107 protein-coding genes and 5 tRNA genes (2 of these 112 running past the window's edge) are annotated in these 115343 nt (G+C 46.9%); 77 read left to right on the forward strand and 35 right to left on the reverse strand.

The window, feature by feature from the left end; all coding sequences use genetic code 11:
• Nucleotides 1-864: the 3' portion of a tyrosine--tRNA ligase gene (tyrS, locus tag MHM94_RS09780; protein WP_045978528.1), read on the forward strand. The gene continues 339 nt to the left of window position 1, outside the view; the window shows 864 of its 1203 coding nt (coding positions 340-1203); the start codon falls outside the window, past its left edge; its stop codon occupies nt 862-864.
• 40 nt (nt 865-904) lie between these two features.
• Here tyrS and MHM94_RS09785 read toward each other — a convergent pair whose 3' ends face one another.
• The 4 genes from MHM94_RS09785 to folE2 form a co-directional block, all read right to left on the reverse strand.
• Nucleotides 905-1846, reverse strand: coding sequence for a cobalamin biosynthesis protein (locus MHM94_RS09785; protein WP_235419844.1), 942 nt, complete (start codon nt 1844-1846; stop codon nt 905-907).
• On the reverse strand, nt 1847-2554 hold the full coding sequence (gene mtnN, locus MHM94_RS09790; protein ID WP_235419845.1) for a 5'-methylthioadenosine/S-adenosylhomocysteine nucleosidase: 708 nt from the start codon (nt 2552-2554) through the stop codon (nt 1847-1849).
• A 71-nt stretch (nt 2555-2625) separates the two neighbouring features.
• The gene (locus MHM94_RS09795; protein WP_022944141.1) at nt 2626-3243 is read right to left on the reverse strand and encodes a DUF2726 domain-containing protein; all 618 of its coding nucleotides are present in this window, start codon (nt 3241-3243) and stop codon (nt 2626-2628) included.
• A 68-nt stretch (nt 3244-3311) separates the two neighbouring features.
• Complete coding sequence (folE2, locus tag MHM94_RS09800; RefSeq protein WP_151172349.1) at nt 3312-4235, reverse strand: GTP cyclohydrolase FolE2; 924 nt, start codon at nt 4233-4235, stop codon at nt 3312-3314.
• A 237-nt stretch (nt 4236-4472) separates the two neighbouring features.
• Between folE2 and MHM94_RS09805 the strand changes: the two genes are divergently transcribed.
• Both MHM94_RS09805 and arcB read left to right on the forward strand, forming a co-directional pair.
• Nucleotides 4473-6263: a hypothetical protein gene (locus MHM94_RS09805; RefSeq protein WP_138507774.1), complete on the forward strand. Its 1791-nt coding sequence runs from the start codon at nt 4473-4475 to the stop codon at nt 6261-6263.
• A gap of 42 nt (nt 6264-6305) precedes the next feature.
• Nucleotides 6306-8636, forward strand: coding sequence for an aerobic respiration two-component sensor histidine kinase ArcB (gene arcB / locus MHM94_RS09810; protein WP_235419846.1), 2331 nt, complete (start codon nt 6306-6308; stop codon nt 8634-8636).
• On the opposite strand, the gene arcA is transcribed toward arcB, so the two are convergent.
• From arcA to MHM94_RS09825, 3 genes are all read right to left on the reverse strand, one after another.
• Nucleotides 8637-9359 carry a two-component system response regulator ArcA gene (arcA, locus tag MHM94_RS09815; RefSeq protein ID WP_022944137.1) on the reverse strand — a complete coding sequence of 241 codons (723 nt, stop codon included), beginning with the start codon at nt 9357-9359 and terminating at the stop codon, nt 8637-8639.
• 107 nt (nt 9360-9466) lie between these two features.
• On the reverse strand, nt 9467-9979 hold the full coding sequence (locus tag MHM94_RS09820; protein ID WP_235419847.1) for a YfiR family protein: 513 nt from the start codon (nt 9977-9979) through the stop codon (nt 9467-9469).
• A gap of 1 nt (nt 9980) precedes the next feature.
• A complete protein-coding gene (locus MHM94_RS09825) occupies nt 9981-11600 on the reverse strand; it encodes an ATP-binding protein (RefSeq protein ID WP_022944135.1) in 1620 nt (539 codons plus the stop codon).
• A 69-nt stretch (nt 11601-11669) separates the two neighbouring features.
• Between MHM94_RS09825 and MHM94_RS09830 the strand changes: the two genes are divergently transcribed.
• Nucleotides 11670-12164 (forward strand): DUF3293 domain-containing protein, encoded by a 495-nt coding sequence (locus MHM94_RS09830; RefSeq protein ID WP_045978534.1) that lies wholly within the window; start codon nt 11670-11672, stop codon nt 12162-12164.
• On the opposite strand, the gene MHM94_RS09835 is transcribed toward MHM94_RS09830, so the two are convergent.
• Nucleotides 12127-13173 carry a methyltransferase gene (locus tag MHM94_RS09835; RefSeq protein ID WP_235419848.1) on the reverse strand — a complete coding sequence of 349 codons (1047 nt, stop codon included), beginning with the start codon at nt 13171-13173 and terminating at the stop codon, nt 12127-12129. The genes MHM94_RS09830 and MHM94_RS09835 overlap by 38 nt on opposite strands.
• A gap of 1 nt (nt 13174) precedes the next feature.
• Nucleotides 13175-13900: a tRNA (guanosine(46)-N7)-methyltransferase TrmB gene (gene trmB / locus MHM94_RS09840; protein ID WP_235419849.1), complete on the reverse strand. Its 726-nt coding sequence runs from the start codon at nt 13898-13900 to the stop codon at nt 13175-13177.
• Nucleotides 13901-14009: 109 nt separating this feature from the next.
• On the opposite strand from trmB, the gene mutY reads away from it, so the two are divergent.
• From mutY to MHM94_RS09870, 6 genes are all read left to right on the forward strand, one after another.
• Nucleotides 14010-15107, forward strand: coding sequence for an A/G-specific adenine glycosylase (gene mutY, locus MHM94_RS09845; RefSeq protein ID WP_040643027.1), 1098 nt, complete (start codon nt 14010-14012; stop codon nt 15105-15107).
• 56 nt (nt 15108-15163) lie between these two features.
• A complete protein-coding gene (locus tag MHM94_RS09850; protein WP_022944130.1) occupies nt 15164-15436 on the forward strand; it encodes an oxidative damage protection protein in 273 nt (90 codons plus the stop codon).
• 117 nt (nt 15437-15553) lie between these two features.
• A tRNA-Phe gene (locus MHM94_RS09855) sits at nt 15554-15629 on the forward strand.
• A gap of 57 nt (nt 15630-15686) precedes the next feature.
• A tRNA-Thr gene (locus MHM94_RS09860) sits at nt 15687-15762 on the forward strand.
• 7 nt (nt 15763-15769) lie between these two features.
• Nucleotides 15770-15845, forward strand: a tRNA-Phe gene (locus MHM94_RS09865).
• A gap of 48 nt (nt 15846-15893) precedes the next feature.
• Nucleotides 15894-15969 (forward strand) — tRNA-Phe (locus MHM94_RS09870).
• A 421-nt stretch (nt 15970-16390) separates the two neighbouring features.
• Here the strand turns inward: MHM94_RS09870 and MHM94_RS09875 are convergent.
• The 3 genes from MHM94_RS09875 to MHM94_RS09885 are packed head-to-tail and all read right to left on the reverse strand — an operon-like array spanning nt 16391 to nt 18235.
• Nucleotides 16391-17077, reverse strand: coding sequence for an LrgB family protein (locus MHM94_RS09875; protein ID WP_138507769.1), 687 nt, complete (start codon nt 17075-17077; stop codon nt 16391-16393).
• Entirely contained in the window at nt 17074-17466 is a 393-nt protein-coding gene (locus tag MHM94_RS09880) for a CidA/LrgA family protein (protein ID WP_022944117.1), read from the reverse strand. The genes MHM94_RS09875 and MHM94_RS09880 overlap by 4 nt, the downstream gene beginning before the upstream one ends.
• Nucleotides 17438-18235 carry a crotonase/enoyl-CoA hydratase family protein gene (locus MHM94_RS09885; protein WP_235419850.1) on the reverse strand — a complete coding sequence of 266 codons (798 nt, stop codon included), beginning with the start codon at nt 18233-18235 and terminating at the stop codon, nt 17438-17440. Before MHM94_RS09885 ends, MHM94_RS09880 begins: the two co-directional genes overlap by 29 nt.
• Nucleotides 18236-18492: 257 nt before the next feature.
• Here MHM94_RS09885 and MHM94_RS09890 point away from each other — a divergent pair, with 257 nt between their 5' ends.
• From MHM94_RS09890 to MHM94_RS09910, 5 genes are all read left to right on the forward strand, one after another.
• The gene (locus tag MHM94_RS09890; RefSeq protein WP_235419851.1) at nt 18493-19668 is read left to right on the forward strand and encodes an efflux RND transporter periplasmic adaptor subunit; all 1176 of its coding nucleotides are present in this window, start codon (nt 18493-18495) and stop codon (nt 19666-19668) included.
• Between the two features lie 11 nt (nt 19669-19679).
• On the forward strand, nt 19680-22796 hold the full coding sequence (locus MHM94_RS09895; protein WP_235419852.1) for a multidrug efflux RND transporter permease subunit: 3117 nt from the start codon (nt 19680-19682) through the stop codon (nt 22794-22796).
• Between the two features lie 121 nt (nt 22797-22917).
• Nucleotides 22918-23232, forward strand: coding sequence for an HI1450 family dsDNA-mimic protein (locus MHM94_RS09900; RefSeq protein WP_022944113.1), 315 nt, complete (start codon nt 22918-22920; stop codon nt 23230-23232).
• 9 nt (nt 23233-23241) lie between these two features.
• Entirely contained in the window at nt 23242-24054 is an 813-nt protein-coding gene (locus MHM94_RS09905; RefSeq protein WP_045978550.1) for a DUF481 domain-containing protein, read from the forward strand.
• A gap of 33 nt (nt 24055-24087) precedes the next feature.
• Nucleotides 24088-24528: a hypothetical protein gene (locus tag MHM94_RS09910; protein ID WP_045978551.1), complete on the forward strand. Its 441-nt coding sequence runs from the start codon at nt 24088-24090 to the stop codon at nt 24526-24528.
• 42 nt (nt 24529-24570) lie between these two features.
• On the opposite strand, the gene MHM94_RS09915 is transcribed toward MHM94_RS09910, so the two are convergent.
• Together MHM94_RS09915 and MHM94_RS09920 are read right to left on the reverse strand one after the other, a co-directional pair.
• A complete protein-coding gene (locus MHM94_RS09915) occupies nt 24571-25059 on the reverse strand; it encodes a peptidylprolyl isomerase (protein WP_022944110.1) in 489 nt (162 codons plus the stop codon).
• 12 nt (nt 25060-25071) lie between these two features.
• Entirely contained in the window at nt 25072-25980 is a 909-nt protein-coding gene (locus MHM94_RS09920; RefSeq protein WP_235419853.1) for a transcriptional regulator, read from the reverse strand.
• 145 nt (nt 25981-26125) lie between these two features.
• Here MHM94_RS09920 and MHM94_RS09925 point away from each other — a divergent pair, with 145 nt between their 5' ends.
• The gene (locus MHM94_RS09925; protein WP_022944108.1) at nt 26126-26377 is read left to right on the forward strand and encodes a succinate dehydrogenase assembly factor 2; all 252 of its coding nucleotides are present in this window, start codon (nt 26126-26128) and stop codon (nt 26375-26377) included.
• Nucleotides 26370-26795: a protein YgfX gene (locus MHM94_RS09930; protein WP_082079264.1), complete on the forward strand. Its 426-nt coding sequence runs from the start codon at nt 26370-26372 to the stop codon at nt 26793-26795. Before MHM94_RS09925 ends, MHM94_RS09930 begins: the two co-directional genes overlap by 8 nt.
• On the opposite strand, the gene nadB is transcribed toward MHM94_RS09930, so the two are convergent.
• On the reverse strand, nt 26770-28386 hold the full coding sequence (gene nadB, locus MHM94_RS09935; protein WP_235419854.1) for an L-aspartate oxidase: 1617 nt from the start codon (nt 28384-28386) through the stop codon (nt 26770-26772). The genes MHM94_RS09930 and nadB overlap by 26 nt on opposite strands.
• A 203-nt stretch (nt 28387-28589) precedes the next feature.
• Between nadB and rpoE the strand changes: the two genes are divergently transcribed.
• From rpoE to MHM94_RS09990, 11 genes are all read left to right on the forward strand, one after another.
• Entirely contained in the window at nt 28590-29177 is a 588-nt protein-coding gene (rpoE, locus tag MHM94_RS09940; RefSeq protein ID WP_235419855.1) for an RNA polymerase sigma factor RpoE, read from the forward strand.
• Complete coding sequence (locus MHM94_RS09945; protein WP_235419856.1) at nt 29174-29773, forward strand: RseA family anti-sigma factor; 600 nt, start codon at nt 29174-29176, stop codon at nt 29771-29773. The genes rpoE and MHM94_RS09945 overlap by 4 nt, the downstream gene beginning before the upstream one ends.
• 63 nt (nt 29774-29836) lie before the next feature.
• Nucleotides 29837-30724 (forward strand): MucB/RseB C-terminal domain-containing protein, encoded by an 888-nt coding sequence (locus tag MHM94_RS09950; RefSeq protein ID WP_231658110.1) that lies wholly within the window; start codon nt 29837-29839, stop codon nt 30722-30724.
• Nucleotides 30725-30727: 3 nt separating this feature from the next.
• Nucleotides 30728-31177, forward strand: a complete 450-nt coding sequence (locus tag MHM94_RS09955; protein WP_022944102.1) for a SoxR reducing system RseC family protein — start codon at nt 30728-30730, stop codon at nt 31175-31177.
• 68 nt (nt 31178-31245) lie between these two features.
• Entirely contained in the window at nt 31246-33033 is a 1788-nt protein-coding gene (lepA, locus tag MHM94_RS09960) for a translation elongation factor 4 (RefSeq protein ID WP_022944101.1), read from the forward strand.
• 21 nt (nt 33034-33054) lie between these two features.
• Entirely contained in the window at nt 33055-33990 is a 936-nt protein-coding gene (lepB, locus tag MHM94_RS09965) for a signal peptidase I (protein WP_022944100.1), read from the forward strand.
• Nucleotides 33991-33992: 2 nt separating this feature from the next.
• The gene (rnc, locus tag MHM94_RS09970; protein WP_022944099.1) at nt 33993-34670 is read left to right on the forward strand and encodes a ribonuclease III; all 678 of its coding nucleotides are present in this window, start codon (nt 33993-33995) and stop codon (nt 34668-34670) included.
• A gap of 1 nt (nt 34671) precedes the next feature.
• Nucleotides 34672-35571 carry a GTPase Era gene (gene era / locus MHM94_RS09975; protein ID WP_026110994.1) on the forward strand — a complete coding sequence of 300 codons (900 nt, stop codon included), beginning with the start codon at nt 34672-34674 and terminating at the stop codon, nt 35569-35571.
• Nucleotides 35572-35577: 6 nt separating this feature from the next.
• A complete protein-coding gene (recO, locus tag MHM94_RS09980; protein ID WP_235419857.1) occupies nt 35578-36273 on the forward strand; it encodes a DNA repair protein RecO in 696 nt (231 codons plus the stop codon).
• 7 nt (nt 36274-36280) lie between these two features.
• Nucleotides 36281-37012, forward strand: coding sequence for a pyridoxine 5'-phosphate synthase (gene pdxJ, locus MHM94_RS09985; protein WP_022944096.1), 732 nt, complete (start codon nt 36281-36283; stop codon nt 37010-37012).
• Nucleotides 37013-37083: 71 nt separating this feature from the next.
• Nucleotides 37084-37479: a hypothetical protein gene (locus MHM94_RS09990; protein ID WP_235419858.1), complete on the forward strand. Its 396-nt coding sequence runs from the start codon at nt 37084-37086 to the stop codon at nt 37477-37479.
• A 26-nt stretch (nt 37480-37505) separates the two neighbouring features.
• Here MHM94_RS09990 and barA read toward each other — a convergent pair whose 3' ends face one another.
• Nucleotides 37506-40265, reverse strand: a complete 2760-nt coding sequence (gene barA, locus MHM94_RS09995; RefSeq protein ID WP_235419859.1) for a two-component sensor histidine kinase BarA — start codon at nt 40263-40265, stop codon at nt 37506-37508.
• A 79-nt stretch (nt 40266-40344) separates the two neighbouring features.
• Here barA and rlmD point away from each other — a divergent pair, with 79 nt between their 5' ends.
• The 5 genes from rlmD (at nt 40345) to eno (ending at nt 47697) form a co-directional block, all read left to right on the forward strand.
• A complete protein-coding gene (gene rlmD, locus MHM94_RS10000) occupies nt 40345-41658 on the forward strand; it encodes a 23S rRNA (uracil(1939)-C(5))-methyltransferase RlmD (RefSeq protein ID WP_235419860.1) in 1314 nt (437 codons plus the stop codon).
• Nucleotides 41659-41666: 8 nt separating this feature from the next.
• Entirely contained in the window at nt 41667-43832 is a 2166-nt protein-coding gene (gene relA / locus MHM94_RS10005) for a GTP diphosphokinase (protein ID WP_022944092.1), read from the forward strand.
• Nucleotides 43832-44593, forward strand: a complete 762-nt coding sequence (gene mazG, locus MHM94_RS10010) for a nucleoside triphosphate pyrophosphohydrolase (protein ID WP_235419861.1) — start codon at nt 43832-43834, stop codon at nt 44591-44593. Before relA ends, mazG begins: the two co-directional genes overlap by 1 nt.
• 107 nt (nt 44594-44700) lie before the next feature.
• The gene (locus MHM94_RS10015; protein ID WP_022944090.1) at nt 44701-46335 is read left to right on the forward strand and encodes a CTP synthase; all 1635 of its coding nucleotides are present in this window, start codon (nt 44701-44703) and stop codon (nt 46333-46335) included.
• Nucleotides 46336-46404: 69 nt separating this feature from the next.
• Nucleotides 46405-47697, forward strand: coding sequence for a phosphopyruvate hydratase (gene eno / locus MHM94_RS10020; RefSeq protein ID WP_045978620.1), 1293 nt, complete (start codon nt 46405-46407; stop codon nt 47695-47697).
• A gap of 109 nt (nt 47698-47806) precedes the next feature.
• On the opposite strand, the gene MHM94_RS10025 is transcribed toward eno, so the two are convergent.
• Nucleotides 47807-48049, reverse strand: a complete 243-nt coding sequence (locus tag MHM94_RS10025; protein ID WP_022944088.1) for a hypothetical protein — start codon at nt 48047-48049, stop codon at nt 47807-47809.
• A gap of 216 nt (nt 48050-48265) precedes the next feature.
• Between MHM94_RS10025 and MHM94_RS10030 the strand changes: the two genes are divergently transcribed.
• Together MHM94_RS10030 and MHM94_RS10035 are read left to right on the forward strand one after the other, a co-directional pair.
• On the forward strand, nt 48266-48589 hold the full coding sequence (locus MHM94_RS10030; protein WP_022944087.1) for a hypothetical protein: 324 nt from the start codon (nt 48266-48268) through the stop codon (nt 48587-48589).
• A 5-nt stretch (nt 48590-48594) separates the two neighbouring features.
• Nucleotides 48595-49026: a fosfomycin resistance glutathione transferase gene (locus tag MHM94_RS10035; protein ID WP_235419862.1), complete on the forward strand. Its 432-nt coding sequence runs from the start codon at nt 48595-48597 to the stop codon at nt 49024-49026.
• A gap of 39 nt (nt 49027-49065) precedes the next feature.
• Here the strand turns inward: MHM94_RS10035 and mutH are convergent, their stop codons facing one another.
• The gene (mutH, locus tag MHM94_RS10040; RefSeq protein ID WP_045978562.1) at nt 49066-49734 is read right to left on the reverse strand and encodes a DNA mismatch repair endonuclease MutH; all 669 of its coding nucleotides are present in this window, start codon (nt 49732-49734) and stop codon (nt 49066-49068) included.
• Nucleotides 49735-50193: 459 nt separating this feature from the next.
• On the opposite strand from mutH, the gene rppH reads away from it, so the two are divergent.
• The 9 genes from rppH (at nt 50194) to MHM94_RS10085 (ending at nt 57728) form a co-directional block, all read left to right on the forward strand.
• Nucleotides 50194-50715 carry an RNA pyrophosphohydrolase gene (gene rppH, locus MHM94_RS10045; protein WP_022944084.1) on the forward strand — a complete coding sequence of 174 codons (522 nt, stop codon included), beginning with the start codon at nt 50194-50196 and terminating at the stop codon, nt 50713-50715.
• A 9-nt stretch (nt 50716-50724) separates the two neighbouring features.
• A complete protein-coding gene (gene ptsP, locus MHM94_RS10050) occupies nt 50725-52998 on the forward strand; it encodes a phosphoenolpyruvate--protein phosphotransferase (RefSeq protein ID WP_235419863.1) in 2274 nt (757 codons plus the stop codon).
• Nucleotides 52999-53073: 75 nt separating this feature from the next.
• Nucleotides 53074-53880, forward strand: coding sequence for a sulfite exporter TauE/SafE family protein (locus tag MHM94_RS10055; RefSeq protein ID WP_235419864.1), 807 nt, complete (start codon nt 53074-53076; stop codon nt 53878-53880).
• A gap of 12 nt (nt 53881-53892) precedes the next feature.
• Entirely contained in the window at nt 53893-54708 is an 816-nt protein-coding gene (gene lgt / locus MHM94_RS10060; protein ID WP_022944081.1) for a prolipoprotein diacylglyceryl transferase, read from the forward strand.
• Nucleotides 54709-54712: 4 nt separating this feature from the next.
• Nucleotides 54713-55546, forward strand: a complete 834-nt coding sequence (locus MHM94_RS10065; protein ID WP_022944080.1) for a thymidylate synthase — start codon at nt 54713-54715, stop codon at nt 55544-55546.
• 79 nt (nt 55547-55625) lie between these two features.
• A complete protein-coding gene (locus tag MHM94_RS10070) occupies nt 55626-56219 on the forward strand; it encodes a FlgO family outer membrane protein (protein WP_151172377.1) in 594 nt (197 codons plus the stop codon).
• Between the two features lie 12 nt (nt 56220-56231).
• On the forward strand, nt 56232-56957 hold the full coding sequence (locus tag MHM94_RS10075) for a FlgO family outer membrane protein (RefSeq protein WP_022944078.1): 726 nt from the start codon (nt 56232-56234) through the stop codon (nt 56955-56957).
• A gap of 60 nt (nt 56958-57017) precedes the next feature.
• Nucleotides 57018-57587: a FlgO family outer membrane protein gene (locus MHM94_RS10080; protein WP_235419865.1), complete on the forward strand. Its 570-nt coding sequence runs from the start codon at nt 57018-57020 to the stop codon at nt 57585-57587.
• A gap of 66 nt (nt 57588-57653) precedes the next feature.
• Nucleotides 57654-57728 (forward strand) — tRNA-Arg (locus MHM94_RS10085).
• A 108-nt stretch (nt 57729-57836) separates the two neighbouring features.
• On the opposite strand, the gene MHM94_RS10090 is transcribed toward MHM94_RS10085, so the two are convergent.
• From MHM94_RS10090 to MHM94_RS10105, 4 genes are all read right to left on the reverse strand, one after another.
• Nucleotides 57837-58364, reverse strand: coding sequence for a hypothetical protein (locus MHM94_RS10090; RefSeq protein WP_235419866.1), 528 nt, complete (start codon nt 58362-58364; stop codon nt 57837-57839).
• A gap of 10 nt (nt 58365-58374) precedes the next feature.
• Nucleotides 58375-59208, reverse strand: coding sequence for a hypothetical protein (locus MHM94_RS10095; RefSeq protein ID WP_235419867.1), 834 nt, complete (start codon nt 59206-59208; stop codon nt 58375-58377).
• A 255-nt stretch (nt 59209-59463) separates the two neighbouring features.
• Complete coding sequence (locus MHM94_RS10100; RefSeq protein WP_235419868.1) at nt 59464-60198, reverse strand: glutathione peroxidase; 735 nt, start codon at nt 60196-60198, stop codon at nt 59464-59466.
• Nucleotides 60199-60347: 149 nt separating this feature from the next.
• On the reverse strand, nt 60348-61517 hold the full coding sequence (locus MHM94_RS10105; RefSeq protein ID WP_022944072.1) for a flagellar assembly protein T N-terminal domain-containing protein: 1170 nt from the start codon (nt 61515-61517) through the stop codon (nt 60348-60350).
• A 127-nt stretch (nt 61518-61644) separates the two neighbouring features.
• Between MHM94_RS10105 and MHM94_RS10110 the strand changes: the two genes are divergently transcribed.
• The 3 genes from MHM94_RS10110 (at nt 61645) to MHM94_RS10120 (ending at nt 64990) form a co-directional block, all read left to right on the forward strand.
• On the forward strand, nt 61645-62100 hold the full coding sequence (locus MHM94_RS10110; protein WP_026110991.1) for an LPP20 family lipoprotein: 456 nt from the start codon (nt 61645-61647) through the stop codon (nt 62098-62100).
• A 308-nt stretch (nt 62101-62408) separates the two neighbouring features.
• Nucleotides 62409-63044 carry a transglutaminase-like cysteine peptidase gene (locus MHM94_RS10115; RefSeq protein ID WP_235419869.1) on the forward strand — a complete coding sequence of 212 codons (636 nt, stop codon included), beginning with the start codon at nt 62409-62411 and terminating at the stop codon, nt 63042-63044.
• Complete coding sequence (locus tag MHM94_RS10120; protein WP_235419870.1) at nt 63041-64990, forward strand: LapD/MoxY N-terminal periplasmic domain-containing protein; 1950 nt, start codon at nt 63041-63043, stop codon at nt 64988-64990. The genes MHM94_RS10115 and MHM94_RS10120 overlap by 4 nt, the downstream gene beginning before the upstream one ends.
• On the opposite strand, the gene MHM94_RS10125 is transcribed toward MHM94_RS10120, so the two are convergent.
• From MHM94_RS10125 to MHM94_RS10140, 4 genes are read right to left on the reverse strand one after another with little or no spacing between them, the layout of a single operon-like run.
• Entirely contained in the window at nt 64987-65583 is a 597-nt protein-coding gene (locus MHM94_RS10125; protein ID WP_052698132.1) for a response regulator transcription factor, read from the reverse strand. The genes MHM94_RS10120 and MHM94_RS10125 overlap by 4 nt on opposite strands.
• Before the next feature lie 2 nt (nt 65584-65585).
• The gene (locus tag MHM94_RS10130) at nt 65586-67010 is read right to left on the reverse strand and encodes an HlyD family type I secretion periplasmic adaptor subunit (RefSeq protein WP_235419871.1); all 1425 of its coding nucleotides are present in this window, start codon (nt 67008-67010) and stop codon (nt 65586-65588) included.
• Nucleotides 67007-69139 (reverse strand): type I secretion system permease/ATPase, encoded by a 2133-nt coding sequence (locus MHM94_RS10135; RefSeq protein WP_235419872.1) that lies wholly within the window; start codon nt 69137-69139, stop codon nt 67007-67009. Before MHM94_RS10135 ends, MHM94_RS10130 begins: the two co-directional genes overlap by 4 nt.
• Nucleotides 69140-69162: 23 nt before the next feature.
• Nucleotides 69163-71136 carry a TolC family outer membrane protein gene (locus MHM94_RS10140; RefSeq protein WP_235419873.1) on the reverse strand — a complete coding sequence of 658 codons (1974 nt, stop codon included), beginning with the start codon at nt 71134-71136 and terminating at the stop codon, nt 69163-69165.
• A gap of 228 nt (nt 71137-71364) precedes the next feature.
• Between MHM94_RS10140 and MHM94_RS10145 the strand changes: the two genes are divergently transcribed.
• Nucleotides 71365-77391 carry a retention module-containing protein gene (locus MHM94_RS10145; protein ID WP_235419874.1) on the forward strand — a complete coding sequence of 2009 codons (6027 nt, stop codon included), beginning with the start codon at nt 71365-71367 and terminating at the stop codon, nt 77389-77391.
• Between the two features lie 57 nt (nt 77392-77448).
• Here the strand turns inward: MHM94_RS10145 and flgN are convergent, their stop codons facing one another.
• The 3 genes from flgN to flgA form a co-directional block, all read right to left on the reverse strand.
• Nucleotides 77449-77877, reverse strand: a complete 429-nt coding sequence (gene flgN, locus MHM94_RS10150; RefSeq protein WP_022944063.1) for a flagellar export chaperone FlgN — start codon at nt 77875-77877, stop codon at nt 77449-77451.
• Complete coding sequence (flgM, locus tag MHM94_RS10155; protein ID WP_235419875.1) at nt 77870-78190, reverse strand: flagellar biosynthesis anti-sigma factor FlgM; 321 nt, start codon at nt 78188-78190, stop codon at nt 77870-77872. Before flgM ends, flgN begins: the two co-directional genes overlap by 8 nt.
• A gap of 72 nt (nt 78191-78262) precedes the next feature.
• Nucleotides 78263-78979, reverse strand: a complete 717-nt coding sequence (flgA, locus tag MHM94_RS10160) for a flagellar basal body P-ring formation chaperone FlgA (RefSeq protein ID WP_235419876.1) — start codon at nt 78977-78979, stop codon at nt 78263-78265.
• A 167-nt stretch (nt 78980-79146) separates the two neighbouring features.
• Between flgA and MHM94_RS10165 the strand changes: the two genes are divergently transcribed.
• The 21 genes from MHM94_RS10165 (at nt 79147) to MHM94_RS10265 (ending at nt 100446) form a co-directional block, all read left to right on the forward strand.
• Nucleotides 79147-80079: a chemotaxis protein gene (locus tag MHM94_RS10165; RefSeq protein WP_022944060.1), complete on the forward strand. Its 933-nt coding sequence runs from the start codon at nt 79147-79149 to the stop codon at nt 80077-80079.
• A 47-nt stretch (nt 80080-80126) separates the two neighbouring features.
• A complete protein-coding gene (locus MHM94_RS10170; RefSeq protein WP_026110988.1) occupies nt 80127-80960 on the forward strand; it encodes a protein-glutamate O-methyltransferase CheR in 834 nt (277 codons plus the stop codon).
• 73 nt (nt 80961-81033) lie between these two features.
• Nucleotides 81034-81444, forward strand: a complete 411-nt coding sequence (flgB, locus tag MHM94_RS10175) for a flagellar basal body rod protein FlgB (RefSeq protein ID WP_045978574.1) — start codon at nt 81034-81036, stop codon at nt 81442-81444.
• Nucleotides 81445-81446: 2 nt separating this feature from the next.
• Nucleotides 81447-81869, forward strand: a complete 423-nt coding sequence (gene flgC, locus MHM94_RS10180) for a flagellar basal body rod protein FlgC (protein WP_045978575.1) — start codon at nt 81447-81449, stop codon at nt 81867-81869.
• Nucleotides 81870-81883: 14 nt separating this feature from the next.
• Nucleotides 81884-82561 (forward strand): flagellar hook assembly protein FlgD, encoded by a 678-nt coding sequence (locus MHM94_RS10185; protein ID WP_022944056.1) that lies wholly within the window; start codon nt 81884-81886, stop codon nt 82559-82561.
• A 39-nt stretch (nt 82562-82600) separates the two neighbouring features.
• Nucleotides 82601-83926 carry a flagellar hook protein FlgE gene (flgE, locus tag MHM94_RS10190; RefSeq protein WP_022944055.1) on the forward strand — a complete coding sequence of 442 codons (1326 nt, stop codon included), beginning with the start codon at nt 82601-82603 and terminating at the stop codon, nt 83924-83926.
• A 129-nt stretch (nt 83927-84055) separates the two neighbouring features.
• The gene (locus MHM94_RS10195) at nt 84056-84799 is read left to right on the forward strand and encodes a flagellar basal body rod protein FlgF (RefSeq protein ID WP_022944054.1); all 744 of its coding nucleotides are present in this window, start codon (nt 84056-84058) and stop codon (nt 84797-84799) included.
• A 21-nt stretch (nt 84800-84820) separates the two neighbouring features.
• The gene (gene flgG, locus MHM94_RS10200; protein WP_022944053.1) at nt 84821-85609 is read left to right on the forward strand and encodes a flagellar basal-body rod protein FlgG; all 789 of its coding nucleotides are present in this window, start codon (nt 84821-84823) and stop codon (nt 85607-85609) included.
• A gap of 14 nt (nt 85610-85623) precedes the next feature.
• Nucleotides 85624-86304, forward strand: coding sequence for a flagellar basal body L-ring protein FlgH (flgH, locus tag MHM94_RS10205; RefSeq protein WP_026110987.1), 681 nt, complete (start codon nt 85624-85626; stop codon nt 86302-86304).
• Nucleotides 86305-86315: 11 nt separating this feature from the next.
• Complete coding sequence (locus MHM94_RS10210) at nt 86316-87407, forward strand: flagellar basal body P-ring protein FlgI (RefSeq protein ID WP_022944051.1); 1092 nt, start codon at nt 86316-86318, stop codon at nt 87405-87407.
• A gap of 150 nt (nt 87408-87557) precedes the next feature.
• The gene (gene flgJ, locus MHM94_RS10215; RefSeq protein WP_235419877.1) at nt 87558-88493 is read left to right on the forward strand and encodes a flagellar assembly peptidoglycan hydrolase FlgJ; all 936 of its coding nucleotides are present in this window, start codon (nt 87558-87560) and stop codon (nt 88491-88493) included.
• Nucleotides 88494-88496: 3 nt separating this feature from the next.
• Entirely contained in the window at nt 88497-90506 is a 2010-nt protein-coding gene (gene flgK, locus MHM94_RS10220; RefSeq protein WP_045978577.1) for a flagellar hook-associated protein FlgK, read from the forward strand.
• A gap of 5 nt (nt 90507-90511) precedes the next feature.
• The gene (gene flgL / locus MHM94_RS10225; RefSeq protein WP_022944737.1) at nt 90512-91759 is read left to right on the forward strand and encodes a flagellar hook-associated protein FlgL; all 1248 of its coding nucleotides are present in this window, start codon (nt 90512-90514) and stop codon (nt 91757-91759) included.
• Nucleotides 91760-92037: 278 nt separating this feature from the next.
• Nucleotides 92038-93042 carry a flagellin gene (locus tag MHM94_RS10230; protein ID WP_130145116.1) on the forward strand — a complete coding sequence of 335 codons (1005 nt, stop codon included), beginning with the start codon at nt 92038-92040 and terminating at the stop codon, nt 93040-93042.
• A gap of 389 nt (nt 93043-93431) precedes the next feature.
• Nucleotides 93432-94439: a flagellin gene (locus MHM94_RS10235; protein ID WP_022946272.1), complete on the forward strand. Its 1008-nt coding sequence runs from the start codon at nt 93432-93434 to the stop codon at nt 94437-94439.
• A 160-nt stretch (nt 94440-94599) separates the two neighbouring features.
• Nucleotides 94600-95604 carry a flagellin gene (locus MHM94_RS10240; RefSeq protein WP_130145114.1) on the forward strand — a complete coding sequence of 335 codons (1005 nt, stop codon included), beginning with the start codon at nt 94600-94602 and terminating at the stop codon, nt 95602-95604.
• Nucleotides 95605-95680: 76 nt separating this feature from the next.
• Complete coding sequence (locus MHM94_RS10245; protein WP_235419878.1) at nt 95681-96130, forward strand: flagellar protein FlaG; 450 nt, start codon at nt 95681-95683, stop codon at nt 96128-96130.
• 24 nt (nt 96131-96154) lie between these two features.
• The gene (fliD, locus tag MHM94_RS10250; protein WP_022944857.1) at nt 96155-97573 is read left to right on the forward strand and encodes a flagellar filament capping protein FliD; all 1419 of its coding nucleotides are present in this window, start codon (nt 96155-96157) and stop codon (nt 97571-97573) included.
• An 11-nt stretch (nt 97574-97584) separates the two neighbouring features.
• On the forward strand, nt 97585-98007 hold the full coding sequence (fliS, locus tag MHM94_RS10255; RefSeq protein WP_022944856.1) for a flagellar export chaperone FliS: 423 nt from the start codon (nt 97585-97587) through the stop codon (nt 98005-98007).
• Nucleotides 98000-98284 carry a hypothetical protein gene (locus MHM94_RS10260; RefSeq protein ID WP_130145110.1) on the forward strand — a complete coding sequence of 95 codons (285 nt, stop codon included), beginning with the start codon at nt 98000-98002 and terminating at the stop codon, nt 98282-98284. The genes fliS and MHM94_RS10260 overlap by 8 nt, the downstream gene beginning before the upstream one ends.
• Before the next feature lie 83 nt (nt 98285-98367).
• Nucleotides 98368-100446, forward strand: a complete 2079-nt coding sequence (locus MHM94_RS10265; protein ID WP_235419879.1) for a 6-hydroxymethylpterin diphosphokinase MptE-like protein — start codon at nt 98368-98370, stop codon at nt 100444-100446.
• Nucleotides 100447-100480: 34 nt separating this feature from the next.
• On the opposite strand, the gene pseI is transcribed toward MHM94_RS10265, so the two are convergent.
• Genes pseI through pseB form a run of 5 tightly spaced genes read right to left on the reverse strand, consistent with a single transcriptional unit; the run spans nt 100481 to nt 105884 of the window.
• The gene (gene pseI, locus MHM94_RS10270) at nt 100481-101542 is read right to left on the reverse strand and encodes a pseudaminic acid synthase (RefSeq protein WP_235419880.1); all 1062 of its coding nucleotides are present in this window, start codon (nt 101540-101542) and stop codon (nt 100481-100483) included.
• Nucleotides 101535-103052 (reverse strand): UDP-2,4-diacetamido-2,4,6-trideoxy-beta-L-altropyranose hydrolase, encoded by a 1518-nt coding sequence (gene pseG / locus MHM94_RS10275; RefSeq protein WP_235419881.1) that lies wholly within the window; start codon nt 103050-103052, stop codon nt 101535-101537. The genes pseI and pseG overlap by 8 nt, the downstream gene beginning before the upstream one ends.
• On the reverse strand, nt 103049-103726 hold the full coding sequence (gene pseF, locus MHM94_RS10280) for a pseudaminic acid cytidylyltransferase (RefSeq protein ID WP_235419882.1): 678 nt from the start codon (nt 103724-103726) through the stop codon (nt 103049-103051). The genes pseG and pseF overlap by 4 nt, the downstream gene beginning before the upstream one ends.
• Before the next feature lie 17 nt (nt 103727-103743).
• Nucleotides 103744-104886, reverse strand: a complete 1143-nt coding sequence (gene pseC / locus MHM94_RS10285; RefSeq protein ID WP_235419883.1) for a UDP-4-amino-4,6-dideoxy-N-acetyl-beta-L-altrosamine transaminase — start codon at nt 104884-104886, stop codon at nt 103744-103746.
• Nucleotides 104883-105884 carry a UDP-N-acetylglucosamine 4,6-dehydratase (inverting) gene (gene pseB / locus MHM94_RS10290; RefSeq protein WP_130145098.1) on the reverse strand — a complete coding sequence of 334 codons (1002 nt, stop codon included), beginning with the start codon at nt 105882-105884 and terminating at the stop codon, nt 104883-104885. The genes pseC and pseB overlap by 4 nt, the downstream gene beginning before the upstream one ends.
• Before the next feature lie 231 nt (nt 105885-106115).
• Between pseB and MHM94_RS10295 the strand changes: the two genes are divergently transcribed.
• Nucleotides 106116-106904, forward strand: a complete 789-nt coding sequence (locus tag MHM94_RS10295; RefSeq protein ID WP_235419884.1) for a flagellin — start codon at nt 106116-106118, stop codon at nt 106902-106904.
• 150 nt (nt 106905-107054) lie between these two features.
• Nucleotides 107055-108485 carry a sigma-54 dependent transcriptional regulator gene (locus MHM94_RS10300; protein WP_235419885.1) on the forward strand — a complete coding sequence of 477 codons (1431 nt, stop codon included), beginning with the start codon at nt 107055-107057 and terminating at the stop codon, nt 108483-108485.
• Nucleotides 108486-108545: 60 nt separating this feature from the next.
• Here MHM94_RS10300 and MHM94_RS10305 read toward each other — a convergent pair whose 3' ends face one another.
• Nucleotides 108546-109121, reverse strand: a complete 576-nt coding sequence (locus MHM94_RS10305) for a DNA-3-methyladenine glycosylase I (protein ID WP_235419886.1) — start codon at nt 109119-109121, stop codon at nt 108546-108548.
• Nucleotides 109122-109294: 173 nt separating this feature from the next.
• On the opposite strand from MHM94_RS10305, the gene MHM94_RS10310 reads away from it, so the two are divergent.
• From MHM94_RS10310 to fliH, 6 genes are all read left to right on the forward strand, one after another.
• On the forward strand, nt 109295-110410 hold the full coding sequence (locus MHM94_RS10310) for an ATP-binding protein (RefSeq protein ID WP_235419887.1): 1116 nt from the start codon (nt 109295-109297) through the stop codon (nt 110408-110410).
• Nucleotides 110403-111803 (forward strand): sigma-54 dependent transcriptional regulator, encoded by a 1401-nt coding sequence (locus MHM94_RS10315; protein WP_235419888.1) that lies wholly within the window; start codon nt 110403-110405, stop codon nt 111801-111803. Before MHM94_RS10310 ends, MHM94_RS10315 begins: the two co-directional genes overlap by 8 nt.
• Nucleotides 111804-111991: 188 nt before the next feature.
• Entirely contained in the window at nt 111992-112324 is a 333-nt protein-coding gene (fliE, locus tag MHM94_RS10320) for a flagellar hook-basal body complex protein FliE (RefSeq protein ID WP_026111098.1), read from the forward strand.
• 19 nt (nt 112325-112343) lie between these two features.
• Nucleotides 112344-114065: a flagellar basal-body MS-ring/collar protein FliF gene (gene fliF / locus MHM94_RS10325; RefSeq protein ID WP_022944842.1), complete on the forward strand. Its 1722-nt coding sequence runs from the start codon at nt 112344-112346 to the stop codon at nt 114063-114065.
• On the forward strand, nt 114058-115095 hold the full coding sequence (gene fliG, locus MHM94_RS10330; RefSeq protein ID WP_022944841.1) for a flagellar motor switch protein FliG: 1038 nt from the start codon (nt 114058-114060) through the stop codon (nt 115093-115095). The genes fliF and fliG overlap by 8 nt, the downstream gene beginning before the upstream one ends.
• Nucleotides 115096-115098: 3 nt before the next feature.
• Nucleotides 115099-115343, forward strand: the 5' portion of a protein-coding gene (fliH, locus tag MHM94_RS10335) for a flagellar assembly protein FliH (RefSeq protein WP_235419889.1). 613 nt of this gene lie beyond the right edge of the window; only the first 245 of its 858 coding nucleotides appear in the window; it begins with the start codon at nt 115099-115101; the stop codon falls past the right edge of the window.

Below are 115343 nucleotides of genomic sequence, written 5' to 3' on the forward strand. Positions count from 1 at the left end.
CCAGAAAAAACCACCATTGCATTTAACTCGCAATGGATGGAAAAGCTAGGCACCGCAGGAATGATAAAGTTAGCTGCTCGCCAAACCGTAGCACGCATGCTCGAGCGCGATGACTTTAAAAAACGTTATGCAAGTGGTCAATCCATCGCCATTCACGAGTTTTTGTATCCGTTAGTGCAGGGGTGGGATTCAGTCGCACTTGAGGCCGATGTTGAGCTTGGTGGCACCGATCAGCGTTTTAATCTGTTGATGGGCCGTGAACTGCAAAAAGACGAAGGGCAAAAGCCACAAACAGTGCTAATGATGCCGTTGCTTGAGGGCACTGATGGCGTGCAGAAAATGTCTAAGTCTCTGGGTAACTACATAGGAATTACTGACTCTGCTAACGATATGTTTGGCAAAATGATGTCTATCTCCGATGATCTTATGTGGCGTTACTATGAGTTGCTTAGTACCAAGTCACTTGAGCAAATTGCGGAGTTGAAGGAGCAAGTCAGCAACGGCGCGAATCCGCGTGATATCAAAATTGCCTTAGCGAAAGAGATCATTGCGCGTTTCCATGATGAGCAAGCGGCTGAGCAAGCTCACGCAGATTTTACCAAGCGTTTCTCTAAAAACGCGCTGCCTGATGATATTAACGAGCTAACCATTGAATGTGATGGCGATGAGATGATGATCACCGCCTTGCTTAAGGAAGCCCAGCTTGTGGCTAGCACTTCAGAAGCGATTCGCATGATTAAACAGGGTGCTGTGAAAATTAATGGCGAAACCAAGGTAACAGATAGCAAGCAAATGGTGGCTAAAGGCAGCACCGAAGTTTACCAGGTTGGTAAACGTCGCTTTGCAAAAGTGACTCTTGCCTAAGAATTGATACTACAGAAAAAGCCGCTTAAAGCGGCTTTTTTTACGCCCACGCTATGTGGCTAAGTGCTATAACCGCCAGCCAAAGCATGTTAACACCGTCAATATATTTCAATGTTGCTTTGATTGTTTTGTCATCAGGCAAATGATCCACACCAATACGCATGCGCTCAAAACGATGGCCTTGATAAAAGGCTGGCCCGCCAAGCTGTACTTGCAATAATGCACTGAAAACACTGAGAGTAAACCCGCTAACGCGGTGATAAAAGTGCCGGCCATATATCCGCAAGTAACGCCATAGTTTACGCTGTTGGGTCATCATCGCCAGCGGTAGCAAGTACATTACTAGGGCCGCTACACAGCAAAGAGTTAGTAACCATTTACTGGCGTAGAGATAAGGACTCGATGGCAAAGCATGCTTGCGCATGGCCGTGTGCAGAGTCCACGTTAAACTGTAGGCGAGGGCAGCTATGCCGCCAAATAAACAATACAGCAACAGTGGTGCAAAGTAGGTATGAAGCATGCGCAGCACCACACTCTCAATGCAAGCTTTGGCGACCCCCTGACTATTCAAACGCCCACAATCACGTACCACAATAGTTGCTAGTAGTGCCCGAGCGAGTGATTTACGTTGCTGCTTTAATGCCAAAGCAATACGCGTGCTTTTGCTGCGGATTGTGTGGGAGTCTAGGCTCAGGTAGAGCAAGAGCGCAGATAATGCCTCTGGGTAGTAAACTAAATGGGAGAACAGCGCGATTAATGTCAGCGGCAACAACACACACAGAGCCAGTGACAGTATGGCTATCAGTAGGTGGTAGCTAACACTATCTTGCGGATTGAAAGTGCGTTTAACTAAATTGTTGAAGCCCAGGCGCGCCAGGGTAAAAGGGTGATACCAAGGAGAGAGCGGCAGCCAACGCTCGCAAGCAATGGCTGCAAGTAATAACAGCAAACTAAGCTGAGCACTTAGCGCCTCAACCAGCATCTATAGGGTGACACCATCAAGTTTCGTTAGCATCGCCATCACCATAGCCGATGAATTCTTCGATGCGACTTCTAAGTATTCTTCGAATGAATGCGGCGACTCTTTGCCGGCGATATCAGACAGTGAGCGGATAACCACAAAGGCCGTATCAAGTAAGTAGCAGGCTTGAGCGATTGCGGCACCTTCCATTTCCACGGCAAGCATCGCTGGAAATTGTTTGCGTGTTACATCAATGCGTTCAGGATCACACATAAATGAATCGCCTGTACACACTAAGCCAACCAACGACTGACACTGTTGTAGCTGTGAAATTGATTGCTCGGCCACTTGTATCAATTGTGGGTGGGACTCATAAGCCGCTGGCATTTGTGGTACTTGGCCATACTCGTAACCAAATGCGGTAACATCGACGTCATGGTGGCGTAGCTCGCTGGCAATAGCTACATCACCCACTTCTAAACGCTGGTCAAAACCGCCCGCTGAACCTGTATTGATAACGCAATCAGGGTGAAAGTGGTCGATCAACAAGGTGGTTGCAACGGTGGCAGCGACTTTACCTATCCCTGATTGCACTATAGTCACAGTCTGAGTATTGAGTTGCCCATGGTAAAAAGTAAAACCACCGTGTTGGTGAGTTTCTACGTCGCTCATGCGTTCACGCAAAATCGCGATTTCTGGCTCCATGGCGCCAATAATACCTACTTTCATAGCATCTCTGATTAATTAGCAAAAACAGCCCTTAGTATATCAAAGGCTGTTTTAATATGGCATTGGCTTAATTAGATCTCTGCAAGTTGGGTCGATGTAGCGATAGCTGAGCCGCTAGTCTGCGCTTTGGCTTGCGAAGGCGAGAGCACTGCTGGGCGCGTTGGCGTGCGCGTCGGTTTGCGTTTTGTTGCTGTTTCTGGTTTGCCAATCTTAAATAAAATGGCGTTACGTACGTCTTCAACGCGGTAGCCACTTTTTACTTTCATACGAATATGAGGAATACCGGCGGTTTCTAGGGCACCGCTAACAAACCAATCGCGCTGTGCCTTGTGGCCGTCTTTATTGGCATTATTGACCAGATCCACGGCGGCGACTATGGTCATTTTCTGTTTATCTAACAATACATAGTCGAGTTGTTTATTCTTAGTTTTAGTCATGGCAATACGCCGTGATTTGCTAGAAAGTCCTGCCTTGCAATCAATGACATCTGCTAATTTGACTCGGCTGACGATCCGGTAGTTATCGCCAACCGCTCGCTCTAGAAGCGATAGAAAGGCGCTCTCAACCTGCGTATAGATCTCTTTTTTACGAACGAAAGGATAAGGGTTTTCGTTATTATCAGTGAACTTGGAAGCCACCACGGAAGCAACAACAACCAGCACCAATATAGATAAAAGCGCGAATTCCATTTTTTACTCCAAAACGAATTTTTGACACGCTTACATCAAAGCAATAAGCGTGCCTAAAATTGAATTGGTTAGGGTTGATAACCCTGGGGCAGGCCTTTGGTCGTGATAGCTACGGCGTCATGGGCGTGAAGCGATTCATAGTGGTTAATGCGAACCCAAAAATCGAGCACGTCTGCCCGCTCATCTAACGCTGCTTTCACCTTACGAGCGGCATCTTCACAAAACATCAAATTGGCGCCATTTAATCGTGCAAACTCTTGCTCGTCTTCTCGTTTCACGGCGGTTTGCACGGGGGTTTTTAGTGTTTGCTCAATTTCATCGATGATGGCGACGAAGTCAAATTCGCCAAGCTGTGCATCCAATAACACCTTGGTTTGTGCGACGGAACGTTGAGAGTGGGGGGTGGCGCTGATCCCCTCTGTTGTGCCCAGCCACTTTAGCACTTGTTCAAAGTTCAAGTTCTCGGCGTCAAAGTCGCGTTTAAAGTTTTCTTGAATCAATTGCCTTGCAAGGGCTGCTGAACAGGGGCAAGTAGACGAGTAGGTTACTTCAACACCGGCTTCAACACGCAGCTGCCCTTGATTTAACTGCATGTCTAAGGTGATGGGATAGAATTTCCAGCCGCTGTTATCGCTTAGCAACGCACTGCGGCGCAATGGAAGCTCAAAACTGAGGCTGAGTCGCGCTCTATCGCTAATATCGTCATGGGAGCTGATAAACGCATCAAGGGTTGTTTTGAGTTGCGCAGGAGTTACGCTGGGCTCATTAGAAAGTTGGTCCAGTGCCAAAAATAAGCGCGACATGTGAATGCCCTTGGCATGGGTGTCAATTAAGTTCACAAAGGCTTGTGCTTTGGCATTAATAACGGTTGCTGCCATGCCCTTTGTCGCAATTTTTAAAGGTATTTCAATGGCGCTCATACCCACCCAATCAAGCGTATGATGTACTGAAGACGCGCTGGTGTTGGCGATATCTGGCATTGGATGTGGCATAGCCTTCCTCATTATTAAAGCAACGAAAAGGCGACATTCTACCTGAAAATGCGCAAATGTGGAGCGGCTCAAAGTTGCAGGATAAAAAGCCAAAGAAGAGATATGTAAAGCAATGCTGGCAGCTAAGTGGCGACAACATGCTTCCTTTATTGTCCAGTAATTGTTAACATTGTGTGTTGCTGTTAAGACGCGCTATTTACACCCATAACTTGCAAAATAACAATAATGACCAGTCCGATGAAATCAATTCTAAAAAAAGCCGCCACTGTGGCGATGTTAAGTAGCTGTAGTGTTGCTGCGTTCGCCAAGCCTCAGCTGATGTTGTTTGCTGACGACCTGCAGGTGTGCTCCAGCGAAAGGCTGAGATATTGCAATTCTGAATCCCGCGAAAGCTTAAGTAAGGATACTTATAAACAACAGCCAATTTATCAAATTACAGAAGAAGGCCTAGGCCGTATTGCCGATATGGCCTGGACCGAGCAGCCCGATATTCGCGCCCAGGCAGTCGAGTTATTAAATGCGGCGAAAAAGCATTTTAATGATGAAGCATTCGGCCAACGTGAATTCGAACGTTATCTGCGCCGCAGTGATTTCACCCTTACTGGTAGCGATATATCAGCACGTGAATTTTGGTTTAACTTATTTGATTTCGAACAGCGTAACTTTTTTGATTTACTCGAGCAAAAACAAGCGAATGGTAAGCGTCGTCGCCAAGGCGAAGTTGATGTTCAGGGCACGCGTAATTGGGTAACCAAAGAGGCGTTTGCGCAGCTGCTTAGTGATGCGCAAAAGATTGCCGATGCCAAACGCAAACCGCGTGTTGCCTTTATCACCGGTGGCAGTCGAGACCCTTATCGCGATGTTGATTATTATCAGTCCTTATTTGAGCAGCTTGGCTTTGAAGCGCATTGGCTCGCTATCGATGGGGCTATGCAAACGGTAATGAGTGCTCAAGATACCAAGTTGTGCGATAGCTTGGCTGATTATCAGGTGTCGAAGTTAGCGAGCTTCCGCCGTGATGTGCTATACCCTGATCTTTATCAAAAGCAGCAAAAACTGTGTCGCGACCCAGAGAAGCTATATAACCTTCTGCGTAAATCTGACGCGGTGTTTATAGCCGATTCAAGCCCGCTATTGCTATATCATGCGTTTTATAAAAATGCTAACCAGCCCAGTGAGTTGCTAACAAAAATACAGGATATGGTGGCAAAAGGGCAATTAATGGTCGCCGCGCAGGGTGATGCAGTACATGCCTTGGTCGGTGGTAAAAACAATGCCACTGTACTCTCTGGTGATGGCGTGCAGGTGTTGACTGGGCGACCCACGGTTTACAGCAATGGTTTTGAAGCTTGTCGCTTGGGAGTGGACTGTATCTCAGTGGTAAACAGCCGTGAACTAAGCTATATGCAATCGGGCGTGCTTGGTTTGTTTAACTGGGGCACCTTGGATACTAAAGTAGCCAAGTATGGTAATCAGCCGCGTCTAATTAAAACCGGTATTGATAACAGCAGTAATTTAATTTTTGGTCTCGATAGTGACAGTTATGCCCGCATCAGCAGTGAAAGTGATGACGGCGAGTACATGCAGATGCAAGTATTTGGCGAGGGTGGGCTATGGCTTGGTGACTTACGCCAAAGCAATGACTCTATGGCTACAGCAATGCAGTTTGGCCCTTTTGACAGTTACTTCTTGACTCATGAAGACAAAATCATGCTGCGTAATGACATGATTAACGTTGAATTAGCGCCATGGAAGCAAGCCATCAATACCACAACCGCCGGACCATTAGTGAATTCGTCCACGCCATTTAGCCGCTCTAATTACCATAAGCTCGGACAAATGCAGTGCAACACCGGAGCTGCAACTGCCAGTGGTAGCACGGATATTGATTCACAGCGCTTTGAGTTAACCTTAAAAGCCAGTGGCGCCACGAACATGCGAAAAGGCGTACTCGCAAAAGGCGGCAAACGCATCGGCGTATGCTCGTTTGCAAGAATCTCAACGCAGATACTGCCAAAGGCACTCTAAGTTGATTACAATAAAGGGGTTTGTAGCAAAACCCCTGTTTTTATGTTTGACTCTTCCCTGAGCCCTTGGGTTCGTGTATTAACTAATCTCCTTGCCCGATTTGGGATCTGGTACGCAGCCGCTATTGTTTATGGTGTGTTTATCGTCGCGGCCTTGATCCTTGGCTCAATGTATTACTACGTTGCCACCGGTGAAGTGACCCTACTGGATGTACTCGCAGTGGTGTTCTTCACGGCCATTACCGCACCTGTGGTGATTATGGTGGTGCTGCAATCAGTGGCACAGCTGCAAGACTCGCAAAAGTTTTTGGAAACCGCCACGAAGCAAGAAAAGCTATTAAACCAGTCACTGAAAGACAATATTCGTCTGCTCAATACTGAGATAGATGAGCGTAAAATGGCGCTCAACGCTAAGCATCGGGCTATTGAAGAGTTGCGTCGTGAGATAGCAGAGCGCAAGAAAACGCAGCTAGAGCTAGCTCAACAAGGCATGCTATTGCGCTCAATTGTCGACTCGTCCCCTGACTTATTCTATTACCGCGACCAACAGGGAGTATTTGCCGGCTGCAACAAAATGTTTGAAAAGGTGATGAACCGCAGTTCAGGCGACTTAATTGGCAAAACTGCTGAAGATATTTACCCACCGCAGTTGCTACCTGAGGTGTTACGCACCGACCATCAAGTAGAAACGACGCATGAACCCATAACGCTAGACGTTCAGTACCCTGTGGATGGAGAACCCCATTGGTTTGAAATGCGCAAGCTACCCTTTATTAATGACGACGGCGAATATATTGGTCTACTTGCTTTCGGCCGTGATATCACGAGCCGTAAGGAAGCTGAACAAGCGCTCGAGACTGCTTACAAAGACAAAGGTAAATTCATTGCTACTTTGTCTCATGAGTTGCGCACTCCTTTAAATGGTATTGTTGGTCTCACTCGTATGCTGCTTGATACTGAATTAACGAAACAACAACGCAGTTGGTGCAATACGGTCTTCTCAAGCGCTGAAACCTTAGGCAACATCTTTAACGACATTATCGATTTAGACAAGATTGACAGAGAGCAACTTGATATTGTCACCGAACCGGTCGGTGTTACAGATTTTATAAATGATGTGGTGAATTTTGGCTCTCTCATTGCTGAGCAAAAGTCACTGTCTTTCGATGTATCCCGTGAAGGCGACTTGGACGTTTACGCCGAAATAGACCCAACGCGTTTGCGTCAAGTGCTCTGGAACCTCATCAACAACGCGGTGAAATTTACCAAACACGGTGGGGTGACCTTGGGCTGTCGTCGCCACGATACCGGCAAACAAGTGTGGCTTGAGTTAAGTGTTACAGATACAGGCATAGGTATTCCACAAGAGCAACTACGGCATATTTTCGATATGTATTACAAAGCCCCGGATGCCAGCGGCGCCAATGCCATAGGTTCGGGGATCGGCCTTGCGGTTACTAAAGCCCTAGTTAAAGCAATGGGTGGGGATATTCAGGTCAGCTCTATGGCGGGTGAAGGAAGTAGCTTTAAAGTACATATTCCTCTTAAGCTGACGCAAGCTCCGCAATTAGAAACATATGATTGTGCCAGCCTAAATATTCTTCTGGTCGAGGATGTTCCTTTGAATGCCGAAATTGCTACCAATTTACTTGAGCAGCGGGGGCACGAGGTCATTTGGGCTGAAACCGGTGAGGATGCACTGTCTTTTGTGCAAACAGAGGATGATCTCGATTTAGTGTTACTCGATATGCAATTGCCAGATATTAATGGTGATGTGGTGGCTCGTGAAATCCGCGCCGATGAGCACTTCGATAATCTACCTATAGTGGTGTTAACCGCAAACGTGCGCAGTGCTGAGGAAGAGCTACGGGGCATTAAAGTGCAAGGCTCACTCGCCAAGCCGATTAATACCAACAAACTCGATAAGATGCTAGCGACGCTCTTTGGTATTGGAAAAGACTGTGCACAGCAGGCAGCAGCCAAACAACTAGTCGATGCTGCATCGCCGCAAGCACTCGATGTGGATGAGATACACCTAGATAGAGAGATTATCTCTGAATTCTTGGATTCTATGGGGGCGAAAGCCTTTGCCCGCAGCGTTGACTTGTTTGCAAAGTTGGCACCTGGGTATCAGCAGCAAATGCAAGATAACCTTGTCAGTGATGTGGATGAGTACAAATCAGTCGCCCATAAATTGAAAGGAGCCGCAGGCTCAGTGGGGCTCAAAGCGGTGCAGTTGCAGGCCAAGGAAATGGAGAATAATTGTCAGCAGGTTGAACAAGGACAGCGCCAGCAATGGTTAACGCAGTTAGATGGGCAAATAAAAGAAGGGCTCAAGGCCCTTCAGTCATTCTTATCTCAGTTAGCTCAGTAATTACGAGTTGCTGTCGATTTTTCCGATAAAACGATAACCTTCACCATGGATGGTGCTGATCAGCTCAGGCGTGCTGGCGTCGCTTTCAAAGTGTTTACGGATACGACGAATAGTCACATCAACAGTACGGTCGTTAGCACGAAGCTCACGGCCAGTCATATGTTTAATCAGCTGCTCGCGGCTAAAGATACGACCTGGTGAGTCTAACATTAGACGTAATGCGCGATACTCACCCTTAGGTAAGCGCTTAGATTCACCCGCAGGAGACGTTAAACAACGGCTGTTTTCGTCTAATTCCCAACCGTTAAAGTTAAGCACACCATCAGACTCAAGTGCAGGGTCATCTTTGCTGGCTGCTGTGCGAGAAATAAGGTTGCGGGCACGAATAGTTAATTCGCGTGGGTTAAATGGCTTGGTGATGTAATCGTCCGCACCAATTTCAAGACCTAAAATACGATCGACATCGTTGTCACGGCCGGTCAAGAAAATCAAACCAACATTGCGTTTTTGACGCAATTCACGGGCGAGGATCAAGCCATTTTTACCTGGTAAGTTGATATCCATAACAACCAGGTTAATTTCATCATTGGTGGTGAGCTTATCATGCATATCATCACCATCAATGGCTTCAACTACAGTGTAGCCTTCCGCTTCAAATAAGCTAACGAGGTTCAGGCGGGTTACGTCTTCATCCTCTACGATCAGAATGACTGGCGTTTGCATTGTTAATTAACCTTTTCGGAATATTTTATTTACAGAAAAACCGGAAAAACGAGAATTCCGCGAATACTTGCGATTATAGGAGTATATCTAAATGTTAACAAGTAAAATCAATTTGGATAAAACTTAGATACTGTCATCAGCCTGGCTTGTACTTTAAAGCTTACTTGCTCGAGCTGCTCCCTGTTGATATACAGTCGAATCTTCTTACCTTCCTGAATTAAGGCAGCCACACCGCCTTGCTCAAGGAACTCGAAATTACTGCCAACGGTGAATGTTGTTAAAGGCCGAGTTTTGATCCAAGGCGACAGTATATCATTCTCTATTTTTCCATCAAAGTATGTGATGTCACATTGCCGAGAAAGTTCATCATTTTGTGAACTTTTACTGAGTTCGGTTATGGCAATTGGTTGTCCACGTATCAATAAGTTCTGTTGTTGCGCAAGAAATGCACCAGGCCCTTTGCTTAAGCTAGTAAAGCAATAGCGCACTGAATCAGACTGAACATGAGTAAAGTCGATAAACTTGGCTATTTGAAAAAGCAGCGCCGAGCGCACTTGATCGGGTGTTCCTGCTTGCGCAGATAGGCTGCACATCAAGGCGGCTAAACAGACTACACGCATACTACTGCACCCCACTTAATGGGATCTGAACTATGAAGTGACTGCCTTGTTTATGTTCTGGAGCAAGCAGCACCTTGCCGCCAAGTGCTTGAGTTACGAGGTTGTAGACTAGGTGTAAGCCTAGACCACTGCCGCCAGAGCCTCGCTTCGTGGTCACAAAAGGATCAAAGACCCTGGGCTTTAATGTTTCGCTGATGCCGCTACCATTGTCTCGGTAGTCAATCTGTAGCTGTCCGGAGTCGGTTTGTACATCAATATCTATACGTGGATCAGGGTGATCTTTGAAGGCATGGATAAGAGAGTTACTGATAAGCTGCTGCAATATCTGTTGGATAGGCCCAGACTTTGATTGGATATGTAAATCCTCGGGGCAGTGCACGTTTATCTGCGGGCTAATGTCATCAAGGTCGGCACGCATGCTAATCATGACTTCGCCAATGAGCGCGCTTAAATTAACGTCGGTGATGCTCTCACTATCTTGGGTCACAGCGACTTTTTTAAAGCTGGCGATAAGCTCGGCTGCGCGGTTAAGGTTGCGATAAATCAACGACAGATTTTCTTCACCATCTACCAAGAAGCGCCCTAGTTGTTGCGAGGTGAGTGTTTTTTCTTCAAATGAATGGCGAATATCACCGAGCTTGTCACGCATTAATGTTGATGCAGTTATCCCCAATCCCAAAGGGGTATTGACCTCGTGAGCGACACCCGCAACCATTTGCCCTAGTGACGCCATCTTTTCATTCTCAACAATTTGATTCTGATATTGGTGCATCCGCTCTAGCGTACTGAGTAGCTCTTGGTTAGCGTCGCGCAGGGCGTCGGTGCGCAGGTTCACTTTTTCCTCAAGGCTCTGGTTTAGGGCTTCTATTTCTTTTTTATCTGTCTCATTACGCTCGATTTGCTTTTCTGTGCGCCGCAGCATGGTGTTGACACTTAGCGCCAGCTGATTGAGTTCTGCTATATTACTGCTCGGGGCGCGAACGGTGTAGTTACGGTTTTTGGCAACGTCTTGCAGTAACTGGCTCAATGTATCAATAGGGTTACCGATATGACGCTGGAAAATACGTGCTATAACATAGGCAACAACCAACACCGCTACGCTCAACATAATATCGATAATTATTTTGCGGTGCAGGTAATTCTCAATACTCTCTAAACTGGCTCGAACATACACATAGCCTATGGTGTTGTCTTGGTTGGTGATGGCCTTAATGATTTCTAAATGGCCATCTTCGACTTCCCCCTTGCCGATACTCTCGAGACGTTTGGTTTTTACTGGCACTGGTGGCGTGCGGGGAGCGTTATAACTGGCAAAAAATTCAACTTCGTCATTGAATTCATCTATACGATAAATATGAATGTTTTTTATTGCCTCTACAGCCTGAAAGGCTTGTAGGCGCTGCTCTTCGGTTTTGCTGTCGTCAAAAAGAACCGTCACTTGAGCGTTAAAAGCGGTGAGCTCAGCAAAGGTTTCTACGCGCTCTTCCAGCTGTTCTCGCTGCTCTTGAATGTCAATGTAGGTAGAAATAGTAATAGACAAAATGAGCGACAATGACGCAACAGACATGACCGCGTAGATCAATGCCTTTCTTATACTAGTTGTTGAGCCTTGAATACTCATGAGTGTGCGCGGTTCACTAATAGCTGTGTTACAACATTAAACTAGTTTAGCAAATCATTGAATAGTCGAATGTTAAAATCAGAAAAATGCATAAATAAAAGCACTTTTGTCAGCATAGATAAGGACACCTTAGCGGCCTATGAAAATCCTTACTTCTGGTTTGCTCAAAAACCTAGTTATATCGCGTCTGGGTTTATTATAACCGCTTGGAATCCGCAGGGGCTGCGCCTTGGACAAAGACAAAATCGCTTACATACGCAGCGCTTGGCTAAACGGCTCGCAGGCTTTGACCCGCACTGGGGTTTTGGCGGTAACCAAGAGATGACCTATCGCGAGCGCAGCGCCTTAGTGCGAGCACCTCGCAGCTATGGCAAGAAGCTAATGAGGGAATTTAGCCAAAATGCTATCTACCTAATAAAAGGTGGGCGACTATATTTGTATTTCTATAATGCTCAAGAAACATCGGTCAACGGGGATTGGCAGCGCCGTGTAAGCCATCTAAGACAACTGCCACGGCGTAATTATGCTATTGGTTTTGATACACCGCAAAACGCTTCGTTTTAGCAATTGTTTGGTGAGTGTTAAATTGTTGCTGTAGTTGCTCTGGGTAGGCTAAAAAGCTATTAGCGACTAGAGTAAGCGCACCGCCTTTATTCAGGTGTGCTTTCGCGCTGGCAAAAAAGCGAGCGGTGATATCATAATCGGTCTTTAGCCCGGTATGAAAGGGCGGGTTACTGACGATGATGTCAAAGCGCTCGTTGATGTTGGTTAGGCCATCGCTGAGCACAATATTGCCGTGCAGGTCATTGGCGCGCAGGGTTTGCTCACTGGCATATGCGGCTAAGGCGTTTACATCCAAGGCAATGCCTTTAATGTGGGCAAAGCGCTTCAAGCAAAAGCTGATAATAACTCCGGCGCCGCAACCAAAATCAAGTAAGGATTGGGTGTTAGTTAAATCAGGTAAGTTATCCAGTAACAACGCCGTACCATCATCCAGTTGGCCATGGTTGAATACACCCGGTAGGCTAACTATATCACAGCTCACTTGTTCACCAGCTATGCTGCGAGTAAGACAAAAGCGCTTCTCGTAGCGGCTGATATCGAACTTGGGCAGCGGGGTGATATCGCTGTATTGGTATAATTGACAATGTTTGGCAGAGTCAACCTTATGGCCATGAGCGAGGCCTTTAAGCTGTTTATCAATGGATTTTACGCCGCCTTTTTTTTCCCCCACCACCAGTAACTGCGCATCATCATTAATACAAGCACGAATATTATCTAAGGTCATTAAAGCTTCGGCTTTGGCCTTAGGATAATAGTAAATTACCAAGTCGAAGCGGTGTTTAGGAAGCTCATGAGACACCAGAGTTTGGGCCTGATGTTGCTGGGCTTGGCGTTGTGCAAAGTCGCCATTCGCTTGGTTATAAGAGAATAAATGAATATCAGCTGTTGGGTTCAGCTCACGCAGTTCACTTGCAAACCCATCACAGTTAAAATTAACCACTAAAATGGTTTGCGCGACTAACAGCTCAGGGCTGCGCAGTAGGATCTGCGACGGGTTGCTCAGTACCATATTATTTCACGCGCTCAAACATTAAATCCCAAACACCATGGCCAAGGCGATGGCCACGTTGCTCAAACTTAGTGAGTGGGCGAAAATCTGGGCGTGGTACATAGTCATTCGTGCTTGATTGGTTGCTAAAATGGCTATTGCCTTGCATTACTTCGAGCATGTGCTCAGCATAGTTTTGCCAATCTGTCGCCATATGAAAGACCCCGCCAATTTTTAGTTTGCTGCGCAGGCTTTCGACAAATTCAGGTTGCACAATGCGACGTTTGTGGTGACGTTTTTTATGCCATGGATCGGGGAAGAACAATTGCACTTTAGCTAGGCTTTCATTGCTGATACAGTCCGCTAACACTTCCACCGCATCGTGTTCAAAAACGCGCAAATTGGTAACGCCTTCGGCATCAGCGTCCATCAGGCAAGCACCTACTCCAGGGCGGTGAACTTCGATGCCGATAAAGTTTTGCTCTGGTGCGTTTTTAGCCATTTCTACGAGCGATTTACCCATACCAAAACCGATCTCAAGAACAACATCATTGTCATTGCCAAACACTTGGCTGAAATCAAGTAAGCCATTTTGGTGCTCAAGCCCCATTGTCGGCCAGCATTTCTCTAGTGCCGCTGCTTGACCTTTGGTCAGTCGGCCTTCGCGTTTTACGAAGCTGCGTACCTTACGGATATACTTTCCTTCGCGCTGTGCTTGCTCCAATGCTTGTTGCGTAGATTCACTCATGGTCTTGGCTGTCTCTGTAAAAATGGGTGCGTATTATCCCCAGTTGTAAGAGGAAGTACAAGTAAAGGGTATTGATATTTACCTGCACAATTATAGACTGAGCGCAAATATGTACAGGGGCGTTATAAAAGTAGTGGAAATAAGTAAAAGCACGCGTGATTGGTTTGCCACTCAAGTACTCGATTGGTACGACAAACATGGTCGCAAGACGCTGCCTTGGCAGCTAGAAAAAACACCCTATAAAGTTTGGGTATCAGAGATTATGCTGCAGCAAACGCAAGTTGCTACGGTGATCCCTTACTTCAACCGCTTTATGGCGCGTTTTGAGACTATTGAGGCGCTGGCTGAAGCGCCGCAAGATGAAGTACTCCATTATTGGACAGGTTTGGGGTATTACGCTCGAGCACGTAATCTACATAAAACCGCACAGTTGATCTGTGAGCAGTACCAGGGTCAGTTTCCGCACACCTTGGAAGAAGTAATGGCTCTGCCTGGGATAGGGCGCTCTACTGCGGGTGCTATTTTAAGCCTATCGCGCGGCGAGCATCATGCGATTCTCGATGGCAACGTAAAGCGGGTATTAGCGCGGTTTTTTATGATTGAGGGCTGGTATGGTGTCAAAAAAGTGGAAAATCAACTTTGGCATCTAAGCGAGCAATTAACGCCAAAGCACGGCGTCACTCAGTTTAATCAGGCGATGATGGACTTGGGAGCAAGCCTGTGCTCACGTAGTAAATATGACTGTCAGCCCTGTCCACTCAATGATAAGTGCCAAGCGCGAATCAATGACAAAGTAAACGAGTTCCCACATTCAAAACCCAAAAAGCAAGTGCCGAAGAAGCATTGCGTAATGTTTATTCCCGTTTATGAAGGGCACACCTACATGGAAAAGCGTCCCGATCAAGGTATTTGGGGAGGGCTACATTGCTTTATCGAGTTTGCGAGCCAGGACGGGGTCAAAGAGTTTATGGCAATCAATGGTATTAGCGGTAAAGAACATAGGTTAGAGCCATTTACTCATGTATTTTCACACTTTCAGTTAACTATAGAGCCTGTTGTTGTGCATTTGCACAAACCCATACAACAGCTTGCAGAGCGCGCAGTACTAACTTATTCACTAGCGCAGCAACCTGAGGTGGGGCTAGCAGCACCGACAAAGAAATTATTGAAACAGCTAAAGCAGCACCTTGCAGGTGCGAGTGTTTAAGCATTAGGTTACACTACAGAGCAATATGAATTAGATAATCGTAAATGAGGATAAACATGGCACGTACGGTATTTTGTCAGAAGCTGCAAAAAGAAGCTCCGGGACTTGCTTTTCAACTTTACCCTGGTGAAGTAGGTGAGAAGATCTTCAACAATATTTCTCAACAAGCATGGGATGAGTGGCAAAAGAAGCAGACCATGTTAATTAACGAAAAGCATCTAAATATGATGGATCCGGAGCATCGTACCTATTTAGAAGAGCAAATGGTTGGCTTTTTGTTTGAAGGTAAAGATGTAGAAATTGAAGGTTACAGACCACCTGAAAAGTAGCAACTTAGCCGGGATTTTCGCCAATAAATCTCGGTTTGCATGAAAACTGTGCAAACGGTTTGTTTATTTTAAAAAATGGTTGACTTGATACCCTAAAAACCGTTTAATACGCCGCACGCCCAGATAGCTCAGTCGGTAGAGCAGAGGATTGAAAATCCTCGTGTCGGTGGTTCGATTCCGCCTCTGGGCACCATTATTAAAGGTGTTTTTGAAAATTCAGAAGCACGTGCTTTTGCACACAGTTTTGTGTGCCTGCTTAGCTCAGTTGGTAGAGCAACTGACTTGTAATCAGTAGGTCGCCAGTTCGACTCCGGCAGCAGGCACCATTCATTTGCCCAGATAGCTCAGTCGGTAGAGCAGAGGATTGAAAATCCTCGTGTCGGTGGTTCGATTCCGCCTCTGGGCACCATTATTAAAGGTGGCGCTCAATGGGCGCCATTTTTATGAAAAAACTTTTGCCCAGATAGCTCAGTCGGTAGAGCAGAGGATTGAAAATCCTCGTGTCGGTGGTTCGATTCCGCCTCTGGGCACCACGATTTAAGAAACCCTGATCAGTATTGGTCGGGGTTTTTTTATTGCCTGCAGCATAATGCAAGGCGTAATCTCACGCTTATTAGCTCGAGTGGTTCGATGGTAAAATACATCCATGTATTTCACCGCTTTGCGGGCAATTGCCATTGCCCAAAATTGCTCCAGACAATTTTGTCCGCATCTAAGCACCACGATTTAAGAAACCCTGATCAGTAATGGTCGGGGTTTTTTATTGCCTGTAGCATAATGCAAGGCGTAATCTCACGCTTAGTAGCTAGGTTGGTTTTGACCAACCAGCCTCCTTCCTTATTAGCTTGCTTTGCTAACACCGCATTCGCCACTACATCAGTACCTAAATAACGTAAGAAAGAATTCAGGAGCCAAGAAGGTGTTGCAACCGGCCAATATCAATGCCTCAGATAGTCAAAGCGCTAAGCTGGCAAGCCAAGGGTAATAGATAGGCACTATGATAGGCGAGAGCAATGCACTTAACGCCATGGCTGCCGAGGCGTAGGCGGCGCTGGTTTCATTGTCAGCAATAGCGGTGGCCGTGCCAATGGCATGGCAAGCACCGCCGAGGGCCACGCCCTGAGCCCCCTTATGATTGATGCCAGTCAGCTTAAGCGTGTTGAAGCCAACAATAGCACCGACAATACCAATGAGAATGACCATGGATGCGGCAATACTGCTAAGCCCGCCTAACTGCTCGGTGACAAGTAAGGTGATAGGGGTAGTGACTGCAAGGCTAGCAAGGGAGGCCTGCAATTGTTCGGGTACCCTAAGCAAAGAGGTGATCACAACGGCGGTGGTGGTGGCCGTGATTATTCCGGCAGCCACAGCGATAAACATCAATAAAAGCTGTCGCCTCAACTGGTGGATTTGCTTATAAAGTGGCACTGCTAAAGCAACGACGGCCAACTCCAAAAGATAATCGAAAATTTGCGTGTGAGCGCGATACTCGTTGATGTCGATGTGCCAGGCCGACAAGATAAATGCCGAGGCGGCAATAGTGAGCAAGACGGGGTTACATAGTGGCGAGCGTACCTTGGTGTGCAGGGCTCGAAACGCTAAAAATAAGGCCACTGTCATAGGGATAGCCAAATACATCATTGCTCTTTACCCAAACGTTGCATTATCGTCCCGATGATAAACAGTCCAATCAGCGGGACGATTACTAAGCACAACAACAGTGGCAACCAATAGCGGGCGACCAATTCGACATGCTCTATAATGGCAGCGGCTGCGGGCACAAAAAACAGCGGCATATAATTAAGTAAGGGATGAGCACTGCTAGTAAGCCAATGCAGTTTAACAATGCCTAATTGCAAAGCTAAGAATAGCGCTAGCATGGCACTGAGTGGTGCTGGGAAGCTCACCGAGAAGTAGTCGCTGAGGGCATGGGCTGAGAATAGAAAAGCGCTAATTATAGCAGCACTCAACATGAATCTAGCGCTGTGTTTAATGATCTTTTTACCAGCGCCGACGCGGTTGGTACTCATCGAAGGAATCATCCTTGCGCGAAGCATTTTTAATAGCAATACGGGTATTTTTACACATCAGCAGTTTAATTTGCGAGAAAGTTTCCTTAGCCAATAGTCTACGATGGGGCTGTCGGTAAGCGCTTTGCGTTAACCGTTTGATTGCACTGATGGCATCCGGTGAACGCGCGCTAAAGGTGTTGATGATGTGTGCAGCTCGTTGCTGCAAATTGTTATCAACATAAGATACCAAGCCTAAATTGAGGGCCTGTTGCGCGGTAACAGGCTCAGCAGACATGGCAAGCTGTAAGTAATTGTCGGCACTGAGGATTCCTGGAAGCACTAAGCTTGCACCCATATCGGGGCATAACCCCCAGCGTGACTCCATGATTGCTAAGCTAGCATCCTCACTGGCGATGCGAATATCAGCACCTAAGGCTATTTGCATCCCGCCACCCCAACATCGCCCTTGTAGTAGAGCAATTACCGGGATACTTAACGACTGCCACCCCAGCACCACACGTTGGGCGAGGTTTTGGTTGCCAGGCAACGGTTTAAACAGCAATTTGCAGATATCGGTGGGTTTGCTGATCACACTTTTAACGTCTAGCCCAGTGCAAAAATCCGGCCCTTGTGCTTGAAGTATCACCGCTCGCAAATCACGCTGCTTCTTGATTTGTTTAATCACCCCATCAAGTTGTTTGAACATCTCAAAGTTCAGTGCATTACGTTTACTTTCATTAGCCAAGGTTACATAGGCGACTTGCTTAGCAGTGGTTAGTGTTATCATTATTATCTCCTCTGACCAGTATCAATTTACCTCAACATCTGATTGATGTCATGTTCCCGTTACTAGCACTTGATATACTCTGCTTGCGCAATGCACTGTACTCATTTTTAAATATCGGTATAACTTAAATACAGTGAGTTACAAAATAGTCTATATTTCTCAGGGAACTAGATTTATTTTATGTCAGTCTATTGAGCGCCTATCTGGCCATTGAAAACAACATTGCTAGCGACATAACGATTCTAAGGAGACACGCGATGCATTTATCCCCTTCGGGCCCAAAGTATTTCTATCACTCAGTTTTAGCTGGGCTCTGTTTGTTAGCCTTGGTGGGCTGCTCTGAACCGCAGCAACAAAACCAGAGCATGCCAGCGCCGGCGGTGTCTGTTTATGAAGTGGCGATGCAAGAGGTTGGTAATTATCGCGAGTTTGTCGCTCGCACCGAGGCCTTTCAGGAGGCAGATATTCGTGCTCGAGTTGAGGGTGAACTCATTGAGCGGACTTTCCGTGAGGGCGCATATGTAGAAAAAGGCCAAACGTTATTTAAAATTGACGCATCGGAATACACTGCCAGTGTGAGTGAAATTGAAGCGTCCTTAAAAAGTAATCGTGCAGCGGCCTCTCGGGCTGAGCGAGATCTCAAGCGAGGGCGTGAAATTGCCAAAGATGGGTTTATTTCTGAGGCAGACTTAGACAAATTGCAAACGAACTTAGATCAAGCCCAAGCCGCTGTTAAGTCCAGTGAAGCGGCGTTAGAAAAGGCCAAGCTGAACCTCAGTTACACCACTATCGACGCGCCATTTAGTGGCCGCATAGGTAAAGTGAGCTTTGATGTGGGCAATATCGTTAACCCACAATCCGGTGCCTTGGCACAACTAACAGATATCGACCCCATTTATGTTAGTTTTCAAGTAGAGGAATCCGATTACATCAGTTATCAACAGTCGCATCAGCAAACTAATAATAGCCCCGAAGATGTCCCTTTAGATTTAAGCCTGCGCTTACCCAATGATACTGACTTTGAACAATCGGGTACGCTGGATTTTGCCGACACTAAAATTGACCGTAGCACGGGGACGGTTGAGTTACGTGCCAAGTTTGATAACCCCAATGGCATTGTAATGCCGGGCTTGTTTGTGACCTTAGTGGTTGAGAGTCAAGATAAGCAGTCGCAAGCCTTGGTGCCCCAAGCAGCAGTGCAGGAAAATCAACAAGGCAAATTTGTCTTGGTTGTCAAAGATGACAATACAGTGGCGCAGCGCTTGGTGGATTTGGGTCGACGCATCGATGCGATGTGGGTGGTTAAATCAGGTATTGAGCAAGGCGAGCGGGTTATTGTCGAAGGCCTACAAAAAGTGCGCTCAGGGGTGGAAGTAAATCCTGTTGTTAAACAAGTCGACGCCAAAACCGGCACCATCAGTGACCAACAATAAGCGAGTCGAGGATGATCAGTAAAACTTTTATATCCAGGCCCAAACTGGCGCTGGTGATCTCCATTGTTATTACATTGGCTGGGCTTATCTCTTTGACCCAGCTGCCCGTCAATATGTATCCGCAAATCACGCCGCCGCAGGTATCGGTGACCGCGATTTACCCCGGGGCCAGCGCACAGACCATTGAAGAGACAGTTATTCGTCCCATTGAAGAGCAAATTAATGGCGTCGAAGACATGATGTACATCGAGTCCACATCCAGTAACAATGGCTCGGCAACCATCACCGTTTATTTTAATGTCGGTACAGACACCGATATGGCCCAAGTGAATGTGCAAAACAGGGTGGCGTTGGCAGAACCTAGTTTGCCTCAGGAAGTACGCCGTCAGGGGGTAACGGTTAAGAAAAAATCTAGCAACATGTTGATGGGCATAAGTTTGTACTCAGAAGACCCCAACATGGATGCTATGTTCTTAAGCAACTATGCCACTAATTATCTTACTGAGCCACTCGGGCGTATCCCTGGGGTTGCCTCTGCCGAGGTGATGGGTGAGAAAACCTATTCCATGCGTATTTGGTTACGGCCAGATAAAATGGCCTCCCTAGGAGTAACGGTTGCGGAAGTGAAGGCTGCACTGGAGGAGCAAAACACCTTGGTCGCCGCCGGTAAGCTGGGCGCCGCTCCGGCGCTACCCAACCAACAATTCGAATATGCGATTCAAGCTCAGGGGCGCCTTGTCTCTGCCGATGAGTTCGGACAAACCATTGTGCGTGCTAATTTGGACGGTAACTTTGTGCGCCTTAAAGACATCGCGCGCATAGAGCGGGGCTCAAAAAGCTATTCAGGTAGTGCTACATTCAATCAAAAAGACACCGGTTTTATTGTTATTTATCAGCTCACCGACGCCAATGCCACGGCGGTTGCTGAGCAAGTTAAAAAACGTATGGCGGAACTGTCTAAGCAGTTTCCTGATGGCCTTGAATACAAAGTGCCTTATGACACCACTGAGTTTATTAATCGCTCCATTGATGAGGTGGTTGTAACTCTTTATCAAGCGGTGGCATTGGTCATCTTGGTGGTGTTTCTATTTTTGCAAAATTGGCGTGCCACCTTGGTACCAACTGTGGCGATCCCGGTATCGCTCATTGGTACTTTTGCGGCGATGATGGCGATGGGCTACTCCATTAACCTGATTACGTTATTTGGTTTAGTACTGGCGATCGGCATTGTCGTGGATGATGCCATCATCGTGATAGAAAACGTTGAGCGCATACTCAGAGAGGACAAGCTACCCATTAAGGAAGCAGTGACCAAAGCCATGGAGCAGGTGAGCGGGCCTATTGTGGCCACAACGTTGGTGCTGTTAGCGGTATTTGTACCCGTAGGCTTTATGCCAGGGATCACCGGAGAGTTATACAAGCAATTTTCTGTCACCATTAGCTTTGCTGTACTGATTTCATCAATCAATGCCCTGACATTGAGCCCGGCGCTCTGTTGTTTGCTGTTGTCAGCTGAAAAAATGAAGCCAATAAAATGGTTACGACCTTTTGAAAACGCCATAACCCGCTCCACTAAGAGTTACACCGGTGTGGTTGGGTTTATGCTCAAACGAGCAGGGCGTATAGGTATTGTTGTGGTGGCGCTATTTGTTGCTACCGGTTGGTTTGCTACTAATGTACCTACCGGATTTGTGCCCCCAGAAGACCAAGGCTTTGTCTTCGTTGATGTGCAGTTGCCAGATGCCGCCGCGATTAATCGTACCGATGCTGTGGTAAAGAAAATCAGTGATGTGATCATGCAAGACCCAGCCACCGAAGATTTTATTGGCGTCTCCGGGTTCTCTTTACTTGGCGGTGCTGGCTCAAACAACGCGTTGGGCATTATGGTGCTCAAAGACTGGGAGCAGCGAACGGCTCCAGATATGGGCTTAAAACAGATTATTACCCGTATCCAAGGGCAGTTATGGGCCATGCCAGATGCCCAGATTATGGTCTTTAATGCACCGCCTATCCCAGGGTTGGGGAATAGTTCGGGGTTTGAGTATCGATTATTAGACTCCGAAGGTAGAGACCCAGCCGAGCTAGCGCAAGTTATGAATGGTTTGATATACGATGCCAACCAACGCCCTGAACTGCAAAATGTATTTAGTACATTCCGCGCCAATGTGCCGCAATACTTTTTAGAGGTCGATCGCAATAAAGCGAAAGCACAAGGGATCACCTTGAGCAATATCTTCTTAACCCTGCAAGCGCAGTTAGGCTCGCTCTATGTGAACGACTTTAATCAGTTTAGCCGCACTTATCAGGTCACCATTCAAGCTGAGGCGCAGTTCCGTGCTGAACCTGCTGATTTACAGCATTACTATGTACGCAATAGTGAGGGGGATATGGTCCCTCTGACGACCATAGCCACACTGAAGCCTATTCTTGGCCCTACCAGTATGAACCACTTCAATTTATATAGAAGTACCAGTATTACCGGCAGTGCTGCACCTGGTTATTCCAGTGGGGATGCCATTGCGGTCATGAAGGAGCTCTCCGCACAGCTGCCTAATGGGTATATTTTTGATTGGGCAGGGCAAACACGACAAGAAATTTTAGCGGGCGACCTCGCGCCGGTACTCTTCTCACTGGCGGTTCTCTTTGTGTTCTTGTTCTTGGTCGCGCAATACGAGAGTTGGACGATTCCGTTTGCGGTCATAGCCGCTGTACCCTTGGCTATTTTTGGGGCCATGGCTACCTTGTTTACGGTGGGAATGACGAACAATATCTACGCCCAAGTCGGCTTTGTACTGCTAATAGGTATGTCGACTAAGACAGCTATCTTGATTGTTGAGTTTGCTATGGAGCAACGCAAGGCGGGGCAGAGTATCTTTGATGCCGCGCAGATAGCCGCATCGCAGCGTTTCAGAGCGGTCTTAATGACGGCCTTGTCTTTCGTCCTAGGTGTGTTACCGCTGGTGTTGGCCAGTGGCGCTGGGGCGGCAAGTCGAGTGTCTTTAGGTGTCACAGTGATGTCAGGCATGATTGCCGCAACTGTGTTTGGTACCTTATTTGTACCCCTATTTTACACCTACATTCAGCATATGCGCGAGGGTTTTAAGAGGCGACTCGGTATTAATAGCTAAAGTATAAAGCAGTGCACTAAGAGCCGGGAATTTCCCGGCTTTTTATTGGTCGCGAGACAATGCACATTCTTATCAAGTTTTGTTATTATCGCCAGAAATAAGCATCAACGGGATCAGCACCATGTCAGGGCCGCGCCTATTCACTGAACAAGAAATAACTCATCATGCCTATGAAGTATTCTTGGAGCTTGCACCTGAGCACTTGTCCGAGCAGGATATCAACGATTTTAACGAGCATCGTGAGGCTCTGGGGTTTATAGAAGAAAGTGCGCCAAGTGAGCAATGGCAAGGGATTGTGGCGATGGAAATCGAGCCGGAGTTCTACAGCGAGGTGAGCATCGGGCTCGAGCTGGAGAATGAAGACTTGGTATTCGCACGGGTATTGATCAGCCGTGATAAAGATGCGCCATTTTGTCACGTTATTTGGAAAGAGTAAGCACTAACTATGCGTTTTATCGCTCTATTAATTGCTTGTTGGAGTGTAAGTTGTTGGGCCGTTGACCCATTTGAAGACTTTCATGAATACGGACAGTTGACGGATGCAGAAATCCACGAAATTCACCAAGGTGAAATGTTTTACGGCGATGCCGAGTTTGGCTTTATCGTGACTCGAGGTAACACCGATTCAACGAGCTTTAAGCTACGTAGCAATATTTACCAAGATTTCACCCATTGGCGTAATCAGTTCAAATTTGACTCTTTATACCGTCGTGATGTTGATGCTGAAACCGGCGAAGAAACTATTTCGGCGCAACGATTTTTTGGCTCTGCACAAACGAACTACAAAGTAGGCGAAAAAAATGCCTCGTTATTCTTTTACGCCGATTACGAGGAAGATGAATTCAGTGGTTTGGAGTACAAGGCCACAGTGGCAACCGGCTATGGTAATCGTCTCTACAAAGGGGTGAAAAACACCGTGGACTTTGACATCGGCCCAGGTCTATATCGCTCTGAGGGCAAACCCGCTGAAGAAGGTGAAGAGCCGACTGAAAGTGAAACGGGTTACTTACTGCGCTTGGCTTTACAGTGGGAGCGCACGGTCTCTAAACGTACTCGTTTTAATCAGTTTATCAGTGCTGAGCAGTCACTCTCAGGGCTGAATTCGCGGCTAAAATCAGAAACTTCTTTGATTAGCCAAATTATGGGGCAGTTATCACTTAAATTTGCTTATTTATATCGTTATAACTCCAAACCGGAAGAAGATAAGCGCAATTTCGACTCAGAATTAAGCGCCACTTTCGTCTATAGTTTCAATTAATGTTAGCGCTGCGCTGACACAAAAAGGAATAGTATGTATCAACATAAGCAAACTGCTTGGGCCATTCTCATTATTTTGTTGTGGGTGGGCGGCTTTTTGGGATTAGCCTTTTATCTTATGGAAGGGGATGGCCCGATGATGCTGTTTGCGGCCATTTTAGTGATACTGGCATTTTTATTTCATGGCTTAACAGTGCGTGTAGATGAACAGGGCGTGGAATGGTTCTTTGGCCCTGGTATCGCTAAAAAGCGACTCGCATTTGATGAGATTAAATCGGTTGCTGTTGTCAGTAACTCGTTTCGTCATGGGGTGGGCATTCGCATTACTCATGATGGCTGGGTATACAATGCCAGTGGCTTTGCTGCTGTAGCCATCGAACTGCATGACGGCACATTTTATCGCGTTGGCAGTAATGACGCTGATAATCTGGCTAAGCACATTAGTGCTCACTTACCGGCTCAGGAACAAAGCTAAAAAAAGGCGCTTAAGCGCCTTTTTTTAAAGAGTCACAGACAACTATTCGTGGTCGTGATCACATCCCCCTTCGCCGTGAACATGGCCATGGGCTAATTCATCAGCGGTGGCATCGCGTACATCTACAATTTCCACGTCAAATTTTAGGTGGACACCTGCAAGTGGGTGGTTACCGTCAACGATCACATCTTCACCTTGAATATCGACGATAATAACTGTTTGCTCACCGTCATCAGTGGTGGCGCGGAACTGCATGCCTACTTCAATATCCATACCATCGAACATTGATTTAGGTACAGCCTGCATCAATTGCTCATGACGCTCACCATAGCCATCTTCCGGCGCGATTTCGACACTCAGGGTATCACCTGCTTGTTTACCAATTAGCGCATTCTCTAAGCCTGGGATCAAAAAGCCAGTGCCAACGATAAAGACTAATGGCTCACCATCAAAGGTATTGTCGATGGTGTTATCGGCTTTGTCGACTACGCTGTAGTGCATAGTTACGACTTTCTTCTCGGCTATATTCATAACGTTTCCCAATTATTCTTCAGTGAGTGAGTAAGGGAGTGGCTCAATACTGAACATCACCTCAGGTGCGTGTTTTGCACGAAGTTGACTGTCGAGTTCAAGATCGTTTGGCAACACGGCCAAGCCATAAAGTCTGCCTTGATCAACCGCTTGTGCTATCAAGGTGCCACCGCGACGCCAATTGTCACCGACCTGACGTTCTAAATCCACTGGCTGTACTTGACCCTCTGTGAGCGGTGGCGCTAGTTTGCTGTCTGCTTGCGCAGAGAGTACGAACATCGCGCGTTTGTTTTTACCTAGGTACTTCATGCGCGCGACAGTCTCTTGACCAGTGTAGCAGCCTTTACTAAAGCTGATGCCGCCAAGCGCATGTAAATTAACCATTTGCGGGACGTATTCATCAATTGCGGCAGCACATAAGCTGGGCTCTGCGGCCTTAATTTGCGCGCACAAAAAAGCCTCACTTGAGTGCGCGGGTACTAAGGTGTCGGCATCGGCTACAACAAGGTAACGGTCATCGGCAAGAGTGAGCACCAACCCTTCAGGTAGGTTGGTCGCGGGATTATCAAGGTTGACTCCTAAGTGCGCACCTAGAGCTTGTTTGTCACCTAACACGCCACATACCTGTTGCGTCATAGAGGTGATTTCAACTTGGCTAAATACCGCATATTTCTTTAGCTCTCGCAGCGCTGCTTCGGCCTCATCGGCGCTACAAATTAATAAATAGCCTTGCTGATAAGCTGCGATGCGAAAGCAGGCCCATAGCTTTCCTTTTGCGCTGCATTGCCCTGCCCACAGCCAAGTGTTTGGCTCAACAAGGTTGATATCTTGTGTGAGTTGTCCTTGCAGGTAAGATTTAGCATCAACACCACTAACGTAGATCGCAACATAATCTGTTGCGTAAACAGTAAATGCAGACATACACGACTCCTTAGGTACGCAAGCTAATGACAAGCGCAAGTGTATCGTAAGCGCCGCAGTGATGACACCCGATAGACGCAAAATAGCTGTGAGTAGCAACAGTTTTTGCTAAACTGCGGCGCAGTAAACCATAAAGAGGTAAACCATGGCGAAGTTAGACAGTAAAGCACGCTTACGTTGGGCGTGTCGCAGAGGCATGCTTGAGCTTGATGTGTTGTTTATGCCCTTTGTTGAAGAGGCGTACGACTCCCTTAATGATGATGACAAGGCGACGTTTCAGCGTTTGTTGGCGGCTGATGATCCCGATTTATTTGCTTGGTTTATGGGTCATGAGCAATGTGAAGACGCAGAACTTGCGCGTATGGTTAAAATCATTCTAGACCGCGTACGTGTATAGAGGTGTATTTTCTGCCAATACGGCGAATCACCGGCCATTGTTGGGGCTAGTCGGGCTTATCTACATAATACTCGTGTTTAGTCAGCCGCAATGGTTATGGGCTTTGCTATGTGCAATTGTGCTCATGATCGCGAGTTGGCATGGCTGGCGGGTATATAAGCGTTGCTGGCCGCGCTATGGCATTATTACTATTGATAATCAGCAAGTAGAATTACATGGCCAAGGCATTGAGCTCAGTGGCAAGCTATTAAAGGGAACTAAGGTATTCAATGGCCTAGTATGGCTGCATTTGCAAAGTACCTACACCGGCGCTAAGCGGCACGTGTTTATAGCGGATAAGGCGATGGCGCCCGAGCAGTTTCGTGACTTAGCTCGGGCTGTTAACGAAAACCTTAACGACCCAGTGTCGCAGGATTAAGCTCGGTGATATGGCTATGCGGTAAACGCTCTGGGTAGTCCAAGGTGTAGTGTAGGCCTCGGCTTTCTTTGCGCGCTAAGGCACTGTGGATAATAAGCTCGGCAACTTGGACGAGGTTACGTAGCTCCAATAAGTTATTGCATACCCGGAAATTCGCATAATACTCATGGATCTCTTGTTGCAATAACTCTACTCGACGTAGTGCACGCTCAAGGCGTTTGGTCGAGCGCACAATGCCGACGTAATCCCACATAAATAGCCTGAGCTCATGCCAGTTATGGGTAATGACGACCTCTTCATCGGAGTTAGTGACCCGGCTTTCGTCCCAATCGGGCAGGGTGCTAGGCTCTGCGGGTAACCCCAATTTTGCGACGATGTCCTTGGCTGCAGCTTGGGCAAAGACAATACACTCCAACAACGAGTTGCTAGCCATGCGATTCGCTCCATGCAGACCCGTGTAGGCGACCTCGCCAATGGCATAGAGATTGTCCAAGTCGGTTTTGCCGTTAAAGTCGGTCATCACGCCGCCACAGGTGTAGTGCGCTGCAGGAACTACCGGAATGGGTTCTTTGGTGATATCGATTCCCACACTTAGGCACTTGGCGTAAATGGTGGGGAAGTGCTCGATGATAAATTCTTTATCACGATGAGAGATGTCTAAATAGACGCAATCAGCCCCTAAACGCTTCATTTCAAAATCAATGGCTCTGGCTACGACATCGCGAGGGGCTAGCTCGGCGCGCTCGTCAAACTCCGGCATAAAGCGTGTACCATCTGGGCGCAATAAATAAGCCCCCTCACCGCGCATTGCTTCGGTAATTAAAAAGTTCTGTAATTTTGGATGATACAAGCTTGTGGGATGAAACTGGTTAAACTCCATGTTAGCCACTCGGCAGCCTGCTCGCCACGCCATGGCAATGCCATCGCCACTGGCAACATCAGGGTTCGAGGTATACAAATACACCTTACTGGCGCCGCCGGTGGCCAAAGCAATAAAGCGAGCACTGAGAATTTCTACTCGCTCTTTGGCGCGGTTATAAACATACACGCCATGACAATGTTTGCCGTCGCGCCCAAGTTTGGCGTCGGTAATAAGGTCGATGGCGTTGTAATTCTCTAACAAGGTAATATTAGGGTGTGCTTGCACCCGCTCAATCAGCGTTGTTTGCACTGCTTTACCGGTGGCATCGGCGGCGTGCAGAATACGGCGATGGCTGTGTCCACCTTCACGAGTTAAATGGTAACGCTCATGACCTTTGTCATCGGTTTCCATATCAAAAGGAACGCCTTGCTCTATTAGCCAGCGCATGCAAGCCTTCGCATTCGATGCTGTGTAGTGCACGGCCTCACGATCGCACAGCCCAGCACCCGCTTCTAAGGTGTCTTCAACGTGCGACTCAATGCTGTCGTTTTGCTTGTCGAAAACGGCAGCAATACCGCCTTGGGCATATAAAGTCGACCCTTCTCGCAGTGCACCTTTACTAATAACCGTAACTTGGCAATGGTTGGCAAGTGACAAGGCCAGTGATAAACCAGCGGCACCGCTACCTATGACGGTAACGTCGCTGTGATGTTGTTTGTTTGGGTTCATGTTATAATGTGGCTTGAGGTTTTTATACCTACGTGGCTCTATATGTATCATATTTACGGGTGTCACACGACTTTAGTTGCTTGCCAATGCAAAAATATTTGCTCAAGCGCGAACTTTTTCATTTTACTCAGGTCAGACACAGTGTATTTGGTAGCAAAGATGCAGCAAGAAAAGCACGACAACGCAGAGGAGTACCGGCTCGAATGAGCGAGCAGGATTTGGATTTAGCGCTGGTAAGAAAGGTTCAACAAGGAGATAAAAATGCTTATAACCTGTTGGTCACCAAATATCAGAATAAGGTTGCAGGATTGATTTCTCGTTACGTTGCCAATCAAGGTGATGTTGCAGATGTAGCTCAGGAGGCGTTTATTAAAGCCTACCGGGCCCTGCCTAACTTTCGGGGCGACAGTGCGTTTTATACTTGGTTATACCGTATCGCGGTGAACTGTGCGAAAAATTACTTAGTAGCACAGGGTCGTCGGCCGCCTGCGAATGATGTAGATGCAGATGAAGCAGAGTTTTACGAGGGCGCTGATTTATTGCGCTCAAATTCAACGCCCGAGAATTTGCTTCTGAGTGACGAAGTCAGAGACGTTATTTTTGCAACCATAGATAAGCTACCAGAAGATTTAAAAACGGCCATCACTCTGCGGGAGCTAGAGGGGATGAGCTACGAGGAAATCGCTGCGGTGATGGATTGCCCTGTGGGTACGGTACGTTCGCGTATATTTCGTGCCCGAGAAGCGATAGATAATAAGTTAACTCCGTTAATAGGTGAGTCTTACATATGACTAAAGCAAAGTGTAGTGAGCAGGATAAGGCGTTTGTCTCTGCTTTGGTTGACAACGAAGTGTCTTTGGACGATGTCCAAACTGACGATATTGATTCGCAAACCTTAGCCCGCTACAGCCTGATTGGCGACGCGATGCGCTCAGAGACCGCGCCTTCAATTCAATTAGATATTGCCGCTTCGGTTGCTAAGCAATTAGAAAACGAACCTGTCCATGCTGAATTCGGCCAACAACAAGCACAACAACAGCCAGCCGCATCACAGCAAAGCGCTCAGGTTATATCTGGTGGATGGTGGCGTGGTATCGCCCAAACAGCGATTGCCGCAAGTGTTGCTGTGGTTGCTGTAGTGGGTGTGCAACAATATGGCACTTCTGGTTCAGAGCAAAGCGACTTGCCACCATTGCAATCGCAGCCATTTTTAGGTTCCGCATCGCCGGTAAGTTATTCTTCGGAGCCGGCGCTTGATAACGCCGAGCGTGGTTTAAGAGAATTGCAGAAGCAGCGTATTGGTGCGCTTGTTATGGAGCACCAGCGACAAACCCGTGAAGCGGCGCGCATCGCTGCTAACGACGAGTCACAAAGTAAAAAGGACTAGTAACAAGTAATGAAGTACCTGTATGTTGCGCTTTTTAGTCTGTGGCTGACTCCTGCGTTGGCCATGTCCGAGATGACCGCTAAACAGTGGTTGGATAATATGGCTACGGCCGTTAAGCAGCGCAACTTTGTTGCTTCTTTCGTGGTCGTCAAAGACCGTGCTATGGAGCCTTATCGTTGGAGCCATGGTATTTATCAAGAGCAGGAGTTAGAGCTTCTTACGCTGTTAAATGGTGCCGGCTTGGAAATGGTGCGAGTTGATGATCAGGTCACCTATTACGAGCCGCAAAATCAGCCATATTCAATCGCTACTAATACCATCGCTGGGCCTATTCCCGAAGTCTTATTTAGCGATATTGATAAGCTGCAAAGCAACTACCGCTTTGTGCTTGGAAATAAAGGACGTATCGCTGGGCGACCGGCACAGCAAATTCGCATCGAAGCGAAAGACCAAGATAAGTACAATTACTGGTTGTGGTTGGATACTGAGACCTCGTTATTGCTCAAATCCGCTTATGTGAATCACAGTGGTGAGTTGCTAGAGCAGTTACAGTTAAGCCATATCAGTGTGACCGAGCAACCCGCTCCGGAGCTGGTGGAAATCAGTCAACGTGAATTTCCTACGCCGCTGCCGAAACTAGATGGGCAAAGTGGTGAAAGCAGCTGGAGTATCGGGTGGCTGCCGCAAGGGTTTGAACTGCTTAAAGCCGACCGCCATAAACTGAACATGAATAATGAGCTGGCCGATTACTACCTTTATTCTGACGGCTTAGTTGATGTCTCGGTGTTTGTGCAGCGGCCTCTAGCTAGTCAGCGTCCCAGCGGTGCACTGACCTCGGGAGCAACTACCGTGTATATTCATAATGCCGGAGCTTACGATGTTTCGGTGATAGGAAATATCCCGACGGCAACCGCGAAAAACATTGCCGAATCCGTCCAGCGTCCTCTGTAGATTATGATTGAGCAAACCCTAACGGTGGTATCAGTGAAAGGGGATACCGCCTTTTTAAAAAGCGAACAAAAGCCAGCTTGTGCAGGGTGCAACGGTAAATGTGGCGCGCAAATCTTTGCCAAGTTATTCAAAACCGATAAAAAGACCTTCCCGTATCAATTTTCTGAACCTGTCGTTGTGGGGCAAAAAGTGAAGTTAGCCTTGGATGACTCCCACATTGTCAGCAGTTCGTTTGTTGTTTATATCTGGCCATTGTTGGCGGCATTGGTAAGCGCCGTGCTTGTACAAAGTGTTTTAGGCTTAGGCGAACTGGCGCAAATTGGCACTGCTGTGGTGGCCGGTTTCGTTGGCTTTGTCATGGCAAAACAACGCCTTGCGCAGGTTGTTCATGATGTAAAAGTATTAAAAATTTACCCTTTGAGCCTACCTATTTCGCAAAGAGTTGGTGATTAGCGTCAATTAAAGGTAAAATCGGGCCTTTATTTACACGAGCTCAAGTTTAAGAAGTCAGAATCCAATTTATGAAGCATATCCGTAACTTTTCGATTATCGCCCATATCGACCATGGTAAATCGACCCTTTCCGATCGTTTGATCCAAGTATGTGGCGGGTTAACCGACCGCGAAATGCAGCAGCAAGTTCTGGATTCAATGGACCTCGAGCGTGAGCGTGGTATTACCATCAAAGCGCAAAGTGTAACCTTGAATTACACCGCCAAAGACGGTGAAACTTATCAGCTTAATTTTATCGACACCCCAGGGCACGTTGACTTCTCCTATGAAGTATCGCGTTCTCTTGCGGCCTGTGAAGGCGCGTTGCTTGTTGTTGATGCTGGCCAGGGTGTCGAAGCACAAACCTTAGCCAACTGTTACACTGCCATTGAAATGGACTTAGAAGTGGTGCCTATTCTTAATAAAATAGACCTACCACAAGCAGATCCACTGCGTGTTGCCGAAGAAATAGAGGACATTGTCGGGATTGATGCCACTGATGCCGTGCAGTGCAGTGCAAAAACAGGAATTGGTATTGACGATGTGCTTGAGCGTATCGTTCGCGATATCCCGCCACCGCAGGGCGACACCGACGGGCCTCTTAAAGCACTTATTGTCGACTCGTGGTTTGACCCTTATCAAGGCGTTGTGTCTTTGGTGCGCATTGTTCAAGGCGAGCTGAAAACGGGCGACAAGATTAAAATCATGTCGAACGAGCAAGTTCATATTGCTGACAAGGTGGGTATCTTTACCCCTAAACAAACTAATACTGGCACACTGAAAACGGGCGAAGTAGGCTTTGTAATCGCCGGTATTAAAGAAATCCATGGTGCGCCAGTCGGTGATACGATTACCTTGGCGAAAAACTCAGCACAAGAGCGTTTACCTGGCTTCCAGCGCGTTAAGCCACAGGTATATGCAGGCATGTTCCCGATCTCTTCGGATCAATACGAGGCATTTCGTGATGCTCTTGATAAGCTCAGTCTCAATGATGCATCGCTGTTCTTCGAACCGGAGAACTCAACCGCATTAGGTTTTGGTTTCCGTTGTGGCTTCTTGGGCATGTTGCACATGGAAATCATCCAAGAACGCTTAGAGCGTGAATATGATATTGACCTCATTACAACCGCGCCTACGGTAATCTATGAGGTTGAGACCAAAGACGGCACGATTCAGATTGATAACCCATCGCAGTTGCCTGCTGTAAACGATATTCTTGAAATTCGCGAGCCTATTGTTGAGGCCAATATTCTTGTGCCACAAGAATACTTAGGCAGCGTTATTACTTTGTGTGTTGATAAGCGCGGCGTGCAAACGCGTATGAATTATCATGGTAATCAAGTGGCTATTACATACGAGCTGCCGATGGCTGAAGTGGTGATGGATTTCTTCGATAAGTTGAAGTCTACCAGCCGTGGTTTTGCCTCTCTAGATTATAACTTTAAAGAATTCCGTACCTCAGACATGGTGCGGGTCGATATTCTTATTAACGGCGACCGTGTTGATGCCCTAGCGATGATTTGTCACCGCGATAATGCTCAAGGGCGAGGCCGTGAGCTTGCTGAAGCACTGCGCGAACTTATCCCAAGGCAGATGTTTGATATCGCAATTCAAGCGGCTATTGGCAATCATGTTATTGCCCGCTCAACAGTTAAGCAGTTGCGTAAAAACGTAATCGCTAAATGTTATGGTGGCGACGTAAGCCGTAAGAAAAAGCTCTTGCAGAAGCAAAAAGAAGGTAAAAAGCGTATGAAGCAGCTTGGCAATGTGGAAGTGCCACAAGATGCCTTCTTAGCAATTTTAAAAGTTGGCAAATAATAACAAAAGGAAATGCCTCTGATGGCCGGATATTTCTCCATATTTTTGGTGTTATTAACCCTTGGTTCTGGGTTAATTTGGTTGGTTGACCATCTTGTATATGCACCTAAACGTAAAGAGCGTATAGCCCTAGCTGAAGGGGCGGCGGGTAAAGAACTTGATGAAGAGTTGAAGCAAGAAATCGCACCTGAGCCTGTGCTTACCGAGCATGCTAAGTCGATTTTCCCAATGATCGCTATCATTACGGTGTTTCGCTCTTTCATTTTTGAACCCTTCCAAATTCCATCGGGGTCAATGATGCCGACCCTTTTGGTGGGGGACTTTATCCTCGTACAGAAATACTCTTACGGCGTTAAAGACCCGGTCTGGCGCAGTGAACTTATTGAGACCGGCAAGCCGGAGCGCGGAGATATTGCGGTATTTAAGTTTCCACCAGATCCTAAGTTAGACTTTATTAAACGTGTCATTGGGCTGCCTGGCGATGCCATTGTGTATCGCAATAAGCAGCTGTATATCAAACCAAACTGCGCCGAGGGTGAGCGTACTCAAGGTGCATTGCAATGTGGCGAATATAATAAAATTGCGCTAGAGATCATCAATAAAGATGAGTTCTCGCTCAGAGGACAATCGCTGGTGCGGCTGCAAGAGAGTTTGGGCGAAGTTGAGCATGACATTCTGATTAACCCAACTTTGCCAGAATTTAAGAGCAAATATTATCGCCAGCAGGGATCAAAAATTGATGAATGGATTGTTCCCGAAGGCCATTATTTTATGATGGGTGACAATCGCGATAACAGTCAAGATGGACGCGCTTGGGGGTTTGTACCTGAGGCTAACCTTGTCGGTAAGGCCGTGTTTATTTGGATGAGTTTTGAATTTGAACATGAACCAGATAGCGCGCTTCCAAGTTGGGTTCCAACCGGCGTACGATTCGAACGCCTAGGTAATATTCAGTAACAATGAAGAAAAACGTAGCAGAACTTTATAAAAAAATTGGTTATACCTTTAGTGAGCAAAACTTACTAGAGCAAGCCCTTACACACCGCAGCCATAAAGGCCAGCATAACGAGCGCCTAGAGTTCTTAGGTGACTCTATCCTTAGCTTTGTTATTGCCGATGCGTTGTACCACAAGTTTCCTAAAGCGCGAGAGGGCGATTTAAGCCGTATGCGATCGACCTTGGTTCGTGGGCAAACACTTGCCGAATTTGGCGTTGAATTTGAATTGGGTGATTACCTGCGCTTGGGACCCGGTGAGCTAAAAAGCGGCGGTTATCGCCGTGAGTCTACATTAGCTGATGCGGTAGAAGCGATCATCGGTGCGGTGTTCTTAGACTCCGATATCGATACCTGCCGTGACCTAGTACTAAGCTGGTATGCCACTCGCCTTGAGTCAATTTCCCCAGGAATGAATCAAAAAGATCCAAAAACTCTACTGCAAGAGTTTTTACAGGCGCGCAAACTCCCCTTGCCGGGCTACACTGTGATTGATACGAAAGGTCAAGCGCATAATCAAACATTCACGGTTGAATGTATTGTTGAAGGCATGGACAGCATTATTTCTGTAGGCAGTTCACGCCGTAAAGCAGAGCAAAAAGCGGCGGAAAAAGCCTTAAAGATGTTAAAGAATGACAGCTGATATGCAAACAAATACCCATTGCGGTATGGTCGCCATTGTTGGCCGCCCCAATGTAGGAAAATCGACCTTGCTTAATAAAATTGTTGAGCAAAAGGTCAGTATTACCTCGCGTAAGCCACAGACCACGCGCCATCGCATTATGGGTATCCACACCGAAGATAATTACCAAACTGTTTACGTTGACACACCTGGCTTACACGTAGAGGAAAAACGTGCTATCAACCGGCTAATGAACCGCGCAGCATCAAGCTCAATTGGTGATGTTGAATTGGTGATTTTTGTTGTTGAGGGGACGCATTGGACTGATGATGATGAAATGGTACTCAGTAAAGTCAGTGGTGGCAAAACCCCGGTGTTGGTCGTGATCAATAAGACCGATCAAGTTAAAGACAACAACTTGATTTTGCCGCACATTAAGTGGCTCAGTGAGAAAGGCGATTTTGCTGGCATTATTCCAGTATCGGCAAAGCACAACCGCAATCTTGATTTGATCAAAAAAGAGGTACGTGCTCGCTTGCCAGAAAGTGAGTTCTACTTTCCAGAAGATTATATTACCGATCGCTCAATGCGGTTTTTAGCGGCTGAAGTAGTGCGTGAAAAGCTGATGCGCTTTATGGGTGATGAGCTGCCTTACTCGGTTACTGTAGAAATTGAACAGTTTAAGTGGCAAGACAATGGTGTATGGCATATTAATGCACTGATCCTTGTTGAGCGTGAAACACAAAAACGTATGGTGATCGGTAACAAAGGTGAAAAGTTAAAAACTATCGGCCGAGAAGCACGTAAAGACCTTGAGCATATGCTCGATAATAAAGTGTTTTTAGAGCTTTGGGTGAAGGTCAAATCAGGTTGGGCAGATGACGAGAGAGCACTGCGCAGCTTAGGTTATGGCGAAGATTAAACGCCGATGGAAGCCGGTTTTGACCGTGCCTTTTTACTTCATCGTCGAGCCATTAGTGACTCGCAGTGGCTCGCTGATTTTTTAGTACAACACCGTGGTATGATGCGCATGATCGTGCGTCTCAGTGGTAAACACGCCGTAAAACATAAGGCTCAGTTACAGCCTTTCCAACCTTTGCTCATACGCTATCAAGGCGGCGGCGATCTTAAATATTTGCAGCATTTCGAACTATCAGGCTCACAGCCCGCTTTGATTGGTGACAAACTATATTGTGGTTTTTACATGAACGAGTTGGCCGTGCGTATCGTACCTTTGAACGAGCCGCTGGAGCAGGTGTACGACCTTTATCAAGCGCAGCTCAAGGCCCTAGCGGCTACTAACCACATGGCAGCGAGCTTACGCCATTACGAACTCACTTTATTGGAAAGCTTGGGTTATGGTGTTGATTTTGAATACGATAATATCGGTAAAGAAATCAGCGCTGATTGTCATTATGACTACTATCCAGAGCAAGGGTGGGTGATGCAACAACAGCCTAAATATGGCTATGGTTTTAGCGGTAAGCAAGTGCTTGCAATGGCTGCGCGTGAGTTTACAGATCCTGAAATTCAACAGGCGGCGAAGTATTTTTGTCGCTTTCTACTTAAACCCTTGCTAGGCAATAAGCCATTGAAAAGCAGAGAATTATTTAAATCAAGGTAAGGCAGCAATGAAAGAAATTCTATTAGGCATTAACGTTGATCATATCGCCACCTTGCGCCAGGCGCGTGGCACTCGTTACCCTGATCCTGCCCATGGCGCAGCAATCGCTGAGCATGCGGGCGCTGATGGTATTACTATCCACCTGCGCGAAGACCGTCGTCATATCCAAGACCGCGATGTGTATGTGATGAAAGACACCATTCAAACCCGCATGAACTTAGAAATGGCGGTAACTGAACAGATGCTGGCCATTGCCCTTGAGGTACAACCCGCGTTTGTATGCCTAGTACCAGAAAAGCGTGAGGAGCTCACCACCGAAGGGGGGCTTGATGTGGTCGGTCAATTCGATAAAGTTGCCGACGCGGTTAAACGACTCACAGCTGCAGGTATCAAAGTCAGTCTATTTATTGATGCCGATAAAGCGCAAATTGATGCCAGTGTGAAAGCGGCGGCACCCTATATTGAAATTCACACCGGAGCCTATGCCGATGCCGAGAATGACCAGCAACAAGCGAAGGAACTAGAAATTATTCGTGAAGGTGTGCGTTATGCTCATAATCAAGGGCTCATCGTCAATGCAGGACATGGCTTGCACTATCATAATGTGAAGCCAATTGCCGCGATGGAAGAAATCTATGAGCTTAATATTGGTCACGCTGTTATTGCTCGTGCGGCCATTGATGGCATGGAAAAAGCGGTTCGTGACATGAAGCGCTTGATGTTAGAAGCGCGGGCGTAATTAGACCCTAAGCACTGGTGCTGCCCAGTTCGGTGGTATGGGTGCTTTGCAGTTGCTGAAGTAAACATAACATGCGCAGCGTCTCAACCGATCTCGATAACAGGGCACCTGTTTGGCTGGCGCTGTCGGAATTGTTTTTAGATACTGCAGTGAGTGATCACTATGATGCTATCGCCCGGTGCTGTGCGCACTCAACTTATAGCCTCAATGAACTTGCCTTTATTTTACATTATGAAGTCGCCCCAGTGCTGTGGCGAAACTTATTCTCACCTGCTGGGCACTGGAGTGGTTTTGATGAGCAGTGGCTTATCAGCGCAGTCAAAGCGCATGTACTTAGCGCACGCACACCGCTAAGGCGGGCGTTACTGTATCTGTACTCGCTTTGTTATCGTCGCTATCTGCACCGTCATTGGCAGGCATTAGTACCAAGGATAAAGCACTGGCGACAAGTGCAAGGCAATGCTTAATGCACTGCCTTCACGTATCAGTACAGTCAAGATGAGCTGCTTTTCTCTAAACCGGCGTCAGCCATCAAATTGCTTAACTCGTCTTGTAGCTCTAACAGCTCGGGCTCAATATCATTAATGCTGGCTTTTTCTTTCATTGCGGTTTCTATCAACTCGGCGAGTTTTTTCAGTTTAGGCACACCGGTATAGCAACAAGCACCATGAAACTTGTGGATTATCGACAGCAAACGTTCATGATCATCTTTTGCCATCGCCTCTTCGATAAGGTTCAGTGTTTCAGGAATACTTAATAGCAACATATTCAGCATCTCTTGGGCCAAATCTTCCTTGCCACCGGCACGTTGCAATGCCAGCTCCCAATTTAAACTGTCGCTGATAAAGGGGGGCTCGCTTAGTGGCGGTTTAGCACTGACGCGCTCACGAGCAAGCTTGTCATTGGGGGCATAATGCAATAGAGCATCGCTGAGCATATCCTCATCTAACGGCTTAGTAAGGTAACTGGCAAAGCCGACATGTTTTAACTGCTCCTTTTCACCATCTAAGGCATGGGCAGTGACCGCAATAATCGGGGTATCTTCATTCAGAGATGACTCTAAGATTAGTTTACACGCGGTAATGCCATCCATAATCGGCATTTGAATGTCCATAAAAATTAAGTCGTAACGATGGCTTTTACATACTTCGACCGCTTGCGCGCCGTTATGTGCGGTATCTAAACTCTCCACTTGTTCTTCGAGTAAGGCACAGATCAGTTTTAGGTTGGCATCATTGTCATCGACCACCAAGGCTTTGAGTGGCAAACGGGTCGTATGATGGTCGTGAGTGTGAATAGTTGGGTGATCCAAGCGAAATGGCGCGGCCAACATTTCGCAGAATTTGCGATGGTTAATTGGCTTACTAAGACACCCATCGGCACCACTGCCAACGAGTGCCTCACGCATATTATGTGACACTGTGTTGAGTAACAAGTAGAGGTAGTCACTGCATTGACGAGCAATGGCAATGAGCTGCTTCATTCTGGCCATGGACTCTGCGCCGCCGGGGTCACCAAGCACGCAGATATCGTAGTTGAATGCGTTACTGGCAGCCTGCTCGAGCTCTTCTATGGTGCGGCACCCGGTTAAATGCACGCCCCAAGCCGCCAAAATACTGCTGGTTGCCATATAACTGTGTTCGTTCTGCTCGAAATACAGCACCCGCTTGTTGACCAAAGAAGCACAAGGCAGGTCAAGTTCAAAGTGATGTTCAGGTACTTTGAACACGGCGTTGAAGGTAAAACAGGTGCCCTTGCCGGGAGCCGAGTTCAGAGTGATGCGACCGCCCATAGCCTCGACTAAATGTTTGGTAATGATAAGGCCGAGGCCTGTGCCGCCAAATTTTCGGGTAATGGAAGAGTCGGCCTGGCCAAAGGGCGTAAACAAAGTGTCTTGCTTGTCCATGGCAATGCCCACACCCGTATCCTTTACGGATATTAACAATGAGACACGTTCGTCGTTCAACAACCGGCTACTAATATCAATATTGACTTCGCCGTGTTCGGTAAATTTAATAGCATTACTGACTAAGTTAGTCAGTATTTGCCGAAAGCGTGTGGGGTCGCCAACAAGGTGATCGGGCACGTTTGGGTTTACGTGAATAGACAACTCCAGGTTCTTCTCATGAGCGCCGGGGGCTAATAAGGTGAGCACTTCATTAACGGCATCACGGATTTGGAATTGAATGCTTTCCAGTTCCATGGCGCCAGCTTCAAGCTTAGAAAAATCGAGAATGTCACTGATGATTGTCAACAGGCTATTCGCTGAGAGCTCAATGGTATCGAGGTAATCTTTTTGGTTTTTATTCAGTGGCGTTTTATAAAGCTGGCGGGCAAACCCGATGACTCCGTTCAGTGGGGTACGCAGTTCATGACTCATTTTCGCTAAGAAGTCTGATTTAACTTGGTTGGCAGCCAATGCATCACGTTTGGCGATATTGAGCTGGATGTTTTGCATCTCATACTGCTCGAGGGTTTCTTGATAATCAGCAGTGGCTTGGTCAATATGACGCTGCATCTCATCCTTTTCTTCGGCCATATGCTGGTTAATATGCAGCAACCCTTGGCGCAGCTGTTCGAGCTCGCCCTGCATTGGCTTTTGAATATTATCGGCCTCTTTCCCATGAGCGACTTCTTGGGTTGCTTGAACTAAACGCGACAGTGGCTGAGTGATCATACGGCTCAAACGAATCGATATCACCACGGCAAAGCCAATGGCTAGCAGAATGACCGCAGCACTGATCAGCACCGCCTTTTGCTGCTCGACGACCGCAACTTGGCGATTAAATTGCACCATGACAATGCCATTAGTTTTAAAAGGCTGATGACTCGGCGCATTGGGGTCAAGTATGCCATGGTAGATAACCAGGAAATCGCCTTCTCGGGTTGTTTTGCTACTGGTTTTATTATCAAGCGTCGGTACTTGGGTTAAACGCGCAAACTCACGGTGTAAATTGCTGGCCAACACCAGTTCATCGTTGCTATCGAAAATAGCAACGGACTTAATAAGAGGTGAGTGTTTGTTATGAATATGCCTGGCGATGCGCTCAAGTGCGCCTTGGTCGTTGTTCGCCAATGGGTTTTCCAGCGCTATACTTAAGGGCTCGATGATCGTATTACCTTGCTCGATAAGAAATTCATCCAGCTCAAGGTAGCGATTTATAGTAAAATAACCGCCAAGTAACAGACCAATCACCACAGTAGGCACCAAGGTCAGGATCAATACCGAGTCCCGCAGGCCTAATCGGTTCATAATCAACCATATTTTTTGTCTGTGATAGGTTTAGGTTATAGCTTTCACAGGCCTTTCGCAATGTTAATTAGGGTAGTCAATGGCGAAGTTCTTTAAGCCCACAAAAAAATCAGTCAGTCAGCGCTTTCGTACCTTGTCGATATCCGGGCTCGACCACCATGGTCGCGGTGTCGCCAAAGATAAAGGTAAAGTGATCTTTGTTGCTGGGGCGCTCGACTCGGAGCAAGTCAAAGCAGAAATACTCAGCGATAAAAAGAATTACGCTGAAGCACGCTGTGTGAAAGTATTAAGCCCCAGTGCTGAACGAGTGGAGCCAAAGTGCCAACACTACCAGCACTGTGGTGGTTGTAACTTGCAGCACCTCGAGACAAGTGCACAGTTGGCTGAAAAACAAAAAGCGTTAGCGGCGTTATTTCATAAGTTCACTGGGCTCAGTTCATTGCCATGGCAGAGTCCCATTGATAGCTCACCTTGGCATTATCGTCGTAGTGCCCGGGTAAGCGTATATTGTGATAATAAGCAAGAGACCATCAAAGTAGGTTTTCGCCAGCAGGGATCAAAACAGATCACTAATATTGTTGCTTGCCCGGTGCTTGATGCAGGGTTTATGGGTGTCTTTGACTTCTTTCGTGATGTTATTGGTGCGCATCGTGCTTTGCGCTGTATTACCCATTTACAGTTGGTGAGTGCCAAAGAACATAATTTCATTGTTGTACGCCACACTAAGGCAATAGCGCAAGCACTGCGCGAAGATATAAACGCGCAGGCGCAACAACACAACTGGCAACTTGTTTGGCAAAGTGAAGCGCAGCAGAGCTTGCCTAGCACTTACTATGAGCTGGAAAATAGTCAGCTCCGCCTTGGCTTTGGACTGCAAAATTTCATTCAAGTAAATGCCGAGGTTAACGACAAAATGCTCACGCAAGCCATGTCATGGCTTAATTTAGCGGCGCATGAGCGGGTATTAGATTTGTTTTGCGGGGTGGGTAATTTCTCGTTGTTAGCGGCTATGCAAGCACAGCATGTTACGGGTGTCGAAGGAGTTGAATCGGCCGTCTCCCATGCGCGCGACAATGCTCAACATAATGGCATTGATAACTGTGATTTTCATTGCAGTGACCTCACGCAGCCATTAGCGCAAGCACAGTGGTTTTCAAGTGAGCTTGATGTGTTGATCCTCGATCCATCTCGCACTGGTGCTGAAGCGGTGCTTGCGCAATTACCGTGCAATCAGTTTAAACGTATCTTGTACGTGTCGTGCGATCCCGTTACTCTGGCCAGAGACAGTAAAATTATACTCGCCAGCGGACACCAGCTAACTAAGCTTGGGATAATGAATATGTTTCCGCATACCGGGCATATTGAAACAATGGCCTTATTCGAACGGGGGTAGTTGCGGCCATGGTGGCAACCAGACAATCACACCGTACAGCACAGATAGAGAGCTTTGATACGGCGCTAAATCAACTAGCTCTGAGCGATGACAAACATGCGTTAGTGAAAGCGGCCGCCGACTATTGTGGTGAGCGCCAGTGCGCCGAGCATGACCGTCTTGCCTTGGAGATGGTAGAAATTTTGGCGCAGTTAAACCTGGACGCCAATTCATTGGCGACGGCCTACCTAACGCCCTATTTCCTTGCTGGTTGTATAGATATTGAAGACACTCGCAACACCTTCAACAAAGACGTGGGTCTGTTACTCAAAGGGGTGGAGCAAATGGCGACCATCAGCACTTTGGCTCATGCTGGCAGCGGCCAAGTGCAGGTGGATAAAATTCGCCGCATGCTGTTGGCAATGGTGGAAGATGTTCGCGCGGTGGTGATTAAACTCGCGCAGCAGGTTTGCTATTTGCGTGAAGTGAAAAATGCCGAAGAAGAAGAGCGCGTAATTGCTGCCAAAGAAACCGCAAATATCTTTGCCCCCCTTGCAAACCGTCTTGGTATTGGTCAGTTAAAGTGGGAGCTAGAAGATTTAGCTTTTCGCTATTTGCATCCACAAACCTACAAACGCATTGCTAAATTGCTTGAAGAGAAGCGCTTAGACCGTGAAGCGTATATGCGCGATATGGTCAAGCAGGTAGAAGACAAGCTTACCCAAGCGGGAATTCAGGCGCAGGTATATGGCCGCCCGAAGCACATTTTCAGTATTTTTAAGAAAATGAGCAAAAAGAACTACGAGTTTGATCAATTGTTCGACATTCGTGCCATGCGCATCATCGTCGATGAAATTCAAGATTGTTATGGTGCCTTGGGTATCGTACACACCAGTTGGCGTCATTTACCCAAAGAGTTTGACGATTATGTTGCCACACCCAAACCGAACGGCTATCAATCGATTCATACCGTGGTCTTCGGGCCGGAAGGAAAAACCGTAGAAATTCAGATCCGTACCCAGCAAATGCATGAGGATGCGGAGCTAGGTGTGGCGGCACATTGGATGTATAAAGAAGGCGCACTACCTGGTCGGGACTCGGGTTACGAGCAAAAAATTAATTGGTTGCAGAAGATTCTGCAGTGGCAAGAAGAAGTTGTGGATGGCACCGACCTAGCGGATGAATTGAAAAACCAGGTGGTCGAAGACCGGGTGTACGTGTTCACCCCGCGCGGCGATATCTTTGATTTACCCCATGGGGCAACCCCCTTGGATTTTGCCTATTACATTCATTCCAACGTTGGTCATCGTTGTGTTGGCGCTAAGGTGTTCGGCAAAATTGTGCCTTTCACCTACCAGTTACAAACTGGCGATCAGGTCGAGATTCTTACCCAAAAAGAGCCCAATCCGAGCCGTGATTGGCTTAACCCTAGCTTAGGGTATATCCGCTCCTCACGAGCACGTTCGAAGATCCACCACTGGTTTAAGCAGCTAGATCGAGACAAAAACTTACAAGCTGGTAAGGATATTCTCGATGGCGAGCTGCAAAAGCTCGATATTCACTACAAAGACCTCGAGCCGGCGATTAAGCGTTTTAATTTCTCAGCTCTTGATGACCTCTTGGTCGCTATCGGTGCCGGTGATGTGCGTCTAAATCAGCTGCTTAACTTTGTGCAAAACAAAGGTGAAAGCGAACCACAAATCAAGTTCAAGCCGCACCGTGGTAATCACAAAGGCGATAAAAATGGCATCGTGGTTGATGGCGTTGGCTCGCTGATGAGCCATATGGCAGGTTGCTGTGAGCCGGTGCCAGGCGATAGCATTTGTGGCTATATTACTCAGGGTCGAGGCATCGCGGTGCATCGCAGTGATTGTGAGCAATTTGCGCAGCTACAAGAGCGTCACCCCGAGCGCATTGTGGAAGTCAGTTGGTCGCAAAAAACTAGCCAAGACTTTGCTCTGTCAATTAAGGTCGAGGCCAACGATCGCCAAGGGTTAATTCGCGATATCAGCGCGGTGCTCGCCAATGAGAAGGTCAATGTGATGAGCATGAATGTGAATACTATTGATGAGAAGCAACTGGCGATATTTTCGATGAAGATCGCGGTCTCAGACCTAAGCAGCACCAATCGACTGCTAACGAAGTTACTGCAAATTGATGGCGTGTACGATGCCAACCGAGTTGGAGCTAGCTAATGGACTCTGTTGATGAACTATTGGCGATTATGGCCAAGCTGCGCTGTCCTGAGTCGGGTTGCGAATGGGATTTGGGGCAAGATTTTCACACCATAGTGCCGCACACTCTTGAGGAAGCCTATGAGGTCGCCGACACCATAGAGCGTGGTGATTTTACTGCCCTTAAAGCCGAGCTTGGCGACCTATTATTTCAGGTGATTTTTTATGCGCAACTGGGAAAAGAACAGCAGCTGTTTGATTTTGAAGACATCGTCAGTGGTTTAAATCGTAAGCTCAAGCAGCGTCATGGTCATATTTTTGCCGATGAAGCAGAGCCCGGAAATTGGGAGCAGCGCAAGCATCAGCAGCGCCAAGCGCAAGGGCAAAAGCAGCTTCTAGACGATATTCCTAGCAATCTTCCAGCGCTCAGCGCGGCTCACAAAATTCAAAAGCGGGTCGCCAGTGTGGGCTTTGATTGGCCCTGCATTAGCGGCGCTTTGGATAAGGTGAATGAAGAGGTCGAGGAAGTGCGTGAGGCCATCAACATTGATCCACACAGCGATCACAGTGCTGAAGAAATTGGTGATTTGCTGTTTGCCACTGTTAATGTCGCTCGCCATCTTGGTCGTGACCCTGAGCAGTTACTGCGCCAAGCCAATCGCAAATTCACTAAGCGATTCAACCAAGTGGAAGTACACATCAATGAGCAGCAGCACAGTCTTGAAGACGCCTCATTAGCGCAAATGGAAGCAGCGTGGCAAAAGGTCAAATCACAAGAGTAGGGCCGCACCCGTAGGCCAATTTAAACTGGATTGGCGCAGGTGGCTTTGCTATACTATCGCCCCGTCTTGATTCTATTTAATCCATTTCCTGATATCTTAGGGTTCGCATGAGTACAAAATTTATCTTCGTTACGGGCGGGGTGGTTTCCTCGTTGGGTAAAGGTATTGCCGCAGCGTCTTTGGCCGCAATTTTAGAAGCACGTGGCTTAAAGGTGACCATCTTAAAGCTGGATCCTTATATCAACGTTGACCCGGGCACTATGAGCCCGATTCAACACGGTGAAGTGTTTGTTACCGAAGACGGGGCTGAAACAGACCTTGACCTAGGTCACTACGAGCGCTTTATCCGCACCAAAATGACCAGCCGCAACAACTTCACTCAAGGACGCGTATACGAAGATGTGTTGCGCCGTGAGCGCCGTGGTGAGTACCTAGGCGCCACCATTCAGGTTATTCCACATATCACCAATGATATCAAACGCCGTGTGATTGAAGGTGCTGAAGGGCATGATGTGGCCATCGTGGAAATCGGCGGCACGGTTGGTGATATTGAATCACAACCTTTCTTAGAAGCAATCCGTCAGCTTGGTACCGAGCTTGGACGTGAAAATGCGCTGTTCATGCACTTAACTCTAGTGCCTTTCTTAGGCCCAGCAGGAGAAGTGAAAACCAAGCCTACGCAGCACTCGGTGAAAGAGCTTCGTTCCATCGGTATTCAGCCTGATGTGCTGGTATGCCGTTCGGCGTGTAAATTGCCGGCCAACGAGCGCGCTAAAATAGCACTATTCACCAATGTTGAAGAAAAAGCGGTTATCTCACTGCAAGACGTCGACAGCATTTACAAAATTCCGGCGTTATTAAAGTCGCAAGATTTAGACAATATTATTTGTCGCCGTTTTTACTTAGATTGCCCAGAAGCGGATCTGTCTGAGTGGGAACAAGTACTGTATCAAGAGTCGAACCCAATTGGGGAAGTGACCATAGGTATGGTCGGTAAGTATATTGAGCTTCCTGATGCTTATAAATCGGTGAATGAAGCCCTTAAACATGCCGGTTTGAAGAATCGCTTAACTGTTAATATCCAGTATGTTGACTCCCAGGATATTGAGAGCAAAGGCGTTGAATTACTGCACGGCTTAGACGCTATCCTTGTACCGGGTGGCTTTGGCGGCCGAGGTATTGAAGGCAAAATTCGCACAGCGCAGTATGCTCGTGAAAACAAGGTGCCTTACCTAGGTATTTGTTTGGGGATGCAAGTCGCACTGATTGAATACGCACGCAACGTTGCTGGCCTAGAAGGGGCGAACTCAACTGAATTTGATGCCGGCTCTGCGCATCCGGTGGTTGGCCTTATCACCGAGTGGCTGGATAAAGACGGTAATGTTGAAATGCGTGATGCAGACTCTGATTTAGGCGGCACTATGCGTTTAGGCGCGCAGTTATGTCACCTTAAAGAGGGTTCAAAAGTACGCGAGGTGTACGGCAGTGACCAAGTGGTTGAGCGTCACCGCCACCGCTACGAAGTAAACAACAATTATGTTGAACAACTTGAGCAAGCGGGTCTGAAATTCACCGGTCTCTCCGAAGATAAAAAGCTGGTGGAAATCATCGAAAATGAAGATCATCCATGGTTTATTGCGGCGCAATTCCACCCGGAATTCACCTCAACACCACGCGATGGTCACCCACTATTTGAAGGTTTCGTGGCAGCAGCAAACAGCTTCCAGAAACAATCTTCGTAATTGTCAGATAAAGCCGTGCTCATGCACGGCTTTTTCGTTTTACACTTGGGACAAGAGGAATCAAGCAAGATGTCAGAAATTGTTAAAGTGATCGGCCGTGAAGTGATGGACTCACGAGGTAACCCAACTGTTGAAGCTGAGGTTCACTTAGCCAGTGGTGCATGGGGTCGTGCCTGTGCTCCATCAGGTGCATCAACCGGTACGCGAGAAGCATTGGAGCTGCGTGACGGCGACAAAGCACGTTACCTAGGCAAAGGTGTGCTAACCGCAGTCGGTTACGTAAACAACGAAATTGCCACCGCATTAAAAGGTCAAAATGCCCTTGAACAACGCGCTATAGATGCGGTGATGTTAGAGCTAGATGGCACTGAAAACAAAGAAAAACTAGGTGCAAACGCGATTTTGGCTGTGTCTTTAGCGAATGCTAAAGCAGCTGCTCAAGAAAAGGGCGTAGAGCTATTCGAACATATCGCTGATATCAATGGCACCTCAGGTAACTACTCTATGCCTGTGCCAATGATGAACATTCTTAACGGTGGTGAACACGCCGATAACAACGTTGATATTCAAGAGTTTATGGTTCAGCCAGTAGGCGCGTCTAGCTTCCGTGAAGCGCTGCGTATGGGCGCGGAAATTTTCCATAGCTTGAAGAAAGTACTCAGTGCTCGCGGCTTAAATACGGCGGTGGGTGATGAAGGTGGTTTTGCTCCTGATCTGAAGTCGAACGAAGAAGCTCTGGAAGTGATCGCTGAAGCGGTTAAAGCTGCCGGTTATGAGCTCAACAAAGACGTGACCTTGGCGCTTGATTGTGCTGCGTCAGAGTTTTACCACGATGGTAAATATGACCTTAAAGGCGAAGGCAAAGAGTTTGATTCTGCTGGGTTTGCAGATTTCTTGGCTGACTTGGCAGCGCGCTATCCAATCATCTCTATTGAAGATGGCTTGGATGAGAGTGACTGGGACGGCTGGAAAATTCTGACTGACAAAATTGGCGATAAGGTGCAATTGGTCGGCGATGATTTATTCGTAACAAACACGAAAATCTTAAAGCGCGGTATTGATGAAAGCATTGGTAACTCGATTCTTATCAAGTTTAACCAAATTGGTTCTCTGTCTGAAACCTTGGATGCGATCAAAATGGCGCAAGATGCGGGCTTCACAGCGGTTATTTCACACCGCAGTGGTGAAACTGAAGACGCCACCATCGCTGATTTGGCAGTAGGCACAGCAGCCGGTCAAATTAAGACGGGTTCATTGTGTCGCTCTGACCGTGTCGCTAAGTACAACCAGTTGCTACGTATTGAGCAGCAACTGGGTGATAAAGCGGTATATAAAGGTCGCTCGGAAATCAAAGGTCAATAACCAGTTGTTGAACAAAAAAACCGCAGCTCAGCTGCGGTTTTTTTATTTCTGGTATTATCAAGCACTTAAAAGCTTGGCTTGTGGTTAAATAGCAGCACTAATACGAAGGTTATTGAAGGCTGTTGGTTGTACCGCGATTGAGCTCACGCTTTACGTAATCTTGACCTGCTTTTTCTTGTGCTGCTTTTTCTTCAGCAGTCATACAGACACGCTTGGGTATGTTCGAGCCAGTCGGCCTTTTCAACTCACAAATCAGGCCGTCATTATTGGCGGTTTGTCCTTCATTAGCTTGGCCAGCGCAACCACTTAATAGCACCACTGCACATCCTGCCAAAAGCAATCCTAATTTCATTATTATCTCCTTAATAGTCCGTTAGCCCTCTTTTGGGGCCACCTTCATGTTATAAGGGAATTACTTTTCAGTTGCCAGTAAAGTAAGTGTTATTAATTGTTTTTAATAGTTAAATTAACCTGTTGTTAATATTGTTTACCTTTCATTGTTGTGTCACTATGAGTCTAAATCGGAACAGTCACTGTATCTGCATTGGTAAGGCTCAAGGAGGGCAGGATGACAGTACTTTATTTTCTCGGATGTCCAGAATTAGACACGCTTAATACCGATGAGCGTAGTCAGGTCGTGGAACAGGCCTATAAAGAGTTTCGGGCAGTGCACCCGGTAAAATGGGCGATACGCTGGTTGTTAATTGTCTTGGCGCTATTACCTTCTGTGATACTAGGCGTGTTGATTGGCACTGAGGCTGCGCTCGCCAGTGCAGTGATAGCTATGGTGCTATTGCATATTGTTATTGCAGAGAAAGAGAGCACCTTAGCCCGCCATTATTTGCATCAGCATTTCAGCGAGCTCTGCGCGAAAGTGTTGCTTAAGTACTAAAACTGATGTTGCTAGGCATCAATCACCTTACTTTAACGGTGCATGATTTGCGGCGTTCGTTACAGTTTTACTCCGAGCTGCTATGTTTCACTCCGTTAGTGCGTTGGCGTCAAGGTGCTTACCTGCAAAACCAAGAACTGTGGCTATGCCTTAATGTTGGCCGACCCCAACCAGCGCAAGATTACTCCCATATTGCTCTAACGGTGGAGCCAAACCGTTTTTGTGAATTGCAACAGCGATTAACCGCCGCTGATGTGTGTTTTTGGCAGGAAAATAGCAGTGAAGGAAGCTCTTTGTATTTCCTAGACCCTGATGGTCACAAGTTAGAAGCGCATGTTGGCGATTTAGGTAGTCGATTAGCAGCGATAGCGCAAAAGCCCTACGAACAATTGCATTGGTATCCACAAGGGCTGGCAGTGATAAAAGGCTATGATTGATACCCAAAGCGGCGCTAGTCAGACCTCCACAGACCGGGTTTATAAGGCGAAATGGTTGGCTAGAATCTGTCTCGTAAAATGGGTTTTAAGGTAAAAGCCACGGGGCAGAGTTTGAATTGTTTTTCCTTGTGGGCCAATGGCGTCAGTTAACGCTTGGCTGTTTGCCGCTTTAGGACGCAGTTGCAATACTTCGCCATAATGGCCGTTGAGCGTTTCTATTTTCCCCAATGCAATCAGCTCGGTGAGCTCCTCCCAATCACGTTTAAGCTGTGCAAACTGTTGCTCATTGGGACGCCACAAAAAGCCACTGCCAATGACTCTGTCGATTACTGCGATATCACGTTCGGCCAGTATTGGCAGCCACAGTACGTGATTAAGCTTCTTGTACACTGTGCTTTGTTCAAAGGTCAGCCCTTGTAGATTGGTTAAGGGGGCGACACTGACAAAGGTCGTCTCTAGTGGCAAACCTTTTTGCGAGATGGGCAGAGTTTTCAGTTCGACACCTAATGACACAAAGTCGGGTTCGGGCAGTGAGCCAGCACTGGCTCCTAACGCAAGTTCAATAAGCTGACCAACCCAGCCTTTTTCACGCAGCAAGTCTTGCGGTGTTTTAAAGCCCAGCTCACCTGCCAATTGTCCCAGCGTTTTACCTGCTATAGCATCGACCCGTTGTTGCAGTTGACTAAGGGTTTGTGGCGGTGCGTTCATGTCTTTGTCTCTAGAGTATTTCAATCGCTATGTTAGCAAACTCTTGCGTAGTGGAGAATGTGTCACTTTACTATCTCGGCTAAGTATTGCTAGCAAGTGCCTTAGTTGGTGTTATTTTGAACATGTTTTCAGTGGTTAAAATAACATCGCTTTATAAGTTCTCGTCGAAAAATAACATTATGAAAAATAAAGATATTTTCCATTAAGTCTCTCGGGCTTTAAGAATGTGCTGTTGTTTTAATCCACAAAATACAGTCCTATAAACATATTTATCCACAGAATCTGTGGAGAAACACCCTTTTATGATCATCAATTGTGGATTTGTTCTATTTTTACCCTTGTTTTTTAAAAGTTATGCACAACTTGTGAGTAAGTTGGTGTTTAGTGCGAATAATATTTGCTGTGCTTTAGGGATTATGGAACAATCGATAAAAATCGACTTACAAATGAGGCACTAAGGTGATTGATGCCGAAGGTTTTCGTGCCAATGTCGGAATCGTAATTTGTAATAACCAAGGCCAAGTCTTTTGGGCTCGTCGTTACGGACAGCATTCTTGGCAATTCCCGCAAGGTGGCGTAGACGATGGGGAAACGCCCGAGCAAACCATGTATCGTGAATTACACGAGGAGGTTGGCTTACTCCCTGAAGATGTAGAGATACTGGCAAGTTCTAGACATTGGTTGCGTTATAAGTTACCGAAGCGGTTGATCCGCAGAGATTCCACACCTGTGTGTATTGGCCAAAAACAAAAATGGTTCTTGCTAAAATTAAAGTGCAAAGATGAAGACGTAGATTTACTTAAAACTCACCACCCTGAGTTTGATGACTGGCGTTGGGTGAGTTATTGGTATCCTGTACGTCAGGTCGTGGCCTTTAAACGCGACGTATACCGCCGGGTAATGAAAGAGTTTGCGCCGGTTGCTATGCCTTTTAATCGCAAGGAGTCACAGCCGCAAGGGCAGTGGCGCCAACGCCGATAGGAGAACACCATGTTAGCCACCATGCGCACCATCGTCGAGCAAGTTGCTCAGCAACCGAGCTTGGAAAGCGCATTGGTGGTATTTGTATCGCAAGTAAAAAAAGCGATGCGCACTGAGTGTTGCTCAATTTACTTCGCTGATTACAGTAAAGATAACTTCGTTTTAATGGCCTCTGATGGCCTCAATCCTGGTGCTGTGGGTCAGTTTCGAGTCGGCTTTACTGAAGGCTTGGTGGGCTTAGTGGCGCAGCGTGAAGAACCTATTAATTTGGCTTATGCCAAATCGCACCCGCGCTTTGTCACCTCCGATTTAGTGCAAGAAGATCAGTACAATGCTTTTCTCTCTGTACCTATTGTGCATCAACGCCGCGTGCTCGGTGTTATTGTCGTGCAGCAGCAGGCTGCGCGCGTATTCAGTGAAGATGAAGAGTCATTTTTAATTACTCTTTCTGCTCAGCTAGCACCTCAGTTGGCCGACGCACAACTGCAAACCTTGCTCAACCAAGATGGGCAAAGCCAGCGCTCCACAACTCTCAAAGGCATATCCGGCTCGCCGGGTATCGCTTTAGGGCAGGCCTATGTGGTGTTGCCTAAGGTTGACTTTTCGTCGGTTGAAATGCGCAAAGAGCCTAACAAACTCAAACAAAAGCAGCTATTTTTCCAAGCCGTAGCCGCCACTCACAAAGAATTCAGCACCCTGGCAGCGTCGATGCAAGGGCACCTTCCCGATGAGGCTGTGGCCGTCTTTGAAGTGTATTTACAGCTTCTTGATGCGAAGAGCTTAGGACGTGATGTTGAATTAGAAATAGCCGATGGTTGGTGCGCCAAAAGTGCTTTGAAGCGGGTTATTGAGCGTCTAGTGCAGCAATTCAATGCCATGCAAGATCCTTATATAAAGGAGCGCGCCGTTGATGTTAAAGACATTGGTTTACGGGTTCTGCACCACCTATTAAATACCGAGAAGGCCACCAAGGTGTATCCAGACGATACAATTTTGGTGGCGCACACATTAACCCCAGCTATGCTAGCTCAGGTTCCCAAAGAAAAACTCAAAGGGGTGGTCAGCGTCCATGGTGCGGCCAACTCCCATGCCTCTATTCTTACCAAGGCGATGAACATTCCCACCGTGTGGGGCATCAATGATATTCCTCTATTGCAGTTTGACCAAAAGGAATTGATTGTTGATGCTTATGCGGGGCGCGTCTATTTATGTCCTAGCGAGGCTCTTAAGCAAGAGTATGCGCAAGTACAGCATCACGATGCTAAATTACATGACCAGTTTGAGTCTGAGCACCATCTCGAGGCGAAAACCGCAGACGGGAAAAGCATCGACTTGTTGCTTAACGCTGGCTTGGATTTAGGCAGTGAGCTCAATAGTGCCCGATATTGCGATGGTGTTGGGCTGTACCGCACCGAATCATGGTTTATGCAAAAGGGAACGTTTCCGTCTCAGCATGAGCAAGAGGTGTGGTATCGCCAAGTACTCAGCAGCTACCACCCTGCGCCAGTTACTATGCGTACACTGGATATTGGCGGCGATAAGGCACTGGATTATTTCGATATTGACGAGGAAAATCCGTTCTTAGGGTGGCGCGGTATTCGCGTAAGTTTGGATCATCCGGAGCTTTTCCTCGATCAACTGAAAGCCATGATCAAGGCCAATACTGGCTTGGGTAATCTACGTATTATGTTGCCGATGATAAGTGATATCGGGGAGGTCGATGACGCGTCTGCGCTGATGGAACGTGCTTATTATGAGTTGCAACAAGATGCACCGGATCAATTCAGCTATATTGATAAGCCGCTAGTGGGAGTGATGATTGAGGTGCCCTCGAGCATGTATTTACTCAAGGAGTTAGCGGCCAAAGTTGATTTTTGTTCGGTGGGCAGCAACGATTTAACTCAGTATCTGTTAGCTGTGGATAGAGCTAATTCCAGAGTGGCTGGGCTTTTTGATCCTTATCATCCTGCGGTTTTACGAGCTTTAAACGGTATTGCCCAGCAATGCCAAAACGCCAACTTTCCCTTTAGCCTATGTGGTGAACTTGCCGGTGAGCCTGAAGGCGCGGTGCTCCTTATTGCTATGGGATTTGACAGCCTAAGTATGAACTTCAGCTCCTTACACAAAGTGAAATGGGTGATCCGCCGTGTCGGCTTGGCTGCCTGTGAGGTGCTATTGCATCAATGTTTGGCTGCTTCCAGTGCAAAGAAAGTGCACCGCTTGGTGCGTGAATTTATGCTCGAAAACCACCTTGGCGCGCTTCTTTATACGCAAAAAGAGTGATCAATAAGTGGTCGTGAAATTGCCTTTATAACCTGATATATTAGCGCTATAAGAAAAGTTTATAAGAAGGGCGGTATGGCTGACCTGATATGGCTATTTTTGCTATGCACAGTGCTTGGCAGCGTAGTAGGCTTTTTAGCTGGATTACTGGGAATAGGAGGCGGCTTACTTATTGTCCCGGCGCTTTCGGCGTTATTGGTGCACTTTCATGTCACGGATGTTGAGCACGTGTTAGTGATTGCCATTGCTACCTCCTTGGCTTCGATTTTATTTACCTCCACCTCTTCTGCTTTGGCGCATCATCGTAATCAAAATGTCCCCTGGCAAGTTGCACCTTGGGTGCTTGTAGGCGTCTCACTGGGCGCCCTGATAAGCGGCTTTATGGCAAGTTATATACCTCAACAGGGATTGAAAACCATATTTGCTGTCTGTGTGATGTTCATTGCGATGCGTATGATTGTCTCTACGCGCAGAGTAATGAAGACTCGGGCCATGCCTAGAGGTCCTGTGGTTGCTGCTAGTACCTCGGTACTTGGGGCCATATCCGGGTTAATCGGTATCGGCGGCGGCGCGCTTGTGGTGCCGCTTTTAAATTATTTTTCTGTGGATATGAAAAAGGCCATTGGCTGCGCCGCAGTCAGTGGCATAGCCATTGCGCTGTTTGGCTGCTTGGGTTACATTGCCTCCGGGTGGCAAGTGAAGAGTTTAAGCGATGGCTTCTTGGGCTTTGTGTATTTACCTGCTTTAGCGGGGATTGTTGTCACCTCCTGGTTCACTGCTCCTTTTGGCGCGCGAGCAACGCATTTTTTACCAGTATCGCAAATTAAGAAAATCTTCGCCGTGCTATTGGTGGTGATCGCCTTGCGAATGGTGTTTAGTTAGGCATTGGAATTTATGGCTTTAGAGTTTCCGCAAATCGACCCCATTATTTTTGAAGTGGGTCCGGTGGCTGTACGTTGGTATGGCTTGATGTATTTAATTGGCTTTGCTTTCGCTCTGTGGCTGGCAAACCGACAAGCAGCAAAACCTGGCTCAGGGTGGAGCAAAGAGCAGGTAAGCGATCTGCTGTTTTACGGCATGCTCGGTGTGATCCTCGGCGGACGTGTGGGCTATGTGCTGTTTTATCAGTTTAGCTATTTCCTCGAAAATCCATTGTATTTACTGCGTATTGACCAAGGCGGAATGTCCTTTCACGGAGGCACCCTCGGCGTGATCGCGGCTATTGTGTGGTTCGCTAAAGCTAAAGGTAAGTCAATCTTGGCGGTGGGCGATTTTGTGGTGCCTTTGGTGCCGTTAGGACTGCTGGCCGGGCGCATTGGTAACTTTATCAATGGCGAGCTTTGGGGGCGCGCATCTGATGTGCCTTGGGCTATGGTATTTCCTACTGGCGGGCCTGAGCCAAGACACCCTTCACAATTATACGAGGCATTTTTTGAGGGCCTCGTGCTGTTTCTTATTTTGCAGTGGTTTATACGCAAGCCACGCCCAGCAGGCAGTGTCGCCGGATTGTTTTTACTCGGTTACGGGGTATTCCGTTTTGCCATTGAGTACTTCCGTGAACCTGACGCTCATTTAGGCCTGTTTGCAGACTTTATTTCCATGGGGCAAATTTTATCCTTGCCAATGATTATCGTGGGTGCTGGGCTGATGTATTGGGCATACCAGCATAACAACAGCACAGAGAAACACGGTTCACAACAACCAAGCTAATACTATGAAGCAATATTTAGATTTAATGCGCCATGTGAAAGAGCATGGCACCAAAAAAGAAGACCGGACCGGTACCGGCACCCTTAGTGTATTCGGCTATCAAATGCGCTTTAATTTGCAAGAAGGATTTCCCTTGGTGACCACCAAGAAGTGTCATTTGCGCTCGATTATCCACGAGTTGTTGTGGTTCCTTAAGGGCGATACCAATATTGGTTATCTTAACGATAATGGCGTGCGCATTTGGGATGGTTGGGCCACGGCAGAAGGTGAGCTGGGCCCAGTGTATGGCAAACAATGGCGCAGCTGGGAAGGTCCTAATGGCGAAGTGATTGACCAGATTAAGGACGTGGTCGAGCAAATTAAAACTAATCCAGATTCACGACGCTTAATTGTCAGTGCCTGGAATCCAGCATTGTTGCCAGACACTCAGTTTAGCCCTAGCGAAAATGCCGCTAAGGGAAAACAAGCACTACCGCCGTGTCACACGCTATTCCAATTCTATGTGCTTGATGGCAAGCTGAGTTGTCAGCTATACCAACGTAGTGCAGATATTTTCTTAGGTGTGCCGTTTAATATTGCCAGCTATGCGTTACTGACCATGATGATAGCGCAAGTATGCGATTTAGAATTAGGCGACTTTGTCCATACCTTTGGCGATGCGCACTTGTACTTGAACCACTTACAGCAAGTAGACGAACAGCTTGGGCGTGAACCCTTCGCCAAACCGACCATGAAGATTAACCCTGAAGTGAAAGATATCTTTTCTTTTAGCTTTGATGACTTTGAGCTGGTGGATTACCAGTGCCATCCTCATATCAAGGCGCCTGTTGCTATTTAATCTAGCCTCAGGTTATTGCTGGCACTTTTATTGCAAGCACATTAAATAATTTTCATAAATGTGTTTCGATGAGGGTGTCATGCGACTCTTAATCACGATTTTGCTAGCGGCGCTGGTGACGGCTTGTGCGCCTTCACAACGCATAGAAATTGTGCCCCGCGTCGGTGAATACCGACCTGTACAAGAAAATACTATTCACCAATATAGTGTCCGTCTTGCCAATAATATGACAGCGGCGCTGCAAAGCATTGCTCCGGGTGCCAAAGTCGCAGTCGGCACCTTTTTGCCGCCCCAGTCATTAACGCTCAAGCAAATGACACCTCAGCAACATCAGATAGCTCTACAACTTCAAGAGAGTTTTATCACCCTCTACAATCAAATGGGTTTCTCTGTGGTTGAATACCGAACCCGTAATAGCATTGCTTTGCGTGACGGCGGAGATGTTATGTTGAGCCGCGAGGTAGGGCAGTTAGCAGCCCGTCACGGTATCGACTTTTTTGTTACCGGGACTATGACCCCACAGCAAGATGCTTATGTGGTCAATGTGCGGATGATTAACATCAGTAATAATGAGGTGGTCGCGGCGGCGACGGACTATTTACCTAATAATGTGTTAACTAGTGCCGATAAAGTACATATGCAAAATGGCCATATTGAGCGCCGCGCTTATTAACGAGGAAAGACTATGAACACTCCCGCAATTTCAGGGCTTTTATCGCTGACTTTAGCTGTAGCTGGTTGTGCCAGTATGAATCAATGGACCGCGCATGAAGATGAAGTAAAGCGTCAAGCAATTGAAGAGTATGAAAGTGCCCATCAGCAGGTTAAAGTGATTGGTGCCCCAGAGCAATCCGTGGCTGGTAATACAGCTCAGTATCAAGGCCTTAACAATCCTCTTAAAGTACATTCTAGCCGCCAAAGTTACGCGAAACATTCTGTGAAAAACATTAACCATTATGTGCGCGGATTGATGCAAGATATGATGAGTAACATTGACGCCAGCGCACAAAATCAGGTTATGGCAGTATCAAGCTTCGTCTACTTAGATACCGACTACCAGCAGGGCACATTATTGGGCAACCAATTGGCAGAGAGCTTTATGCATGAGTTGCATGAATTTGGGGTGCCTGTGGTGGATTACAAGACCACCGATTACATTCGTGTAACCCCTGAAGGTGATTTCGCTTATAGCCGTGACTTTTTAGAGTTGCAGCAAGATCACCCAATGCGCTTAGTGTTAGCGGGCACGCTGGTGAAACACCAAGGCGGAGTCTTAGTGAATGCGCGGATTGTTAGCGTCAATTCGAAAATGGTCATTGCCAGCTCTCAAGGTTTGATCCCCAACGATGTAGTAAACGCGTTACTGAGTAACGCCAGTTATAATGGTGTGGAGCTCAGCCAAGCGAATTAGTTATAAAGTTTTTAGCCCTGGCGCCGATAACCGACTATATGGCTTAAGTGGGTAAAAACAATGATAAAGCGTTTTCTTGTTGGCGCCATGGTAACAACCATGGCCATGGCTGCATGGGCTCAAAGTGAGCCAAGCAAGGTCGAGATAAACCCTCTGTATATCAGTGTTGATAGAGGGTTTAACAATGCTCACCACAAACACCTAGGGGACTACACTCAACAATTGGCATTGAAACTCAGTGATACCATGGCGACACAACATGTCAGCCATATTGCAGTGACCAGTTTCGTTGACTTTGATCATCGCCTTGATAGCGCTGGCGCCCTTGGTAACCAGTTAGCCGAAGGGCTGATGACAGACCTGCAACAATTTGGTTTTGCAACGGTCGAGCACAAGCTTAAACGCGCTATTTCTGTTCAACCATCCGGCGACTTTGCCCTCTCTCGTCATGCCAGCGAGTTGGCTGAGTCGGTGGGTGTAGACCATGTTCTCACCGGTACACTGGTGTACCGCCCCAATGGTGTGGTAATTAATGCTCGAGTGATCAGTAGTCAGGATCAAGTCATTAAAGCCAGCGCCCGCCAGTTTATTCCTTACTTCGTCTTAGATGACCTATTGCCACATGGTTAATAGCTCAGCGTTTGTGCTTTAAGCTATTGCTATTTAAGGTGAAGTTATTTGATAATAGAGGCCAGTGGCCTCTTAGTTAAATGGATATAACAACCCCCTCCTAAGGGGTAGTTGCAGGTTCGATTCCTGCAGGGGCTGCCAATAAAACCATTAATTACTTTTAAACCCACCAAGTACCCTTCTTTCAGCTTACTGAAACCATGTCCTAGACTTGAATGTTTAATTTTGAAATTTTGCGGTAGATAAGTGTTAGCACATACCTTCAAATAGCTTTTTATCAATGTTTTTAACTTTGATAGCTTCAAAAATCGTTAGTAACTTATTTGAGTCGGTTCTTTCTGATTTCGTGCCGATAGTAAATTTTTTATTGATCACAGTACATCCAAAGATGGGGCCTGCTTCACCCAAGCCACCAGAATATAATGCTCTTTTATTATCAGGGGTATCCTCGGAAACAGTGCTAATGGGAGCTCGTTTACCTGATTGACTCACAGAGAAGTACTTAATTTCACTACTTTCACTCCAACCTTCATTGGCATCCATCTGTGTCACAAGCACACCTGAAGGGGGGATATGATACACCCTCGAGTTACCTTCATACTTGGGTGGTTGACCATTTGGTGCGTTGAACACAATATATAAGGATCCTACGTATCCTTCAGGTATTAGATAAGTTGCAGGTTCTCTTTTTTTGACTTCTGTACAGGAAGATAAAAATGCGACCATTAACCCAACTAGCAGTATTTTATAAAAGTGAGTGTTGGAGGAGTATTTCATGAAGTTTCCTTTACTTTAGTAAGCCATCAAAGCAATACTTTAAACTTGCTTTTTCGAGTAACATACAGTGACCACTATTAGCAGGAATAGAGATAAACCGGTAATTCCAATCAGTTATTTTTTGGAACTTTAGTTTTGGTTGTTTATTGGTTCGCCTAAAGAGTTCATCACCAACAGTCCCTTTAAAACTACCATTGTTATTAAGGGGTAATCGTATTGCGCTTGCTATCATCGGGTAGTCAGCATTTAAAGATAAACTCACAGGTGCTGCTCCTTTTCGAACGTGTACACCCAATGAAACGGCTTGTCCACCAGGGCCTACAATAAAAGCCTCGCAATTTGGAAAACCATCGCCAGTAATATAAGTTACAATGTCCATGTGACCGTTTTGCCTGTCAATATCTATAACGATTTTGTATTTAACATTTAAGGTCGGAACATAGGAGAAATCTAGAGCTTCTTGTATCTCAGGGGAGCCTGGCATAGCGTGGTTAACACCACCATATTGACCTTCCATCCTATACTGGTAAATGTGTTTATTGGGAAAAACTCTGCTTGTAAGAAAAGTGCGTCCTTTTGGTGCCAATTCACCATTATAAACTCTTTTTGCTCTCTCCCAAGGAGCTTTTGATGGATCTGAAACAGTTTCTTTTGAGTGTACTTTATTTTCTTTAGTCGAGAGGTAAAACTTATGCCAAATGCGAGATGTTACACCTTCAGTACCACTCGGCTTTAGAGAAAACCCACGATTGTCCCCTTCAAACATGAGGCCTGACCAACCGAATGTTTTCTCTGGGTGAAATGAGCGTATATTAATTTCATAGTCTGCTAATTGGAGAGTCATGCGATAATTCCATTTATCAATAAGTTATAGTCCGTTTCGACTAGGGTAACATCGAGCTTGGTCAAAAACAAACCAAAGAACACGATGCCATAAGCAAAAAGTAAATAGCGCTTTTTCGATAATGGATGAGGAAGCTGTCACGCGTATGTCGAAGTAAATTGTTTGTCGTGATACTTCTTAGAAGCACGATTTGGGTGTTTATTTACTAGAAAAGAGGGTTACGCATATAGTAACCCTTCTAGGATCTGATGGGGGTTATTCGAAGTATCTCGCTAAATCATCAGAGCCACCTATATGTTGCCCACCAATAAATACTTGCGGTACCGTATCTCTACCGGACATTGCTTTTAAGCTGGTAAGCGACGCTTGACTACCCAACACAATTTCCTCAAAAGCAAGACCGTGCTGCGTAAGCATTGCTTTCGCTTTGGTACAAAACGGGCATCCCGGCTTTGTAATAATGCTTACTGGCTGTGGCTTACTTTGTTTGGGGTTAATATAATCAAGCATAGTATCTGCATCCGATACCTCAAAAGGGTCGCCTGGTTTTTGCGGCTCGATAAACATCTTCTCGACCACGCCGTCTTTCACGAGCATGGAGTAGCGCCAGCTACGTTTACCAAAACCTAGGTCATTCTTGTCGACCAGCATGCCCATGCCGTCAGTGAACTCGCCGTTACCGTCAGGGAGTAAGGTAATATTGTCGGCTTCTTGGTGCTCAGCCCACGCATTCATCACAAATGTATCGTTTACCGACACGCAGACAATGTCATCTACGCCATTTTGTTTTAGTACACCGGCAAGCTCGTTGTAGCGTGGTAAGTGTGTTGACGAGCAGGTTGGTGTAAACGCACCGGGCAATGAGAAAACCACGACCGTCTTACCTGAAAAGATATCGTCTGAGGTAAGTTGTTGCCATTGCTCGCCTTTACGCACTGCAAATGTCACCTGAGGAATTCGTTGGCCTTCGCTGTTGTTTAATGTTGTCATACTGATAATCTCCTTTCGATGTGTTGGGTACAGTGTGACAAAAGCGAATTGATTTGTATATCAGTAAGAATTGATGACTTTGATTGTTAAAATCGAACGTTGAACGTATCTTGTTTTTAAATGGTACGCAGGAAAGTGCTGAGCCTAGGCTATTGGCTCAGCAACACTAAGTCGTTGAGTTGAATATTCGCCAGTGGCCGTTTACCAATATTAGTGGCAATGGCACTGTGTTGGTAAAGCTGATTCACTTCTACACGGTGTAAGGTGGTTACCTGACGTGGCAAATGTTTGCCTGCATAGGTGGTGAGGTTGCTGCTATGCGCCAAAGTGAGTTGCTGACCCATCACTAAGCCGTTGGCTTTACCTAAGTTGACAACTACTTGGTCACCATCAATATGCTGAATTAATCCACGGGTGGGTAGGCAGCGCAGCTCATTGTTAAGGTCAAACATCACTTTCTCACTAAGCGCAGTAATGGCTCGTCCGTATTGGCTTTGCCAAAAAGTGCCACTGTTTACATCGATACGAGCGGTTTTTTCAAACTGCCAAGGCCCTTGAGTTTGATAGGCTTTTTGCCATATTTTTTCAAAACTCAAGGCATCGAATAACGCAAACTCTACATTAAAATAGCGGTTATAGCTTTCATCCTGCCAAAATGCATAATCATTATTCAATTGCTTGCCGGTGGAAATATCGGTGATTTGCGAGAGTAACACGTACTGACTGTTACTTTTGTCGCGAATATATTCCAGTACGTTTTCATCATACTGAAATTGCTGTGTAAAGAAGGGGCTAACATCCACCGCTTCTTTAAAATAAGGAATAGGCAGCATAGCTAATTGCGTTTGGCTCATAATTGCGTAGAGCTGCTTAGTAAAAGCAGGGGCTACGTCAAATATTTGACCATAACGAGCTTGCTGTGGATTATCCAATGCCGTGCGTGTGAGAGCAAAGTGGCTAATAAAGTCTTGTTCAGGGCATTGCTGTGGGTTGTCTAACACTTCAATTTGCATGGTGACACTTATCATGCCATCACTTTGTTGCTCTTCGAGAAGCTGCATTTGTTGTACTTGACCATGTGCTTGCAAAGAAAGGTGATCCTGAGTGAGCACGCCGTTAGTCAAGGTCTGCACACTGGATAGCTCCAGCCCTGAATATAATAACGCCTGTTTTATAGCGTCACTGACCGCGTTGGCGCGTGCTGTTTCGGTATCTCCATCCTCTAAAGTCGCAACCCCTGTGGTTTGCAACCATTGGGCGCTGACACTCGGGCTTATTAGTGCAATCATCAGTGCGCACACAGATGCCAAATATCGCATAGTTATCCCACCTAAAAATGTTTTTGTAACAAAGATAGCAAAGAACATACCAACTCCCCTGTAATAGTGGCATTTATCGTGCATACTACTGAGCATAGGTTTAGAGACAATCAGTGTGGAGCAAAACATGCTACGAATGATGATACTGCTGATCAGCACATGGAGCATGCTCGGTTGCAGCAGCGTGTTTGATAAGCACGTTGAATACGCCATAGAGCAGCCTGACAATTATCCGATTTTACGGGCGATTGGTTATGCACCTATCGCCCCGCAGCCCGGTGAAAGCGCTCAGCAAAAATCGCTGATGGCGATGAAAGCTTCAAAGATAGAAGCCTATCGGGAGTTGGCGGAGCAGGTTTATGGCCAACAAATGCAAGGGCAAACCACCGTTGCCAATGCCATTGCTGGAGATGATGTACTGCAAGCGCGGGTTCAAGGGGTGATACGAGGGGCTCGAGTTAAACGCAGTTATGTTGTTGGCGATAGTTATGCGACTGAATTAGAGCTGGATATGAAGCTAGTACACGATCTTTACATTACTCAGAGTAAACCTCGCAAGGTAAAAAAGGTCACTTACTACTGAGGTGCTTGCTGATATACAACATTGCCCCAAGTGTACGCCAGTGCGCTTGGGCTTTATCTTTTCTTGCCTTTCTATAGCTGCATTTTTGCTTTAATTTCTAATATCAAACTTATTCTAAGCACCTCTTTATACTGCATTTACGGCTAACATCGGGTGCTGCAGAACTGAAAATCACTGCTATGCTTTAATAAATTAAACCCATTGCGTCCTAAGCGGTGCGCAGAAACTATGTAGGCCTTTAGGACGTAGTGAGCAGTGCGAAAATTATAAACAAAATACGGTCGCTGGGGCTAGGTTTAGTGTTCGCCATGACATTGCTCATGAGTGGCATTCACGCTGGCGCAACTATGGACAGCGGCTTGTTTCAAACGCTTATGCGCAACCAATACGGTACTCAACGTTTACTGGTGGCGCAGCGCTGGCAGCAATTACTAGCTAGCTTGAGTGCTGAAACCGAAACCCGCAAAGTGCAACTGGTCAATCAGTTTTTTGCCACGCAAGTGCGCTACCGCACCGACCAACTTCTCTACAAACAACAAGATTATTGGGCAACGCCATTAGAAACCTTAGGTCAGGGGCTGGGCGATTGTGAAGACTACGCCATAGCGAAATACGCGTCATTGAGGATGCTAGGCATCGCTGATAATAAGCTGCGGCTTATCTATGTTAAAGCGCAAATAGGCGGCCCTCGCAGCCGAGAGTTTCAAGCGCATATGGTGTTGGGTTATTACCCGACCCCCAGTAGCCAACCCATCATTCTCGACTCGCTCACAAGTGCTATTTTGCCAGCAGCGAAGCGCACTGATTTATATCCGGTTTTCAGCTTTAACAGTGAAGGTCTGTGGACTGCAACGTCAACTCACAGTGTGGCCGACCCTCGGGCGAGATTATCTCGCTGGCATTCGGTTTTAAAGAAAATGGAACAGCAAGGAGTTAGGTGGTGATAAAGCAAGCATCTACAGCGTCCAGTGGGGCGCACCGTATATCTCTGGTGGTACAACTGTGGCTGGTGATTGTGGTTATTGCTTTGAGTGGGTTGATCAGCAGCGTACTCATTAGCGGGTACAATGTTAAATCTAGCTTCACCGAAGAGCTTTATTTGAAAAACGCCGATAATGCCACAACTTTAGCGCTTGCGCTCAGTCAGATGGACAAAGACCCAGTGACCGTTGAGCTTTTCGTCTCAGCAGCCTTTGATACCGGCCACTATCAGCAGATTAAATTAGTCGATACACAGGGGGAAGTTGTGGTTGAGCGTTCGCTTGCACAGCACGAACATGCTTCAGTACCTAGTTGGTTTGCACAGATGTTTGCTTTTGAGGTCGACGCCGGCGTTGCACAAATAAGCAATGGTTGGCAGCAATACGGCACCTTGTATATTCAGAGTCAGCAAAGATATGCATTAGAAGCTTTATGGGACAATGTGCTCAATTTAGCCAGTGGTTTTGCTATCGTTGCGTTATTGAGCTGTATTGCTGCTTCACTCATTTTACGTTGGGTACTGAAGCCTTTAGAGCGAGTGGTCGCTCAAGCCCAAGGGTTCTCAAAAAAGCAATTTAAGCAACTTACAGTTCCCAATACGGCTGAATTAGCTGAGGTGACAGAGGCGATGAATCATCTGGCAGAGCGCTTTGGTGGCATTCTGCGCGAAGGGAACGAGCGTATTGCCCGCGCACAATACCTAGCCCAGCACGATACAACAACAGGGCTGGCCAATGGTCGGTACTTCCTGTCGCGTATGGAGCAAGAGTTAAAGCAAGTTAGTCATCATCAGCAAGTGTTGATACTAATGCGTTTAGCAAATTACGAGCAACTGCGGGGGAGCTTAAACCCGGAACAGTTTTATAGGTTGGAGAAAGAGCTGGCGCAGTTACTGATTAGGTATGCAGAAACTCAGCAAGATAACCTTCATGACTGGCAACTTGGGCGTATCAGTCATTGTGACTTTGCTCTTCGACTCAATGAGGTAATGGCTGCAGAGGATAGCTCACGGACGCTGACGCAATGCTGTAGTGAATTTAGCGATACCTATAATGGGCTGATAGAGCTGAGGCACAGTATTACCTATATTGAAGAAAAGCAAAGCGGTGAAGAGGCTTTGCAGCAAGGTCAACGGTTGTTGGCAATGGCTACCGCTTCCGGCGTAGATATGTACGCCGATGCTGCAACCGAGCACCACCAAGTAGCGGAGGTGACTGGGCAATCCTTAACGCAAGCGCTTGAAAAAGAGCAGTTTGAATTAAAGCTCACAGACGTACTGAATTTTGACGATAGCTGCGTGCAAAGTGAAGTCGGTTTATATTTGAAAGTGGGTAACAAGGTCCATTCGCGACGCTACTATCAACGTCTGCTCAGTGAGCAACAATTGGATGCGCAGCTGGACTGGAAAACGGTGAAAACATTTTTCAATGAGAAGTTATGGCTGCATTACGCTCAGCCTCTTGCTATCAAACTCAGTGAAGCGACTCTAGAAGATGAAATCGCTTATACCAGTATTCTTGCATTGATATCGAGTGAGCGGCTGCTAGCATCGCGCCTAACCTTGGAGTTTTCTGAATCATGTTTAATCAACATGGCTGAACAAGTGAAAGAGTTCTGCCGAGAGGCAAAATTAGTGGGTTGCCAATTAGGTTTAACGGATGCAGGTCAAGCACTGAACCAAGTTGATGGCTTAGAACAGTTGGGGTTAGATATTATAAAGCTTGATAACACCTTGGTGCACAACATCAGTAATGATGAGGCCACCCAACAGTTAGTGAGGCATATTTGTGCACAAGTGCGCCCTTTGGGAGTGATGGTCGTGGTGGAGGAATTGGCTCAAGACATTGCTGTTGAATTACTCAAAGAGTTGGGAGTAAGTGCCCGTATTCAAACTCAGCAGGGGCATTAATGCCCTTGCCCAGCACCGTTGACATGCAACGCTAATTGCAGTCGGTCTTTAACCTGTAGCTTTGCAAATGTCGAGCTTAAATGCTGTTTAACAGTACGCTCAGAAATATAAAGTCGTGCCGCGATAGCCTTGTTGGTTTGTCCTTGAGCCACGAGCTTGGCGACCTCACATTCACGCTCGCTCAGTTTACTTAAATCCGCAGAAGTAGGTGAACAGGCCTTATCGGCGATGGAAAGCGCACCAATAAGGTTGCTTAGCAAGCAGCCAGGAAGCCACAGAGCATTGTTTTCAATCGCGTCACGCGCCTGTTTAAGTACAGCCGTAGTGGCGAACAGTTCAACATAGCCGCGCGCACCTAAGCTAAACCCTTGTTGTAATTCACTGACACAGGGATTACGGGTCATCAAAATAATTGCGATATGACGAGCATGTAATTGGCCGATGATCTTCTGCCAATCGGGCATGCCAGTGAGTACCCAAGCAACACGAGCATCGGGTATTTGCTCGGGCAGAGCATAAAGCACTTCTATTGGCTCACCTAGGCGCTGCCAATGGCTGGATATGAGCCCTTGTTCGGTTATAAACAGATCCATGGCTAACGCTCCGTCATCGCCTGAGAAGTGGCTTTAAGAATGGGTTTTAGCAAATAGTCTAATACCGTTTTTTGCCCGGTGATAATATCCACTTGGGTTGTCATTCCTGGGATAATCGTGAGTTGCTCGCTCAATGAGCCGCGCGATGTTTTTAATTGCACTAAGTAATAGGTGTTATCGCGCTCATCGGTGACAGTATCGGCACTGATGTGAGTGACTTGGGCTTCCAACCCGCCATAAATAGTAAAGTCATAGGCTGTGAGTTTGATCATCGCCGGCTGTCCTGGGCGTAAAAAGGCAATGTCTTGTGGCGCAACTTTGGCCTCGACAAGCAGTTGATCATCAAGGGGGATGATCTCCACCAAGTCACTGCCAGGTTGTAACACAGCGCCCACGGTATTGACCAATAGGCGTTGCACAGTGCCACGAACTGGCGAGCGAATATCTGTTTGTGTAACCTTATCAGCAAGCCCCGTTTGTGTTTCCCGCAAGGCGTCGAGGCGCAGCATCGAGTCGGAGAGTTGGTCGCGCCAGCGGTTCACCATGGTCAGTTCGACCTCGTCAATTTTACTTTGCGCTTCTTCAATCGCCGCCTGGGTTCGCTTTAATGCCGCTTGGGCGCGCTTTATCTCACCTTGTAAGTCCACAGCCTGTCGCTCCAAGCGGATTATGTCGACTTCAGAGACGGCCCCAGATTGCAGTAATGGTCGTGTTACCCTCAGTTCTCGTTGATTTAGTGCTAAGCTGGCGCGGTACTGCTCAATGGCTGCTGCTGTTTCATTATAGTCTTGGCGTCGCTGTTCTAATTGCCGTTGGTGAATACGAATTTGCTGGGTCAATTCCTGCTTGTTACTGCGATATTGGGCTTGCTCATACTTAATCGCATTAGGCGCCTGTTGCTTTAATTCATCGCTAAATACCAGTTCAGTATGGGCGGTGAGTGCTTGTAAGCGAGCCACTTCAGCGCTTAACCCTAAATATTGGGCGCGGCTTTCACGCAGGCTGGAGACAAACCGAGTCGGGTCGACCTTGACGAGGAGGTCCCCTTGTTCAACAACTTGCCCCTCCTTGACGAGAATTTGCTCGACCATGCCTCCGTCATAAGATTGCACAATTTGCAGTTTTTGCGAGGGGATCACCCGCCCTTCGCCGCGTGTCACTTCATCTAGTTGTGCGTAGGCGGCCCACACCAGCAGCAGTATAACCGCCACAGCTATAGCATAAAGAAGACCGCGTGCCGCCAGTGGTTGCTGCTGCATTTGCTGCCAATGCGCATCAGCCACCCAGTCTTGCTGATTGGGAGGCACGAAGAAACCATTAAACAGACGATTGAATAACCCCTTTTTGGCGCTGCGTTGAATGCCTCGGCCTAAGCGCTCAAAACTCGCTTGCTCAATACTGGATGGCGGGTGTTCTTGCTCTTTCATGATGCGTGTTTCACCGATTTTTTCGTCAAGTGAGAGGTGATCGTCGCTTTATCTCCATCGGCGATGATTTGGCCCTTGTCCATGACTATAACTCTATCAACGAGGTCTAGTAGGGCTGAACGATGGGTAACAAGCACTAGCGTTTTGCTGGAGCAGTAGTGTTTTAGGGTATGAATTAACCGTTGCTCACTGCTGTGATCTAGGGCCGCACTGGGCTCGTCCAATAGCAACACCGGAGGGTCATTGATGAGGGCCCGAGCCAGAGCAACGGCTTGGCGTTGTCCGCCAGAGAGTAACTTTCCTTGTTCGCCAACTTGCAAATCAAGGCCGTCAGGATGGGCGTTGATAAGCTCCATCAGGCCAGCTTTCTCTGCAGCTGCTATTATTTGTTCATCTTCGGCATGCCACGCACCAAGCGTGATGTTGTCTCTTAACGTACCGTACATTAAGCTCACGTCTTGGGGAACGTATCCTATATTGTGGCGTAGCTCAGCCGGGTCGAGTTGGCCGATATCAATGTCATCAACTAATATATGGCCTGCATTAGGGCTATATAACCCCATAAGAAGCTTCTCAATGGTGCTTTTGCCAGAGCCATTTTTACCGACCAGGGCCACATGCTCACCGACATTAATTTGCAGTGACACGTTGCGTATAATAGGCACTGCGTTTTCATCATAACTAAAGTTAACTTGATCTAACTGAAGGTGGCCGTTAAGGACAGGATGAGATACCCAGTGTTTGCCCTCTGGTCGCTCCACTGGCTTGTCCATTATTTCATTAAGTGAATCCATAGCCGTAGCAGCGTGGTGATATTGTGCCATCACAGCGGCTGTTTGCGAGATTGGGGCCATGGCGCGAGAAGACAACAGATACGCGGCGATCAATCCGCCTTGCGTTAATTCGCCGTCAATCACCAAGTACACGCCGACAATGATAAGGCCAATGCCGACCCCTTGTTGCATCCAAGTAGACAGATTAGTAATTGAGGCGCTGAGCAAACGGCTTTGGGCATTTATACGCGCTAAATACAGTGTCGCTCGCTCCCACGCTGATTGCACTTTACATTCTCCATGAAAGGCTTTGATATCATCGAGGTTATTTAAGCTTTCAACCAGCACGGCATTGCGCATGGCACTGACTTTCATGGTGTTGTCACTTAGCTGCTCAAGGCGATTGTGACTGGCAAGGGCGTACAGCAAAATGACTATAGCGCCAATGATCAGCGGCACAATTAACTCTAAGCCAATCAGTGCGATAATTAATACGTAAATTAATACAAATGGTAAATCGACTAACGCCACTAAGGTCATAGAGCTAAAGAATCCACGGATAGACTCAAAAGCGTGAAGGTTTGCGGCAAATGAACCTGAAGATTGGGGCTTGTTCTTCAGTTGCATGCCGAGTACCCGCTCCATAATGGTGGCTGAGACTTTCACATCGATACGGCTCGCGGCTAATTCAAGAAAGTAACTGCGCATCAAACGCAACACCAAATCGGCGCTGAGCGCCAACATAGCGCCAATACCTAAAACCCATAAGGTGTGTACGGCTTGGTTTGGGACAACGCGGTCGTATACGTTCATCACAAACAGCGGCATGGTCACTGAAAACAAGCCTATGAATAGTGCGGCAATAATCACATCGCGATACAGCGAGCGACATTCTTTGATGATCGGCCAAAACCACCCGGCGCGGCTATTTTTATTAGTCAAAGGCGCACGGGCATCGTAGGCAAATTCAGGCTGAAGGTAGATAACCGCGCCACTGTAGGTTTTTTCAAACTCCCCAGTACTTTGTTGTACTGGCGTATCTGCAAGTTCAGGGTAAATCACAGATACTTGCTCGTTATGCTTATCGAAGCTTAGCAGCACACAGGCTTGATTGTTTGCCAATAATACAATGGCGGGCAGTAAAGCGGTATTAACCGCATCAAGGTCTCGATGTACGAGCTTCGACTTAAAGCCTGCCCGTTTGGCGGCGCGTGACAACACAGAAGGAGTGAGCTTATCCTCAACAAGAGGAAGGCCAGCGATAAGCGCTTCGCCAGAGAAGGGGCGGTTATGATAATTGCATATTATCGCTAAGCAATCCGCTAAGGCACCACCGTGAGCATGATCCATTTTCATAAAACGCCATTTTTAGTAGGTGGTTAGCTATTGATTTTGGCTTCAATTCGCCTATTGAGCGCGTTGGCGCGCACCGAGATTTCTTGCTGAATAGGCTGTTCAATACCAAAGCCCATGGCAGTGACCCGCTGCGCAGAAATGCCGAAGTTATTGATAAGAATCTCGGTAACAGCAAAAGCGCGGCGCTCTGACAGCCGTTTGTTGTACTGAGGTTCGCCATCAAGTGACGCGTGGCCGTGGATTTCAACGGTTTTATCTGGGTGTTGCTTTAAGAATGTCGCGAGGCGTTCAATCTCAGCGTAGTATTGCGGCATTACTACGTCAGAATCGAAGGCAAAGGGAATACCTATTTCCACCGAGCGCGTGTCCGCTGTATATTTAGTGCAGCCTTGGGCGTCGACCTCGGTTGCAAATGGTGTGGCCGGACACTGGTCTTTATCATTGGCAATACCATCACTGTCGTCATCAGCATTTATAACGGCGGCGTTACTGCTAAGACCAGCAGCCGGTAATGTGGTGTCTATTTTTATACTTTTATAGGCGTTGTTGCGCTTATTTTTCTCGGCAAGAAAGGACTTGCGAGACATTTGGCTAGCAACATCCACTTTGGGGCAAAGGTGCTCGCTATCTGCTGTAAGCGGCGACTCAGTTAACTCACTCAAAGTAGGGTATTGCTCATTGGTAATACTTAAAGCTTCGAGTAACCCGCCCATCTCTGCTAGCATCGCCAATACATTATTCATTCGCTCATACTCGGCATTTATATAGGCTCGGCTGGATTGAAACGCCTCATTTTCAGCATCAAGCACGTCCAGCAAAGTACGCTCGCCGATATCGAACTGATCCTTATAAGCCAGCTTGACCTTCTCAGAGGCGGCCTGATGCTGCGCTAAGGCCGGTAGCTTACGCTCTAAAATGCGTACGTTATTGTAGGCGATTTGCACGCCTTGACGTATCTCTAAACAGGCTAAGTCGCGCTGTTGCTTAGCAACATTAACTTGTTCGTATGCTTGCTCGAGATTGGCACTATCAAGGCCACCATTAAACAGGTTGTAGCTTACATCGATGCCAATGCGGCCTTCGGAGCGAGTTGTGTTAAAACCAAGCTCATCTCTGTCTTGCATGCCATAGCGAGCGGATAAGTTCACGTTGGGGTGAAATCCAGACTTTTGGCTTTGTGCAAAGGCTTGCTCCGCGCTGATACCATAGAGCGTGGCATAAAAGCGCGGAGAGTTTTCATATGCTAGCGCTAACGCTTTGTTGATAGAAAACGGAATTTGTTCATCATCGATCCCCGCCTCGTTGAGGTTGCTAGGGGGCAGCTCGCCAACAATCCGTAGATAGCGGGCATTGACATCGTGCAGGTTGGCAAGCTCGGTCATAACGTTAGACTCGGCCAGCGATAAGCGTCCGGTGATTTGCTCTAGATCGGCTGCTCTGGCTACGCCGGCGCCGACGCTTTGCTCAATCTGTTGAAACACCACTTGGTGTTGTTCAAGATTTTGCTCTGCTAACTCCACCAGCTTGTTGTAGCGAATAACATCAAGATAAGCGGTAGCGGCATCTAAGCTGATTTGTTGTGCTTGAGCTAGTAGCTCAAAGTAACGTGTTAGCTGGATTTGCTCAAACCGCTCCACTTCGTTGCTAGTGCGAAAGCCGTCATAGAGCATTTGAGTTACGCTCAACTCGGCGGTATTTCGCGCATAGTCATCATCAACGCCGTAATTACGAGTCTCATACCCAGTGCTTGCATTGACGTCGACTTTAGGCAAGTAGCCAGAAAATGCAGCATCGACCCCATGCATTGACGCTTTAAATTCATGCCAACGCTGTTTTACCTGCGGATTTGTGTCAATTGCTTGTTTGGCGGCGTAAGAAAGTGGTTCTGTAGAGCGTGCTTGTGATAACGAGCTTGTAAACATCGTAGTCAGTGCAATAGCGGTAAGTAGAAGCGGTTTAAGACCTATGAACTCCTTGTTAGCCTGTTCACGATCCATGCTAACCTCCCAGTTTTGTTAAATAAACCCAGTACTGCCATGTCAATTGTATGATTTAGTCGAGAATTCATCGATGCGCAATAAAATCATTTTTTGTACCTCTAAAATTCGTTCGACTTAGTATAAAAGTATGGTTTTTTGGCGACAAAATTGGACTGCTGTCCAATAACACTTTACTCGTCAGTTTCTACACTTAATTTGTCGGCCAAATTCAGTGAGGAAACCGCCATGGACCAGTTAATTGTAAAAGAGGTAGTAGGGGAAGTATTTGTACGTTTGCCCAATGGTGAGGTAAAGCTTGTTAGCGTTGGCGATAGTATCGTCCAAGGCGCGCGCATAATGACCCAAGCACAAAGCTCAGTGACACTCTCAGGCACTCACAGCGACTTTGAAATTCCTGCCAATCAGCATGTATCGCTAGGGGCAGACACGCTAGCTGAATTTGGTTTGAGCCTAGATGAGCATCAGGTCGCCCAGCAAAGTGTTGCCGAGGCACTCAATGGCCTTGATGCACAGCCGACCTCACCTTCTGCCACTAACGAAGACCCCAGTATTTCCTCTTTTTTGGATGCACTGCAAGGTGACGGTGACATTCTTGATGTCTTAGAAGCAACCGCTGCTGGTGCGGGTGGAGGCGCCGCTGGTGGAGGAGGGACTTCTTTTGTACAGCTCACACGTATCAGCGAAACGCTATCAGGTCAGCAACTGACCTTAAATGACGATTTTAGTGCTCAGAATCTAGGTGCGATAACGGTTGAGAACACCGGTGATGGGGTGTTGCCAGAGGGTGAAGCAGCGAGTGGTGAGAGCGGAGTTATTACGGTGACGCCTATAGGTTTGACTAATAACCCAGACATTCAAGTCAGTGGCACCAGTACAAATATGGCAGGGCAAACTGCGACTGTGACATTGATCACAGCTAATGGTGTTTCGGTTGAGCAGACAGTGGTTATTGATGATGGCGGTCAGTGGCAAGTGGTATTCTCTGATGAGGTAGCAGACGGAGCGTTCGAAGTGACTGTTACGGCCACCGATCCTCAGGGAAACACTGTGGTGGGAACAACGTCAGGGGAGCTGGACACCACAGCCCCCGTTATTGTTATCGCTACACCTATAGATGAAGATGACCCGACGCCAGCTATTTCGGGGAGCAGCGATTTAGATGCTGGATCAGCAGTGAATGTGCTCATTACAGATGCAGCAGGCGCTATCCAAACACTGGTCGCTACTGTGGGGGAGGACGGCACTTGGCAAGTGCAAGTGACGCAACCATTGGTGCAAGGGGAGTTCAGTGTTGTTGCTAGCAGCACTGATGAAGCAGGGAATATTGGCCAGGCGCAGGCACAGGGCAGCTTTAATGGTGATACTGGTCTAGAGAGTTTAACTATTGATATCGCTGCGATTGGCACCACAAACGACAGTACGCCGAGTCTAGCGGGCAGCACGGATGCCCCTGATGGCAGTGTGATCACTATCACTGTCGTTGACGCTTTGGGAAATGAGCAGAGTATAACCACGACAGCTGTTGCCGGTCAGTGGCAAATTGATGTGGCTCAGCCATTGGCCGAAGGCGAATTCTCAGTGACCGCATCTGTAGCGGCGGGTGGCTTAGAGGCCAGTGACTCAGAGTCTGGTTTATTGGACAGCCAAGCACCCAGTATAGTCATTGACTCTTTAGCAACCATCAGTGATAGCACCCCAATAATCAGTGGCAGCAGTGATGAAATCGGCGCTACCGTCAATATATTGGTTACTGATGCGGCGGGAGTTGCGCAAAGTTTAACGGCTGTCGTCCAGGCAGATGGTAGCTGGCAGGTGGAGGTGCCACAGGTGCTGGCTGAGGGAGAGTTTGAGGTACAGGCAAGTGTCACTGATGCGGCAGGTAATAGCGCCAGCGATACCGAGCAAGGAGTTATCGATGTCAGTGCGCCGGAGTTAACGATAGATTCTCCTGCGATTACCAATGACACAACCCCCATTATTACTGGCACCAGTAGTGAAGTTGGGGGCACCGTTATTGTGATTGTCTCTGATGCTGAGGGCAATCGACAAACATTAGAAGCGACAGTTCAGCAAGATGGTAGCTGGCAAGTACAAACTCAACAACCGCTGGGTGAGGGAATTTACCAAGTATACGCTAGTGTTGTTGATGCATCTGGTAATAATGCCAATGATACTGCTCAAGGCGAAGTGGATACTACAGCGCCGAGCCTAACCCTGACTCCCTTGGGAGTCACGAACGATCCCACCCCAGTGATTTCCGGAACAAGTGATGAGATAGGAGCAACGATAGCGGTCGAAGTGGTTGATGCGAATGGCACAACTCAGTCATTCACTGCTGTGGTGCAAAGCGACGGGAGTTGGCAAGTAGAGGTGCCGGCGGAGCTTGCTGAAGGGGGATACCAAGTTGAGGCCAGTGTGAGCGATGAAGCCGGAAACAGCACATCAGCAACGGCAAGTGGAACAATTGATACCAATGCTCCCGATTTGAGCATCGACCCGCTATCACCTACCAATGATGTAACACCAACGATTTCAGGTACCAGTAGTGCAATAGGTGCCGCAGTAAATTTGACTCTCACCGATGCAAATGGGCAGATACAAACCGTAACAGCGGTAGTGGCGGCAGATGGTAGTTGGCAAGTGTCTGTCCCGCAGGCGCTTGCTGAGGGGGTGTTTACCGTTTCAGCGAGTGTTACTGATGCCCAAGGAAATGAAGCGCAGGCAAATGCCCAAGGGCAAATAGATGTTACGGCTCCGACGCTCAGTATTGATCCGCTTGGAGCGCAAAGTGATACCACGCCTATTATTTCCGGTGTTAGTTCGCAAGTGGGCGCAAGCGTGGTTATCGAGGTCACCGATAGCGATGGTACGACGCAAACGTTAACAGCAGTGGTGCAAAGCGATGGTCGCTGGCAGGTAGAAGCCTCCCAGCCGTTAGCTGAAGGGGATTATACTGTACTTGCATCAGTGACTGATGAGGCAGGGAACAACACCCAAGCGTCAGCGCAGGGCAGTATTGATGCCAGCGCACCGGATTTGACCATCGACAACCCGGGTATAGGCAATGACACGACTCCAATCATTACTGGCAGTAGTTCTGAGGTTGGAGCAACGGTGGCTATCACTGTGGTCGATGCCAGTGGTAATACCCAGACGGTTCAGGCGACGGTGCAAGGTGACGGCACTTGGAGTGCGTCGCTCGCCGCGCCTTTAGCTGAAGGGCAATACACTATCACCGCCGAAGTCAGTGACAATGCCGGTAACCAAGCGAATGATCAAGTCCAAGGCGAAGTGGATATTACAGCACCCTCTGTGACAATTTCGCCCGTTGGCAGTGTGAATGATGAAACCCCTGTAATTAGTGGCAGTGCTGAAGGCAATGAGGGAGATGTTGTATCAATTACCGTAGTTGATGCCAGCGGAGATGGTCAGAGTTTTACGGCACTGTTAGCCGGTGATGGCAGTTGGACAGCAGAGGTGCCCACTGCACTTGCTGAGGGGGATTTTAATATTACCGCCAGCATTACTGATGCTGCAGGAAACGAGGGCACCGACAATGAATCTGGTACTGTTGATACTGCTGGCCCAGGGATCACGATTGATCCCGTAGGAGTGATAAGCGATGCCACTCCTGTTATTTCTGGTATATCGGCGGGCGCTGCGCCTGGAGCCGTGGTGTCAATAGTCGTGGTTGATGCCCTTGGCAATGTTCAGAACTTGAGCGCCACAGTCGGCGCAGACGGTACATGGAGCGCAAACGTTGGTGCAGCGCTGGCAGAAGGAGAGTTTACTATCACAGCCAGCGTTGACGATGGAGCTGGCAACACCTCAACGGATTCTGAGACAGGGGTTATCGATACTCTTGCTCCAAGTGTTGAGATTGACCCACTCGAGCTCACTAACGACAACACGCCCCTTATTTCTGGGGGCTCAAGCGAGGCGAACAGCCAATTAACACTTATCTTTACTGATTCTCAGGGGAACAGTCAAAGCGTAATCACTACCACTGATGCCAATGGGAATTGGCAGGTATCCGCTCCTTCAGCGTTAGCCGATGGTACTTATACCGTGGCCGCGACCATTGTTGATGATGCAGGCAATACGGGTACTGATTCTCAGAGTGCTGTAATTGATACCATTGGCCCTGAGTTGACCATAGTGCCATCGTTTCTGTTAGGTAATCTTGTTTCCTTGTCTGGTACTTCGGATTTGCCCGCAGGCAGTGAGGTCACCATCACAGAGCACCTCGTCGGAGGAGGGATTGGTGCAACGTACACAGCGATCACCGATGCGGATGGCAATTGGACTTTAGTTAATTTGACGGTGCCGCTTCTGACATTAGCCTATGTGACTGCGTCAGCCTCTGATGCCGCTGGTAATTCGACCACCATCAGTACACTCGATTTTGATAATGAACCGCCTGTCCTTAGCATTGATACCCTTGGCTTAACTAATGACAGCACGCCAGTTATCAGTGGCACAACGGATGTGGCTGATGGCACCGTGGTAGAGGTGATAGTGACCGATGCGTTCGGTGACCAGCAAACCCTGCAAGCGTCTACCTCAAATGGCAACTGGTCTGTGGCTGTGCCTACGGCGCTGGCTGAAGGTGGTTTTACTGTAGCAGCGGCAGTACGTGATGACGTTGGCAATCTAACCGAAGTGAGCGCAACCGGTGAGGTGGATACCACCGCCCCTAGCCTAAGCGTGAATGTGCCAGCAAATGGCAATGACAATACCCCGCTTATCTCAGGGACCAGTGATGAAATAGGTGCCACTGTCTCTGTCACAGTCACTGACGGCAATGGTGATAGCCAGAATATTTCTACCGTTGTAGCAGCCGATGGCACCTGGGCTGTGACGCCTTCAGCGTTATCTGACGGCACCTTCTCCGTGAGTGCAACGATAATGGATGATGCGGGCAATACCACCACAGTGTCTAACACCGGAAGTATTGATACTCAAGGAGTGAGTGTCACCCTTGATCCATTAGGATTAGGGAACGATGCCACACCGCTGCTGAGCGGTACATCAAGTGAAATAGGCAGGGAAGTGAGTATTAGTGTGCTGGATAACAACGGTGATACTTACACACTCAGTGCGACGGTAGACGGCAGTGGTAATTGGTCGGTGCCTGCCCCCAGCCTAGCTGAAGGAGATTACACCGTAACCGTCAGTGTTTCTGATGCTGCTGGCAATAGCAGCAGTGCAAGCGACACTGGCACCATAGATACCATTGCACCGACAGTAAGCATTGATCCAAGCAGCGTGGCACTAACTAATGACAACACCCCGCAAGTCAGTGGCTCCTCAAATGAAGCGAATGCTCAGGTGAGTGTGCAATTTGTGGATGATGCGGGCACTATCCACACGGTGACCACCAACACAGATAACAACGGTGATTGGTCTATTAGCGCCAGTGCAGTACTGGTCGATGGTCAATATACGGTGACCGCACGTGTTACCGACCAAGCGGGAAATACCGGCAGTGCTGTGGATAGCGGTATCATAGATACAACTCCCATTAGCTTTGAAGTCACTGATTTTGACCCCGGCATTTTGGGTTTAGTGCTACCGTCAGCGGAAGGCACAGCACCTGCAGGTACAGAGATCTACATTATTGGCTCTAGCCTGCTAGGTGTAGGGCTAGCTGGCATCGACCTTGATGTGTTAAGCACGTACCCCAGCACGACGACTGACGGTGATGGCAACTGGCAGTACACTCTATCTTTATTAGATGTTGATTTACTTAGCGGTGAAGATTATTACTTCGTGACTATTGATGATGCCGGCAACTACCTCGTAAAAGACACTGACAATCAAGAAGTGGAGCGCGGCTCAATTTATGACAATGCTACTGCGGATGAGACGTTGGAGGCCAGTGTGGCAAGCGAAGATGATTTGGCCTTCGAATCAGGTGAGCAAAGCCATTATGCCAGTGTTGAGACTCTGGATTATGAAGCTGTAAGCTTGAGCTTAAATGGTGAGCAGTTTACCGAGTTTAACCAAGTAAAAGAAATCACAGTCAATGCCGAGCAAGCTATCAGTGAATCGGGCTTGTTAGGCGCTGAGTCTATTTTGGATAATCCCGATGAGGCAGAAGAGGTATTAGCTCAATTTGATGATTTAGCCTCAGAGCAAACAATAACGAGTGAGGAGCATGGCTTTGGAGGAGCCTCGCAATATGCCACTGTTGGCGATGATGAAGTGATCAAAGCAATGCTGGATAGCTCGGGCAAAGGCGAACTGTAAGAGGTAAAAAAGGGAGCTTAGGCTCCCTTTTTCAAATCAATATTTAGCTTAGTAGGTTCAGGCTTTTAAATTCTTTACGATTTTATTTTCGCTGCGGTCAATCCCGCCGTCGGCAGCATAGGTTAATGAACTTGGTGCGCCGATAAGAATATCTTTGAGTTGTTTGACGGTGAGCTGAGCGTTGTGAGCAGCCTGAGCATTCACTTGATTTTGCTGTTTGCACTTTAGCAATAAAGTCTGTGCATGCTCTATCATCTCTTGGTGCGGCGCTAATACCTCTTGCTCTTGCGCTTTTAATAGCTGAGCAATATGCTGGTCTTGTTGCTGAATTTGAACAAGCGCCTGTTCTTTTTTAGGCGTTAATTCCTTCAGTTCATCACCACTGCGCCCGGCAATAGCGCTCAACTCATCTTCAAGTAGTTGTAGCAAGTCTTGTAAACTTGAGAGCTGTTGGCCGAGAGCCACACTAAGTGCCGAATCAGCCATACAAATCGAACTCAAACGCAGCGATGTTTTTAGCAAGCTTTTCGCTATCTACTTGATATTTGCCTTCACTGATAGCTTGCTTTAATTCGTCAACCTTTTGTTGATCGAACCCTGATGAGCGCTCAGCTTTTTCTTGCAAAGACTTCATTTGCTTTGCTTGTGGGGTAAGGCTTACTGAGTCTGCTGCAGCCTTCGTACTGGCTTTTGAATTTGCCTCATTACCTTGCGTTTGGTTGAGCTTTTGTTGCTCCACTTTATTTTGTGGTGTGTTGTACACCGAGCCTTGCTGGCCTTTGTTGACTTGATTCACCATCACTAATTACCTAAGCTATATTGACCTTTGCACTGTTTATCGGCCATTCTAGCCAATACTTTAGCATAAAATTTAAATATTAACCGCCACGGTTTCCACTGCCGTTACTTTGGCATTGATCAGCCGGCCAGACTTTACATTACGCACGCGAATATTATCACCGACACCGCCATCTTCTAGCGCTTCTCCAGATGTTTTTATAGTGAGTCCGTTAAAGCGGGCAATAATGCTCACATTATCGCCCTTACACACCATACACAACTGATTCATACTAATTGGCATTCCTCTGCGAATAACGCGTTTACTGCGGCTGCCGACAATAACTTCTGGCTGCTCTATGTAGCGAGCGCGAACAAAATGTTGCGGACGCTGCTCCGTCGTTAAATCATCAGCACTAATAATTTGCCCACGGGCAATGTGATCATTGGCGACCACGATAGTAGAGAGCTTACTGATGCGTACATGGACATACTGACTCCAAAGAGCAGGATTTGAACACTTAAGTTTTACTGTTACCTGCCGATTAAATGGCGGAGCGCTAGCCGTAGAGGCTTGCGGTGTTACTGCACACTCTCTGGGACCTATGCGCGCATCTAAGTCCATCGCTTGCACTTGCAGCTCTTGATCGGGCTGAATCTGCGCTTGCTCTGTGATGTATTGCTCAGCAAGCGTTTGCAAAGCGTGGCGATCATAGCGCTGTTGTTGGCCGTTGTTTGCCTCAGCCGTTGAGCTTATTAATACACCGGCTATTAACCATAAGCTTTGGAAAAGTTGAATTTTTTTGAACATACTCACCATGTTTCGACTATGCTTATTGGGTAAAACAGGGTATAACTACGAAGCGTCAAAAACTGGGCGTTCTAGCGTAGTTATACTAACGTATGAAGCTAAGAAGCAAAATGCGTTCCTATTTGGCGCGAGTGTGCGAAGTTGTAAATTAATGCTAGGAGAATCCGATGGCTGGCATTTTAGATTCTGTCAATCAACGAACCCAACTTGTGGGTCAAAACCGCCTTGAATTATTGCTGTTTAAACTAAAAGGACGCCAGCGGTTCGGGATCAACGTTTTTAAAGTTAGAGAAGTCCTTCAGTGTCCACCACTAACAAATATGCCGAAAACGAATTCTTATATTCGTGGGGTAGCGCATATTCGTGGACAAACCATTTCTATCATCGATTTGTCTATGGCTGTAGGCGGTCCGGCCATCACTGATATTGAAAATTGCTTTATTATTATCGCCGAATATAACCGCTCTGTGCAGGGGTTTTTGGTGGGTGGCGTTGAGCGTATCGTCAATATGAACTGGGAAAAGATTATGCCACCGCCGTCAGGTGCGGGGCGCTATTCTTACCTTACCGCAGTGACTGAGATTGATGACGAGCTCGTAGAAATCTTGGATGTTGAAAAAATTCTTGCAGAGATCAGCCCTGTTAATACCGAGGTCAGCGAGGGCATTGCCTCAGATGGCGAGATGCAGAAAGATCTCGGTGAGCGTATTGTGTTTATTGCCGATGACTCTGCCGTGGCGCGTAATCAAGTAAAACGGGCGCTGGAGCCTCTCGGGGTGCAAACTGAGCTGGCGAAAAACGGTAAAGAGGCCCTGCTGCGATTAAAAGAAATAGCGAAGCTCGACTGCAAAGATGATATCACTGAGCGAGTGGCGTTACTGATATCGGATGTGGAAATGCCAGAGATGGACGGCTATACCTTAACAGCAGAGGTCAAAGCGGATCCGAAGCTGGCACCATTGCATGTGATACTGCACACCTCTTTAAGTGGCGTATTTAACCATGCGATGATAGAAAAAGTTGGGGCGGATGATTTTATTGCCAAATTTAACCCCGACGAACTGGCTACAGCAGTTAAAAAGTGGGTGCATTGTGATTAATGCCGCCTTGTCTTGTAACCGCTTCAAGTGAGTTAGGTGAGAGTAATTTGGAAAATAAGCATTTAGAGCTCGGTGAATACAACCAGTTTCGTGCATTTTTAGAACAGCAGTGTGGCATTGTGCTGGGTGATAACAAACTTTACTTAGTTAAAAGTCGCTTGGCTCCGCTGATGGCTCGCTTTAGCGTTGAATCTTTGTCGCAGCTAGTTAGCAAGACGTTGAGTCCGCATGAGCGGCAACTTCGTGCCGCTGTTGTTGATGCCATGACCACCAATGAAACATTGTGGTTTCGCGACTCTTATCCGTTTGAATTATTGAAGACAAAGCTCTTACCTGAGTGCAAAGATTTACGTCGGCCGGTAAAAATTTGGTCGGCGGCCAGTTCTTCAGGGCAAGAGCCCTACTCAATAGCGATGTCAGTGGCCGAATATCAACAGTCTCGCCCAGGTCAACTGTCCTCGGGAGCGCAAATAATCGGTACGGATATCTCTAATACCATGCTCGATATTTGTAAAAATGCTGAGTATGACTCATTGGCATTGGCTCGGGGGCTCAGTGCTGAAAGACGCAAAAAGTTTTTTAGCGATAGCGGCAACGGTATGGCTAAAGTTAATGACAATGTAAAACGTATGGTGAGCTTTCGCCATTTGAATTTATTGGATTCATATGCGTTGCTGGGTAAGTTTGACATTATCTTTTGTCGCAACGTCCTTATTTATTTTTCTCCGGAAGTAAAAGCCAAGATCATTGGTCAATTCGCGCAAGCGCTTAACCCTAAGGGATATTTGTTTTTAGGAGCGAGTGAATCAATGACAGGCTTGAGTACCGAGTTCGATATGATCCGTTGTAATCCCGGTATCATCTACCAAAAAAAGTCCTAAATACATAGCCTTACAATCTATGGTCTAAAAATTGCTGTAGCCCCTCTAAGAGAGTCAAAAATTTGGAGAGGCTATGGCTATCAGTTTTGATAAAGCATTTGGTATTCATCCCCAAGCAATGCTCGTTCGCTCGCAAAGGGCTGAGCTATTGGCGTCGAATATTGCCAATGCAGACACCCCTGGCTATAAAGCGAAAGACATTGATTTTGCCAGCGCGTTAAAAGCGGCAAACAATCGGCAGTTAAGCGGCAATAGCTTAGCTCGCACCCATCCGGAACACCTCCAAGCAAGTACCCAAATGAGTATGGGTGAAGCAAAATTTCGTGTTCCAAATCAACCAGATACAGGCGATGGTAACTCTGTTGATGTACAGGTGGAACGGAACTTGTATACACAGAACGCTATAGAGTATCAGGCCAGCTTACGCTTTATGAACGGCAAGATTTCCGGTCTTAAGAAAGCCCTAGGTGGTCAAGGAGCATAATCATGAGTTTATTTAATGTTTTTGATGTTTCTGGTTCGGCCATGAGTGCGCAAAACGTGCGCTTAAATACCACGGCCAGCAACTTAGCAAACGCAAACTCGGTTAGCTCCTCAGTGGAGCAGACATATCGCGCTCGCCAACCTGTTTTCGCTGCTCAGCTGCAGCAAGCGGTAGGCAAACAGCAAGGTGAGTCTGTGGGAGTGAAAGTGCTGGGTGTAGTCGAGAGTGACAAACCGTTGCAAATTGAATACAACCCAGGTCACCCGATGGCGGATGAGAACGGCTATATCTATAAACCCAATGTCAATGTGGTTGAAGAAATGGCCAATATGATTTCGGCGTCACGCTCCTATCAAACGAATGTGCAAATAGCCGACTCTGCTAAGCAAATGCTAACGAGAACGTTGCAGCTTGGTAAGGGTTAAAGCGAGGATAGAGCATGAACAATAATGTGCAATCAGCAACGGGTCTAGGCTCCCTGTATTGGGATAACCAAAATAAGGCGCCGGAAGAAAAGAGTGATGAGCTCACCCAGGAAGATTTTTTCAGCTTGCTGACTCAGCAGTTGTCCTATCAGGATCCGAGCAAACCTGCGGATAATGACCAGATGATTGCGCAGATGACTAATTTCACCATGGCTGAGGGGATCTCAAAGCTCAATGAGAATTTTAACTCTTTGGCTGCGTCAATGACATCTAACTCGGCGCTGCAGGCGTCAACGCTAGTCGGGAAAAAGGCGTTGTTGGAGTCTGAAACTATCGAGTTGTATAGCGGTGAAGTGAGTAAAGGGACTGTTCTTGCTAAAGAGCCTGTTGATAATTTAAGCCTCACTATCAAAGACGATAAAGGTCAGGTGGTTGAGGTGGTTGATTTAGGCTCGCAACCTGCTGGTGCAATTCGCTTTGAATGGGACGGTCTCGACAAAGACGGCAATCCGTTTCCTCCTGGTGAGTACGACATTGTGGCAGAGGGCAGCATCAATGGTGAATACAGCTCTTTACCTATGGCGACATTCAAAAATATTGAAAGCGTTAATATCAACGGCGCGAATGGGATCATCGTGAACACCAAAGAGGGCGCAGTGAAGCTCGCTGAGGTGGCTGAGATTTCAGTGTAAAGCATTTGCCTGCGGGCAGTTATTACGAAGAGGTGAAACATGAGTTTCAATATCGCTTTAACAGGGTTGGCGGCAGCCCAAAAAGACTTAGATGTGACCGCAAACAACATTGCGAACGTCAATACCACAGGTTTTAAAGAATCCCGCGCAGAGTTTGCTGATGTGTATGCGGCATCAGTATTCAGTGGCGGTAAAACGAAGAACGGTGATGGTGTGCAAACCACCATGGTCGCGCAGCAGTTTCACCAAGGTTCTTTAAAGTTCACGTCAAATGCACTGGATTTAGCGATTACCGGTGAAGGTTATTTTGCTATGGCTGACGATTTAGCTTCGCAAGATTTTACCTATACGCGTGCTGGGGCGTTCAAGCTTAATGATGATAACTTCGTAGTCGATGCTAAAGGTAACTTACTGCAAGGTTTCCCAACGGATCCGGTAACCGGTGATACCACTTCGGTGAGCTTGAGTACGGCCAATCCGATTCAAATACCTGATTCATCAGGCTCTCCAAATGCGACAGATAATGTCTACAGTTCATTTAACTTGGATGCAGGTGCCACCGTTCCAACGGTAACGCCATTTAACCCAAATGACTCAGCCACCTATAATTCGTCAACATCAACAACAGTCTATGACTCTCTGGGTGAGCCCCACGTGTTGCAGTTTTTCTTTGTAAAAACGGCCTCTAACGAATGGGATGTGCGTGCTACCGTCGATGGCACTGAAGTTGATAACGCGGGTAACGCAGGTGCAGGCCCCATCACCCAGTTTACTTTTGATGCAGCGGGTTTACCATTGCAAACAGATGGTACGCCCAACACCGGCGCGACGTTTAACCCTATGACGCTATCGGGTGCTAACCTTAGCGCCAGTGGTATTTTGACCAACGGGGCCCAGTTTAATGATATTAACTTAAACTGGCGTGATGAAGCTGCGACGGGTAACAAACTCCCAACCCAATTCTCTAGCCGCTTCGAGGTGAAGGCGTTGGAACAAGATGGTTCGACCGTGGGCCGCTTATCTAATATTGAAATCGGTAGTGATGGTAAGTTAGTTGCCTCATATAGTAATGGCGACTCTACCTTCTTAGGTCAGGTAGCGATGGTTCGTTTCCCTAACTCTCAGGGCTTGCAGCAGGTAGGTAATACCAGCTGGAAAGAAAGCTTAGACTCTGGTGAGCCCATCGCCGGTGAGCCAGGAACCGGGACCTTGGGCACGATTAATTCCGAAGCGTTGGAGCAATCGAATACCAACCTTACTAATGAGCTAGTTGATTTAATCAGTGCACAACGAAACTTCCAGGCTAACTCTCGGGCGTTAGAGGTGAACTCAACGCTGCAACAGAATATCCTGCAGATCCGATAAGAAACATCCTACTAGGCCACCTTTTGGTGGCCTTTTTTCATCCCTCTAGTCTCTCCTTTTAAATAACTCCTTTTTCTTGGTATCAATCTTGCTTTAGTCAATATAACGACGATTTTAAGGAGCAAGCCAATGGACAAGATGCTGTACATTGCCACCTCAGGAGCTAAGCAAAGCCTACTGGGGATGGGGGTTAAAAGTAACAACCTTGCCAACGCTAACACCACAGGCTTTAAAGCCGATATCGCTCAGGCACGCTCGATGCAGGCCTTTGGTGAAGGGTTGCCGACACGCGTTTTTGCTCTACAAGAACGGGCAGGGACCAACACCACAGCCGGCGGTATTTCTGAAACCGGTCGCGATTTAGACATTGCTATGAGTGAGCACGGTTGGCTGACGGTATTAGATGATGCCGGCAACGAGGCCTATACCAAAGCCGGTTCATTGAAAATGACCCAAGAGGGGATGCTACTCGATAGAGATGGCCGTCAAGTTGTTGGCGAAGGGGGGCCTGTAATCCTGCCTGTTCCGATTGAGAAAATAAGTTTCAGCAAAGACGGCACCATTCAAGTTCGCCCTCAAGGCGCACCGGCCAACTTTCTTGAAGAAGTGGACAGATTGCAAATCGTTGAGGCCACAGGGCATCAGGTGGAAAAGGGCAACGACGGTCTGTTTCGGCCCGTGAATGGCCAACAACTTGATGTTTCTGAAAATGTCTCAATCATGTCAGGGGCTCTCGAGATGTCGAATGTCAATCCTGTGCATGAAATGGTCGATATGATCAGCCATCAACGTCAGTTTGAATTACAAGTCAAGCTAATGAAAACCGCCGAAGAGAATGACCAGCGTGCTGAGTCACTGCTACGGATTATGTAACATTAGCGAGGAGTCACTACTATGAACCCAGCATTGTGGATCAGTAAAACCGGGCTTGACGCCCAACAGACCGATATTTCGGTTATTTCCAACAACTTGGCTAATGCCAGCACGGTCGGTTACAAGAAAAGCCGCGCCGTGTTTGAAGATTTGTTGTATCAAAATATCAACCAACCTGGCGGGCGCTCTTCACAAGATACAGAGATGCCTTCGGGGTTGATGCTTGGCGCCGGTGCCAAGGTGGTTGCTAACCAGAAGAATTTCTCCCAGGGCAATATGCTAAGCACGGAGAATTCCCTCGACTGGATGGTTCAAGGACAAGGCTTTTTTGAGGTGTTGCTCCCTGATGGCAATATTGCTTACAGCCGTAATGGTCAATTCACGACCGACGAAGACGGTCGTATCGTCACCAGTGGTGCTGGTTTTCCGGTGCAACCAGAAATGAACGTGCCCGATGACGCGCAGTCTATTACTGTGTCGCAAGACGGAGAGGTTTCGGTGCGCGTAGCCGGACAGGCGGACAATGTAGTGATTGGTCAGTTGGTGATCAGTGACTTTATTAATCCATCAGGGCTTGAACCTATGGGCCAAAACCTTTACACCGAAACCGCTGTCAGCGGCGCTCCGGTGCAAGGTAACCCGGGAGTAGACGGCTTGGGTATCATTGTTCAAGGAGCATTGGAAACTTCGAACGTCAATGTGACCGAAGAGCTGGTCAACTTAATTGAGACACAGCGTGTTTATGAGATGAACTCTAAAGTGATTTCATCTGTAGACCAGATGCTCAGCTATATTAATCAGCAGCTATAAGTGAGGGCATTATGATTAGGCCAATTGCACTATCAATTACTTTTGTACTTGCTACAGGGTGTGTTTCTACACAAAACTCCCATGTTGTCGAAAACGACCCTTACTATGCGCCGATGTATCCGCAGGAAGCAACACAAAACATGACCCAAAGTGGCGGCCTTTTCAACCCCGTATTGGCGAACGATTTGTATGCCGATAAGAAAGCGTTGCGTACTGGAGATATCATTACTGTGGTACTGCGTGAGTCAACGCAAGCATCAAAAACGGCAAAAACGGAAACTGACAGAGAAACCGAGCTGGGGTTAGAGCCGGTTATTGGTTTAGGCGGCAATCCGGTCAATATCGGTGGAGATAGCATTCAAATGGGTGTGAACTCAGATGCTTCGTTCACCGGCGACGCTAAATCTAATCAATCCAACAGTTTGTCAGGCAATATTTCCGTGAACGTGATGCGCGTGCTGCCCAATGGTAATTTGGTGATTCGTGGCGAAAAGTGGTTAACGCTTAATACTGGGCAGGAGTTTATTCGCTTAGAAGGCATTGTTCGCCCAGCTGACGTGAGCTCCGAAAACACCGTAGAAAGTAGCCGTATCGCGAATGCGCGTATTCAATATTCTGGCAAAGGTGAGCTGCAAGAAACGCAAAGTGCCGGTTGGTTATCACGGTTCTTTATGAGCACTTTGTTCCCATTCTAAGGAGTCCAGTCATGAAATGGTTAAACCTTATCGTGTTCTGCATGGCGTTGACTAGCTGGCAAAGTTTTGCCGAGCGTGTCAAAGATGTGGCTATGGTTGAGGGCGTACGTAGTAACCAATTAGTGGGTTATGGTCTGGTTGTGGGTCTGCCTGGCACGGGAGAGAAGAGCCGCTTTACCGAACAAAGCTTTAAAGCGATGTTGAATAACTTTGGCATTACTTTGCCGGCCAACCTTAAGCCAAAGATTAATAATGTTGCAGCGGTTGCCGTTCATGCGGATATGCCGGCGTTTATCAAACCCGGCCAGAGTATGGATGTCACTGTATCTTCAGTAGGCAGTGCCGAGAGCCTACGCGGTGGTACCTTATTGCAAACCTTTTTAAAAGGTGTCGATGGTAATATTTATGCTATTGCTCAAGGTAGCTTAGTTGTTAGTGGCCTCGGCGCGCAAGGGCTTGATGGCTCACGTGTGGTGGTCAATACGCCAACTGTGGGTCGAATTCCTAATGGCGGCATTGTCGAGCGCGCGATCCCGAGTCCCTTTACCCAAGGGGATTACATTACCTTTAATCTTAATCGCCCTGACTTTACTACCGCGAAGCGCTTGTCCGATACCATTAATAATCTTGTCGGGCCGAATACCGCAATGGCAATGGACGCGGCGTCAGTGCGCGTAACTGCCCCACGTGATGTTTCGCAACGAGTTGCTTATTTATCGACGCTGGAAAACCTTGAATTCACTCCTGCCGATAATGCTGCGAAAATCATTGTCAACTCCCGTACTGGCACCATAGTGATTGGCAAAAATGTTAAGTTGCAGCCAGCGGCTATTACTCATGGCGGGCTCACAGTGACCATCGCCGAAAATGCAGAAGTGTCGCAGCCTAATGCATTGGCCGAGGGTGAGACGGTGGTGACCAATCAAAGTATTATTGATGTGCGTGAAGACGACTCGCGTGCCTTTGTTTTTGACCCCGGGGTGAGTTTAGACGACCTTGTGCGCGCAATTAATGAAGTGGGCGCCGCACCGGGAGATTTAATGGCCATTCTTGAGGCGTTAAAAGAGGCTGGTGCTATTAATGGTCAGTTGGTGGTCATTTAAATCTGATACTGCAACAGCAAACCCCAAGTGCCCAAAGCCTTGGGGTTTGCTGTTTTTATAGCCATCTAAGTTCTTGTTAATCAGAACTATAAAGTCAGTGGTACGTTTTTTGCTTTAGTTTTTGCATCTAGTCATAACTTTGTCAGTCTTATGGATGCTAACCAACTGCAAACGCAAAGCGTCTTCGATCTCAATAGCTTAGATAAGCTTCGTCAAGATGCGTTAAAACAGCCTGCCGGCAGCGACGGCGAGCGCGCGGCCTTAAAGCAAGCAGCGCAGCAGTTTGAGTCTATCTTTACGCAAATGCTGCTCAAAAGCATGCGCAAAGCCAATGAAGCCTTCGAAGATGAAGACAGTCCGTTTAATGCCAGCAGCGTTAAATACTTCCAAGACATGCATGATCAGCAGCTCTCCAGTGAGTTATCGGCGAATGGCTCATTGGGCTTGGCCGATTTGATTGTGCAACAGTTATCGCCACAAAAAGACAGCTATATGCCTGCGTCAGCTTTGCGTGATGCACGATTAAACAACGCGCAAGTGAAAACCCAAGAACAACACACTGAGGCATCTCCTATCGCTCACAAAGCCGATTTCGCCAATGCCAAAGAGTTTGTCGAAGGGGTGTGGGACGTTGCCCGTGAAGCGGCCGGTAAAATCGGTGTGCACCCCGGTGTTATGGTTGCTCAAGCTGCATTGGAAACTGGTTGGGGCAAGCACATTATTAAAACTGCGAGCGGTGAAAGTTCGAACAATTTATTTAATATCAAAGCGCACCGTGACTGGCAGGGGGAAGCGACTGTAAAACCAACATTAGAGTATGAAGGAGGAGTTGCGGTTCAGCGCAAAGAACCGTTCCGAGTGTATGACTCTATTAAGCAAAGTTTCGATGATTTTGTCTCATTTTTGAAAACTAATCCCCGTTACCAGCAGGCTTTAGATGTGGCCGATAAGCCTCATCAGTTTATCGACGCTATACAACAAGCTGGCTACGCCACCGATCCACAGTATGCAGAGAAAATTAAACGTGTGTTAGGGCAAAGCGAATTACGCGCCCTAGCCGGTGATCTGCTAAGGCAAGGAGAGTAGATCATGTCATTTAACCTACTAAACATTGCCAGTTCAGGCATTCGTGCCAATACCGAGCTGCTTAATACTACCAGTAAAAATATTGCCAACATTAATACCGAAGGCTACGTGCGCGAGCGTACAGAGCATGGCACCACCTTCGACAATCAGGTTGGCCGTGGGCAAACCTATCGTCTGCTCAATGAGTTTGCACAACAGCAACTCAACAGAGACACCTCTAATCGCTCCTTCTTTGAGCGCTTTATGGAGGAAGCACAGCGTATTGATAGTCAGTTCTCTGAGGAGTCCAATAGTCTATCTACGCAAATCAATGGCATGTTTAATAATTTGCAAGAGGCGCTGAATCAGCCCTCTAACAACGTTACCCGCTCGTTGTTCTTCACCAACGCGGAGAACTTTGTTAATCAGATGGATAGGTTGTCAGGGATTGTGTCGCAACAAAAGAGTGTGGTGAATGATCAGCTTGGGATCCTTGCTGATGAAGCCAATGGCTTAATTGAGAAAATTAGTGAGCTGAATAACCAAATTACGGCTGTTCATGGCAAGAAAGATCAAGCTGATGCCAGCTCGGTCTATAACGAGCGCGACAAAGCGATTAAAGATCTTTCAGAGCTAATGAACCTAGAAACACTTGACGGACCTCATGGTGAAAAATTGGTGTTCATGTCCACAGGTGAAGCTTTGGTTATGGAAAATGGTAGCTTCAACTTGTTCTCGTTAAATGGCGATCCAGATCCGAACCTTAAGGAACTTCGCCTTGATGTGACCTCCGGACAAGCCAATAGCTTAGAGGTTGATACCAACAGCTTAAAAGGCGAGATTGGTGGCCTGCTGGCTTATCGAGACGAGGTACTCATACCGGCGCAAAATCAGCTGGGGCAAATGGGCTTATCATTGGCCGATGCCTTCAACCAGCAAAACCGCTTGGGGATGGACGCCAACGGTGAAATAGGAGGTGATCTGTTCACTTTGCCCACCGTCAACGGCTTACCATTCGCCGCTAATGCGGGATCGGGCAATTTGCAGGCTGGTTTAGAGCAGGGGATGGGCAAAGAGATTCCGGCAACGGATTTCCGTGTTACCTTTACCTCGCCAACAACCGTAGAGATAGTGCCCCTTAATAATAAAGGTGAGCCTATCGGTACGCCGTCGACGGCCAACGTAACGGCTGGAGTGATAGACTCAACCACAGTAACAAGTGGCGAGTCTTATGGCTTAGATATTGATGTGACAGGTGCGCCAGCGGCGGGAGATAGCTTTGATATCAAGTTAAATGCCTTTGCAGCCAGCAATGTTGGGTTGGCGACCACGCGGCCAGAAAAGCTGGCATTAGCGTCGCCAATTCGCACCGAAACAGCGTTAAATAACGTCAGTGAAGCGGCAATTTCTCCCGGTTCTGTGACTGATATTGCCAACTCAACGGGCATCACTGTGGGCCCGCCGCCAAGCTTGACGAATGGGCCAATCAGCTTGCAAAAAACAGGTAATCCTAACGAGTACACGATTACCGATGGCAACGGTACAACGACTTTTACCATTACACCGCCTGCTGAAAATATGCTCGCTCAAGCAGGAGCACCGTACGCTAACTATGGCTTTGACTTTAATATTGAGGGCAACCCGGCTGCAGGTGATACATTTAGCCTCGAGTTTAATACCGGGGGTTTTGACGATAACCGTAATGGCCTGGCACTCGCTGGGCTACAAAGCGAAGAGTTAGTGCGAGAAAATGTGCTCAGCAGTGGCAGCGCCGATAATCTCAAAACATTCAACCAGGCATTCGCAGGTATAGTGACTGATATAGGGATTGTAACTAGCCAAGCACAAACCAGTCATGCGGCTTTCTCTGCGTTGGAGGAGCAATCGAACGCTTGGTATGAGTCGATGTCAGGTGTCAATTTAGATGAGGAAGCGGCTAATTTACTGCGCTTTCAACAAAGTTATGCGGCATCAGCGCGTGTGCTCTCTACAGCACAAACGGTGTTTGATAGCCTGCTTAGCTCCGCGAGGTAAGTAATATGCGTTTATCCAATAATCAAATTTATCAAAAAGGCTTAACCAGTATTTTAGAAAACCAGGTTAAGGTTGCCAAAGCACAAGAGCAGATCAATACGCAAAAGCGCGTGTTAACTGCATCTGATGATCCCTCTGCAACAACGCGAGCCATGCTATATGGTGATGCTATTGCTAGTAACGAGCAATACACCAAGAACCTTAATTTGCTCAACAGTCGTTTAGAGACAGAAGACAGTGTCCTTAAAAACATTAAAGACTCTATTCAACGTGCTAATACGCTTACCGTACAGGCTGGTAATGGTGCATTAACAGAGCAAGACCGTAAAGGTTTAGCGGAAGAGTTAAAAGCCATCCAGGCTAACTTGCTTGATTTGATGAATGCCAAGTCTGAAGACGGTAAGTTTATCTTTTCTGGCTATCAAGATAACAACCAGAGTTACCAGTTTAATAGTGCAAGTGGGCGTTACGAGTATGGTGGCGACCAAGGCCAACATAAAGTTACGGTTGCCGAGGGAGTGAGCATTAAATCATCAGACAATGGTTTCGATGTTTTTGAAAAAGTACCCACGCGTTTAAATGTTGACAGCAATACAGCAACGCCCGGCGGCGGTGTGACTTCGGCAACAGTGTATGTGAACGAACAAAACGCTTTTGACCAATTTCATAAACAAAATTACAACTCAGACCCAGCCGCTGGCGCAACCGCCAACACGATGACGGTGGATATCACGGCCGGCCCTCCCGATAGCTATCAAATACTGCAAGACGGGGCGCCATTAACGCCTGCGGTTACTGGGACCTACACTCCCGGTGAGCCGATTAAGTTTGCTGGTATGGAAATTGATATTCAAGGCGCAGCTCCTGGACAGGCGACCTTCGATTTGGCCCCGCCGGGGCGAGACAACGTGCTTAACACCCTTGAAGATTTGATTAATAACATTACCACCCCGGGTTTGGCTATGCAGGACTATCATCAAGTTTTAGCTGATGGCTTAGTACAGTTGGGTAGCGCCCAAAATCAAGTGTCTCTGACTCAAGCTGGCCTAGGTGGACGTCTTAATACAGCCGAGCGCATTGAGTTTTCCAATGCCGACGTTGATGTTAATAACAAAGAGGCTAAAGCAGATCTCATCGAAGTGGATATGGCTGAAGCGGTAACCGAGTTAACTCGTCATGAGACTGCACTGCAGGCTTCGCAAGCCACTTTTAACCGCTTGTCGAACTTATCCTTATTTGACTATATCGGTTAGTTGAGGTTGCTATTTGTGGTTGGGGCCGTGAGGCCCTTTTTTATTTTTTGTTCCTATAACTATTCGCTCTTCTCCTGCCTCAACGTACCAACTTATAAGTAAAGTTATTAATTTTTATATTTAAATTCATAGTGTTGAAAAAAAGTATAAAAAAATACTAAAGGAAAAAAGTGCTCGCCCGATAACCTAAGTAACTTAGCAAAACGTCAAAAAACAAGCTTTCGCTTAGTAATTGACAGTTTGAGAGTAAATTCAAAGTTTACTGTGGGAGAAATGACATGGCACTTTATGTAAATACTAACGTAAGTTCACTGAACGCCCAGCGTCAGTTAATGAATTCAGGTAACGAGTTAGATACCTCGTTCAAGCGTTTATCATCAGGTTTTCGTATCAACAGCGCAGCTGACGATGCGGCAGGTCTACAAATTAGTAACCGTTTAGGTTCACAAATCATGGGCCTGAATCAAGGCAACCGTAACGCCAATGATGGTATCTCTTTAGCACAAACCGCTGAAGGGGCGATGGACGAAGTAACCAGTATGTTCCAACGTGTTCGTACTCTATCGCAACAGGCTGCGAACGGTTCAAACACTGATGAAGACCGTTTAGCACTGCAAGAAGAAATTCGTGCCTTGATGGATGAAGTTAACCGTGTCGCTTCTGACACTACGTTTGGTGGTACAAACCTTCTTGATGGTTCTTATGAAGCGAGCTTCCAAGTAGGTGCTGATGCGGTGCAAACCATCGGTTTCAGTATGAAGGAAGTAGGCACATCGGCTAATGGTGATAACTCGCTAACAGCAAATGGTGGCTTTACGCTCTCGGGTATTGCAGCGATTGCTTCAGCGGTAACCGGTAAAACGCTTCAAGGTACAAATGGTGTTTTAGATACCGCAGGGGATGTAAGTACCATCTCAGGTATGGACTCTACGGTTACTCTTGCTGATATGCAGTTTAGCGCAGTGTTCGCAGCAGCTTCATCGCTGTCTGTATCTACTCAAGCGAATGCACAATTAGTGATGGCAGGTATGGACTCGTTGATTGCGGTAGTTGATAAGAAACGAGCTGAGCTTGGTGCAGTACAGAACCGTTTCCAATCAACGATTCGTAACCAAGCGAATATCTCTGAAAACTTGAATGCGGCGAAGTCACGTATTAAAGATGCAGACTTTGCTCAAGAGACCGCTAACCTAACTAAGAACCAGATCTTGCAACAGGCAAGCCAGACCATTCTTAGTCAGGCAAACCAGCGTCCACAGGCAGCATTAAGTCTTCTTGGATAAGTAAAATGAAAAGCGCCCTTGCTGATGGGGTATTAGCAAGGGCGCAAAGTTGGATTTTAAAGCGGAAGCTAATTGCTAAAAAAATCCCAAAGTTGGGCAGGGTGCTACATCCCACCCAACTTCTCTCAGTATAAGCAGCTATTATGCCAAAAAGTATAACAATTTTTTGGCAGTCGATTTCACTCTCAAACACAAGGGCCGTAATGGCCCTTTTTTCATATTGGCCCACTTATTGCTCACTTACTCTTATACGCGGCTAGCGCGGGTTTTTAACGGCAAATAATTGCCAAGCCCCCTCTGAAAGCGGCGTAAAGGATCCGCCCTAGTGTGGAAACAATTCGCCGCAAGCAGCGGTTAATAACCTAATTGAGAGTGAAAGAGAGGCTATTATGGCTTTATATGTAAATACCAACGTCAGTGCGCTTAATGCACAGCGTCAGTTAATGAACTCTGGTAATGAGTTAGATACCTCGTTTAAACGCTTGTCTTCTGGCTTGCGTATTAACAGTGCTGCCGATGATGCGGCAGGTTTACAGATTTCTGACCGTTTGCAGTCACAAATCCTCGGTTTAAACCAAGGTAACCGAAATGCCAATGATGGTATCTCCTTAGCGCAAACCGCTGAAGGTGCGATGGATGAGGTGACATCCATGTTCCAGCGTATGAGAACACTTGCTCAACAAGCAGCGAACGGCTCTAACACTGACGAAGATAGGCTTGCTATTCAAGAAGAAATTCGCCAGCTATCTGCTGAGGTTAACCGCGTTGCTTCTGATACCACCTTTGGTGGCCAAAATTTACTTGATGGTAGTTATGAGGCCAGTTTCCAGGTGGGAGCGGATGCCGTGCAAGTAATTGGTTTCAGTATGAAAGAGGTAGGAAGTTCGGCCGCAGGTAATAACTCATTGATGTCTAACGGTGGCTTTACTCTATCGGGGATCGCGCTAGTTGCTTCGGCTGTTGCTAACAAAACTCTCCAAGGTACCAATGGTGTATTAGACACAGCAGCTGATGTGAGTACGTTATCAGGTATGGACTCCACCATTACTACCGCTGATATGCAATTTAGTGCGGTATTTGCTGCAGCCACATCTATTTCTGTATCTACGCAAGCAAATGCGCAGTTGGTAATGGCAGGAATGGACTCGCTTATTGCTGTTGTAGATAAAAAGCGGGCGGAATTAGGTGCGGTACAAAACCGTTTCCAAGCGACCATTCGCAACCAAGCAAATATTTCTGAGAACTTAAGTGCTGCAAAATCACGTATCAAAGATGCAGACTTCGCTATGGAAACTGCGAAACTGACCAAAAACCAAATCTTGCAACAGGCAAGTCAGACGATTCTTGGTCAAGCGAACCAGCGTCCGCAGGCAGCGCTGAGCTTGCTGCAAGGATAAGTTGATACTTTATTCGTATTTTTAAAAAAGTTATTAAAGCCTTCGTTTAATCTGTCGATAACAGAGCTAGAGAACTGTAACTCTAGTTCTTATCGTGAATTTAAGCTGAATAGGGGTATTTCGCTTAGGTTCATAAAATTAAGATAAAGCGGAGGCTAATATGGCTTTATATGTAAATACGAACGTTAGCTCGCTCAATGCGCAGCGTCAGTTAATGAATTCGGGTAATGAGCTTGATACATCTTTCAAGCGCTTGTCTTCTGGTTTTCGGATCAACAGCGCGTCGGACGATGCAGCGGGTTTGCAAATCTCAAACCGTTTGACAGGCCAAGTAAATGGTCTTACCCAAGGTAACCGTAACGCCAATGATGGTATCTCTTTAGCACAAACTGCTGAAGGTGCGATGGATGAAGTAACTAGCATGTTCCAGCGTGTCCGTACATTAGCGCAACAGGCTGCGAACGGTTCAAACACTGATGAAGACCGTTTAGCACTACAAGAAGAAATCCGTGCTTTGATGGAAGAAACTAACCGAGTTGCTTCCGATACCACGTTTGGTGGGCAAAATCTTCTTGATGGTTCTTATGAAGCGAGCTTCCAAGTAGGTGCTGATGCGGTACAAACTATCGGTTTCAGTATGAAGGAAGTAGGCACATCGGCTAATGGTGATAACTCGCTAACAGCAAATGGTGGCTTTACGCTCTCGGGTATTGCAGCGATTGCTTCAGCGGTAACCGGTAAAACGCTTCAAGGTACAAATGGTGTTTTAGATACCGCAGGGGATGTAAGTACCATCTCAGGTATGGACTCTACGGTTACTCTTGCTGATATGCAGTTTAGCGCAGTGTTTGCAGCAGCTTCATCGCTGTCTGTATCTACTCAAGCGAATGCACAATTAGTGATGGCAGGTATGGACTCGTTGATTGCGGTAGTTGATAAGAAACGAGCTGAGCTTGGTGCAGTACAGAACCGTTTCCAATCAACGATTCGTAACCAAGCGAATATCTCGGAAAATTTAAGTGCTGCACGTTCGCGTATTAAAGATACCGACTTTGCTGCTGAGACAGCCGCACTGACTAAAAACCAAATCTTGCAACAGGCAAGTCAGTCAATTCTAAGCCAAGCGAACCAGCGTCCTCAGGTCGCTCTATCGCTACTTGGCTAATTGATAGAGTTGGGCCATAACTGACCATTAGTCGGTTATGGCTTATACTTCTACTATGTGAAGTTGGAGAGAACTCATGGCTGAAATAAATCTTAGTCAAGATACGGCAAGTATTTTGCAAAGTAACGTGACGAAAAATCAAAATAAGGCGTCTGAACAAACGGTTCAGAAACCTGATTTAGCGCCCCAGTCACAGGTGCAGGCTGAAGAGTCATCAACCAGTGACGTGCCGCGTGAACAATCGCAATCAGTTGCAGAGCAGTTATTTGAACAGCAGCAAAAGCAAAGTGAAGAGCTACGTGAAAGTTTAGAAAAATTAAATGAATTTGTTCCAATTAGATCAACTAATTTGATTTTTGAATTTGACGAGCTTGGCGACCCACCCGTTGTAAAGGTTGTGGATCGTGAAAGTGAGGAGGTTATTCGGGAAATCCCTCCGAAAGAGTTCCGCGAAATAGCTAAAGCTTTAGAAGAATTTGCCGATAAACTTGATAATCGCGGTGTGTTCTTTGACCAATCTGCGTAACGAAAACAGAATTAGGAGGTTTTTATGCCATTAATCACACAGGCGGGCATTGGCTCGGGTCTCGACCTCGAGAGCATTATCAGTGCGTCTATTGAGGCTGAAAATGTTCCTAAAATGCAGAAGTTCATCCAGAAAGATGAGCGCCTTCAAGTTGAATTATCTTCTATAGGTGCTGTTAAGTCAGCATTGTCTAAGTTAAAAGACACTATGGAGAAACTGAGTGATCCTGATAACTTCAACAAGCGATTAGCTGATATTTCACAGCCCCCTAGTGGCGATATTATCTCGGTTAGCCCTTCAAGTGACATAACACCAGGTAACTTTGATGTGCAGGTTCAGCAGCTTGCTCAAGGCAGCCGTGCCATGTCAGCGGCCAATGCTTTTGCTGACAATACGGCCGTAGTCAGTGCATCCGGTGGTACGTTGAGCTTCGGAGCTGGTGACAAAAGCTTTGATGTAACCTTGGATGCTGGAGCCACGCTATCAGATTTACGTGACGCTATTAACGATTCAGACACGAACTTTGGCGTAACGGCCAACATTATCAACACTGGTAGTGAAGCTAAATTAGTGCTGACTTCAAACGAAACTGGATCGGGTAATGATCTTGTTATTACCAATGACAATGCCGAACTTGACGCTGTCTCAACGGTCGCTAATGGTGGCGGTGCAGGAGGCATGAGCATTGCGGCGGGAGACGAAGCGACAGACGCTAAAATCACCGTAGATGGTATCGAGATTGTTAACGACAGTAATGTGTTTAAAGATGCCGTGCAAGGCATGACTATCACCGCTAAGCAGGTAAGTGAGGCCGGAGAAAGTGCAGGCATTAATGTAAGCGTTGATAGAGAAAGCGTCAGTAAGCTGGTAAACAAATTTATTGAAGATTATAACAACTTAGTTGGCACCATCGCCTATCACACAAGCTACGATGAGACACGTCAAGTAGGGTTGCGCGGTGATGCAACAATGCGCTCCTTGGGTGACCAACTCGTTAGTACACTATCAAGTGAGCTGACCGATGCAGGGCCATTTACCAGTATATTTGATATTGGTTTGGGTGTAGATGACAAAGGCTATTTAGAAAAGTCCAGCTTAGTTCGCAGCTTGGATGAAGCTATGGATACCAATTATGATGATATTGGCAAGGCTTTTGCAGGTGAAAACGGTGTGGCAAAGAAGCTTGACGAATTGCTTGGGTCGTTTGTTGATTCGGGTGGCATTCTAAAAACCCGCGAAGAAGACATTAATAATCAGATTGATGATCTGGAAGAAGATGTAATAGACCATCAGTATAGAATGGACGAGTTGGAAAAGCGTCTACGCAAGCAATACTCCAATCTAGATGTTTTATTGGCACAAATGAGTTCGACTCAGCAATACCTAGGCGCTCAATTAGCCAGTTTACCGGGCTTCGGTGGCGGCAAATCATCATCTCAGTAAGGCTATGAATTATGTATAATGCAAAAGTTAAAAATTACCAAAAAGAAGCACTTAAAACTCGTTTAGCAGGCGCTGACCGGTATGAAGTTATTCAGATACTTATGGCTGGCGCCGTAGAGAAAATGGTTCATGCAAAAGTGGCCATAGAGCATAAAAACTTTGAAGCAAAAGCTGAACATTTAGGTAAAGCCTCGTCGATTATCGAAGCGCTGCGTGGGTGTTTGGATTTTGAAGTCGGCGGGGAAGTGACTGAAAACTTATACGCTCTTTATTCATACATGCTTGATCAGTTAATCGATGCTAGCGTGGAAAATAACGTTGATAAAGTGGACGAGGTTATCACTCTACTCAAAGAAATAAAGTCTGCTTGGGATAGTATTCCCGTGGATGTGAGAGAACAAACCTTAAGTACGAAAGAGGCTCAGCTTGGCTAAGGTCATTACTATTCAAGAGCAATTAACTTCACTAGAGGAAAAGCTATCCTCTGGTGATTACGCCGATGGGGCTGAATTATATCAGCAGATAGACAAGCAAATACGTGCGCTATCGAAACAGGAAATAATAGACAACCAACAAGCACTGTCGGCTATTCACACCAAGCTTCTCAACCTAGCTCAAGAAATTAATACCGCTCGTGACAAGACAAGAAAAGACTTGTCAAACTTTACAACCAATCAAAATAAACTCAAAGCCTACGAAATCCCCCGTTAAATATTGAATCCTAAGATATAAATTGGTACGTAGTTTGCTAAACTGATTGCAAAGGTACTTAATTTTATTTGTCGGATTGCTTCATGACACAAGATAAGAATGCTCCCATAGAAGACTTGCTGCGAGAAGCAGAGGAAAAGCTAGAAACAGCGCGAGATGTAACACAACGAGAAGCTATATTTGCAGAAGAGGCGAACCTGCGTTTCGCCAAAAATTTGTCAGCTTTTGAGAAATACTATCCAGACCTTTATCAAGCAATTATCGACTTTGAGCCGAGGCCAGATTTTTGCCTCCATGTCACTCGCTCTGGCCATGCTAATTTTTACATGAAAGATCAAGTGATGCCTTTATACGGCGATGATCCCTTAGCCCAAGCAAAAGCTCAGGTAAAAAGGTACACCGAACAACCTTATTTTGGGAAGACAGCATACAGAGGGCGTTTAGCCGAAGCTGATGAGCGTATTCACATGCAATATATGTGTAAGCTATATAACAAGTTGCATGACATCTCTGAGAAAGACAAAGCGGTATTGAAGGCGCTTCCCGAGAGCTATCCAACTTGCTTAATGTTTGGTTTGGGGCTGGGTTACCATCTTCCTGTTCTTCTGGAAGATCACCAATTTGATTACCTCTTTATTTGCGAGCCTGAAATCGAGCTGTTTTACGCCAGCTTATTTTGTATTGATTGGGATAAGATTATCAGGGATATAGATAAAAGAGATGGGTGTTTGTTTCTTTATATCGGTGTAGAAGTTGATGACTTTTTTAAAGGCCTTAAAGGAACGGCTCAAGACATTGGCGCTTTCTCATTAATTAATAGTTATTGCTACCAACACTATCCATCTGAGCGTATAAATACTGCGATTAAGGGGTTCTTTGAGCGTTATTATGAGCTTCAAGAAGGATTTGGGTTCTACAACGATGCGACGACTGGGTTAGCGCATGCGATGGATAATATAGAATCCAATATTCCTTTTTTCTTCCAGTCAGACTCTTCGACGCAGGAAATTCAAGATATTCCTGTTTTTGTAGTTGGGAACGGTCCTTCATTAGATGAAGCTCTGCCAATTTTGAAGAAATATCAAGATCGTGTGATTATCCTCGCGGCCGGTACTGCACTTCAATCATTGTTGAAAGCGGGAATAACCCCTGACTTTCATGTGCTAGTGGAACGTCCGAAAAATACTTACGATGTACTCGTTGATGTCATGCCAGAAGAAGGTTACAGCAACTTAAACTTATTGATGGTTGATGTTATGTACCCTGAAGTTCCTGGTTTATATGGTTGGACAGGAATGGGACTTAAAGGTCCTGAAGCGTCGAGTGTGATGATTCAAAGTCAAACACAAAAAAAGTATGGAATTTTAATGAACAGCCTTCCTAACGCTGGTCCATTGGTTTCTAATACGGCGTTCTCTTTCGCCAGTATGTTTGGTTTTAATACAACTTACTTTGCTGGAGTTGACAATGGCTATGTCGCTCAAGGAGTGAGCCACTCTAAACTCAGTATTTATCGCGATGATAAGCTCAAAGGTAAGTACAAAGCACATGAAAACCCAAGGCATGAAATAGAGGGTAACTTCGGAGAAAAAATTAAAGCGACGAATTTGCTGTTAACCTCTAAAGATATGCTAGAAGGGTTGATAGCTCATTATCCGACTCGTCAATATTATAATATTGGTTCTGGCGCAAAAATAACTGGAGCAGCGCCGTTGCGAGCAGAGGATGTATGGCTAGAGGACTGCCCCGTACTTGATAAAGCAAGTGTCCAATCCAAGATCAAATCTGGGTTTTTCAAGCAAGTCGAATTATCAACAGATGACCAAGCTGTGGATATAGCTGAATTTGAATCTCTGTGCCATTATTTAATCGAAATCGGTGAGCGAGAGTTTTCTACTCGAGCTGAGGCTGCGGCTATTCTCAAGGCACAGCAACGGCTTATTTATGCTTACAGAAAGTCTGCGCATCCGCACTTTTTCCATGTTTTTAAAGGAACTATGTTGTACATGCATTGCCCTTTAATTACGTTGCTTTATCAATATGAAGATGAAGAGAAGAATATGGAGTACTTTCAGCAGGCATTCTCAATTTGGCACGAATTTCTAGTCACAATAAAAAGCGACTTTAAAACGGCTTGGCGGGAGCGGTGTGAAGGCTTCTAACTAGTAGATAGTGTAGGGTCAAGCCCTACACTATCTACTCTGTAGAGAAAAGCTCCCAGCTTAGTGGTGTGCCTCTTTCTATATCTTGTAATGCAGTTCGACCTATAACCTCTTTATAGTGCTTGGGCGCTATGCCATAGCCAGGACGAATACTACGTACGTTTTCCGCAGTGATTTTCTCACCTTGTTTGATATCTCTTACGACATACAAAGAGCGGCGGAAAATCGTATTACCCTTTTCACTTTCTTTGCGCTGATAATTTACATGGCCAAGCGCTTGCCATGCAACATCACTGTCTTTGACCAGTTGCGCTAACTCTGGTTCTTCTAAAGAAAAGCTATCATCCGGTCCGCCACCATTGCGATCGAGCGTTACATGCTTTTCGATTAAGCACGCACCTAAAGCAACAGAGGTAATGGCGGTGGTATTGTCGATAGTGTGGTCAGAGAGGCCTGTTAGTACATTAAAACGTTGCGTCATGTCGGCTAAGGTGGCTAGGTTATAATCTTGCGCTGGGGCTGGGTAACCACTGACGCAATGAAGTACGACTAGGTCTTTACAGCCAGCTTTTTGCGCCGCTTCAATAGCCTCTTTTATTTCTTGCTCGTTGGCCATACCGGTTGAAATAATCATCGGTTTGCCTGTTTTCGCGACATATTCTATTAACGGGATATCGATGGCTTCAAATGAAGCAATCTTATAGGCGGGTGCGTCTAACTCTTCAAGCAAATCCACGGCAGTAAAGTCGAAGGGAGAGCTAAAAATTGTGATTCCTACTTCTTTAGCTTTAGCAAATAAGGGTTTATGCCATTCCCAAGGTAAATGCGCCTGCTCATATAGGTCATAAAGTGTTTTTCCGTCCCACAGCCCACCATTAATAGTGAATTCTGGATTATCACTTTTCATGGTAATAGTATCGGCGCGGTAAGTTTGAATTTTAACAGCATCTGCACCGCAGCGCTTTGCCATCTCTATTATTCTGAAGGCGTTCTCAATGTCACCGTTATGATTTGCTGACATCTCTGCGATAATATACGGCTTGTGATGCAGCCCTATACTTTTCCCGTCTATAACTACTTCTTTATGACTACTCATAGCTGTTCTTTGCCTCTAAGATGAAAAGTTCACGCTCTCTTTGTATGTATCCTGCTTTTGTAAACAGCTTTTGTGATGCTTTATTTTCGCTTTTGACTGTAGCCTCAATCGTCTTATCGCTGTGCCTCGTGGCCACTTCATTCAATGCCGCATATCCGATACCAAGACCGTAGTATTGCGGATCAATGAGTATCGAGATAATAACGCGATTGTCTCCTGCATTATCAAGGCGAACCATACCTACGCTGTGTTCTTGCTCCTCGAAAGACGAGGTTATGATATACATATAGTCGCACGCACTGCTAAGCTTTCTCTTCATCCATTGCTGGTGTTCTTCCCAGCTAGGCGCTCGTGGTGTCAGTGCGTAGCGGCGGGTCTGTGGTAGTTGTTGCCAATTAAAAACAAGATTTATATCCGCACTTGTGGCTGGCCGCAGTTGTATCTGTCCTTTTGAATTGCAGGGCATTCTTTGTATTTCATCCACGACCCTAAACAGTCCTAATCCATCACACATTGACATCGCAGCCAGGCGCTTTTGCATGTAGTTTTGCATAAGGCGTCGTAAGCACACTGTGAGTTTATGCAGTTCATCTAAAGTAACGACCTCTATTGCTTCACTGTCTCTCAATCCATCGAGGTTACCAGTTTGGTTATCCGCCACGGGAACAAGGATACTGGGTATCCCTAGCGATAAACGCTCCAGTGCTGAAACGCCAGGTGCACCGATAGCGAGAGTATGCGCACCGATGAGTTCTGCCATAGTATTGCTGTGGGTAATCAGTGTTAGTTTCTCGTAGTTTTGGCTTAGGGCCTGGACGCTCTTGAAACTTGGAGTATTTTCACCAAGCAGCACAGTTATCGGCAACTCGGTGTTTTGTTTAAGTAAGGCGCGAACGATTAAACTAGTGCAACCATGAACATCTCCACCGCCCATAAATAGCAGTAAACGGTGCTCGGGGTCTTGAACTGGTTGGGTATTTAACTTTTCTCTTAGCGATACAAATTCCGGCGCCAATAAAGCGTAATCACTGCCGACAAGCAGTTTTGTGTGACTGTGATCCACTTTATAGAGATCAGATGATCTATTTGGAGTTGTGTCTATCACCAAGGCGGCATGATGCTCTCTCGCTAAATCGTCAATCGCGACTACCTGGCAACCTAAACGACGGACCACGTCAAGCTCCCAAGGTTTGCACAGGGCGTAATGATCAACCACGACTAGGTCGCAGTATTGCACCAACATTGAAAATGTAAGCGCATCCTCTGCTTGCGTCACGCCCAGCCAGGACTTGTAGTCATCTGCTTTTGCTTGGTAGCCATCAGGTAAAGGTAGTAAGTCGACCTGATAGCCTCGAGATTGCAGTAATTGAACCTTATTCCCTGGTAGATCGCGTGAGAAAAAGCACACCTTATGGCCATGGTCAGTGAGGCCATCAGCCAGCCTCAGGCAGCGCATTAAGTGACCACTGCCGATTATTAACGAGGAGTCGACGCGAATAGCAATATTCATGACACTGCATACTTATATAGCGCTTCTGCGAAATCCCAATCCTGTTGTGTATCAATATCTTGAACGCGTAATTTAGGAAGCACTATTGGGCGGCTTTGCGGTGAAAATATGGCGGTGCCAGCAGCAAATGTCGACTTCTTCCCCCAATAAAATTGTCCCGCATCATGATAAACAGTGGGAAGATCTTGCGAGCGAGTATTTTGGTGTTCAGGCATCAGCAAGCTTAACTCCCCATCAAGGGTAAAGCCACGCTGCACCGGAAAGTCAAACTCAGTTGCAGAGAAGGTATAAGTAGGGTTGTCGCTCATTAGCACCTTAAGCCCCTTTTGTATGTCTTCTGGACGAAGCAGTGGTGCCGTCGCGTAGATACAGCAAACAGCGTCAAATTCGTATTGCTGGTCTAACTGTGCAATTGCGTGCTGAATAACCGCGAGAGTGGGGCTAAAGTCATCGGCGAGCTGCTTCGGACGCATGAAGGGCACACTTGCTCCATAGCGTTTAGCAACTGTTGCGATTTCCTCGTCATCGGTAGAAACGATTACATGGTCAAAACAACCACTGGCGAGAGCTGTCTCTATTGAATAAGCAATCAGTGGTTTACCGAGAAACGGCTTAATATTTTTTCTTGGGATTCTTTTACTACCGCCGCGAGCCGGGATGAGTGCAATATTCAAAAGGAGCTCCAACCAACCTAATTACTATTTAATACGTTAAGGAGTTTATTAATAATTGTATCTTGCTCATGTTCTGATAAAGACGGGTATAAAGGTAAAGTGAGACAAGACGCGTAATAATTTTCTGTTTGCTCTAAAGAAAAAGAAGGGCCATTGAATGAGGACTTATAAAAGGGTTGTTTGTAGACTGGTACATAATGTATCTGAACACCTATACCCTCGGCTTTAAGTGTATTAAAAATCCTCAGACGTTGCTTTGGCGGTACTTTAACTACGTAAATGTGATAACTGCATAGATTGTGTTCTGACACCGTCAGTGGCTGTACACTCGAGGCGGTAAAAGTCTCACTATAGCGCGTTGCTAACATATTTCGCCGCTCTACCCAGCTATCTAATTGTTGCAACTGTGACTGTCCTAATGCTGCGCAAATATCCGGCATGCGGTAGTTGTAACCCAAATCCGTTTGTGAATAGCTCCAGGGTTCCTCAGCAGACAAAGGCGTCCGCTCGATACCGTGAGAAGCATAATTGCGCATTCTATGTGCTAATTCCTCGTTATTGGTAACGGCCATCCCGCCCTCTGCCGTGGTGATCATTTTCACCGGATGAAAACTAAAAACAGTAATATCGCTGTAGCGACAACAACCGATTTTACTGCGTTTGTAACTCCCTCCAAGTGCATGGGAAGCATCTTCGATGACATGGAATTTAAATTTTTTGGCAAGGCGATTCACTTCTTCCATATCGCAACTTTGGCCTGCAAAGTGAACGGGAATTAATACCTTAGGTAAGTGCCCGGTAAGTTCGGCTTGTTCAAGCTTAGTCTCGAGGCTCGAGATACAAAGGTTCCCTGTTGAGGCATCAATATCCACTAAGTCGACAACGGCACCGCACATACGAGCACAATTGGCGGAAGCGACAAAGGTGTTAGCGACAGTCCAAACTTGATCACCTGGTGCCACGCCAAGTGCTAGGCAAGCGATGTGCAGAGCTGAAGTGGCACTATTAACGGCCACCCCATAGTTTGCACCTGTGTAGTCGCTTAGTGCTTGTTCAAAAAGAGTGACCGCCGGCCCCTGTGTAAGGAAGTCAGAGCGAAGCGCATTAACAACTGCGTCAATATCCACATCACTGATACTTTGACGCCCGTATGACCTCATAGCATAGCCTTTTTGTTGAATTCGGTGATTTCCTCAGGCGTGAGGTAATGCTCGTTGTTGAATGAGTTGTACTCAAATCCATACTCAACAGCGCTACCTCGCTCGCCTAAAGCGTTAATCGTGAAGTCGTTGCTACGACTAAAAAACTTGATACCTGGGGCGATGACGAAATGATCATCATACTCATAGGTGTCTAAGCTTAGCTCAGCAGGGCACATCACTTCATGTATTTTTTCACCAGGTCTGATGCCAACCACTTTCTGTTCTAAACTCGGTGCCATAGCCGTAGCGAGATCCGTGATCTTAATTGAGGGGATCTTCGGCACAAATATTTCGCCGCCTTGCATGCGCTCAAAATTTTTCAGCACAAAGTCAACGCCTTGTTGCAGGCTTATCCAAAAGCGGGTCATCTCTTCATGAGTGATGGGGATGTGGTCATATCCTTGGTCAATGAACTTTTGAAAGACTGGAACGACCGACCCTCGCGAACACACGACATTGCCATAACGCACCACAGAAAATAGGGTCTTGTGACCACCGGATATATTATTTGCAGCGACAAAAAGTTTATCGGAAGCTAATTTAGTCGCACCGTATAAGTTAATTGGACTCGCTGCTTTATCTGTAGACAATGCAATGACTTTTTCTACATCGTTATCCAATGCTGCATCAATCACATTCTCGGCACCGTTAATATTGGTTTTAATGCACTCCATTGGGTTGTACTCTGCTGCAGGCACTTGTTTGAGCGCTGCGGCATGGATTACAAAGTCGACACCTCGCATCGCCTTGCGCAGCCGTTCTTTGTCTCGCACATCGCCGATAAAATAACGCATGCAGGGCGCATCGTACTCTTGCTGCATCTCGAATTGTTTCAGCTCATCGCGTGAGTAGATGATGATTTTCTTGGGCTTATAGTGCTTTAATAAGGTACCTACATACTTTTTACCAAAAGATCCGGTACCACCTGTGATTAGAATTGACTTGTTGTCGAACATAAACCAAACCCGCCGTAGGTTAGATAATAAGCTAATAGTTAACGTTAATTTGACGCTCTGTCTATACTCTAGCGCATGAAGCAGTAATTATGCCAATAAAGTCATGGTGATACAGGTATAGAATGGCAAATGCGTCGCGGTAGCCTAACAAAAGTGCAATGTAACAACAGTGACAACAAGCTAAGAACTTCTATAATTAAGTATTAAGTTACTTACTCCTTGGAGCCTAGTATGAAAATTAACTCGCAAAACTCAGAACAGCAGCTGCAGTCAACGTTATCGAGTATTCGTAACCAAGATCAGCAACTCGCTACAGGTAAGCGCGTTAACTCAGCGGCTGATGATGCCGCAGCGCTTCAGATTATTGACCGTTTAACGGCGCAGCAAAATGGTTTTACACAGGCCAGCCGTAATGCCTATGACGGTATTTCCTATGCGCAAGTGAGTGAGTCAGCATTGAGTAACGTCAATGATTCTGTTGGCCGTATTCGCGAGCTATCCATACAAGCTGGTAATGGTGCACTTTCCGATAGCGACCGCCAGGCTTTGCAAGAAGAGGTCGTGCAACTGCAAAGCGAAATTACCAACACGTTAGAGCAAAGCAGTTTTGCCGGGAAGCCGTTATTTGATGGCCAAAGTGTCAGCTTCCAAATTGGCGCTGATACGAATCAAACAAACGCCCTTGAACAGCCTAATAGCGACTTCCTTAGTGCCGTAAATGCTATTGATATCACCACTCAAGCGGGCGCTAATTCAGCGTTAGATGTGACTGAGCAAGCCGCAGAGCAGGTTAACCAGCAGCGAGCGCAGCTGGGCGCTTTCGAGAATAGCCTAAGCAGTCAAATTCGCTCGCTTAGCGAGCAAAACGAGAATGTTGCAGCAAGTCAAAGCCGCATTGCTGACACTGACTATGCAAAAGCGGTGAGCGAGCGCACCAGTAATGACATCCTTAACCAGGCATCTATCGCGCTGCGCGGCCAAGCTAACCAAAACGCCGCCGCAATTTTAGGACTGCTGTAATGGTGGTTCACTATGCGCTGAATCAAACAAAACTAGGAAAAGCGTCTGATTTTTGGCATTAACGTCAAAAACATGCCGCTTTTCCTTGAATCCTCCCTGAACTGCAATACAATCTAGAGTTATAACAATCGCTTAGTATTTGGCGGCGCGATGATCCTGATTCTAGATGACAATACGACTCGAGCCCAAGGGTTGAGCTCAGCACTAACCTTTGTGGGTGAGGCTAATGAACTGACCACCTCAGGTGATTTGTGTGCAAATATTGATAAGCACCACGAACCCATTATTGTGCTCGGGGCACTCAATAACGGCGAACATCAGCAATTAATTAAAGCGCATCCAGAGTTACCATTTTTGTTAATTGGTGAAACGTTAAAACCCTTATTAGATATCGCTAACGTCATTGGCCTTATAACCGAGCCTTTTCACCATGATGTAACCACCCAATTGCTCCATGACTGTCAGCAGTATGCGCGCATGAAGCCCACCCAAAGTGCGCACAATCCTAAAGCCTTCAATGGCTTAGTGGGGGATACCGAAGCCGTCAATCATGTTCGCTTTTTGATCTCTCAGGTGGCGAAAACGGAAGCAAATGTGCTCATTCTTGGGGAGTCGGGCACGGGTAAAGAAGTGGTGGCTCGTAACGTACACCTTCTTTCGGGACGCAGTTCAGGCCCGTTTGTGCCGGTAAACTGTGGCGCTATCCCCGGCGAATTATTAGAAAGCGAATTGTTTGGCCATGAAAAAGGCGCATTTACTGGCGCCATATCAGCGCGTAAGGGGCGCTTCGAGTTGGCTCAAGGTGGTACCTTGTTCTTGGATGAAATCGGCGATATGCCATTGCAAATGCAGGTTAAGTTACTGCGTGTGTTGCAAGAGCGCACTTACGAGCGAGTTGGTGGTACCAAAGCCATTCAAGCCGACGTCCGAGTCATCGCAGCGACGCACCGAAACTTAGAGCAAATGATTGAAGCGGGAGATTTCCGTGAAGATCTATACTACCGCTTGAACGTTTTCCCCATCGAGAATCCGGCTTTGCGTGAACGTGGCGATGATATTGGCTTATTGCTCAAAGAGCTGACTAAGCGAACAGCCCAGCAAAGCGGTCAAAGCGTTAAGTTTACCGACCGCGCCATTGAAAGTTTAAAAGGCCATACGTGGCCCGGAAATATTCGTGAGCTCGGTAATCTTGTCGAACGCATGGTGATTATGTTTCCGGATCAAGTGGTTGATGTACCAGACTTACCGAAGAAATATCAGCATCTTGATGTTGAAGCATTTGTTCCACAGTACCCCGAAGAGCTATTAGAGCGCCAAGCCCTGAATGATATTTTCGGTGAAGGCTTTGTTGATGACGATGAGCAACTACCTGCTGAGCATGAATCTGCAGCGGACAATATTGGGGTGCTGCCTGATGATGGAGTCAACCTCAAAGAATACCTTGCAGAGTTAGAAGTGAGTCTTATCACGCAAGCGCTTGAGCGCTATGACTATGTTGTTGCCCGTGCTGCTGAGGTGCTGGGTGTGCGTCGCACCACCTTAGTTGAGAAAATGAAAAAATATAATCTCAACCGCGATTAGCTTTGCCGCAGTAACACACGCGGTGCCAGCGCCCCTTAAGTAGTTAACTCAGGTTCAAAGCTAATACAAAGTGATCACCTGCTCTTTGCGAAAGCATTGGTTGTGGTGGTCGTTAACCATGCCACAAGCCTGCATATGAGCGTACACTGTAGTGGACCCTAAAAATTTAAAGCCACGCTTTTTCAAATCTTTAGCAAAAATATCGGATTGCTCACTGGTTGCTACGTAATCTTCAGGATTCGCGATGCTGTTGACGCGCGGTCTGTCATTCACAAATTGCCATTGATACGCGCTAAAGCTACCAAACTGATGTTGAATTTCAATAAAGCGTTGAGCGTTATTAATAGCGGCATTAATTTTTAACTTATTGCGCACAATACCGGCATCATTGAGCAAGCGCGTGATGTCTTTGCCATCAAAAGCGGCGACAGTGTGAATATCAAAGCCAGCAAAAGCACGGCGGTAGTTGTCTCGTTTTTTTAAAATGGTATACCAGCTCAAACCAGCTTGTGCCGATTCGAGAGTAATAAACTCGAATAAGCGTTGATCATCATAAACAGGCACACCCCATTCATCGTCATGGTAGGCAACGTAATCGGGCTTACTTAAGTCCACCCAGGCGCAGCGAATACACATAAAAACTCCTTGTAGAAAGCGTTATCAACTAATGTATCAGGTAACTGTTTTTTTATACAGTGTCATTTTTTTGATAGCAATAATAACAATGTAACTTCATGAATATTAAATAAAATAAAGTTGGTACGCTTTGTGCTTTTATGGATTAGACCTTGTGTTTAAGAGTGAAAATCATGGCATTAGCGAGTGTTATCAACCCACAAATCCTTCATCATGGCCAGTTTAGCCCGGCATTAGCGCAAGAGGCTTACGTTGGAGAGCTGAGCGACTTGCGGCTACAAGCCAGCTGGCTGAGTCATTTAGTCGATACCATGCCTGCGGGTGTGGTGGTGCTTGATGGACAGGGAATGATAGCCAAAGCCAATCAAATTGCCAGTGATATGTTAGGCGAGCCGCTCGAAGGTGAGAAATGGTTTGCGGTGATCCAGCGCTCATTCCGCCCGCAACAGGACGATGGCCATGAAGTGTCGTTGCGCGATGGACGGCGTATAAAATTAGAAATCCGCGCGCTCACGCCCGAGCCCGGGCAGCTTATTTTAATGACCGATTTAACGGAAACGCGTCGTTTGCAATCAAGAGTGGCGCACATGCAACGTTTAAGCGCGCTTGGCAAAATGGTGGCTACTTTAGCCCACCAAGTGCGTACACCGCTCTCGGCAGCCATGTTATATGGGGCCAATTTGGGCTCGTCGCGATTGAATAATCAATCGCGTGCCCACTGTCACGATAAGCTCATGTCGCGTTTAAAAGATTTGGAAAACCAAGTGAATGATATGCTGTTGTTTGCCAAAAGTGGTGAGCAGCAAGTCGTTGAGCCGATGTCATTAGGGCAGTTACTTAATGATGTAAATTCTGGCAGTGAAGCCATGCTTAGCGAGCATGAAGCGCATCTACAAGTACAGCTTCCTGAGCCCGATATCGAAGTCATGGGCAATCGTACTGCCTTGGCCAGTGCCATCAATAATCTGGTGCACAATAGTTTACAGGTGATAGGCAGCGGTGCGCATATTAAGATGCAGGCACGTCGTCAACGCACGAACAGTGATTATGTCGATATCATCATTAGCGATAATGGCCCAGGGATCAAAGAAGAGATTATTGACAAAATTTTTGAGCCTTTTTTTACCACTAAGCGTCAGGGCACAGGTTTAGGTCTGGCTGTGGTTGCCTCAGTGGTGAATGCCCATAAGGGGCAAATAAAAGTAGAGAACCTTCAAAACGGTGGCGCGCAATTTACGCTAACGCTTCCTGTTTTGCACAGCAATACCCAGGAGCAGAGCAATGAATAACTATGTACTTGTTGTCGAGGATGACAAGGGGTTACGCGAAGCCCTAATCGATACATTAACACTGTCAGATATTCGCTGCATCGCAGCAAAAAGTGGTGAAGAAGCAATCATGATGCTAAAAGAGCACAGTGTTGCTTTAGTGGTCAGTGATGTGCAGATGCCCGGTATTAACGGCATTGAATTACTAAAAAGCATCAAGCTTAACTATCCAGACATGCCGGTATTAATGATGACGGCCTATGCCACTATTGATGATGCGGTCGAAGCCATGCGTCTGGGGGCCATCGACTATATGGCAAAGCCATTCGCCCCCGAGGTCTTACTGAATTTAGTGAGTCGTTATTTACCCAATGAAACGGCTAGCCAAAGTGGCCCGGTGGTCGCTGATGCCAAAAGTTTGGCGCTACTCGATTTAGCCAATAAAGTGGCTGACAGTGACGCGAGTGTCATGGTGATGGGTCCAAGCGGGAGTGGTAAAGAGGTATTGGCGCGCTATATTCACGACCAATCGCCGCGCAAAGAGGCGCCATTTATCGCTATCAATTGTGCAGCCATTCCCGAAAACATGCTTGAATCGACTTTGTTCGGTTACGAGAAAGGCGCGTTCACTGGCGCTGTGAATGCCTGTCCAGGTAAATTTGAGCAAGCACAAAATGGCACCATTTTACTTGATGAAATTACTGAAATGGATTTAGGCCTACAAGCGAAATTGCTACGTGTATTGCAAGAGCGCGAGGTTGAGCGCTTAGGGAGTCGCAAAACCATCGAGCTCAACGTACGGGTGTTGGCCACGTCAAACCGTGATCTCAAAGAAGCGGTCAGAGCCGGTATATTCCGGGAAGATTTATATTATCGCCTAAACGTGTTCCCGCTGACCTGGTTGCCGCTCAATCAGCGTCCCGGGGATATTATTCCACTGGCTGAACATTTATTGGAGCGCCATTGCCAAGCTAGCAAACAAGCGACTGCCTCGCTCAGTGCCGATGCCAAAGAGCGCTTAATGGCGCATACTTGGCCGGGAAATGTGCGTGAGCTTGATAATGTTATTCAGCGTGCGCTGATCTTAAAATCCGGTGACGAGGTGCACGCCAGCGCCATTTATATCGAGGAGTTCGTCACTGATGATGAAGTTGAGCACAATGCGCACCAAGATATGCCTTCTGCGCTCAATCAACACTATGATGAGCTGCCAGTGGCATCACCCCAAGGTGTAGACCAAGCCCATAACTTTAAAGATGAGCTTAAAAACAAAGAGCACAAAATAATTCTCGATACCTTAGCGCGCTTCAACGGTAAGCGTAAGGATGTTGCTGATGCCTTAGGGATCAGCCCGCGTACCTTACGCTACAAAATAGCGCAAATGCGCGAGCAGGGGATCCACCTTCCTGCATAGTCTCGTCATAATGTTCTATTTCAGCCCGGGATAAGCTCGGGCTTTCTTGTGGGCGTCAAAAATATAGCTTGCCTAATTCCTCAGTGTCAAAATTAAAATAGCAATAAGTCACTGTTAAATAACGGTATTTTATTGGCATGACTTGTGCATTGTTCAGGGTAAGTTTAATTAACTGAGTGATGCCCAAGATGAAAGTCCAAGCCAACTCATTATTTCAAGAAATGCAGTCGCTCGCGCAAGAAGCGCAAGCTCGTAACCCATTGAAAGAGGCACAAAACCAAGTGCCGCAAACATCGACCAGCCAATTTGGTGAGCTACTAAGTAGCGCAATCGATAATGTTCATAACCTACAGCAAGACGCTAAATCGAAAGTGGTTGCTGTGGAGATGGGTGATCGCCGCGTTTCTCTTGCCGAAGCAATGATCGCATCGCAAAAATCCTCTGTCGCATTTGAGGCCACTGTGCAGGTTCGTAACAAGCTAGTGGAAGCCTACAAAGACATTATGAACATGCCTGTATAACGGATAGCGGAGAACAGTTGTGGCACAAGCAAACCAATCAACAGATTTAGCCCTTGCCGATGGCGGTGTTGACATGAACACCGACTCCTCGGGTGAACAGCAAGAACAAAAGTCTGGCTATTTAAGCGCCCTCAATGGTGTGGATATGCTTCGACAGGTGACGCTGATCATCGCTTTGGCTATTTGCTTGGCCATCGCTATTTTTATCATAATTTGGGCGCGTCAGCCTGATATGCGCCCGTTAGGCAAAATGCCTACCGAGGAATTGATTCAGACCTTGGATTTCTTGGACGCGCAAAAAATCGATTATGAACTCGATGGCAACGTGATCATGGTTGCCGAAGATGCCTATCAAGATATAAAACTAAATATGGCCCGAGAGGGGCTTACTCAAGGCCCGCAATCGGGTACCGATATCTTGATGCAAGACATGGGGTTTGGCGTATCACAGCGTCTTGAACGTGAACGTCTCAAGCATTCTCGCGAGCAGCAGCTTGCGCGTACTATTGAAGAACTTAATAAAGTATCGCGCGCCAAAGTGTTACTGGCTATTCCTAAAGAAAACGTATTTGCTCGTATTGAGAAGAAGCCTTCAGCCACGGTTGTTGCTACGGTTAAACGCGGCCGAAACCTCAACAGTGAAGAAATAGACTCTATCGTCGATATTGTCGCCTCGGCCGTGCAAGGACTGTCTCCTGAACGAGTCACGGTAACCGATCAAAATGGTCGTCTGCTTAACTCCGGTTCACAAAATTCGTTATCGGCGCGCTCACGTAAAGAGTATGAGATTGAACGTCAACGAGAGCAGGAATATATAGAAAAAATTGATAGCATCATGATCCCGGTGGTCGGACTGGGTAACTATACTGCGCAGGTCGACTTGGTCATGGATTTCAGCGCAGTAGAAGAGACTCAAAAGCGTTACAACCCAGACTTGCCAGCGGTGCGCAGTGAAACCACATTAGAAGAGAATAACATTGGTGGTTTAGCGGTCGGCATTCCTGGCGCTTTAACAAATCAACCGCCAGTGAACTCTAACATTCCAGAGAATGCGTTGGACGAGCAAAGTGCGCAAACTCGCTCACCGTCGCGCAGCCACAAAGAAGCGACCCGTAATTATGAGCTTGATACCACTATTTCTCATAAACGTAAGCAGACTGGGGTGATCCGTCGTATCAGTGTTTCCGTGGCTGTGGATTACACACAAACAGCTGGTGCGGATGGGCAAACCACCAGTGCACCGCGCAGTGCCGAGGAGCTCAACAATATTCGTCGCCTGTTACAAGGAGGCGTGGGTTTCGACATGCAGCGTGGTGATGCCTTAGAAGTCGTGAGTGTGCCCTTTGTACGTGAAGATCTGGGCGCAGTTGCTGAACTGCCACTGTGGGAGCAAAATTGGTTTATGAAGATAGTGCGTTTAGCACTGGGCGCATTAGTGATAATCGTGTTGATCATTGCCGTGGTTCGCCCCATGCTTAAACGACTTATCTACCCAGATGATACACTGGAAGAATACAATGAAGATGCGTTGAGTTCGGGTGTGGATATCGGTGATAGCACATTAGAGATGCTAAACAAAGATTTCGACTCGGCAGCGGTGGGCTTCTCCTCCGACGGGACACTGCAGTTGCCAGACTTACATGGTGATGAAGATCTCCTAAAAGCGGTTCGCGCCTTGGTTGCCAATGAGCCTGAACTATCCTCGCAAGTAGTTAAAGCATGGTTGAGTGAAGATGACTGAAGAACAACAGCAACTAACTAGCGGCTTCGATGTTGATAAACTCGAAGGCGTAGAGAAAGCAGCAATCCTGCTACTGAGCTTGTCTGAAGAGGATGCCGCGCAAATTCTTAAACACCTTGAGCCTAAACAAGTGCAAAAGGTGGGGATGACCATGGCCGCGCTTGATGACCTTAGTCAGGATAAGATCAGCGCTGTGCACAACCTGTTTATTGAGCAAATTCAGCAGTTCAGCACCATTGGCTTCCAATCAGAAGACTTTATTAAGAAAGCTCTGACGGCCGCATTAGGTGAAGATAAAGCGGCAAGCCTGATTGACCAAATTGTGATGGGCTCAGGTGCGAAAGGTCTTGATTCGTTGAAATGGATGGACTCCAAACAGGTGGCGAACATTATTCGCAACGAGCACCCGCAGATCCAAACCATCGTTTTATCTTATCTGGAGCCAGAGCAAAGTGCAGAAATTCTAGCCCAGTTCCCAGAAAAAGTACGACTGGATTTAACCATGCGGATTGCCAACCTCGAAGAAGTGCAGCCAGCAGCGTTGCAAGAGCTCAACGAGATTATGGAGAAGCAGTTTGCAGGTCAAGCTGGGGCACAAGCTGCGAAGATGGGCGGCCTGAAAGCGGCGGCCGATATCATGAACTACCTCGATACCAATGTCGAAGGCCAGTTAATGGACTCTATTCGCGAGCACGACGAAGAAATGTCGCAGCAAATTCAAGATCTCATGTTCGTTTTCGAGAACCTTATGGATGTCGATGACCGAGGCATTCAGGCCATCCTACGCGAAGTACAGCAAGATGTGCTGATGAAGGCAATCAAAGGCGCCGATGACGGACTGAAAGAGAAAATCTTTACCAATATGTCCAAACGGGCAGCCGATATGCTGCGTGACGACCTTGAAGCCATGGGCCCTGTGCGTATCAGCGAAGTGGAAGCGGCGCAAAAAGAGATTCTCTCTACGGCGCGACGCTTATCCGACTCCGGTGAAATTATGCTCGGTAGTGGTGGTGGCGAGGAGTTCCTCTAAGCCATGAGTGAGTCAAAATTACGTCGTGGGCAACGATTAGACGCCAGTGAGGCAGCCGATGAGCTGCTGCAGAACTGGCCTATTCCCGATGTCAGTGCAGATCCAAAGAAATACCAAGGGCGTTCAACCGCCTTTGGGACACCGCTCGAACAGCTTTATAAAAAGCATGTCGAGGAAGATGAGCATCGCGATGGCGAAGAGATCCTGACCCCTGAGGAGACCGACTTTCCTAAACTGACCCTTGAAGA

It is taken from the genome of Pseudoalteromonas sp. CNAT2-18.1, assembly GCF_022347865.1.
In the GTDB taxonomy this organism is placed as follows: domain Bacteria; phylum Pseudomonadota; class Gammaproteobacteria; order Enterobacterales; family Alteromonadaceae; genus Pseudoalteromonas; species Pseudoalteromonas ruthenica.

Coding starts and splice junctions, on each gene's coding strand:
- MHM94_RS09825 (WP_022944135.1), bottom strand. CDS start 11,600: ATGAGTATTCAAGGCTCAACAACTAGTATAAGAAAGGCATTGATCTAC.
- pdxJ (WP_022944096.1), top strand. CDS start 36,281: ATGAAAGAAATTCTATTAGGCATTAACGTTGATCATATCGCCACCTTG.
- MHM94_RS10185 (WP_022944056.1), top strand. CDS start 81,884: ATGAACAATAATGTGCAATCAGCAACGGGTCTAGGCTCCCTGTATTGG.
- MHM94_RS09955 (WP_022944102.1), top strand. CDS start 30,728: ATGATTGAGCAAACCCTAACGGTGGTATCAGTGAAAGGGGATACCGCC.
- MHM94_RS10095 (WP_235419867.1), bottom strand. CDS start 59,208: ATGACTCTCCAATTAGCAGACTATGAAATTAATATACGCTCATTTCAC.
- MHM94_RS10055 (WP_235419864.1), top strand. CDS start 53,074: ATGGCTGACCTGATATGGCTATTTTTGCTATGCACAGTGCTTGGCAGC.
- MHM94_RS10130 (WP_235419871.1), bottom strand. CDS start 67,010: ATGAAAGAGCAAGAACACCCGCCATCCAGTATTGAGCAAGCGAGTTTT.
- MHM94_RS09795 (WP_022944141.1), bottom strand. CDS start 3,243: ATGGAATTCGCGCTTTTATCTATATTGGTGCTGGTTGTTGTTGCTTCC.
- MHM94_RS09880 (WP_022944117.1), bottom strand. CDS start 17,466: ATGAGTACCAACCGCGTCGGCGCTGGTAAAAAGATCATTAAACACAGC.
- MHM94_RS10125 (WP_052698132.1), bottom strand. CDS start 65,583: ATGGATCTGTTTATAACCGAACAAGGGCTCATATCCAGCCATTGGCAG.
- MHM94_RS09890 (WP_235419851.1), top strand. CDS start 18,493: ATGCATTTATCCCCTTCGGGCCCAAAGTATTTCTATCACTCAGTTTTA.
- MHM94_RS10235 (WP_022946272.1), top strand. CDS start 93,432: ATGGCTTTATATGTAAATACCAACGTCAGTGCGCTTAATGCACAGCGT.
- MHM94_RS09900 (WP_022944113.1), top strand. CDS start 22,918: ATGTCAGGGCCGCGCCTATTCACTGAACAAGAAATAACTCATCATGCC.
- MHM94_RS10240 (WP_130145114.1), top strand. CDS start 94,600: ATGGCTTTATATGTAAATACGAACGTTAGCTCGCTCAATGCGCAGCGT.
- folE2 (WP_151172349.1), bottom strand. CDS start 4,235: ATGCCACATCCAATGCCAGATATCGCCAACACCAGCGCGTCTTCAGTA.
- relA (WP_022944092.1), top strand. CDS start 41,667: ATGGTGGCAACCAGACAATCACACCGTACAGCACAGATAGAGAGCTTT.
- MHM94_RS10030 (WP_022944087.1), top strand. CDS start 48,266: ATGACAGTACTTTATTTTCTCGGATGTCCAGAATTAGACACGCTTAAT.
- pseB (WP_130145098.1), bottom strand. CDS start 105,884: ATGTTCGACAACAAGTCAATTCTAATCACAGGTGGTACCGGATCTTTT.
- MHM94_RS09950 (WP_231658110.1), top strand. CDS start 29,837: ATGTCCGAGATGACCGCTAAACAGTGGTTGGATAATATGGCTACGGCC.
- MHM94_RS10080 (WP_235419865.1), top strand. CDS start 57,018: ATGATAAAGCGTTTTCTTGTTGGCGCCATGGTAACAACCATGGCCATG.
- MHM94_RS10070 (WP_151172377.1), top strand. CDS start 55,626: ATGCGACTCTTAATCACGATTTTGCTAGCGGCGCTGGTGACGGCTTGT.
- barA (WP_235419859.1), bottom strand. CDS start 40,265: ATGAACCGATTAGGCCTGCGGGACTCGGTATTGATCCTGACCTTGGTG.
- flgA (WP_235419876.1), bottom strand. CDS start 78,979: ATGTTCAAAAAAATTCAACTTTTCCAAAGCTTATGGTTAATAGCCGGT.
- MHM94_RS10245 (WP_235419878.1), top strand. CDS start 95,681: ATGGCTGAAATAAATCTTAGTCAAGATACGGCAAGTATTTTGCAAAGT.
- pseC (WP_235419883.1), bottom strand. CDS start 104,886: ATGAGGTCATACGGGCGTCAAAGTATCAGTGATGTGGATATTGACGCA.
- pseI (WP_235419880.1), bottom strand. CDS start 101,542: ATGAGTAGTCATAAAGAAGTAGTTATAGACGGGAAAAGTATAGGGCTG.
- fliG (WP_022944841.1), top strand. CDS start 114,058: ATGACTGAAGAACAACAGCAACTAACTAGCGGCTTCGATGTTGATAAA.
- lgt (WP_022944081.1), top strand. CDS start 53,893: ATGGCTTTAGAGTTTCCGCAAATCGACCCCATTATTTTTGAAGTGGGT.
- lepB (WP_022944100.1), top strand. CDS start 33,055: ATGGCCGGATATTTCTCCATATTTTTGGTGTTATTAACCCTTGGTTCT.
- flgG (WP_022944053.1), top strand. CDS start 84,821: ATGAACCCAGCATTGTGGATCAGTAAAACCGGGCTTGACGCCCAACAG.
- flgJ (WP_235419877.1), top strand. CDS start 87,558: ATGGATGCTAACCAACTGCAAACGCAAAGCGTCTTCGATCTCAATAGC.
- MHM94_RS09830 (WP_045978534.1), top strand. CDS start 11,670: ATGTTAAAATCAGAAAAATGCATAAATAAAAGCACTTTTGTCAGCATA.
- MHM94_RS10315 (WP_235419888.1), top strand. CDS start 110,403: ATGAATAACTATGTACTTGTTGTCGAGGATGACAAGGGGTTACGCGAA.
- MHM94_RS10105 (WP_022944072.1), bottom strand. CDS start 61,517: ATGCGATATTTGGCATCTGTGTGCGCACTGATGATTGCACTAATAAGC.
- mutY (WP_040643027.1), top strand. CDS start 14,010: ATGTACAGGGGCGTTATAAAAGTAGTGGAAATAAGTAAAAGCACGCGT.
- rpoE (WP_235419855.1), top strand. CDS start 28,590: ATGAGCGAGCAGGATTTGGATTTAGCGCTGGTAAGAAAGGTTCAACAA.
- arcB (WP_235419846.1), top strand. CDS start 6,306: ATGTTTGACTCTTCCCTGAGCCCTTGGGTTCGTGTATTAACTAATCTC.
- MHM94_RS09820 (WP_235419847.1), bottom strand. CDS start 9,979: ATGCGTGTAGTCTGTTTAGCCGCCTTGATGTGCAGCCTATCTGCGCAA.
- fliS (WP_022944856.1), top strand. CDS start 97,585: ATGTATAATGCAAAAGTTAAAAATTACCAAAAAGAAGCACTTAAAACT.
- MHM94_RS10100 (WP_235419868.1), bottom strand. CDS start 60,198: ATGACAACATTAAACAACAGCGAAGGCCAACGAATTCCTCAGGTGACA.
- MHM94_RS09850 (WP_022944130.1), top strand. CDS start 15,164: ATGGCACGTACGGTATTTTGTCAGAAGCTGCAAAAAGAAGCTCCGGGA.
- MHM94_RS10110 (WP_026110991.1), top strand. CDS start 61,645: ATGCTACGAATGATGATACTGCTGATCAGCACATGGAGCATGCTCGGT.
- MHM94_RS09945 (WP_235419856.1), top strand. CDS start 29,174: ATGACTAAAGCAAAGTGTAGTGAGCAGGATAAGGCGTTTGTCTCTGCT.
- MHM94_RS10145 (WP_235419874.1), top strand. CDS start 71,365: ATGGACCAGTTAATTGTAAAAGAGGTAGTAGGGGAAGTATTTGTACGT.
- trmB (WP_235419849.1), bottom strand. CDS start 13,900: ATGAGTGAATCTACGCAACAAGCATTGGAGCAAGCACAGCGCGAAGGA.
- MHM94_RS09805 (WP_138507774.1), top strand. CDS start 4,473: ATGAAATCAATTCTAAAAAAAGCCGCCACTGTGGCGATGTTAAGTAGC.
- recO (WP_235419857.1), top strand. CDS start 35,578: ATGGAAGCCGGTTTTGACCGTGCCTTTTTACTTCATCGTCGAGCCATT.
- MHM94_RS10065 (WP_022944080.1), top strand. CDS start 54,713: ATGAAGCAATATTTAGATTTAATGCGCCATGTGAAAGAGCATGGCACC.
- MHM94_RS10265 (WP_235419879.1), top strand. CDS start 98,368: ATGACACAAGATAAGAATGCTCCCATAGAAGACTTGCTGCGAGAAGCA.
- MHM94_RS10295 (WP_235419884.1), top strand. CDS start 106,116: ATGAAAATTAACTCGCAAAACTCAGAACAGCAGCTGCAGTCAACGTTA.
- rlmD (WP_235419860.1), top strand. CDS start 40,345: ATGGCGAAGTTCTTTAAGCCCACAAAAAAATCAGTCAGTCAGCGCTTT.
- era (WP_026110994.1), top strand. CDS start 34,672: ATGCAAACAAATACCCATTGCGGTATGGTCGCCATTGTTGGCCGCCCC.
- flgN (WP_022944063.1), bottom strand. CDS start 77,877: ATGGCTGATTCGGCACTTAGTGTGGCTCTCGGCCAACAGCTCTCAAGT.
- MHM94_RS09915 (WP_022944110.1), bottom strand. CDS start 25,059: ATGAATATAGCCGAGAAGAAAGTCGTAACTATGCACTACAGCGTAGTC.
- flgB (WP_045978574.1), top strand. CDS start 81,034: ATGGCTATCAGTTTTGATAAAGCATTTGGTATTCATCCCCAAGCAATG.
- flgL (WP_022944737.1), top strand. CDS start 90,512: ATGCGTTTATCCAATAATCAAATTTATCAAAAAGGCTTAACCAGTATT.
- eno (WP_045978620.1), top strand. CDS start 46,405: ATGTCAGAAATTGTTAAAGTGATCGGCCGTGAAGTGATGGACTCACGA.
- MHM94_RS10165 (WP_022944060.1), top strand. CDS start 79,147: ATGGCTGGCATTTTAGATTCTGTCAATCAACGAACCCAACTTGTGGGT.
- mutH (WP_045978562.1), bottom strand. CDS start 49,734: ATGAACGCACCGCCACAAACCCTTAGTCAACTGCAACAACGGGTCGAT.
- ptsP (WP_235419863.1), top strand. CDS start 50,725: ATGTTAGCCACCATGCGCACCATCGTCGAGCAAGTTGCTCAGCAACCG.
- lepA (WP_022944101.1), top strand. CDS start 31,246: ATGAAGCATATCCGTAACTTTTCGATTATCGCCCATATCGACCATGGT.
- MHM94_RS09910 (WP_045978551.1), top strand. CDS start 24,088: ATGTATCAACATAAGCAAACTGCTTGGGCCATTCTCATTATTTTGTTG.
- MHM94_RS09885 (WP_235419850.1), bottom strand. CDS start 18,235: ATGATAACACTAACCACTGCTAAGCAAGTCGCCTATGTAACCTTGGCT.
- MHM94_RS10310 (WP_235419887.1), top strand. CDS start 109,295: ATGGCATTAGCGAGTGTTATCAACCCACAAATCCTTCATCATGGCCAG.
- MHM94_RS10015 (WP_022944090.1), top strand. CDS start 44,701: ATGAGTACAAAATTTATCTTCGTTACGGGCGGGGTGGTTTCCTCGTTG.
- MHM94_RS10035 (WP_235419862.1), top strand. CDS start 48,595: ATGTTGCTAGGCATCAATCACCTTACTTTAACGGTGCATGATTTGCGG.
- MHM94_RS10025 (WP_022944088.1), bottom strand. CDS start 48,049: ATGAAATTAGGATTGCTTTTGGCAGGATGTGCAGTGGTGCTATTAAGT.
- MHM94_RS10115 (WP_235419869.1), top strand. CDS start 62,409: ATGACATTGCTCATGAGTGGCATTCACGCTGGCGCAACTATGGACAGC.
- MHM94_RS10230 (WP_130145116.1), top strand. CDS start 92,038: ATGGCACTTTATGTAAATACTAACGTAAGTTCACTGAACGCCCAGCGT.
- MHM94_RS09920 (WP_235419853.1), bottom strand. CDS start 25,980: ATGTCTGCATTTACTGTTTACGCAACAGATTATGTTGCGATCTACGTT.
- flgM (WP_235419875.1), bottom strand. CDS start 78,190: ATGGTGAATCAAGTCAACAAAGGCCAGCAAGGCTCGGTGTACAACACA.
- MHM94_RS09895 (WP_235419852.1), top strand. CDS start 19,680: ATGATCAGTAAAACTTTTATATCCAGGCCCAAACTGGCGCTGGTGATC.
- MHM94_RS09990 (WP_235419858.1), top strand. CDS start 37,084: ATGCGCAGCGTCTCAACCGATCTCGATAACAGGGCACCTGTTTGGCTG.
- MHM94_RS10135 (WP_235419872.1), bottom strand. CDS start 69,139: ATGAAAATGGATCATGCTCACGGTGGTGCCTTAGCGGATTGCTTAGCG.
- fliD (WP_022944857.1), top strand. CDS start 96,155: ATGCCATTAATCACACAGGCGGGCATTGGCTCGGGTCTCGACCTCGAG.
- mazG (WP_235419861.1), top strand. CDS start 43,832: ATGGACTCTGTTGATGAACTATTGGCGATTATGGCCAAGCTGCGCTGT.
- MHM94_RS10090 (WP_235419866.1), bottom strand. CDS start 58,364: ATGAAATACTCCTCCAACACTCACTTTTATAAAATACTGCTAGTTGGG.
- MHM94_RS10195 (WP_022944054.1), top strand. CDS start 84,056: ATGGACAAGATGCTGTACATTGCCACCTCAGGAGCTAAGCAAAGCCTA.
- nadB (WP_235419854.1), bottom strand. CDS start 28,386: ATGAACCCAAACAAACAACATCACAGCGACGTTACCGTCATAGGTAGC.
- rnc (WP_022944099.1), top strand. CDS start 33,993: ATGAAGAAAAACGTAGCAGAACTTTATAAAAAAATTGGTTATACCTTT.
- flgC (WP_045978575.1), top strand. CDS start 81,447: ATGAGTTTATTTAATGTTTTTGATGTTTCTGGTTCGGCCATGAGTGCG.
- flgE (WP_022944055.1), top strand. CDS start 82,601: ATGAGTTTCAATATCGCTTTAACAGGGTTGGCGGCAGCCCAAAAAGAC.
- MHM94_RS10300 (WP_235419885.1), top strand. CDS start 107,055: ATGATCCTGATTCTAGATGACAATACGACTCGAGCCCAAGGGTTGAGC.
- MHM94_RS09905 (WP_045978550.1), top strand. CDS start 23,242: ATGCGTTTTATCGCTCTATTAATTGCTTGTTGGAGTGTAAGTTGTTGG.
- MHM94_RS10075 (WP_022944078.1), top strand. CDS start 56,232: ATGAACACTCCCGCAATTTCAGGGCTTTTATCGCTGACTTTAGCTGTA.
- fliE (WP_026111098.1), top strand. CDS start 111,992: ATGAAAGTCCAAGCCAACTCATTATTTCAAGAAATGCAGTCGCTCGCG.
- MHM94_RS10305 (WP_235419886.1), bottom strand. CDS start 109,121: ATGTGTATTCGCTGCGCCTGGGTGGACTTAAGTAAGCCCGATTACGTT.
- MHM94_RS09875 (WP_138507769.1), bottom strand. CDS start 17,077: ATGATGTATTTGGCTATCCCTATGACAGTGGCCTTATTTTTAGCGTTT.
- MHM94_RS09925 (WP_022944108.1), top strand. CDS start 26,126: ATGGCGAAGTTAGACAGTAAAGCACGCTTACGTTGGGCGTGTCGCAGA.
- mtnN (WP_235419845.1), bottom strand. CDS start 2,554: ATGAAAGTAGGTATTATTGGCGCCATGGAGCCAGAAATCGCGATTTTG.
- MHM94_RS09785 (WP_235419844.1), bottom strand. CDS start 1,846: ATGCTGGTTGAGGCGCTAAGTGCTCAGCTTAGTTTGCTGTTATTACTT.
- flgK (WP_045978577.1), top strand. CDS start 88,497: ATGTCATTTAACCTACTAAACATTGCCAGTTCAGGCATTCGTGCCAAT.
- arcA (WP_022944137.1), bottom strand. CDS start 9,359: ATGCAAACGCCAGTCATTCTGATCGTAGAGGATGAAGACGTAACCCGC.
- pseG (WP_235419881.1), bottom strand. CDS start 103,052: ATGAATATTGCTATTCGCGTCGACTCCTCGTTAATAATCGGCAGTGGT.
- MHM94_RS10210 (WP_022944051.1), top strand. CDS start 86,316: ATGAAATGGTTAAACCTTATCGTGTTCTGCATGGCGTTGACTAGCTGG.
- MHM94_RS09835 (WP_235419848.1), bottom strand. CDS start 13,173: ATGGTACTGAGCAACCCGTCGCAGATCCTACTGCGCAGCCCTGAGCTG.
- MHM94_RS10140 (WP_235419873.1), bottom strand. CDS start 71,136: ATGGATCGTGAACAGGCTAACAAGGAGTTCATAGGTCTTAAACCGCTT.